86 protein-coding genes are annotated in these 99,235 nt (G+C 69.7%); 50 read left to right on the top strand and 36 right to left on the bottom strand.

The annotated features are described in order from the left end of the window. Window positions 1-103: 103 nt before the first annotated feature. The gene (locus tag ACZ6YV_RS40515) at window positions 104-871 is read right to left on the bottom strand and encodes a hypothetical protein (RefSeq protein WP_465514698.1); all 768 of its coding nucleotides are present in this window, start codon (window positions 869-871) and stop codon (window positions 104-106) included. Then, window positions 868-1,392 carry a hypothetical protein gene (locus tag ACZ6YV_RS40520; RefSeq protein WP_465514699.1) on the bottom strand — a complete coding sequence of 175 codons (525 nt, stop codon included), beginning with the start codon at window positions 1,390-1,392 and terminating at the stop codon, window positions 868-870. The genes ACZ6YV_RS40515 and ACZ6YV_RS40520 overlap by 4 nt, the downstream gene beginning before the upstream one ends. Window positions 1,393-1,608: 216 nt before the next feature. Here ACZ6YV_RS40520 and ACZ6YV_RS40525 point away from each other — a divergent pair, with 216 nt between their 5' ends. The 5 genes from ACZ6YV_RS40525 (at window position 1,609) to ACZ6YV_RS40545 (ending at window position 6,440) form a co-directional block, all read left to right on the top strand. After that, complete coding sequence (locus tag ACZ6YV_RS40525; RefSeq protein ID WP_465514700.1) at window positions 1,609-3,018, top strand: APC family permease; 1,410 nt, start codon at window positions 1,609-1,611, stop codon at window positions 3,016-3,018. Beyond that, window positions 3,015-3,914 (top strand): ROK family protein, encoded by a 900-nt coding sequence (locus ACZ6YV_RS40530; protein WP_465514701.1) that lies wholly within the window; start codon window positions 3,015-3,017, stop codon window positions 3,912-3,914. The genes ACZ6YV_RS40525 and ACZ6YV_RS40530 overlap by 4 nt, the downstream gene beginning before the upstream one ends. A 101-nt stretch (window positions 3,915-4,015) precedes the next feature. Next, complete coding sequence (locus tag ACZ6YV_RS40535) at window positions 4,016-4,588, top strand: NADPH-dependent FMN reductase (protein WP_465514702.1); 573 nt, start codon at window positions 4,016-4,018, stop codon at window positions 4,586-4,588. 23 nt (window positions 4,589-4,611) lie between these two features. Next, a complete protein-coding gene (locus ACZ6YV_RS40540) occupies window positions 4,612-5,592 on the top strand; it encodes an ATP-binding cassette domain-containing protein (RefSeq protein ID WP_465514703.1) in 981 nt (326 codons plus the stop codon). Then, on the top strand, window positions 5,589-6,440 hold the full coding sequence (locus ACZ6YV_RS40545; protein ID WP_378245585.1) for an ABC transporter permease: 852 nt from the start codon (window positions 5,589-5,591) through the stop codon (window positions 6,438-6,440). The genes ACZ6YV_RS40540 and ACZ6YV_RS40545 overlap by 4 nt, the downstream gene beginning before the upstream one ends. 18 nt (window positions 6,441-6,458) lie before the next feature. Here ACZ6YV_RS40545 and ACZ6YV_RS40550 read toward each other — a convergent pair whose 3' ends face one another. Next, a complete protein-coding gene (locus ACZ6YV_RS40550) occupies window positions 6,459-9,584 on the bottom strand; it encodes an ATP-binding protein (protein ID WP_465514704.1) in 3,126 nt (1,041 codons plus the stop codon). 256 nt (window positions 9,585-9,840) lie between these two features. Between ACZ6YV_RS40550 and ACZ6YV_RS40555 the strand changes: the two genes are divergently transcribed. After that, window positions 9,841-11,115 (top strand): cytochrome P450, encoded by a 1,275-nt coding sequence (locus tag ACZ6YV_RS40555; RefSeq protein WP_465514705.1) that lies wholly within the window; start codon window positions 9,841-9,843, stop codon window positions 11,113-11,115. A gap of 4 nt (window positions 11,116-11,119) precedes the next feature. Here the strand turns inward: ACZ6YV_RS40555 and ACZ6YV_RS40560 are convergent, their stop codons facing one another. Then, window positions 11,120-11,746 (bottom strand): alpha-ketoglutarate-dependent dioxygenase AlkB, encoded by a 627-nt coding sequence (locus ACZ6YV_RS40560; protein ID WP_465514706.1) that lies wholly within the window; start codon window positions 11,744-11,746, stop codon window positions 11,120-11,122. A 99-nt stretch (window positions 11,747-11,845) separates the two neighbouring features. Here ACZ6YV_RS40560 and ACZ6YV_RS40565 point away from each other — a divergent pair, with 99 nt between their 5' ends. After that, window positions 11,846-12,625, top strand: a complete 780-nt coding sequence (locus ACZ6YV_RS40565) for an alpha/beta fold hydrolase (protein ID WP_465514707.1) — start codon at window positions 11,846-11,848, stop codon at window positions 12,623-12,625. Here ACZ6YV_RS40565 and ACZ6YV_RS40570 read toward each other — a convergent pair. After that, window positions 12,597-13,172, bottom strand: coding sequence for an ASCH domain-containing protein (locus ACZ6YV_RS40570; RefSeq protein WP_465514708.1), 576 nt, complete (start codon window positions 13,170-13,172; stop codon window positions 12,597-12,599). The genes ACZ6YV_RS40565 and ACZ6YV_RS40570 overlap by 29 nt on opposite strands. Window positions 13,173-13,307: 135 nt before the next feature. Between ACZ6YV_RS40570 and ACZ6YV_RS40575 the strand changes: the two genes are divergently transcribed. Beyond that, a complete protein-coding gene (locus ACZ6YV_RS40575; RefSeq protein WP_465514709.1) occupies window positions 13,308-13,913 on the top strand; it encodes a hypothetical protein in 606 nt (201 codons plus the stop codon). A 296-nt stretch (window positions 13,914-14,209) separates the two neighbouring features. Here ACZ6YV_RS40575 and ACZ6YV_RS40580 read toward each other — a convergent pair whose 3' ends face one another. Then, on the bottom strand, window positions 14,210-15,145 hold the full coding sequence (locus tag ACZ6YV_RS40580) for a pseudouridine synthase (RefSeq protein ID WP_465514710.1): 936 nt from the start codon (window positions 15,143-15,145) through the stop codon (window positions 14,210-14,212). A gap of 240 nt (window positions 15,146-15,385) precedes the next feature. Between ACZ6YV_RS40580 and ACZ6YV_RS40585 the strand changes: the two genes are divergently transcribed. Then, window positions 15,386-16,327 (top strand): hypothetical protein, encoded by a 942-nt coding sequence (locus ACZ6YV_RS40585; RefSeq protein WP_465514711.1) that lies wholly within the window; start codon window positions 15,386-15,388, stop codon window positions 16,325-16,327. A gap of 46 nt (window positions 16,328-16,373) precedes the next feature. On the opposite strand, the gene ACZ6YV_RS40590 is transcribed toward ACZ6YV_RS40585, so the two are convergent. Then, a complete protein-coding gene (locus ACZ6YV_RS40590) occupies window positions 16,374-16,772 on the bottom strand; it encodes a DUF5313 domain-containing protein (RefSeq protein ID WP_465514712.1) in 399 nt (132 codons plus the stop codon). 122 nt (window positions 16,773-16,894) lie between these two features. Here ACZ6YV_RS40590 and ACZ6YV_RS40595 point away from each other — a divergent pair, with 122 nt between their 5' ends. Then, window positions 16,895-17,338 (top strand): MarR family winged helix-turn-helix transcriptional regulator, encoded by a 444-nt coding sequence (locus ACZ6YV_RS40595; protein ID WP_465514776.1) that lies wholly within the window; start codon window positions 16,895-16,897, stop codon window positions 17,336-17,338. Between the two features lie 100 nt (window positions 17,339-17,438). Further along, window positions 17,439-17,870 carry a DUF6292 family protein gene (locus ACZ6YV_RS40600; protein WP_465514713.1) on the top strand — a complete coding sequence of 144 codons (432 nt, stop codon included), beginning with the start codon at window positions 17,439-17,441 and terminating at the stop codon, window positions 17,868-17,870. A 3-nt stretch (window positions 17,871-17,873) separates the two neighbouring features. On the opposite strand, the gene ACZ6YV_RS40605 is transcribed toward ACZ6YV_RS40600, so the two are convergent. Further along, window positions 17,874-18,620: a thioesterase II family protein gene (locus tag ACZ6YV_RS40605; RefSeq protein WP_465514714.1), complete on the bottom strand. Its 747-nt coding sequence runs from the start codon at window positions 18,618-18,620 to the stop codon at window positions 17,874-17,876. A 159-nt stretch (window positions 18,621-18,779) separates the two neighbouring features. Here ACZ6YV_RS40605 and ACZ6YV_RS40610 point away from each other — a divergent pair, with 159 nt between their 5' ends. Continuing rightward, window positions 18,780-19,670, top strand: coding sequence for a TIGR03854 family LLM class F420-dependent oxidoreductase (locus ACZ6YV_RS40610; RefSeq protein WP_465514715.1), 891 nt, complete (start codon window positions 18,780-18,782; stop codon window positions 19,668-19,670). Window positions 19,671-19,699: 29 nt separating this feature from the next. Here the strand turns inward: ACZ6YV_RS40610 and ACZ6YV_RS40615 are convergent, their stop codons facing one another. Further along, on the bottom strand, window positions 19,700-21,220 hold the full coding sequence (locus ACZ6YV_RS40615) for an MDR family MFS transporter (protein WP_465514716.1): 1,521 nt from the start codon (window positions 21,218-21,220) through the stop codon (window positions 19,700-19,702). Window positions 21,221-21,331: 111 nt separating this feature from the next. Between ACZ6YV_RS40615 and ACZ6YV_RS40620 the strand changes: the two genes are divergently transcribed. The 3 genes from ACZ6YV_RS40620 to ligD are packed head-to-tail and all read left to right on the top strand — an operon-like array spanning window position 21,332 to window position 24,600. Then, window positions 21,332-22,483, top strand: a complete 1,152-nt coding sequence (locus ACZ6YV_RS40620; protein WP_465514717.1) for a DUF1015 family protein — start codon at window positions 21,332-21,334, stop codon at window positions 22,481-22,483. A gap of 39 nt (window positions 22,484-22,522) precedes the next feature. Beyond that, window positions 22,523-23,602 (top strand): ATP-dependent DNA ligase, encoded by a 1,080-nt coding sequence (locus ACZ6YV_RS40625; RefSeq protein WP_465514718.1) that lies wholly within the window; start codon window positions 22,523-22,525, stop codon window positions 23,600-23,602. Continuing rightward, entirely contained in the window at window positions 23,599-24,600 is a 1,002-nt protein-coding gene (gene ligD / locus ACZ6YV_RS40630) for a non-homologous end-joining DNA ligase (RefSeq protein WP_465514719.1), read from the top strand. The genes ACZ6YV_RS40625 and ligD overlap by 4 nt, the downstream gene beginning before the upstream one ends. Before the next feature lie 86 nt (window positions 24,601-24,686). Here ligD and ACZ6YV_RS40635 read toward each other — a convergent pair whose 3' ends face one another. Next, on the bottom strand, window positions 24,687-24,953 hold the full coding sequence (locus ACZ6YV_RS40635; RefSeq protein WP_378242577.1) for a hypothetical protein: 267 nt from the start codon (window positions 24,951-24,953) through the stop codon (window positions 24,687-24,689). A gap of 109 nt (window positions 24,954-25,062) precedes the next feature. Further along, window positions 25,063-26,079, bottom strand: coding sequence for a CobW family GTP-binding protein (locus ACZ6YV_RS40640; RefSeq protein ID WP_465514720.1), 1,017 nt, complete (start codon window positions 26,077-26,079; stop codon window positions 25,063-25,065). A 375-nt stretch (window positions 26,080-26,454) separates the two neighbouring features. Here ACZ6YV_RS40640 and ACZ6YV_RS40645 point away from each other — a divergent pair, with 375 nt between their 5' ends. The 4 genes from ACZ6YV_RS40645 to ACZ6YV_RS40660 all read left to right on the top strand — a co-directional run bounded on the left by ACZ6YV_RS40645 (window position 26,455) and on the right by ACZ6YV_RS40660 (window position 29,034). Beyond that, window positions 26,455-27,663, top strand: a complete 1,209-nt coding sequence (locus ACZ6YV_RS40645; protein WP_465514721.1) for a nitric oxide synthase oxygenase — start codon at window positions 26,455-26,457, stop codon at window positions 27,661-27,663. Between the two features lie 88 nt (window positions 27,664-27,751). Then, a complete protein-coding gene (locus tag ACZ6YV_RS40650) occupies window positions 27,752-28,258 on the top strand; it encodes a flavodoxin domain-containing protein (RefSeq protein ID WP_465514722.1) in 507 nt (168 codons plus the stop codon). Window positions 28,259-28,296: 38 nt separating this feature from the next. After that, window positions 28,297-28,566 carry a DUF1905 domain-containing protein gene (locus ACZ6YV_RS40655; protein WP_465514723.1) on the top strand — a complete coding sequence of 90 codons (270 nt, stop codon included), beginning with the start codon at window positions 28,297-28,299 and terminating at the stop codon, window positions 28,564-28,566. Beyond that, the gene (locus ACZ6YV_RS40660; protein ID WP_465514724.1) at window positions 28,567-29,034 is read left to right on the top strand and encodes a hypothetical protein; all 468 of its coding nucleotides are present in this window, start codon (window positions 28,567-28,569) and stop codon (window positions 29,032-29,034) included. It abuts the gene before it with no gap. Between the two features lie 91 nt (window positions 29,035-29,125). Here ACZ6YV_RS40660 and ACZ6YV_RS40665 read toward each other — a convergent pair whose 3' ends face one another. Further along, window positions 29,126-30,646 carry a sialidase family protein gene (locus tag ACZ6YV_RS40665; RefSeq protein WP_465514725.1) on the bottom strand — a complete coding sequence of 507 codons (1,521 nt, stop codon included), beginning with the start codon at window positions 30,644-30,646 and terminating at the stop codon, window positions 29,126-29,128. A 188-nt stretch (window positions 30,647-30,834) separates the two neighbouring features. Here ACZ6YV_RS40665 and ACZ6YV_RS40670 point away from each other — a divergent pair, with 188 nt between their 5' ends. After that, window positions 30,835-31,452, top strand: a complete 618-nt coding sequence (locus ACZ6YV_RS40670) for a hypothetical protein (protein ID WP_465514726.1) — start codon at window positions 30,835-30,837, stop codon at window positions 31,450-31,452. 12 nt (window positions 31,453-31,464) lie between these two features. Next, window positions 31,465-32,025, top strand: coding sequence for a hypothetical protein (locus tag ACZ6YV_RS40675; RefSeq protein WP_465514727.1), 561 nt, complete (start codon window positions 31,465-31,467; stop codon window positions 32,023-32,025). Here the strand turns inward: ACZ6YV_RS40675 and ACZ6YV_RS40680 are convergent. Both ACZ6YV_RS40680 and ACZ6YV_RS40685 read right to left on the bottom strand, forming a co-directional pair. Continuing rightward, window positions 31,997-32,695 (bottom strand): Crp/Fnr family transcriptional regulator, encoded by a 699-nt coding sequence (locus ACZ6YV_RS40680; RefSeq protein WP_465514728.1) that lies wholly within the window; start codon window positions 32,693-32,695, stop codon window positions 31,997-31,999. The two genes, ACZ6YV_RS40675 and ACZ6YV_RS40680, sit on opposite strands and share 29 nt — an antisense overlap. A gap of 50 nt (window positions 32,696-32,745) precedes the next feature. Next, a complete protein-coding gene (locus ACZ6YV_RS40685; protein WP_465514729.1) occupies window positions 32,746-34,170 on the bottom strand; it encodes an aminotransferase-like domain-containing protein in 1,425 nt (474 codons plus the stop codon). On the opposite strand from ACZ6YV_RS40685, the gene ACZ6YV_RS40690 reads away from it, so the two are divergent. Both ACZ6YV_RS40690 and ACZ6YV_RS40695 read left to right on the top strand, forming a co-directional pair. Beyond that, entirely contained in the window at window positions 34,169-35,065 is an 897-nt protein-coding gene (locus ACZ6YV_RS40690) for a DMT family transporter (RefSeq protein WP_465514730.1), read from the top strand. The two genes, ACZ6YV_RS40685 and ACZ6YV_RS40690, sit on opposite strands and share 2 nt — an antisense overlap. 84 nt (window positions 35,066-35,149) lie before the next feature. After that, on the top strand, window positions 35,150-36,325 hold the full coding sequence (locus ACZ6YV_RS40695) for an MFS transporter (RefSeq protein ID WP_465514731.1): 1,176 nt from the start codon (window positions 35,150-35,152) through the stop codon (window positions 36,323-36,325). Here ACZ6YV_RS40695 and ACZ6YV_RS40700 read toward each other — a convergent pair. Continuing rightward, on the bottom strand, window positions 36,303-37,292 hold the full coding sequence (locus tag ACZ6YV_RS40700; RefSeq protein ID WP_465514732.1) for a YeiH family protein: 990 nt from the start codon (window positions 37,290-37,292) through the stop codon (window positions 36,303-36,305). The genes ACZ6YV_RS40695 and ACZ6YV_RS40700 overlap by 23 nt on opposite strands. A 71-nt stretch (window positions 37,293-37,363) precedes the next feature. On the opposite strand from ACZ6YV_RS40700, the gene ACZ6YV_RS40705 reads away from it, so the two are divergent. From ACZ6YV_RS40705 to ACZ6YV_RS40740, 8 genes are all read left to right on the top strand, one after another. Next, a complete protein-coding gene (locus ACZ6YV_RS40705) occupies window positions 37,364-38,269 on the top strand; it encodes a LysR family transcriptional regulator (protein ID WP_465514733.1) in 906 nt (301 codons plus the stop codon). A 430-nt stretch (window positions 38,270-38,699) separates the two neighbouring features. Then, a complete protein-coding gene (locus tag ACZ6YV_RS40710) occupies window positions 38,700-45,188 on the top strand; it encodes an SDR family oxidoreductase (protein WP_465514734.1) in 6,489 nt (2,162 codons plus the stop codon). A gap of 3 nt (window positions 45,189-45,191) precedes the next feature. Next, window positions 45,192-49,466 (top strand): beta-ketoacyl synthase N-terminal-like domain-containing protein, encoded by a 4,275-nt coding sequence (locus ACZ6YV_RS40715; RefSeq protein WP_465514735.1) that lies wholly within the window; start codon window positions 45,192-45,194, stop codon window positions 49,464-49,466. Beyond that, the gene (locus ACZ6YV_RS40720) at window positions 49,456-49,755 is read left to right on the top strand and encodes an acyl carrier protein (protein WP_465514736.1); all 300 of its coding nucleotides are present in this window, start codon (window positions 49,456-49,458) and stop codon (window positions 49,753-49,755) included. The genes ACZ6YV_RS40715 and ACZ6YV_RS40720 overlap by 11 nt, the downstream gene beginning before the upstream one ends. 2 nt (window positions 49,756-49,757) lie before the next feature. Continuing rightward, on the top strand, window positions 49,758-50,549 hold the full coding sequence (locus ACZ6YV_RS40725; RefSeq protein ID WP_465514737.1) for an alpha/beta fold hydrolase: 792 nt from the start codon (window positions 49,758-49,760) through the stop codon (window positions 50,547-50,549). Next, a complete protein-coding gene (locus ACZ6YV_RS40730) occupies window positions 50,550-51,692 on the top strand; it encodes a glycosyltransferase (RefSeq protein ID WP_465514738.1) in 1,143 nt (380 codons plus the stop codon). 116 nt (window positions 51,693-51,808) lie between these two features. Next, complete coding sequence (gene ctaD / locus ACZ6YV_RS40735) at window positions 51,809-53,467, top strand: aa3-type cytochrome oxidase subunit I (protein ID WP_465514777.1); 1,659 nt, start codon at window positions 51,809-51,811, stop codon at window positions 53,465-53,467. Between the two features lie 10 nt (window positions 53,468-53,477). Continuing rightward, on the top strand, window positions 53,478-54,011 hold the full coding sequence (locus tag ACZ6YV_RS40740; protein ID WP_465514739.1) for a bifunctional nuclease family protein: 534 nt from the start codon (window positions 53,478-53,480) through the stop codon (window positions 54,009-54,011). A gap of 81 nt (window positions 54,012-54,092) precedes the next feature. Here ACZ6YV_RS40740 and ACZ6YV_RS40745 read toward each other — a convergent pair whose 3' ends face one another. The 6 genes from ACZ6YV_RS40745 to ACZ6YV_RS40770 form a co-directional block, all read right to left on the bottom strand. Next, window positions 54,093-59,582, bottom strand: a complete 5,490-nt coding sequence (locus ACZ6YV_RS40745) for an ATP-binding protein (RefSeq protein WP_465514740.1) — start codon at window positions 59,580-59,582, stop codon at window positions 54,093-54,095. Window positions 59,583-60,657: 1,075 nt separating this feature from the next. Then, the gene (locus ACZ6YV_RS40750) at window positions 60,658-61,872 is read right to left on the bottom strand and encodes an HNH endonuclease signature motif containing protein (RefSeq protein WP_465514741.1); all 1,215 of its coding nucleotides are present in this window, start codon (window positions 61,870-61,872) and stop codon (window positions 60,658-60,660) included. Window positions 61,873-61,919: 47 nt separating this feature from the next. Next, window positions 61,920-62,516 (bottom strand): hypothetical protein, encoded by a 597-nt coding sequence (locus ACZ6YV_RS40755; RefSeq protein WP_465514742.1) that lies wholly within the window; start codon window positions 62,514-62,516, stop codon window positions 61,920-61,922. Between the two features lie 51 nt (window positions 62,517-62,567). Continuing rightward, window positions 62,568-63,155: a glycosyltransferase family 39 protein gene (locus ACZ6YV_RS40760; RefSeq protein WP_465514743.1), complete on the bottom strand. Its 588-nt coding sequence runs from the start codon at window positions 63,153-63,155 to the stop codon at window positions 62,568-62,570. Window positions 63,156-63,344: 189 nt separating this feature from the next. Continuing rightward, entirely contained in the window at window positions 63,345-64,574 is a 1,230-nt protein-coding gene (locus tag ACZ6YV_RS40765; RefSeq protein WP_465514778.1) for a GGDEF domain-containing protein, read from the bottom strand. A gap of 418 nt (window positions 64,575-64,992) precedes the next feature. After that, window positions 64,993-66,243 carry an MFS transporter gene (locus ACZ6YV_RS40770; RefSeq protein ID WP_465514744.1) on the bottom strand — a complete coding sequence of 417 codons (1,251 nt, stop codon included), beginning with the start codon at window positions 66,241-66,243 and terminating at the stop codon, window positions 64,993-64,995. A 126-nt stretch (window positions 66,244-66,369) separates the two neighbouring features. Between ACZ6YV_RS40770 and ACZ6YV_RS40775 the strand changes: the two genes are divergently transcribed. Next, the gene (locus ACZ6YV_RS40775) at window positions 66,370-66,660 is read left to right on the top strand and encodes a hypothetical protein (RefSeq protein WP_465514745.1); all 291 of its coding nucleotides are present in this window, start codon (window positions 66,370-66,372) and stop codon (window positions 66,658-66,660) included. 1 nt (window position 66,661) lies between these two features. Here the strand turns inward: ACZ6YV_RS40775 and ACZ6YV_RS40780 are convergent, their stop codons facing one another. After that, complete coding sequence (locus tag ACZ6YV_RS40780) at window positions 66,662-67,495, bottom strand: discoidin domain-containing protein (RefSeq protein WP_465514746.1); 834 nt, start codon at window positions 67,493-67,495, stop codon at window positions 66,662-66,664. 41 nt (window positions 67,496-67,536) lie between these two features. After that, window positions 67,537-68,475, bottom strand: a complete 939-nt coding sequence (locus tag ACZ6YV_RS40785) for a GlxA family transcriptional regulator (RefSeq protein ID WP_465514747.1) — start codon at window positions 68,473-68,475, stop codon at window positions 67,537-67,539. A gap of 93 nt (window positions 68,476-68,568) precedes the next feature. Between ACZ6YV_RS40785 and ACZ6YV_RS40790 the strand changes: the two genes are divergently transcribed. Genes ACZ6YV_RS40790 through rnhA form a run of 3 tightly spaced genes read left to right on the top strand, consistent with a single transcriptional unit; the run spans window position 68,569 to window position 70,684 of the window. Continuing rightward, entirely contained in the window at window positions 68,569-68,973 is a 405-nt protein-coding gene (locus ACZ6YV_RS40790; protein WP_465514748.1) for a DUF6010 family protein, read from the top strand. Between the two features lie 16 nt (window positions 68,974-68,989). Further along, a complete protein-coding gene (dinB, locus tag ACZ6YV_RS40795) occupies window positions 68,990-70,180 on the top strand; it encodes a DNA polymerase IV (RefSeq protein WP_465514749.1) in 1,191 nt (396 codons plus the stop codon). Between the two features lie 21 nt (window positions 70,181-70,201). Next, window positions 70,202-70,684: a ribonuclease HI gene (rnhA, locus tag ACZ6YV_RS40800; RefSeq protein ID WP_465514750.1), complete on the top strand. Its 483-nt coding sequence runs from the start codon at window positions 70,202-70,204 to the stop codon at window positions 70,682-70,684. Window positions 70,685-70,694: 10 nt separating this feature from the next. Here rnhA and ACZ6YV_RS40805 read toward each other — a convergent pair whose 3' ends face one another. The 4 genes from ACZ6YV_RS40805 to ACZ6YV_RS40820 all read right to left on the bottom strand — a co-directional run bounded on the left by ACZ6YV_RS40805 (window position 70,695) and on the right by ACZ6YV_RS40820 (window position 74,158). Beyond that, window positions 70,695-71,366, bottom strand: coding sequence for a VldE C-terminal domain-containing protein (locus tag ACZ6YV_RS40805; RefSeq protein WP_465514751.1), 672 nt, complete (start codon window positions 71,364-71,366; stop codon window positions 70,695-70,697). A 196-nt stretch (window positions 71,367-71,562) separates the two neighbouring features. Beyond that, on the bottom strand, window positions 71,563-72,060 hold the full coding sequence (locus tag ACZ6YV_RS40810; protein ID WP_465514752.1) for a hypothetical protein: 498 nt from the start codon (window positions 72,058-72,060) through the stop codon (window positions 71,563-71,565). Further along, window positions 72,060-73,469: an ATP-binding protein gene (locus tag ACZ6YV_RS40815; RefSeq protein WP_465514753.1), complete on the bottom strand. Its 1,410-nt coding sequence runs from the start codon at window positions 73,467-73,469 to the stop codon at window positions 72,060-72,062. Before ACZ6YV_RS40815 ends, ACZ6YV_RS40810 begins: the two co-directional genes overlap by 1 nt. Then, window positions 73,466-74,158, bottom strand: coding sequence for a response regulator (locus ACZ6YV_RS40820; protein WP_465514754.1), 693 nt, complete (start codon window positions 74,156-74,158; stop codon window positions 73,466-73,468). Before ACZ6YV_RS40820 ends, ACZ6YV_RS40815 begins: the two co-directional genes overlap by 4 nt. A 110-nt stretch (window positions 74,159-74,268) precedes the next feature. Here ACZ6YV_RS40820 and ACZ6YV_RS40825 point away from each other — a divergent pair, with 110 nt between their 5' ends. Beyond that, window positions 74,269-75,216, top strand: a complete 948-nt coding sequence (locus ACZ6YV_RS40825) for a phosphatase PAP2 family protein (RefSeq protein ID WP_465514755.1) — start codon at window positions 74,269-74,271, stop codon at window positions 75,214-75,216. 554 nt (window positions 75,217-75,770) lie between these two features. Here the strand turns inward: ACZ6YV_RS40825 and ACZ6YV_RS40830 are convergent. Then, the gene (locus ACZ6YV_RS40830; protein WP_465514756.1) at window positions 75,771-77,282 is read right to left on the bottom strand and encodes a GGDEF domain-containing protein; all 1,512 of its coding nucleotides are present in this window, start codon (window positions 77,280-77,282) and stop codon (window positions 75,771-75,773) included. A 141-nt stretch (window positions 77,283-77,423) separates the two neighbouring features. Here ACZ6YV_RS40830 and ACZ6YV_RS40835 point away from each other — a divergent pair, with 141 nt between their 5' ends. Then, complete coding sequence (locus tag ACZ6YV_RS40835) at window positions 77,424-78,644, top strand: cytochrome P450 family protein (RefSeq protein ID WP_465514757.1); 1,221 nt, start codon at window positions 77,424-77,426, stop codon at window positions 78,642-78,644. Between the two features lie 61 nt (window positions 78,645-78,705). Here the strand turns inward: ACZ6YV_RS40835 and ACZ6YV_RS40840 are convergent, their stop codons facing one another. Beyond that, entirely contained in the window at window positions 78,706-80,988 is a 2,283-nt protein-coding gene (locus tag ACZ6YV_RS40840) for an ATP-binding protein (RefSeq protein ID WP_465514758.1), read from the bottom strand. A 457-nt stretch (window positions 80,989-81,445) separates the two neighbouring features. Between ACZ6YV_RS40840 and ACZ6YV_RS40845 the strand changes: the two genes are divergently transcribed. Next, the gene (locus ACZ6YV_RS40845) at window positions 81,446-82,381 is read left to right on the top strand and encodes a DMT family transporter (RefSeq protein ID WP_465514759.1); all 936 of its coding nucleotides are present in this window, start codon (window positions 81,446-81,448) and stop codon (window positions 82,379-82,381) included. Here ACZ6YV_RS40845 and ACZ6YV_RS40850 read toward each other — a convergent pair. After that, window positions 82,306-82,785 (bottom strand): GNAT family N-acetyltransferase, encoded by a 480-nt coding sequence (locus ACZ6YV_RS40850; RefSeq protein ID WP_465514760.1) that lies wholly within the window; start codon window positions 82,783-82,785, stop codon window positions 82,306-82,308. The two genes, ACZ6YV_RS40845 and ACZ6YV_RS40850, sit on opposite strands and share 76 nt — an antisense overlap. A 163-nt stretch (window positions 82,786-82,948) precedes the next feature. On the opposite strand from ACZ6YV_RS40850, the gene ACZ6YV_RS40855 reads away from it, so the two are divergent. Then, a complete protein-coding gene (locus ACZ6YV_RS40855) occupies window positions 82,949-83,149 on the top strand; it encodes a hypothetical protein (RefSeq protein WP_465514761.1) in 201 nt (66 codons plus the stop codon). Between the two features lie 59 nt (window positions 83,150-83,208). On the opposite strand, the gene ACZ6YV_RS40860 is transcribed toward ACZ6YV_RS40855, so the two are convergent. Then, window positions 83,209-83,568 (bottom strand): VOC family protein, encoded by a 360-nt coding sequence (locus ACZ6YV_RS40860; RefSeq protein WP_465514762.1) that lies wholly within the window; start codon window positions 83,566-83,568, stop codon window positions 83,209-83,211. A gap of 89 nt (window positions 83,569-83,657) precedes the next feature. Between ACZ6YV_RS40860 and ACZ6YV_RS40865 the strand changes: the two genes are divergently transcribed. The 4 genes from ACZ6YV_RS40865 (at window position 83,658) to fgd (ending at window position 87,258) form a co-directional block, all read left to right on the top strand. Beyond that, window positions 83,658-84,851: a zinc-dependent alcohol dehydrogenase gene (locus ACZ6YV_RS40865; RefSeq protein WP_465514763.1), complete on the top strand. Its 1,194-nt coding sequence runs from the start codon at window positions 83,658-83,660 to the stop codon at window positions 84,849-84,851. 20 nt (window positions 84,852-84,871) lie between these two features. Next, window positions 84,872-85,399 (top strand): hypothetical protein, encoded by a 528-nt coding sequence (locus tag ACZ6YV_RS40870; protein WP_465514764.1) that lies wholly within the window; start codon window positions 84,872-84,874, stop codon window positions 85,397-85,399. A 43-nt stretch (window positions 85,400-85,442) separates the two neighbouring features. Continuing rightward, window positions 85,443-85,919, top strand: coding sequence for a DIP1984 family protein (locus ACZ6YV_RS40875; RefSeq protein WP_465514765.1), 477 nt, complete (start codon window positions 85,443-85,445; stop codon window positions 85,917-85,919). A 334-nt stretch (window positions 85,920-86,253) separates the two neighbouring features. Then, a complete protein-coding gene (gene fgd / locus ACZ6YV_RS40880) occupies window positions 86,254-87,258 on the top strand; it encodes a glucose-6-phosphate dehydrogenase (coenzyme-F420) (RefSeq protein ID WP_465514766.1) in 1,005 nt (334 codons plus the stop codon). A 40-nt stretch (window positions 87,259-87,298) separates the two neighbouring features. Here the strand turns inward: fgd and ACZ6YV_RS40885 are convergent, their stop codons facing one another. After that, window positions 87,299-87,712, bottom strand: coding sequence for an SsgA family sporulation/cell division regulator (locus tag ACZ6YV_RS40885; protein ID WP_378242492.1), 414 nt, complete (start codon window positions 87,710-87,712; stop codon window positions 87,299-87,301). Between the two features lie 543 nt (window positions 87,713-88,255). On the opposite strand from ACZ6YV_RS40885, the gene ACZ6YV_RS40890 reads away from it, so the two are divergent. From ACZ6YV_RS40890 to kstD, 5 genes are all read left to right on the top strand, one after another. Beyond that, window positions 88,256-89,179 carry a hypothetical protein gene (locus tag ACZ6YV_RS40890; protein ID WP_465514779.1) on the top strand — a complete coding sequence of 308 codons (924 nt, stop codon included), beginning with the start codon at window positions 88,256-88,258 and terminating at the stop codon, window positions 89,177-89,179. Window positions 89,180-89,239: 60 nt separating this feature from the next. Further along, the gene (locus ACZ6YV_RS40895; RefSeq protein WP_465514767.1) at window positions 89,240-89,755 is read left to right on the top strand and encodes a winged helix-turn-helix transcriptional regulator; all 516 of its coding nucleotides are present in this window, start codon (window positions 89,240-89,242) and stop codon (window positions 89,753-89,755) included. A gap of 48 nt (window positions 89,756-89,803) precedes the next feature. Beyond that, the gene (locus ACZ6YV_RS40900; RefSeq protein ID WP_465514768.1) at window positions 89,804-90,322 is read left to right on the top strand and encodes an SRPBCC family protein; all 519 of its coding nucleotides are present in this window, start codon (window positions 89,804-89,806) and stop codon (window positions 90,320-90,322) included. Next, window positions 90,322-91,359: an LLM class flavin-dependent oxidoreductase gene (locus ACZ6YV_RS40905; RefSeq protein WP_465514769.1), complete on the top strand. Its 1,038-nt coding sequence runs from the start codon at window positions 90,322-90,324 to the stop codon at window positions 91,357-91,359. The genes ACZ6YV_RS40900 and ACZ6YV_RS40905 overlap by 1 nt, the downstream gene beginning before the upstream one ends. A 143-nt stretch (window positions 91,360-91,502) precedes the next feature. Beyond that, window positions 91,503-93,260, top strand: a complete 1,758-nt coding sequence (gene kstD / locus ACZ6YV_RS40910) for a 3-oxosteroid 1-dehydrogenase (protein ID WP_465514770.1) — start codon at window positions 91,503-91,505, stop codon at window positions 93,258-93,260. On the opposite strand, the gene ACZ6YV_RS40915 is transcribed toward kstD, so the two are convergent. Continuing rightward, window positions 93,248-94,225 (bottom strand): carboxymuconolactone decarboxylase family protein, encoded by a 978-nt coding sequence (locus ACZ6YV_RS40915; RefSeq protein ID WP_465514771.1) that lies wholly within the window; start codon window positions 94,223-94,225, stop codon window positions 93,248-93,250. The genes kstD and ACZ6YV_RS40915 overlap by 13 nt on opposite strands. Before the next feature lie 23 nt (window positions 94,226-94,248). Continuing rightward, window positions 94,249-94,740 carry an anthrone oxygenase family protein gene (locus ACZ6YV_RS40920; RefSeq protein WP_465514772.1) on the bottom strand — a complete coding sequence of 164 codons (492 nt, stop codon included), beginning with the start codon at window positions 94,738-94,740 and terminating at the stop codon, window positions 94,249-94,251. A 37-nt stretch (window positions 94,741-94,777) separates the two neighbouring features. Here ACZ6YV_RS40920 and ACZ6YV_RS40925 point away from each other — a divergent pair, with 37 nt between their 5' ends. Further along, window positions 94,778-95,377, top strand: coding sequence for a TetR/AcrR family transcriptional regulator (locus ACZ6YV_RS40925; RefSeq protein WP_465514773.1), 600 nt, complete (start codon window positions 94,778-94,780; stop codon window positions 95,375-95,377). A gap of 90 nt (window positions 95,378-95,467) precedes the next feature. After that, complete coding sequence (locus ACZ6YV_RS40930; protein WP_465514774.1) at window positions 95,468-96,019, top strand: TetR/AcrR family transcriptional regulator; 552 nt, start codon at window positions 95,468-95,470, stop codon at window positions 96,017-96,019. 529 nt (window positions 96,020-96,548) lie between these two features. Here ACZ6YV_RS40930 and ACZ6YV_RS40935 read toward each other — a convergent pair. Beyond that, window positions 96,549-98,111: an amidase gene (locus ACZ6YV_RS40935; protein ID WP_465514780.1), complete on the bottom strand. Its 1,563-nt coding sequence runs from the start codon at window positions 98,109-98,111 to the stop codon at window positions 96,549-96,551. A gap of 341 nt (window positions 98,112-98,452) precedes the next feature. After that, window positions 98,453-99,118, bottom strand: coding sequence for an IclR family transcriptional regulator (locus tag ACZ6YV_RS40940; protein ID WP_465514775.1), 666 nt, complete (start codon window positions 99,116-99,118; stop codon window positions 98,453-98,455). Window positions 99,119-99,235: the final 117 nt, after the last annotated feature.

Consider the following 99,235-nt stretch of genomic DNA (forward strand, 5'->3'; position numbering starts at 1 on the left):
GCAAAAACGGCCACAACACCCTGACCGCACTCCGCGCCGCCATCACCGGAAACCCCTGGCTACCAACCAACCTAGCCACCAGCTGACTAGTAACGCAGCAGCTTCAGTCCGGTGTACCGCGGTACTTGTAGGCGGCTTCGGGATCGACGCACTTCACCTCCAGGACACCGTTCGCGGTGAGGTTGAGGCTTTCCGCGCTGTACAGCGTCGCGGCCGGTCTCGTCGGGATCACCCCGGCGGCTTCGAAGCCGCGGGTCGTGCCGACGGCTCCCGAGTAGTCGCCGACGGCCCAGAAGAGGCCGATGCTCACCAGGACGTAGCCGGTCACGAGTTCCGTCAGGCTCGCGCGGGTGCTCCCCGTTCTGCGTGAGGTCCAGTGGCGCCAGGAGAACAGCGTCATCAGGACGCCGATCGCGAAGCCGAGCCCGGAAAGGCCGGGGTAGTCGCGAAAGGGTTCCGGGTCGAGCGCGATCGCGGTCGTCGAGACCAGCAGCGCGAGGCCGAGGCCGCCGGCGACGGGGGAGCAGATCCGCAGCAGCCGGGTCCACGGGACCTCGCCGAGGCGGATCTTCAGGAACCGGGTCAGCACCAGGAAGAGCAGGATCGCGCCCGCCGCGCCGGTCAGGGGCAGGAGCACCCCGTCGACGCCCCGTCCGAAGATCTCGTCCGGCGTCTGGCCGAGCAGGGTGTAGTGAACGCGGAAGTAGCCGAAGTACGTCTGCGTCTCGACGAGCCCGAAGTAGTAGAGCAACGCGGTGAGCAGGGTCGTGTTGGCCAGTGCGGCGCCGACCAGCCGGAGTGCGTGCGACGGGCCCGCCGCGGGCTCGGCCACCGGCGGCGCGGGCGCGCGGAGGCCCCGCCGCGTGCTCATCCGCTCGTGGTTTCGCTCGGCTTCCCGCTTTCCGGCTTCGAAGGCGACGGGCTTTCCTCCGTGGTCTCGGTTTCGCACAGCCGGGCCCGGATCGTGATCGTCTTGCCGGGATAGACCGGATTCGGGCCGATACTGCGGATGCAGTGGCCCTTGCCCGCGGTCACGATCGAAACGCCGCACCGGCGGGGGCTCTTGCAGAGGTCTTCGAGGTTCTTCCCGATCGCTTTCTCGGCGGTGTCGGGATCCGTGCCGAGCAGGTCGCTGTTGTACTTGATGGGACTGCCGGGGACGACAGGCGGACGAGGCTCTTCGGTGTGGCCGCCGCGAGCGGTCCCCGGCCCCGGCGTGAGCCCATCGGGCGAGGACTCCTCGGGGGACACCGTCGGGGCGATCTCCGTCGTCACCCCGGTGTCCGTGGTCGGATCGGCCGGATCCGTGTCGCGGGGAGTGGACGCTCCGTCGCAAGCCGCCGCGAAGCCGAGAGCGGCGATCGCCATCGCCGCGCTGAACAGCCGTTTCATGGACCTCACCGTCCTCGAGAAGACGTCCTTCTTGGTAAGGACGCGGAACGACGACCCCCTGATACGTCCCGGCCTGGTCCGTTCGGGCGTATTCCGGGTGATTCCGCCCTTTCGGGCAATTCCGGGGTGACCGGAGTGCGACAACTTTGCGGACCGGCCTTCCGACACGCCGCAAAATATGTTAAGAAACTTTACTAACTAATAGGGAGGCGCGTTTTGAGTTCATCCCCGCGGCCGGGGCTCGAGCGGAAGATCGGGCCGCTCCAGGCGACCGCCATCAACATGACCCAGATGTGCGGGATCGGCCCGTTCGTCACCATCCCCGCGATGGTGGCGACCCTCGGCGGCCCGCAGGCGATGTTCGGCTGGCTCATCGGCGCGCTCATCGCGCTGGCCGACGGCCTGATCTGGGCCGAGCTCGGCGCCGCCCTCCCGGGCGCCGGCGGCACCTACGTGTACCTGCGCGAAGCGTTCGGCTTCCGGACCGGCAGGCTCATGCCGTTCCTGTTCGCCTGGAGCGCGGTGCTGTTCATCCCGCTGATCATGTCCACCGGCATCATCGGCCTCGTCCAGTACCTCGGGTACCTGATCCCCGGGGTCGCCGACGGCGGCGGGACGACCGGGCTCGGCAAGGTCATCGGCCTCGGCGTCATCGCGCTGATCGTGCTGGCGCTGTTCCGCAAGATCGGCGAGATCGGGAAGCTGACCACCGTCCTGTTCGCGATCATGCTGTTCGCCGTGCTTTCGGTGATCGTCGCGGCCTTCACACACTTCGACGGCGCGCAGGCGTTCGCCTTCACCCCGGGCGCGTTCTCGTTCGACGGCGGAGCGTTCTGGGCCGGGCTCGGCGCGGGCCTGATCATCGCCATCTACGACTACCTCGGCTACAACACCAGCGCCTACCTCGGCGGCGAGGTGCGTGACCCGGGCCGGACGCTGCCGCGGTCGATCATCCTCTCGATCCTCGGCATCATGAGCCTGTACTTCCTGCTGCAGCTCGGCGTGCTCGGCTCGATCCCGCTGGAGGAGCTGAAGACCGCCACGTCGGTCGCCTCCACCGTGCTGGAACAGGCGTGGGGCACGGGCACGGCCAAGGTCATCACCGTGTTCATCGTGATCGCCGCGATCGGCTCGGTGTTCGCCGGCCTGCTCGGCGGCTCGCGGGTCCCGTTCGAGGCCGCGCGCGACAAGGTGTTCCTGCCGGTGTTCGCCAAACTGCACCCGAAACTGAACCTGCCGACGGCCGGCGTGCTGACGATGGGTCTCATCGCCGCGATCGGCTCGCTGTTCACGCTGACCGCGGTGATCAACGCGGCGGTGACGGTGCTCGTGCTCGTCCAATCGCTCGCCCAGGTCGCGGCGATCGTGGTGCTGCGGCGACGGCGTCCGGAACTGGACCGGCCGTACCGCCAATGGCTCTACCCGATCCCGACGATCATCGCGCTGCTCGGCTGGGTCTACATCTACTTCTCCGCCACCTGGCTCTCGATCGGGCTTTCGGTGGGATGGATCGCGATCGGCGTGGCGGCGTTCCTCGCCTACGCGAAGACGGAGCGCGTGTGGCCGTTCGGGCCCAAGGGAATTCAGGAATCGTTCGCGGGGGCGGAAGAGGGGAACGGGAAGTGACGGGGGAAGCGTTGATCCTGGGGATCGACTTCGGCGGGACGAAGGTCGCGATCGGGCTGGCGGACAGAGCCGGGAGCCTGCTGGTCACCCGGCGGCTCGACACCGACGCGCAAGCGGGCGCCGAACAGGTGGTGAGCCGTGCGCTCGCCGCCGCGCGGAAACTGCTCGCCGACGAAGGCGCCGCCGACAACCTTGTCGCGATCGGCGTCGTCAGCCCGGGCATCGTGCTGGAGGACCGCATCCTGCTGGCCCCCAACGTGCCGGGCTGGGAGGAACTGCGGCTGCGGGAACTCGTCGCCGACGAGTTCGGCGGCGTCGGAATCGAGGTGGGCACCGACGCCAAGGCGGCGGCGCTCGCGGAATGGCGATGGGGGGCGCTGGCGGACACCGATCCGGCGGTGTTCCTCTCGCTGGGGACCGGGATCGCCGCGGCGGTCCTGGTCGGCGGCCGGCTGCTGGCCGGCGCGAATGGCGCTGCGGGAGAGATCGGGTACAACCTCCTCTCACCGCAGGACACCGACGGGTTCGCCAGCGGAGCGGCGCCGCTGGAGGAAGCCGTCGGTGGGCGTGGGCTGGGCGGCCGGGCGAGTGTGCTGCTCGGCCGCCCGGTAACCGCGGGCGAGCTGTTCGGCCTCGCCAGGGAGAACGCGCAGGCCAAGGAACTGGTCGGCGCGGCACTCGACGAACTGTCGATGCACGTCGCGAACCTCGCCATCGCACTCGATCCGCAGCGCATCGCCGTCGGCGGGGGACTAGTGCGCTCGGCCGACATCCTGCTGCCCGCGCTGCGGGAACGGCTGGCCAGGGCCGTGCCGTTCCCTCCGGAACTGGTGTCGGCGAAGTTCGACCAGGACGCGTCCCTGCTGGGCGCGATCGCGATCGCGCTGGACGCGTAGCGAGATCACCGACCGAAGCCGCCGGGCGTTCGCTAGATCCGATCTAGCGAACATCCGGCGGCTTTCTCGCGCCTGGGGGGTGAGGCGAGAGGAGGTCGGTCATGAACACCAGTCCGCTACTGGTCGCGGTGATCATCGGCAGCACTCGCGAAGGGCGGGTGGGGGACGCCGTCGGCAAGTGGTTCACCGGCCGCGCGGAAGGCCGGGACGACCTCGTCGTCGAAGTCCTCGACCTGATCGACTTCACCCTGCCCGCCTGGCTGCCGGAACAGCCGACGCCCGACATGCGGCGGTTCGCGAGGCTGGTCGACGAGGCGGAGGCGTTCGTCGTCGTCACTCCCGAGTACAACCGCAGTTTCCCGGCGTCGCTCAAGCAGGCGATCGACTGCGCCTACGACGAGTGGCGCGCGAAGCCGGTCGGCTTCGTCTCCTACGGCTACCGGTCACAGGGCCTCTACGCCGTCGAGCAACTGCGCTCGATCTTCACCGAGCTGCACACGGTGACCATGCGGGACACCGTCGCCTTCAACCTCCTCGACGGCACCTTCGCCCGTGATGGCACCCCTATCGACATCGACGGCCAAGGACAGGCCGTCACCACCCTGCTCGACGAACTCGTTTGGTGGGGCCTCGCCCTGCGCGAAGCGCGTGCCACGCGCCCCTACGTCTGCTGAAAGTTTCTGAAAGGACAAGGAAAATGAGTGAACTGGCCATCGAAGCCTCGGGGCTGGTCAAGGTGTTCGGGGAGAACCGGGCGGTCGACGGGATCGACCTGAAGGTCCCGGCCGGCGCCGTGTACGGCGTCCTCGGGCCGAACGGCGCGGGCAAGACCACCGCGGTGAAGATGCTCGCGACCCTGCTCCGCCCGAACGAGGGCGAAGCGCGCATCTTCGGCAAGGACGTCGTCCGCGAGGCCGACGCAGTCCGGGCCATGGTGAGCCTGACCGGGCAGTACGCCTCGGTCGACGAAGAACTGACCGGGACCGAGAACCTGGTGCTGATCGGCAGGCTGACCGGGCACCGCAAACCGGCCGCCCGCGCGCGGGCGGAGGAGCTGCTGGGGGCGTTCGGCCTGTCCGAGGCCGCGGGGCGGCAGGTGAAGAACTACTCCGGTGGGATGCGGCGGCGGATCGACATCGCCGCGAGCATCCTCAACACCCCGGACGTGCTCTTCCTCGACGAGCCGACGACGGGGCTCGATCCCCGCAGCCGCAACCAGGTCTGGGACATCGTGCGCGCGATCGTGCAGCACGGCACCACCGTCCTGCTGACCACGCAGTACCTCGACGAGGCCGATCAGCTGGCGTCGCGGATCGCCGTCATCGACCACGGCAAGGTGATCGCCGAAGGCACCAAGGGCCAGCTGAAGGCGTCGGTCGGCGCGGGCGCGGTCCACGTCCGGTTGCGCGAGGCGGACCAGCGGCCGGAGGCCGAAGCGCTGCTCGTCCGCAACCTGGAGGCACAGGTGGTGCTCGAACCGGACCCGCTCTCGCTGACCGCCCGGCTTTCGGGCAAGAGCACCGACCAGGGCGCCGCCGAGCACGCCGCGCGCGCCCTGACCGAACTCGCCCGCGCGGGCATCGTCGTCGACACCTTCTCCCTGGGCCAGCCGAGCCTCGACGAGGTCTTCCTGGCCCTCACCGACCGCACCGCCACGCCTGAGGAGAGTGCAGCTTGAGTACCACGGCAGTCAAAGAAACAGAACCCGTTCTCGCGGCACCGAAGCCCGAGGACCTCGCCGCCGTCCTGATCTCGAAGAACCGTCCTCAGCGGCCCAGCGCGCTGTCGGCTTCGATCACCTTCGGGTGGCGCGCGATGCTGAAGATCAAGCACGTGCCCGAGCAGCTGTTCGACGTCACGGCGTTCCCGATCATGATGACGCTGATGTTCACCTACCTGTTCGGCGGCGCGCTGTCCGGCTCGCCGACGGAGTACCTGCAGTTCGTGCTGCCGGGCATCATGGCGAGCAGCATCCTGATGATCACCATGTACACCGGGGTGGCGGTCAACACCGACATCGAGAAGGGCGTCTTCGACAGGTTCCGCACGCTGCCGATCTGGCGGCCGGCGGCGATGGTCGGCTACCTGCTCGGCGACATGCTGCGCTACCTCATCGCGGCACTGGTGATCCTCGGCGTCGGGCTGATCATGGGCTTCCGGCCCGGCGGCGGGGTCGGCGGCGTGGCCGCCGCGATCCTCCTGCTGCTGGCGTTCTCGTTCGCGTTCTCGTGGATCTGGACGATGTTCGGCCTGCTGCTGCGCAGCGAGAAGTCGGTGATGGGCGTCAGCATGATGGTGCTGTTCCCGTTGACCTTCCTCAGCAACATCTACGTCAACCCGGAGACGATGCCGGGCTGGCTGCAGGCCTTCGTCGACGTCAACCCGGTGACCCACGTGGTCGGGGCGGTCCGCTCGATGATGGACGGCAACTGGGACGGCGGCGAGATCACCTGGGTGCTGATCGCCGGCGCGGTCCTCCTCGCGGTCTTCGGCACGCTGACGATGCGGCTCTACAACCGCAAATGATCCCGGGTCCCCTGGCGGTTACAGCCGCCAGGGGACCTTGCCTTCCGGCGCGTAGCGGCACGAAGCCCCGGTGGTGACCGACGCGCGCAGGTGCGCGGCCAGCGCCGGGTGCTGTTCGTCGAGTTTGCGCAGGGTGTCCCGGATCCGGGCGGTCACCGTCTTGCGGGCGCGCTCGGCTTCGTCGCCGAGCCGCCGGGTGCGGCCGCCGAGCCCGGCGGCGGACCGCAGTTCCGCCAGCAGCGCGTCCCGCTCCCGATCCAGCGAGGCGGCGCGCGCGTCCTGGCCGAGCCCGGTGGCGGTGTCGATCAGTTCGTCGAGCTCGCCCAGCCGCGCGCGATACCGGGCCTTCGCTTCGTCGTCGAGGACGTCGTCCCCGCCGAGACTCTTCGCGGCGACGACCAGCTCACCGCCCTCGGGGTCGAGCAGCCGCACGGACGGTACCTCCGAACCCGGCCTGCCGAGCAGGAAATGCAGGTCCCGCAAGCCTTTCGAATCCGACAGGTGTGCGGTGACGCCGTCGAAAAGCAGCGTCCAGACGCCTTCGTCGCGGCGGAACCCAGCGGTCGGTGACGACGGCGCCCGCGCCTCCTTCCGTGCCCCCTCCACCCTGGCGAGCACCTGACGCAGGCCGAGCGCGGTGGCTTCTCTGTCCACTTCGGACAGCAGGGCTTTCGCGGCGAACGCGTCGCCTTCGAGGTTCCGGCCGAGCAAAGCCTTGGCCAGCCAGGACTTGGCTTCCACCGCCCAAGCCGCGGCCCGCAGCAGCTCGGCCGAACGCGCGGCGCGGCGCAACCTGCCCACGGCGTCGTTCCAGCGTTTCTGCGCGAAGTCGAGCCTGCCGAGCCAGAGATCGACCGGGCCGCCGGTTTCACACCCGTACAGCGAAACCAGCCATTCTCCGCTGTAGGAGGCCAGGAGCTGGCGAGCGGCCTCGCAGCGTTCCGGATCGCCGGAGACCGCCGCCGTCTGCGCCTGGCAGCGCAGCCACATCGCCTCCAGGTCGCGTGGATACGGCTTCGTCTCGGCCGCGAGATCGGTGAGCCGCACGGCTTCCCCCGCGTCCTCGGCTTGCGCGGCGGTGATCGCTTCCAGCATGCGCTGGTAGGGATAGCCTTCGCGAGCCATCTCCCGATGCAGCCGGGCGAGGTCGACGAACCGGCCTTCCAGACACCAGCGGGTCCAGCGTTGCAACTGCCTGACATCGCAGAAGAACGGGTGGGCGTCGGCCGCCTGGCCTTCGATCGCCTGCTGGAGATATGCCTCGGCTTCGTCGAATCGCGCCTGGATGGTGGCGATGATGCACTGGTCGATCATGGACGCCAGGTGGGAGCTCGGCACCCGGCCGGTGTCCGCCATGGCGACGAAGTCCCGGTACTGATCGAGATAACGCGGATCGCCTTGTTCCAGCAGCGCCACCCATTTGAACGACGACGCGAAATGTTCGAGTTCCGCGTTCCCCGTGCGGCGCCCGACCGCGATCAGCTCGTCGGTGAGCCGTTCCCGTTCGGCGGCGGTGCCCGGCCCCCAGATCGCGTCGTGCCGGGCCCACAGCCCGAACAACAGCGCGGAGTCGTCCTGATCGTCGCGGGCGGTCATCATGATGCGCGCCGTCAGGTCCTGCGTCATCTCTTCGACGGAGAGGGACTCGCCGGATTCTCCGTCGCAGAGCCGTCTATGCGCCTCGGCGAGCAGGGCGGTGGTCTCTTCGACGCGGAGACCCTTGTGGTCGGACCGGATCAGGGTCAGCGCGAGCCGCGCGAGCAGATCGCCTTCGTCGATTTCACGGATGAGCGCCGATGCCGCGTCGAGGACTTCGCGGCCCTCTTCGGTTTCGTGGTGACGGGTGAGATGCGCGCCCAGTTCGAGCGCGATGACCGCCCGGCGGCGGGGATCCTCGATGATCTCCATCGCCCGCCGGTAGTGCCCGGCCGTCTCCTCGGTGGCCATCCGGCCGGTGGCGTCCATCGCCGCGGCCAGCAACAGGTCCACGGCCTCGTCCGGATCGACTTCCGGTCCGGCCAGCAGCGCGTGGCGGGCCTTGTCGGCGGGGAAGAGCCGGTCCGGCGACTTCGGTGTCTCCCGCACCGCCGCGACCACCGCGGCGTGCTGTTTCCGACGTTCCGCTTCGGACAGGCTCGCGTACAGGGTCTCGCGGACGAGGTCGTGGGCGAAGGCGAACCGGCCCTGGCCGTGCACCACGGCCAGCCGTGCCGCGACGGCCTGGTCGAGCAGCCTGTCCACCTGGGGTACCGGCGCTGACGCCACGCCCGCGAGCAGTCTGCGGTGGAACTCCCGGCCGAGTACGGACGCGGTGGTCAGCAGATCGAGAACCGGTTGGGGGAGCAGGGAAAGCCGCCGCTGCAACGCGTCGGCCACGCCGGGTGCGATGGTCTCGGCGGAGCCGCCGCTGTGCCAGAGCCGCGCCGTCTGCTCGACGAAGAACGGATTGCCGCCGGTGCGGCGGTGGACCTCGGCGACCAGTGCGCCGTCCGGCTCCGCGCCCGCTGTCCTGGCCATGAGCGCGCCGACCTCGTCCGGTTCGAGCCCGGTGAGAGTGACCGAAGTGGCCTTCGCGAGCAGAGGCAGTACGAGCGAGCGAAGCGGGTGATCGGTCGTCTCGACCTCGACGTCGCGGTACGTGCCGATCAGCAGCAGCCGTTCGAACCAGGTGTGCTGCGCGGCGAACTCGAGCAACCGCAGCGACGCGGCGTCGGCCCAGTGCAGATCGTCGAGCACCACCACGATCGGCTGATCCTGGGAGGCGGCCACCAGCGCGCTCGTCACCGCGTCGTACAGCCGGAACCCGTCCGCCGCGCCGTCGCCGCGGGTCTCGCCGAGCAGGACGTCCAGTTCGCTGTCGGCCATCGCGGCCCAGCGGCCCTGCCCGACCGCGCGCCGCAGCCCGCGCACCACCTGCGTCCACGGCCAGTAGCCCGGCGCGCTCGCCGAGTCCCAGCAGGACCCGTTGAGCACCAGGCCGCCGAGGCGCTTCGCCTCTTCGGCGGCGCCTGTGACGAGCGTGGTCTTCCCGATCCCGGCCTCGCCGGTGACCAGCACCAGCCCGCCGTGGCTTTCGGCGGCACGGGCGATCTCCGCGCGGAGTACCCCGGCGGGATGGTCGCGTCCGATGAGCACGGCTGACATGTCCGAATCCTCCCAGTAGGGTCCGACACTTTCACGACGCCCGCCCGTTGTCAGGCGTTACCGGCGGTCCGTGGTGACCGCCCGTGACCGACGTCTCCCAGCCACTGGGAACCTTCCGCGGCCCGAATCCGACTTTCTGGGCGTGACGAATCGAGTGGGACGGCGGGTGAACAGCCGTCGAAGTTCGTGCCCCGTCGGGCGAACAAGGCCTGTTGTGCCAGGTCAGCTACGCGAGGGCTGGAGTAGGGTGCGGGGTATGGGGAGCATTCGCTCGCGCGTGCTGGCGTGGATCGGCCGCCGCTACCTCGCGCGTCAGCAGAAAAACGGCTTCGACCTGTCCAAGATGTCGATCATCCCGGACAACGTGCTGTTGCCGCTCAAACGCGACGACCTCGACCCGGTGCCCGAGCTGGGCCGGATCCGCGAGAAGGAGCCGATCAGCAAGCTGGAGCTGCCGTTCGGGATGAACGGCTGGCTGGTCACCGGCTACGACGAGGCCAAGGCCGTGCTCGGCAAGGTGACCGAGTTCAGCAGCGACTTCACGAACCTGGTCGGGAACGCGGGCGTGACCGAGGACCAGAACCCCGGCGGGCTCGGGTTCGCCGATCCGCCGGTGCACACCAGGCTGCGGCGCCTGCTCACGCCGGAGTTCACCATGCGACGGCTGTCACGGCTGGCGCCTCGGATCGACGAGATCGTCGCCGATCAGCTCGACGCGATGGCGAAGACGGACGGTCCTGTCGACCTGTGGGAGGCCTTCGCCCTGCCGATCCCGTCGCTGACGATCTGCGAGCTGCTGGGTGTCCCGTACGAGGACCGTGACGACTTCCAGCGGCTGAGCACCGCCCGCTTCGATCTCTTCGGTGGTGCCGGGGCGTCACTCGGCGCGATGACGGAGTCACTGTCCTATCTGGACGACATCGTCAAGAAGCAGCGCGAGAACCCGGGCGACGGCCTGCTCGGCATGCTCATCAAGGAGCACGGCGACGAGATCGACGACCGCGAACTGGCCGGCCTCGCCGACGGCGTGCTCACCGGCGGGCTGGAGACCACGGCGAGCATGCTCGCGCTCGGCGCGCTCGTGCTGCTGAAGGACCGTTCGCTGTTCGAGACCGTCCGCGGTGGCGACGACGCCGTCCACAAGTTCGTCGAAGAACTGCTGCGGTACCTGACGGTCGTGCAGATGGCCTTCCCTCGCTTCGCCAAGGAGGACATGGAGATCGCCGGCGTCCGGATCGCGAAGGGCGACATCGTCCTGTGCTCGCTCAACGTCGCGAACCGTGACGGCGTCCTGGGCGAGGACATGGAGGAGTTCGACGCGACCCGCGAGCCGACGTCGCACCTCGCCTTCGGCTGGGGCATCCACCGGTGCATCGGCGCCGAACTGGCCAGGATGGAACTGCGCACCGCGTATCCCGCGCTGGTGCGCCGGTTCCCGGAGATGCGGCTGGCGATCGAACCGGACGAGGTGGGCTTCCGGAAGGTCTCGATCGTCTACGGCGTCGACGCGCTTCCCGTGCTGCTGGACTGAAATCTCAGGCGACTCCTCTCGGGCGGAACTGGACGCTGATCCTCGGCCCGACGGGTTTGGCGGTCTTGGGGACGGCGTGTTCCCAGGTGCGCTGGCAGCTGCCGCCCATGACGATCAGGTCGCCGTGGCCGAGGGCGTGCCGGAGGGTTTCGCCCCCGCCACGCGGGCGCAGTGCCAGCTGCCGGGCGGCGCCGACCGAGACGATCGCGACCATGGTGTCCTCGGTGCGGGAGCGGCCTGTGTCGTCGCCGTGCCAGGCGACGCTGTCGCGCCCGTCCCGGTAGAAGCACAGGCCGGAGGTCACGAACGGCTCGCCTAGCTCGTCCGAGTAATGCGCGGAGAGCCTCTCCCGAGCGTCGGTGAGGATCGGGTGGGGGAGCGGCATTCCTTCGCGGTAGTAGCTCAGCAGCCGGGGGACGGCGACGACGCGGTCGTACATCTGCCGTCGTTCGGCCTGCCAGGGCACGTCTTCGGCGAGCCGGGTGAACAGCTCGTCCGCGCCGGCGAGCCAGCCCGGCAGCACGTCGATCCAGGCACCCCGGGACAGCTCGGTGCGCCGGAGCCCGCCGAGCGAGCCGAGCTCGAGAGCGGCGCACTCGTCGAACAGCGAGGCTTGAAGCGTGGGTGTCATGGCAACCGAACCTACCCCGTTTTCGATCATTTGTCGAACGGGTGTTCGACTGGGATAAATGACCTGCGGCCGACGGCGGCGCCGGGCACGATGGTCCCCATGATCGACACAGCCAAGTCCGCGGACGGAACGCCGATCGCGTTCGAACGACGTGGCGAGGGGCCGGTGGTGGTGATCGTCGCCGGCGCCGGCAACGACAGGCACGGCGACGAACCGCTGGTCGCGGAGTTCGTGGCCGAGTACTCCGTGGTGACCTACGACCGCCGGGGCCGGGGCGACAGCAGGGACACCGCGCCGTACGCGGTCGAGCGCGAGATCGAAGACCTCGCCGCCGTCGCCGCCGCGATCGGCGAGCCGGTGATCGTGCACGGCATCTCCTCCGGTGGCGCGCTGGCCCTCCTCGCCGCCGCGGCGGGAGTGCCGATGGTGCGACTTTCGGTCTTCGAATCGCCGTATCGCGGCGAAACGGAAGACGTCCCCGAGGGGTACGCCGAAGAGATGCGCGACCTGGTCGCGGCCGATCGGTGGGACGACGCCGTCGCGCTGTTCACGATGTCCGCCGTCGGCACGCCGGCGGAGGCCGTCGCCGAGGCCAAGGCGACGCCGATGTGGGCCGAACTCCGGTCCTATGCGCCTACGCTCGTCTATGACGCCTTCGTGATGGGCGATTCGAAAGTGCCCGCCGAGCTGGCGTCGATCGCGACGCCCGTCCTCGTGGTGAACAGCAACGGCAGCACGGAGTGGCTGAAGGCCGCCGCCCTCGCCACCGCGAAAGCGATCCCGGGAGCGAGGCAGGTCGAGCTGGACGGCGAATTCCACAGTGTCCCGCCGGAGCGGCTCGTGCCGGAACTCAGCGCGTTCTACCGGGATCCTCGGTGAGGCTCAGGTAGGCCGCGCCGCGCGGGGAGATCCGGTAGCCGACTTCGAGGCTGAGTGTCAGGCCGAGATCCTTGAGCTTGCGGATGTCGACCTTCAACGGCTCCTTCTCGCGGCCGAGGAGATCGGCGAGTTCCTGAGCCCGGCGGCCGGGATTGCCGGCGATGAGCCGCAAGGTCTCGTGGGTCCACGAGCGCTGTCTGTCCATCTTGGACAGTCGCTTGCGGATCGCTTCGGCGTCCTTTGCGGACAGCTCGGCCGCCGCGCTGAGCGCCTGCCGGGGATCGGGGCCGAGATAACGCAGGCGGACGCGGTACACCGGAGCGTCCGAAGGGCCGCGCAAGGTCCCGCGGACCGCGTTCGCCGAGTCCGCACCGGAGCGGCGGGCGTCGGCTTCGGTGATGGTGGCGGGGTCGACGATCTCGACCGAGTCGACCTCGATCACCCCGGCTGCCAGGCGCATGACGTCACCCGCGTGGACGTTCTGCTTCGACCAGCGCCGGAAGGTCAGGTCGATCGTCCCGGCGGCCAGCCCTTCGAGGACCGTCATGGAGAGGATCACCGTCGTTACCCAATCAGCGGGACGCCGGAGCGTCAACATCTTGTCCGATGACGGTTCGTGCTCGTACAGTCGCAGCCTGGTCCTGGTCTGGACCACCGCCGCCCTGAGTGTGCAGGAGGCAGGATGCGGAGACGACTTCGGACCGCTGGGGTGGTCGCGGCGGCCGTCCTCGGCCTGATGGCGTCGGCGATGCCGGCGAGCGCCCAGGTCGGAACGGGACCGTGGACGGCGGAGAATCCCTCGTTCAACGTCCAGGAACGCGGGTGCGGCGCCGTCGACGGGCTCAACTTCGAACTGACCTGTTCCACCGGAAGCGGGGATCAGCGGGCGGAACGGCGCTACGTGACCTACACCGGCGGGACCCGGCAGTTCGAGGGCTCGTTCCGGATCACCAGCATGGCGGGCACCCGGATCAGCCTGAAACAGACCTTCCGCGACGCGCCGACCGCCGGGCCGTACTTCATGCTCGCGGTCGAACGCGGCGGGCGGCTCTACGCGGTCCACGGCGGGGAGACGCTGGGGAGCGGGGCGACCGTCGGGACGTCGGTGCGGGTCAACACCGTGCACCAGGTCGGGAGCACGCACAAGGTGTACATCAACGGTTCGCTGAAGCAGACCGTGAGCAGCAGCAGTGGCAGCTACTACGACAAGTTCGGCGCCTACCGGACGGCCAGTGGCGCCGGCCCGGTCAAGGTGACGTGGAGCGGGATCAAGTTCTGGCGGAAGTGAGCCTGCCGGTGTCCGGCGTCCGGTGTCCGGTGGGTGGCCGGTGCCGGTGGTGGGGGGGGGGGGGGGGGGGTGGGGCCCCCCCCCCCCCGGAAACGCCCCCCCCCCCCCCCCCCCCCCCCCCCCCCGCAGCCGGCCGGGGGGGAGGGGGGCCGGGCCGGGGGGGGGGGGGGGGGGGGGGGGGGGGGGGGGGGGGGGGGGGGGGGGGTGGTGTGGGGTTTTGGTTTAACAACCCCCCCCCCCCCCCCCCCCACCACCCCGACCGACGCTCACCGGCCCCTCCATCACGGGACGGGGCGTCACGGACCTCGGCGCCACGCGTCGAGGTCCGTCCACGCTTCGAGGGTCCGCCCGCTTTCGAACCGGCGGCGTTCGCCGGTGACCGGATCGGTGAACTCGAGGACCTTCGCCAGCAGTTGCAAGGGTTCGGTGAAGTCGTCGAGCGGGGTTTCGGTCAGGTCCGGGTAGAAGTCGTCGCCGAGAATCGGCAACCCGAGGCCGCTCATGTGCAGCCTGAGCTGATGGGTGCGGCCTGTCGCGGGGAGCAGGCGGTAGCGGCCGAGCCCGTCGCGATGTTCGATCAGCTCGACGCGGGTTTCGGCGTTGGGCGGCCCGTCGACCTCCTGCGCGGCGATGACCCCACGTTCCTTGACGATGCGGCTGCTGATCTCGCGCGGCATCGTGACGCTCGGATCATGGCGCGCGATCGCCTCGTATTCCTTGTGTACCAAACGATCCCGGAACATCGTCTGGTACTTGCCGCGGACTTCGGGGGTGATCACGAACAGGATGAGCCCCGCGGTGACCCGGTCGAGCCGGTGCGCGGGGATGAGCGCCGGAAGATCGAGCTCGCGGCGGAGGCGGACCAGCGCGGTCTGCAGGATGTGCCGCCCGCGCGGGATCGTCGCGAGGAAATGCGGTTTGTCGGCGATCAGGAAATGCTCGTCGCGATGCACGACGGAGACCTCGAACGGGACTTCGACCTCGTCGGGCAGATCGCGATGGAACCAGATGAACGAGTCCGGCACGAACGGCGAATCGACGCCCAGCGGCCCGTCCTGCCCGACGATGCGCTCCTCGCGGAGCATCTCCTCGATCCGCTCGGGCGCGACCCGGGGAAGCCGCTCGACGAGATGCTCCCGCAACGTCGTCCACGGCCCCTCGGCGGGCATTTTGAGCCTCGCGGGATCGAGCCCGTGACGGGGCGGGAGCGGCGGGCGGAGCTTGCGTCTCATCACCGCGCACTCTAGCCGCGGGGGCTCATCCGGCCTGGTCGCGGGCGGCTGCCCGCGCTCGCCGCGATGTCGCGAAAGCCACTTTCGGGACATCAGACGTCGCGAACGATGCTCCTATTGATGTCAAGGGGCTTTCGCGACTCCTGCGGAGTTGTCCACAGTGGTGCTGGTGTGGCGAGTTGTCCACAGGCCGGGGGGAAGGTACTGGCGACCGAGGGCGGGCGGGCCGACGATCATGGGGTGAAATCCGGAGCTTGGGCTCGTGATCCCGAGGGGCTCTATCAGCACAGTCGTGGTGGCGTGATCACCGTCGCCCGATTGACGGAACTCGGTGTTCCGTCGAGGACATGCTATCGCCGGTGCCGTCCGGGAAAGCAGTGGCGACGACTGCTGCCGGGAGTCTTGCTGCTGAATTCCGGCGAGCCGACGCGACGGCAGCTGGTCGACGCCGCCCTTCTGTACGCCGGGCCGGACGCGGTGGTGACGGGAGCGACCGCGTGCCGTCGGCAGGGGTTGAGGATGCTCCCCGGCCATACTTCTCGCGTCCATCTTCTCGTTCCCCTTGAGCACAAGGTCGGCAGTTCCGGGCACGCGATCATCGAACGTACGACCCGGCTGCCGCAGGCGGTCGTGCTTGATGGGGTGCCACTGGCACCGTTGGTCCGGTCCGTTCTCGACGAGAGTCGTCGGCTCGGCTCACGACAGGAGGTTTCGGCTCTGCTTGCCGAGGCGGTGCAACGGGGTGTGAGCCTTCCGGAACTGTTCGACGAACTCGATGCCGGAAGCAGCCGTGGTACCGCGATCCCGCGCGAAGCATTGCATCGGATCGCCGACGGAGCCCGGTCGGTCGCGGAGGTCGACGCGATGAAGGTGTGGCGAATGAGCGGTCTGCCGGAGCCCCGGTGGAATCACGAACTGCGGGACGAAGACGGCGAGTACATCGCGACTCCCGACGGCCACTTCGTGGCGGTAGGCCTGGCCTGGGAGATCGATTCGTATGACTTTCACTTCGGCAAGCAGCAGTACGCCGCGACAGTGGCGAGAAACGCCAGGTATGCGGCCGCCGGCATCGCGGTCCTCCAGACCTTGCCCAGTCGATTGCGCACGGAGCCGAAGCGAGTGGTCGCCGAACTCGTGGCCGCTTATCGCGCCGCCGAGGCCCGTACGCGTCGGGCCGCCTGACCAAAGATGGAGCCCGAATCGGTGGCGGCACCGCGAAGGGGCGGGGTCAGGCGCCCGCTTGGTCCCGATACCGCGCGAGGTACCGCTCGGTGATCTCCGCCTCCGCGACCGCGATGGCCTCGGCGCGGGTCCGGCGGCCGGTGCCCGGCGGGAAGCCGTTCTTGGCGAGCCGGTGTTCGATGCTCTCCTCCATGTAGGCCATCGAGTAGAAGTACGCCACGAGCGCCGCCATCAGCACGATCGCCAGCCGCAGGGGGAGCGGGCCGGGCAGGAGCAGCCACACCGCGCAGAGCGGGGCGATCATCACCGTGCTGCGGGCGACGTGCCGCCAGCGCCAGCTTCCGGTGGTCGCGTCGTGGAGGATCCAGTCGTGGTAGCGCTCGGGCAGCCTGCCGCCGAGTGAGTACCACAGCCAGCGGAACACATCCGGGCGCTTGCGGGGCATCGGACGACTCCCTTCCTTCTTCCTTCGATGTCCGTAACAGTACACTAATGATTAGCACGCTAATCATTAGTGTCGCGCACGCCACGGCTAGGATTCGCGGCATGAACTCGGAGGGGCCGGAGATGAAGTCGATCGATCTGGGCGCGGATCCGCTCGCGCTGGAGCGTCAGGTGTGTTTCGCGCTGTCGGTCGCTTCGCGCAGCGTCATCGCCATCTATCGCCCGTTGCTGGAGCCGCATGGACTCACCCATCCGCAGTACCTGGTCATGCTGGCGCTGTGGGAGCGGGGACCGCAGGCGGTGAAGGACCTGAGCGTCGCTCTGCGCGCCGAACCCGCGACGCTGTCACCGCTGCTCAAGAGGCTGGAGACGATCGGTTACGTCACTCGCAGGCGCAGTTCCGAGGACGAGCGGCTGCTGACGGTCGAGCTGACGGAATCCGGTCGCGCCTTGCGCGCGGAGGCGGAAAAGATCCCGTACCGCGTCGTGGAGAAGCTCGGAATGGAGGTCTCCGAGCTGGAGGCGCTGCACAAAGCCTTGACGCGGGTCATCGAAGCCACGGCTTGAGCGAACCGAAACCGTGGCGTGACGAAATGGGGGTGTGAAGCCGCGCCAGGGTGGGTAATTCCCGTCACGCCAACTCAATGTGACAGGAAGCTGAGGGACCGTGACCACCTCGACCCCCGCGCCCACGGAAGCAGGTCTGGATCTCATGACCAGGCTGAACGCCTATCTGGAGGACGTGGCAGCGGCACTGGGTATACGGATGGATTCGTGCACGGCAGACCTCACCGGCCCGGTCACCGCCCGGATGAGGCTGAACTGGCGCCTTCCCGGCTTCCCCGAGCGTGACGTCGACCTGATGTGGCACGAAGAGCACGGCTGGTCCGCCGCGGTCGCGACGCACGCGGGCGACGATCACCACGTCGTCGTCGCCTACCTCGGTGGCCGGACGGTGGCCTCGCAGCCGCGGCTCGTGGCCCGGTTCGCCGATAGCCTGCGCACCGGCGAGCACCAGGACTGCTGGCCCGGCGCGCCGACGTTGCGCACCGCCGGCGGAGCCTCCGCGCTGGCCAAGGAGCTTTCGGCCTGGGCCTGATTTTCAGGGGCTGACGGTCAGTTTGCCGATGATGCGCGCGGTGACGGCCTCCAGATTGTCGTCGAGGAAGAAGTGCCCGCCCTCGAACACGTCCATCTCGAAGGTGCCGGTGGTGTGCTCGCGCCAGTTTTCGACGTCCGGCACCTCCAGGACCGGGTCCGCGTCCCCGGCGAGCGCGACGACAGGGCAGGTCACGCCGGGACCGGGCCGGTAGCGGTAGGTCTCGACGGCCTTGTAGTCACCGCGCAGCGCGGGCAACGCCAGCGCGCGGATGTCCGGGTCGTCGAAGATCGACGCGTCGGTGCCGCCGAGCCTGCTGACTTCGGCGAGGAAGGTGTCGTCGTCGGCGAGGTGGTGCGCTTTCTCCTTGAACACGCCCGGGCCACGGCGGGCCGAGACGAACAGGGCCGCCGGAACGAGGCCGCGCGCTTCGAGCCGCCGGGCGACCTCGAAAGCGACGATGGCGCCCATGCTGTGGCCGAAGAGGGCGAAGGGCTTCGGGAACGCGGCGACGACGTCCACCAGGTGCTCGGAGAGGGCGTGCAGATCGTCGATCACCGGCTCGTCCATGCGGTCCTGGCGGCCTGGGTACTGGGCGGTGTGCACCTCGACGGTGGGCGAGAGGGCCCCCGAAAGCGGCCTGTACGCGCTCGCCGAGCCACCGGCGTGCGGGAAGGCGATGAGCCGCATCCCGGCCGCCGGCGCCGGGTGGAAACACCGCGTCCAGCCGCGGAGAGCCTGCCCTGCCATGGAAAATCCCCCAATCCATGCGGGAACGACCCCCGCGACACTCGAATGTACGGGGAATTCGCGGGGCGAGTCCATGGCTGTGCGGGGTTGTTCACGCCGGGGCGGGATGGGAACACTGGACACCGGCCCACATCCAGGGCCTGGCGGAAGGGAGCGAGTGTGGCGGAGGACCTGAAGATCCGGCTCGGCGCGGGGCTGGGGACCGGGACGGCGCCCGAGGAGTTCGGCCCCGCGGTCGATCTGCTGGAGCAGGCGGGCGTCGATTCGCTTTGGCTGCCCGAGGCGGTGTACTCGCCCAGGATCGACCCGGTCGTCGGGCTGACGCACGCGCTCGCCCGCACCTCGAAACTCAAGGTCGGCACCGGCGTGATGGTGCTGCCCGGCCGTGACCCGGTGCTCGTCGCCAAACAGCTCGCCTCACTCGCCGCGCTCGCGCCGAAAAGGGTTCTCCCGGTCTTCGGCCTGAAGCCCGCCCGGGAGGCGGAACTGCCGCTTTTCCCGGTGCCGCAAGGCCGTCGCGCCGCGGTGTTCGACGAGTCGTTGCTGCTGATCAAGGCGTTGCTTGAACAGGAAGAGGTGACCTTCGAGGGCGAGTTCTTCCGCGTCGAGGGCGTCGGCTTGGGCATGCGCCCGGTCAAACGGCTCGACCTCTGGCTCGGCGGTAAGGCGCCCGGCGCGCTGCGGCGCATCGGCAGGCTCGCGGACGGCTGGCTGGCCAGTTTCCTCACGCCCGAGGAAGCGCGCGCCGGCCGCGAGGCGATCCAGAAGGCCGCCGCCGAGGCGGATCGTGAGGTCGAGGCCGACCACTTCGGGATCAGTCTCGTCGTCGCCGAGGACGGGATCCCGGACGCGCTCGCGGCTTCGGTCGCGGCAAGGTCCGACGCGGACCCCTCCCGGCTGATCGCGGGCAGCTGGCGGGCCGCCCGCGATCTGGTCGCCGAGTACATCGACGCCGGGTTGAGCAAGTTCGTGCTGTACCCGGCCGGACCGGAGCCGATCGAGCGGTTCGTCGAGAACTTCGTCGAGCACGCGATCCCGCTGCAGAACTAGAGCACGCGATCCCGCTGCAGAACTAAGCCCTAGTCGAACTTCAGCTCTTCGGTCCGCCGCGGCATCAGCAGCAGCGCGCCGACGCTGAGCACGGCCACCACCAGCATCGCCAGGAAGACGTGGTGCGTGGCGCTCGCGAGGGCGCCACGCACGAACGTCGTCGTCGGGGTTTCCGGGCCGTTGCCACCCAAGACGACGCTGGTCGCGTCGACGCCGGACGGCAGGCCGGAGACCCCGGCGGGCGGGTTGGCGAAACGGTTCGCCAGGGTGGCGTTCGCGATCGCGCCGAACATCGCCACGCCGACGGCGCTGCCCAGCGAACGGCTGAACATGTTGGTCGCGGTGACCACGCCGCGGCGCTCCCAGCCGATGGTGGACTGCACGGCGATCAGCGTCGGGCTCGACGTCAGGCCCAAGCCCAGGCCGAGGACGAACGCGGCCGCGGCCGCCAGCCAGATCGACGACCCCGCCGCCAGGAACACGGTCAGCCCCGCGCCCGCGATGACGGCCCCGCTGCCGATCAGCGCGGTGTCCCGGAACCCGATCCGCATGTAGATCCGGCCAGCCAGCGACGCCGAGATCGGCCAGCCGACGGTCAGTGCGGCGAGGGCGAATCCGGCGACGAGCGCGCCGGTGCCGAGCACACCTTGGGAGAAGGTCGGCAGATACGAGGTGAGGCCCATCAGCAGCATGCCGACGACGACGGCGACCAGGTTCCCGCCGATCAACGTCCGTTTGGTGAAGATCCACAGCGGCAGCACCGGCTCTTCGGCCCGGCGTTCCACGAACACGAAAGCCACCAGCAGCGCCACCGCGCCGGCGAAGATCGCCAGGCTCGGCGCGGACGCCCAGCCCCAGGCGACCCCGCCCTCCAGCAGGCCGAGGATCAGCAGCGAACAGCCGAGGGTGAGCAGCGTGGCGCCGAGATAGTCGATGCGGTGCGAGCGGCGTTCGACGCGCTCGCGGAAGTTCCGGAACAGCATCCACGCCGCCAGCGCCCCGAGCGGCAGGTTGATGAAGAAGATCCAGCGCCAGTCGAGGTACTCGGCGAAGACGCCGCCCAACGTCGGCCCGACCACCGACGAGATGGCCCAGACACTGGCGAGATAGCCCTGCACCCTGGCGCGTTCCTCGACGGTGTACATGTCGCCGACCATGGTCAGCGCGATCGGCTGGATGGCGCCCGCGCCGATGCCCTGCACCGCGCGGGCGGCGATCAGCACCGGCATGCTCCAGGCCGCGCCGCACAGCACCGAACCCAGCAGGAACGCGGCGATCCCGAAGAACATCACCGGCCGCCTGCCGAGCACGTCGGCGAACTTGCCGTACAGCGGGACGGTGACAGCCTGGGTCAGCAGATAGATCGAGAACAGCCACGGGAACTGCGAGAACCCGCCCAGATCGGCGACCACCGAGGGCACCGCCGTCGCGATGATGGTCGAGTCGAGGGCGATCAGGCCGGAACACAGCATCACGGCGATCAGGACGGGGCCGCGTTCGGAGCGGAAACCGACCCCTTCCTTCGCGGTGACCGGGGCCGGGGTGGTCATCTGTGGCGGTCTCCTCGCACTCATGAAGGGCGTCAACTGCTTCGCATGGGTAAGCATTCCATGGAGACGCCCGGTCATGGGACCGATTTTTTCCGTGAGGTATCCCGCAAAATGGATCGGATGAGCACCTGGATCCGCCCGATCGACCGTGGCTGGGTTGTCCGCGACACCGTCCCGGGGCCCGACGTCGACGAGTTCGCCGACCCGGACCGGGTCGCCGCCGCGCTCGCCGGGGCGCGCGGTGACAGCCTGCTGGCGGTGCAGCATCCGGCCAGGACCCCGGCCGCGCTGGCGGGGGGCCTCTCGATCGAGGCGGCGTTGCCGCAGGCCCGGGCGACCTTCGAGCGGATCCGGGAGCGGCACTATCGCCCGGTCACCGCCGTCGTCGCGCCGTATCGCATCGACGGGCCGGACGGGGTCGCGCTGGGCGTGCTGTGCCTGGTCGATCCCGCGGCGGTCCGGGACGACGGCGTGACCAGGGTCCGGCACACCGAGGACGTCTATCCGGACGTCGTCGCGGAGCGGGCCGCGATGCTCGCCGGACTCGGCGTCGCCACGAGCGCGGCCATGCTGGTCCCCGCGACCGGCGGCCGTGAGCTGACCGCACTCATCGAACGGATCTGCCGGGGACAGGTACCCACCCTGTCCACAGTGGACGGCGTGGGCCGCAAGCACGAACTGTGGCTGGCCGGTCCTGGCGACGACCAGGCCGAGCTGCTGGCGACCCTGGACGGGCTGGATCTCCTGGTCGCGGACGGCAATCACCGGGTCGCGGCCGCCGCGGAGTCGGGGCGGGGCGCGTTGCTGGCGCTGGTCACCGGCGGGCCGGGACTGCGGATCGGGCCCATCCACCGGGTGCTCGCCGGCACCGGTCTCGACGCGGAGACGCTGGTCCGGCGATGGACGGAGGCGGGGTTCGACGTGCATCCCGGGCCGCCGACGCCGCCGGTCGAAGCGGGCGAGGTGACCGTGGTGGCGGGGGCGTCGGCCTTCCGGGTGGTGCTCGGCAGAGCGGGCGGCGATCACGCCGTGGTCGAGCAGGTGCTGCTCCGTGAGGCGCTCGGCGTCGATCCGGAAGGGCCGCAGGTGCGGCCGTTGCTGCCGGGAGTCCCGGTGCCCGAAGACGCGGACGCGGTGGTGCTGCTGGCCCCGGTCCCGTACGCGGAGGTGCTCGCCGTGCACGCGGCCGGGCTGCGGATGCCGAGGAAGGCCACTTATTTCACGCCGAAACCGCGCAGTGGACTGCTGCTGGCGGAGCTCTGACGTCGCGCTTTTGTCGGTGGTCCGGCTTAGGATCACCTCGTGGAATTGCCCGTGATGCCACCCGTGAAGCCCATGCTGGCCAAGGCCGTGCACGAACTGCCGCGCGCGCCGGGGCTGCTGTACGAGCCGAAGTGGGACGGCTTCCGCTGCGTGGTCTTCCGCGACGGTGACGAGGTCGTGCTGGGCTCGCGCAACGACAGGCCGTTGACGAGGTACTTCCCCGAACTGGTCGAGCTGCTCAAGGAAGCGCTGCCCGAGCGGTGCGTCGTCGACGGCGAGATCGTGCTGGTCACCGAGGGCGGGCTCGATTTCGAGGCGCTCCAGTTGCGTCTGCACCCGGCGGCGTCCCGGGTGAACAAACTGGCGGCGGAGACGCCGACCAGTTTCGTGGTGTTCGACCTGCTGGCCCTGGACGACCGGGATCTGACGCCGGAGCCGTTCGGGGAACGGCGGAAGCTGCTCGAAAGCGTCGTCGACGCGAAGTTCGCCCGGGTGCACCTCACCCCGTTGTCCGAGGATCCCGACGTCGCCCAGGACTGGTTCACCCGGTTCGAGGGCGCGGGTTTCGACGGCGTGATGGCCAAACCCGCCGACGCACCGTACGAACAGGACAAGCGGGTGATGTGGAAGGTCAAGCATCAGCGGACCGCGGACTGCGTCGTCGCCGGGTTCCGGTGGCACAAGGACGGTGTCGGCGTCGGGTCGATGCTGCTCGGGCTCTATAACGACGAAGGCGTCCTGCACCACGTGGGCGTGGCCAGCAGTTTCACCGCCGCGAGGCGACGCGAGCTGGTGGACGAGCTCGCGCCGCTGCGGGAGAACGCGCTGGAGAACCACCCCTGGCGTGAGTGGGCCGAGGCCCATGAGGAGGCGGGCGGCCGCATGCCGGGCGCGGGCAGCCGATGGGCGCCGCAGAAGGACCTGAGCTGGGAGCCGGTCCGCATCGAATGGGTCGCCGAAGTCCGCTACGAGCACGTCGAGGGCACGCGGTTCCGCCACGGCGGCAGGCTGGTGCGCTTCCGTCCCGACCGCGAACCGGCCTCGTGCACGTACGCGCAACTCGAAGAGGTCCCGCCCGCCGAGCTGGCCACGTTGTTCACCGAGCTGGGGGAAGCATGAAGTCGGAACCGGTCACGCTGGACCTCGACGGCGTCGAGTTCGCGGTGTCCAATCCGGGCAAGGTCTACTTCCCGGAGAACGGCGAGACCAAACTGGACCTGGTCGAGTACTACCGCGCGGTTTCGAAGCCGCTGCTGGCACAACTCGGCGGCAGGCCCCTGTTGCTGGAACGCTATCCCGACGGTGCGGGCGGGAAGTCGTGGTTCCAGAAGCGGGTCCCGAAGAACGCGCCCGACTGGCTGACCACGACGGTGGTGTCCACTCCGAACGGCACCACTTCGGACGCGCTCGTGGCGAAGGACCTCGCGCACGTCATCTGGGCGGTGAACCAGGGCTGCCTCGGGTTCCACGTCTGGCCGAACCGGGCCGACGCGCCGGACATCAGTGACCAGCTGCGCGTCGACCTCGACCCGTCGCCGGGGATCGGGTTCCCCGAACTGCGGCACGGTGCCGTCCTGACGAAAGCGCTGCTGGACGAACTCGGCATCACCGCGCAGATCAAGACCTCGGGCTCGCGTGGTCTGCATCTTTACGTTCCGCTGGAACCGAAGTGGGACGGCTACGAGGTCCGCGCGGCCGCCGTCGCGCTCGCCCGCGAACTCGAGCGCCGTCACCCGGAGGAGATGACGGCGCAGTGGTGGAAGGAAGAACGCGGCTCCCGGGTGTTCGTCGACTTCAACCAGAACGCGCCGCACAAGACGGTGTTCGGCGCGTGGTGCGTGCGGCCGCGGGTCGGCGGGCAGGTGTCGACGCCGATCGGCTGGGACGAACTGGAGACCATCGAGCCGGACAAGCTGACGCTGTCCACTGTGCCCGCTCGCCTCGCCGAACGCGGAGACCCTTGGGAGGGAACGAAACCGCAGTCGATCGAGCCGCTGCTGGAAATGTCCCGGAAGGACATGGAGAACGGGCTCATGGACGCGCCTTGGCCGCCGGTCTACCCGAAGATGCCGAACGAGCCGCCCCGGGTGGCGCCGAGCCGAGCCAAGAAGGATTAAGGGCGTACGCCCGCCGCAAGGGCGCATTAGTCCTCTGAATGCGGTAGTTGCGCGTGCAAGGACCGCATCCAGAGGACGAAACGCTGTCAGAGCGGCAGGTCGAAGGCGAGTTGCGTGTTCACGGCGGGTTCGGCCTTGCGGGTGGAACGGTGGCCCGGCAGGGTCGCGGCGCAGCGCGGGCACGGGGCGACGTCGGTACCGGTGAGATCGACCGGCGTCCACAGCCGGGATTCCTTGTCCCCACAGGCGGAACGCCGGTAGCGCAGGTCTTCGGAGCGGGTCATCAGGTGCGCGGCGGGGGAGTCCTCCGGCAGCGCGCCGACGAGGTACCAGCGTCCGGCGGTGTTCGTCATGGAACTGTCCTCCCGATACAGGTGGTCCAGCTCGAGATTCCTTTCGCCGACCAGTGTCAAGGAGGCGCGCGGCGATATCGGGTATTTCGGGGCCTTTCGGCGTGTCAGATCAGTCCTGGATGAACCGCAGGACGCGCAGCATTCCCCGCTCGTCGACGACTTCGGGATCGTCCGCGACGCATTCTTCGAGGCGCGCGGTGACGGCCTCGGTGTCGATCCCCGAGCCGATCAGCACCAGCTCGCTCCGGCGCGACTGCCCGGACGGCCACGCCGACCGCTCCAGCTGGATGAACGAGCCCACCGTGTGCAGGCCGAACCGGGACCGCGGGCCGTTCGGGCCGAAGTCGAGGAAGCCCTTGATCCGGTAGAGCCCGGCGGGGCGCTGTTCGAGGAAGTCCATCAGCCGCCGCGGGTCCAGCGGCCGCTCGGTGGTGAAGGCGACGCTGTCGTACGCGGTGTGGAAGTGGTGCTCGTGGTCGTGCTTCTTCTCGCGGAGGTCGTCGAACGACAGCTGACCCGCCCGTTCACGCGGCTGGGCGTCGAAGAACAGCGCGGGGTCGATCCGGCCGTGGGACGTCGCGATCACCGGCGTGCCGGGCGCGATCTCGTCGATCGTGCCGCGCAGCTTGGCCAGGGCGTCTTCGTCGGCCCGGTCGGTCTTGTTGAGCACGACCAGGTCGGCGAACCCGAGGTGCTCGTCCAGTTCCGGGTGCCGCTTCCTGGTCGCCTCGAACTCGGCCGCGTCGACGAGTTCGACGAGGCCGCCGTAGGCGATGGCGGGGTTCTCGCTGGCGATCATCAGGCGGATGAGGTCACGCGGTTCGGCGAGTCCGCTGGCTTCGATCACGATGACGTCGATGCCGGCCTCGGCCTCGGAAAGCTTGGCGAGCATGGCGTCGAGGCCGCTCGCGTCGACGGCGCAGCAGAGACAGCCGTTGCCGAACGACATCATGGTGTCGACCTGGCCGGAGACGGCCATCGCGTCGACCGCGATGCTCCCGAAGTCGTTGACCACGACACCGATCCGCGCGCCCTGGCGGTTGGCCAGCAGGTGGTTGAGCAGCGTGGTCTTGCCGGAGCCGAGGAAGCCCGCGACCAGGATGACCGGAATCCGCCTGTCGACCACGATTTTCCTTTCCGCCGGGATCCTCGCACTCTAGCGATGGCCGAGGTGGGTCAATACACCGGTCCGGGGAAAGAGGAGAAGAGGGGACGGCGAAATACGCTCGAAAGAGTGATGAACAACGATCATAAAAGTGATCTTGGGTAAGCGTGATCATTTCGGTCGACGTAATTCGGTGAATATCCCGCGAAGTCCTACTCAATTCCAAATATTGTCGTCGGCAAGCTCTCTGCCTGCTGAAATGTCATCGTGGGTGAGGCTTCTGCCGTTTGGTGGATCGTACTCGTCTTTCTGTGGGGTATCGTCTTTCGTCTGGTCCGGACCCGGCCATCTCGCCGATCAGGCATGATCCTCCGGGCATTCCCGAGTGCAGGAGGAATGGTGATCGTTCCCGCCGCTGGTGCCGGCGTCGAATTCGGAGAGTGGGAGGCCGAGGTATCGGCGGCCTCCATGCGGGTGACCGACATCCCTCGCTTGCCTCCGGAGGTGAAGTCACGGGGACGGAGTGTGGACGTGGCCGAGGCGGAGGACTTCCTCCGGCTCTTCCACGCCGAGACGGACGGCGGGGCCGTGCGGCTGCGTGAGCGGCTCGAAGGGGTCCGCGCCGAGATCGACGAGACCGGGACCTACCGGCATACCGCGGCCGAGGTCGAGTTCGGCGCCAGGGTGGCCTGGCGGAACTCCGCGAGGTGCATCGGCAGGCTGTACTGGCAGGGGTTGAAGGTGCGGGACCGTCGTGATGTCGAAGGCGCCGACGCCATCGCCGACGAGTGCTTCACCCATTTGCGGGACGCGACCCGGGACGGCCGGATCCGCTCGACCATCACCGTGTTCGCGCCGGACGGCCCGGCGAAACCCGGGCCGAAGATCCACAACGACCAGCTCATCCGGTACGCCGGATATCGGCTCAGCGACGGCTCGGTCCTGGGCGATCCGCGCCACGCCGACTTCACCGAGACCGTCCGGGAGCACGGCTGGCGCCCGCCCGAACGCAAGGGCTCCTTCGATGTCCTCCCGCTGCTCATCGAAGCCGAACCGGGGGACCGGCAGCTGTTCCGGCTGCCGTCGGACGCCGTGCTGGAGGTCCCGTTGTCGCATCCCGACCACCGGTGGTTCGCCGGCCTCGGGCTGCGCTGGCACGCGGTGCCGGCGATCAGCAACATGCGGCTGGTCATCGGCGGGATCACCTACCCCGCGGCGCCGTTCAACGGCTGGTACCTCGCCACCGAGGTCGGCGCGCGCAACCTGGCCGACACCGACCGCTACGACCTGCTGCCGGTGATCGCGGATCTGATGGGCCTGTCGACGAAATCGGAGCGCACCCTGTGGCGTGACCGCACGCTGGTCGAACTGACCCTGGCGGTCCAGCACTCCTTCGACGCGGCGGGCGTGACCGTCGCCGACCACCACACCGAATCGCGGCGGTTCCTCACGCACATCGCCAAGGAAGAGCGCGCGGGCCGCCGTTGCCAGGCGGAGTGGAGCTGGATCGTCCCACCGCTGTCCGGTGGGCAGACAGCGGTGTTCCATCGCTACTACGACGAACCCGATCCGGCCGCGAGACCGGCGTTCCTGCCTCCCGGGTAGGGCACAGACGGGTGAAGAGGTGAGCCGGATGCGGCGTGTCGATAGGCTGGACGGTGGCATGGGTTGCGGCCGTGCGGACAATGGAGGCATGACCGCAGTACTCGTCGCTCACGCCGGCCGATCCGGCGGGACAAGGGAGATCGCCGAGGTGATCGTCGCCGAGCTGCGGGAAGGCGGGCTGACGGCGGATCTGCTGGACGCCGCCGAGGTCGAGGACGTCGAACCCTACGGCGCGGTGATCGTCGGGAGCGCGCTGCATCACCGGCGCTGGCGTCCGGAGGCGGTGCGCCTGCTCACCGAACACGAAGAGGCGCTCCGGAACCGCCCGGTCTGGCTGTTCCACAGCGGGCCTTGCGGGCCGTTCGCCGCGGGTAAACGGGTCAGCCTGCCCGCGGGAGTCGCGTTGCTGGCCGCGAGGATCGACGCCGAGCGCACGGCCACTTTCGGCGGCAGGCTCACGCCGTCCACCGCGCGCGGCCTGCTCTGGAAGATCATGGCCATGGGTCCCTGGGCCGGCGACTTCCGCGACTGGCCGTCGATCCGGGCCTGGGCGCGCGACGTCGGCCGCCGCGTCCGCATCCGCGTCGTCCTCTGAAGCCCGGTTTCGTCGGTGCCCTGTCGTAGGGTGCTGCCATGGACAAACAGTTCACCGCGACACTGCTCAAGAGCCCGGAGAAGGGCGGCTGGACGTACGTGGTCATGCCCGGCTCCGCCGAATTCTTCGGCACCAAGGGGCTGGTGAAGGTGCGCGGCACGATCGACGGGCACGCGTTCCGGAGTTCGTTCATGGCGCTGGGCGACGGCACGCACAAGCTCCCGGTGAAGGCCGAAGTGCGCAAGGCGATCGGCAAGGAGCAGGGCGACACCGTGGACGTCGTCCTGCTCGAACGGCTGGAGGGCTGAGTGGCCGCCGAATGGAAGCCGTCCCCGGTCATCAAGATCTACGAGGCGCTCGGCGCGGTGGCCGACGGGCGGGTCGAGATCGACGGTGACACGGCGCGCGTCGCGTCGTCGGACAAGGCCAAGACCTACGACGTCCGCCACGATCCGGCCGCGGGGTCGATCACGGCCAACGACAACGGGTCCTACTGGCAGGGGTACCTCGGGTACCCGGGCATCGCGTACCTGATGGAGCGCGGCGTGCTCACCTACGACAAGGGCCTCGCCGGGGAGCTGGCCGGTGTGCCGTGGAAGGAACTGGCCACCGAGTACCGCAACGACTGGGCGAAGGTCGAGAAGCACGTCCGCGATGGCCTGTCCGGCCGCGGCGTGGATCTGGACCGGTTCGACGCCGGGCTCGCGGAGATCTCGGGTCAGCTGGAGAAACTGGGGCTCACCAAGCTTTCACCGCGGTCGCGGCCGCCGAAGTGACCAGGCCTCAGTAAGCAGGGCCTCAGTAAGCAGGGCCTCGTGAGTGGTAAGTGTCGTTAGAACGACACTTACCACTCACGAGACCCAAGGCTCAGCCGCAGTGCCCGGACGGGCTGTCGTACTTCACCCCGCCCGCGGAACCGCCCCACTTCACGCACTTGTCGGCCGCGGCCGCCTTCACCGGACCGGCGAACCAGGCGAACGACCCGGAGTCGGAGAGCCGGGAAGAGCCCGCGACCTCGAGGTAGGCCGAAGTCGCGGTCGCGGTGCCCGCGGACGTGCTCTTCATCGTGCTGACGCAGTTCTGTCCGTTGGAAGCGTTGTAGGACAGGTAAACCGTGCCCGCCGTCCCGAGCGGGGCCGAGTCGATCACGCCGTATCCGCCGCCGCAGGCCGGGGCTCCGAGCGTCGTCTCGGTGACGGTCGAGAAGCGGATGGTCTCGTTGGCGTTCCCGGCAGGGCCCGCTTCGTACAGCACGCCGACCGAGCCCGAGGAGAGCTGGACCATGTCGGAGTACGCGGAATCACCGCTCCACACCAGCGTTCCGGCGGAGTTGCCCTGCCAGTTCGCGCCCTCGTCGAACGACGACCGGACGACGAGTTCCTTGCGACGGTCGCAGACCGACGGCGCGGCGAACAGGATCCGGTTGTACTTGCCCGCCTTGTCGGTCGCGGTCATCCGCGCGGTCGAGGCCTGCACCACCGGGGTGATCAGGTCCTCCTCGAAGGTGAACTTGGTGGAGAAGCTCGCCCCGCCGTCGGAACTGAGGGCGTAGGCGCGGTTCTTCGCGCCGCCGCTGAGGCATTTGTCGCCGTTGTTGGCCTGGTTGCGCGCCGCCGCGTAGACCCGGCCGTCGAGCAGTTCGGTGACGCTGATCTCCTGCGGGTTCAGCGAAGCCGACTTCGCCAGGGTTTCGGTGGCGCCGCGCTTCCAGGTGACACCCTGGTCGTCGCTGTAGACGAGCGCGCCGCTGTTCTTGTCGTCGTCGGTGTAGCTCATGCCGGCGACGATCCGGCCGGCGTGCGCGCCGCGCGTCAGCACGATGCCGTGTGACGGGCCGGTCGCGAGCCAGCCCGGCGCGGTGTCGAACCCGAGTTGCGTGGTGAGCACCTTGGGCGCGGTCCAGGTCTTGCCGTGGTCGTCGCTGATCGAGACGCGCGGAATCCGGTTGCAGTCGGGGTTCTTGACGCATTCCAGCACCGAGAGCAGCACGATCCGCCCGGTGGAGGGGATCACGATCGGCGTCGGATTTCCTTTGGTGTCCCCGAAACCTTCGATGACGATCTTCGGGGCGCTCCAGGTCTTGCCGTTGTCAGCCGAGCGTTTCACGACGAGGTCGATGTCGCCGCTGTCGTTGCAGAAGCTCGCGCCGCCGTTGCGTCCTTCGGCGAACGCGAGCAGTTCGCCGTTGTTGGCCTTGACGACGGCGGGGATTCTGAAGCAGTCGTAACCTTCTGTTTTCTCTTTGTACACCAACGTGTTCCCGACGGCGGCCGCCGAGATCTGGTCGCCGGTGGCCGGGGTGGCGAGGGAAGTGGCCGGGGATGCGCCGACCGCCGCGCTGGCGACGAGGGCCGCGAACAGGCCCTGTGCGACGCGGGAGAGCTTCACGGGAGTGCTCCGTCCTGGATTCGATTCCGGGTGACGGGGCATCAGAGTCCTTCCGGCTCGTACAGCCGTCGTACAAGGCCCGTACAACCCGGTTTCGCGTTCTGTGTCAGGTGACGCAGAACGAGACACCGTTCCCTGTCAAAGTTCCTTCAGCCGGCCACGGCGCGAGTTCGGGAGGGGGAGGGCCGATGAAGGTGTTCGATCCGGAGGGGCGTGAGTGGGCGATCGATCACCGGTTCGCGCCGTGGCGCCGGTGGGTGCAGCCGTTAGCTCTGTTCAGGGGCGGTTACCGGCACTACAGGCTCGCCCCGGACTGGTGGCTCCACTTCGATGACGGCCTCGGTGTCCGCGACGACGAAACCGAGGGCAGTGAGGCCGGACCTCTTGCCAAAGCGGCGATGGGTCTGGTCGGGACGCTGTTCGCGGTGGAGGCGCTCGTGATGTTGCCGGTGTACTTGCTGGGTGGGCTCCTGATGCTGCCGTTCCTGCTGCTGGAACTGCTGGGCCAAGGCATCGCGGGCTCCGTCGCCCTGGCCGTCCGGCGGTTCCGGCGGGCACCGGTGAGGGTCGACGTCCTCGGCTGGCACAGGAAACAGAACAGCCTGGCCTCACTGACGATCCTCAAAGTGCATGAAGACCAGGCGGGCCCCTTGGTCACCGAACTGCGCGGCCTGTTCCGTGACCGGGTCATGTTCGACCCCGGTGACCCGGACGTGCACGAGGCGCTCACCCGGTTCGGCGCGCGGGTGGAACGGCACCGGACCCTGCTTCGTCGGAGGTCTGTGTCAAGATCCGCGCACCGATGAGGGGGTAACGCGATGCGGGTGGCCGATACCGACGGCGGCGAGTGGCTGATCGTGCGCCGGTTCGCGCCGTGGCTGCGCCGGGTCCGCCCGTTCGCGATCGTCACCGAAAGCGAGCGCTACCGGGAAGTGTCGTTCACCCGGCACCGCGGCCGGTCCGCCGAGAAAGAACGGCCGAGCTTCGAAGACCTGCTGGTGATGGCGTTCGTGGTCGCTTACACGGCCGGGTTCGCGCTGCTCCTGTCGCCGTTCCTCCTGGCGGAACTGGTGGCCTGGACGGTGACGGGAGCCGTCCTCTGGCTGGCCAGGCTGACCGGGCTGGTCCGCGCCAGGGTCGACCTCATCGCGCCGCCGCCCGCCGAGCGCAGCCTCGCGCCGGTGCGGGTCCTGCTGGTGCCGAGGACGGCCGCGGCCAGGCTCACCGGCGAACTCACGACGCTGATCGAGACCACGCCGGACTTCGACCCGGAGAACGAGCCGCGCGTGCGGAAACTGTTCTCCGCCACCGGTGCGCGCGTAGAGCGGCACTTCGGCCTGCCGTGGCGGCTCAGTGGTCGTCGGGTGCGAGCTGTCTGAGGTCTTTCAGGCTCCGGACGACCAGCCGCTGGCGCCCGGTGCTGAGCAGCCCGTCGGCACGCAGGGTCCGCAGGGTCCGCGCGACGGCTTCCCGTGACGCGGAGGCGAGTCCCGCCAGGTCGCGCTGGCTGATCCGCAGGGCGATCAGGGTACCGTCGGGGACGGGCACGCCGTACCGCTCGGCGAGGTCGACCAGGATCGCGGCGATGCGTTCGGCGGCGGTGCTGTCCCCGAATTCGGTGCGGCGCGAGTTGGCGTAGCGCAGCCGCGAGGTGATGATCCGGAGCAGGACCACGGAGATGCCGGGATACCCGTGGAGCACGGTGTTGAACGCCCGCGCGGACAGCCACAGCCCGGTGACCGGTTCGACGGCGACCGCCGTGGCCGAGCGCAGGCTGCCGTCCATCGACGCCATCTCGCCGATGATGTCGCCCGGATCGCGGACGGCCAGGACGGCGTCGTAACCACCGGTGGACACCGACGTGATCTTGACCCGGCCGGTCATCAGGATCAGCACCCAGTCCGACCGGTCGCCCTCGCGGATGATCACCGTCCCGGCCGGGTACCGGCGCAGCTCGGCCGCGGCGCGCAGCGCCTTGCGCTGGCCGTCGTCGAGCAGCTCCCAGAGCCTGCCGGGTGATTCTTGCGGCTCCGCCGCCGGTTGTGTCATTCCTTTTCGTCGCCTCCGTGCGCGATGGTACGAGCAAACCGCGCCGGGCGTTATCCGGGGATCTCTTGGTATGCCTGAGAAAGGCGTCGGATACCGTCCCGCAGCTGCGTGCCCGTCGCGGCGCTGACGTAGCTCAGGCGCAGATAGGGCCCCGGTGCCTCGGCCGCGAAGTAGAGCCTGCCGGGGGTGACCGCTACTCCGGCGCGGAAAGCAGCGCTGGTCAGCGCCACTTCGTCGGCGAAACCGGGGAGCGGCTGCCACAGGTGATAGCCGCCGGTCGGGACCGGGACGGCGCTCCAGGAGGGCAGGAACTGCCGCAGTGCCGAGACGGCGACGTCGCGGCGCTCACGCAACGCGGCGGCGAGGGTCCGCAGGTGCCGTGCCCAGGCGGGAGAACTCACCAGTTCGAGCGCGGTTTCCTGCAGGGGCCGCGGGACGAAGAAGCTCTCGACGGCGTGGAGCCCGCGCAGCCGTTCCAGAGCCGGGCCGCGGGCGGCCAGCGCGCTGATCCGCAGGCTCGGCGACGCCGGTTTCGTGAGCGACCGGATGTGCACCACGACGCCGTCGGGGTCGTCCGCCACGAGCGGAGGCGGGGGAGGTGGGCTGCCGGGGTGCGCCATCAGCCGCGCGAAGTCGTCTTCGATGATGAAGGCGCCCGCGTCACGGGCGATCCGCAGGACCTCGGCCCGGCGTTCGGCGCACAGCACCGCGCCGGTCGGGTTCTGGAACGCGGGCTGGCAGACGAACAGCCGGGCGCCGGTGTCGCGGAAGGCGTCCGCGAGCAGTTCGGGCCGGACGCCGTCGCGGTCGATCGGCACCGGGACCGGCCGCAGCCCCGAGGCCCGTGCGATGGCCAGCATCCCCGGGTACGTCGGGGATTCCACCAGCACCGGCGCGCCGGGGGCGCCGAGCGCGCGCAACGCCGTGGTCAGCGCGCTCTGCCCACCCGAGGTGATCAGCACGTTCTCGACGTTCACCGGGCTGCCGATGTCGCGGGCGAACCAGGCCCGCAGCTCGGGCAGGCCGCAGATCGGCGGCCTCGTCCACGCGCCGGGACGGCGTCCGGCGCGGGCCGACGCCGCCGCGAGTTCGCGTTCCGGCTGCAGGCTCGGATGCGTGTAGCCGCCGTTGAGGTCGATGACGCCCGACGGCGGGTCGCTCAGCGCGGCGAGCACTCCGGTCGCGTCGATCGCGCGGGCGCCCGACTGCGAGCTCAGCGCCACCTCCTGCCATGACACGTCGCCGGTCACCACCACCTCGCGGGGTGGCGGGGCACGGAAGACGCCGGCACCGGGGCGGGTGATCACCAGGCCTTCGGCGGCGAGCGCGGCGATGGCGCGCGACACCGTCACGGGGCTCACCTTCAGCTGCCGGACGAGCTCTCGGCTGGACGGGAGCTTTCCTTCGATTGGATAGCGCTTGAGCTCGGACCTCAGCTGTGTGACCAGGCTGGCGACGCTGCTACCATCGGACATGAGACTGGATGATAGCGCTATCGCGGATCGGGCAGTAGCGGTCCGCTCCGGGACGCTGCTGGCGGCGCTGGGTGTTTTCGCCTTCTCGTTCACCTTCCCCGCCACCGCGTGGGCGCTCAAGGGCTTCGACGCGTGGACGGCCACCGGTCTGCGAAGTGTCCTGGCCGCGCTGGTCGCCGGCGTCTGTCTTCGCGTCTTCCGCGTCCCCCTGCCGAGGCGTGACCAGTGGCGCGGCCTGGCCGTGGTCGGCCTCGGCTGTGTCCTCGCGTTCCCGACCCTGACCACGCTCGCGCTGAAGACGTCGTCGACGGCGCATTCCGCGGTGGTGATCGGGCTGCTGCCGATGGCCACCGCCGTCGTCTCGTCGAGGCTGACCGGGCACCGGCCGTCCCGCCGGTTCTGGCTCGCCGCCGCGGTCGGCGCGAGCGCGGTGGTCGTGTTCACCGTCGGCCAGAGCGGCGGCGGACTGTCCACAGCGGACCTGTTCCTGTTCGCCGCGCTCGTGCTGTGCGCGTTCGGGTACGCCGAGGGCGGCAGGCTCGCCAGGGAAATGGCGGGCTGGCAGGTGATCGCCTGGGCGCTGGTCCTCGCGCTCCCGGCCACCGCCGCGTTCGCCGTCTTCGGGCTGCTGACCGAGCCGCTGCACGTCACCGGCGAGGGGATCGCCGGCCTGCTCTACGTCGCGCTCATCTCGCAGTTCGGCGGCTTCTTCGCCTGGTACAAGGGAATGGCCGAGATCGGTGTCACGCGGGCGAGCCAGTTGCAGCTGGCCCAGCCGCTGCTGACCCTGGTCTGGGCGGTGCTGCTGCTCGGCGAGCACCTCCCGACGGCCGCGCCGGTGACGGCACTGATCGTCGTCGCCTGCATCGTCGTGACCCAACGCTCCCGCAGCTAGATCAACGCAGCTGGATCAACGCAGCTGGATCAACGTCGCGAATCCGCCAGACCGCGGTGTCCGCGCGGTGATGGGCTGGGGCACATGACCGCCTCGACCCTCGACACCTCCGCGCGAACCCCGCTGAAGGGATGGCTCGCCGTCCTCGCGGTGACGATGGGGATCTTCTCCCTCGTCACCACGGAGATCCTGCCGATCGGCCTCCTGACCCCGATCGGCGAGGATTTCCGGATCACGCCGGGGACGGCGGGCCTGACCATGACCCTGCCCGGTTTCCTCGCCGCGCTCGCCGCCCCGGCCGTCACCGTCGCCGCCGGGCGGCTCGACCGACGGCCTCTGCTGTGCGCGCTGATGCTGGTGCTCGCGCTGGCCGACGTCCTCGCGGCGACCGCGCAGGCCTACTGGGCGGTGCTGGTCTCGCGAGTGCTGGTCGGGCTGGTGATCGGCGCGTTCTGGGCGATCGGTTCCGGGCTCGCCGCACGGCTCGTCGGACCCGGACACGCGGGCCGAGCGACCGCGGTGATCTTCTCCGCCGTACCGCTCGGCTCCGTGCTGGGCGTGCCCGCCGGGACGTTCGTCGGCGAACTGTTCGGCTGGCGGGCGGCCTTCGCCGCGATGGCGGTCTTCACGATCGGCGTTCTCGCCGCGCTGGCGTGGGCGCTACCCCCGCTGCCTTCAAGGGACGCGACCCGGCTCGGCGTCCTGCGCGAGATGACCCGCGAGCGGGCGACCCGGCTCGGCCTGCTCGTCACGGTGCTGGTCGTGCTCGCCCACTTCGGGACTTACACCTACGTCACGCCGCTCCTGCGCCAGGTGACGCAGGTGAGCCCGGAGCTGATCACCGTCTTCCTGCTCGTCTACGGCACCGCCGGGATCGCCGGCAACTTCGCCGCCGGAGCGGCGATCGCCCGCGATCTCCGCCTGACCTTCCTCGCCGCCGCCGGGTTGATCGGCCTCGCGACGTGCGCGTTGCCGTTCGTCGGCGACACGAAAGCGGGCGCGCTCGCGCTGCTGGTGATCTGGGGTTTCGCCTACGGGGCCGTCCCGGTCTGTTCGGGAACGTGGTTCGCGCGGGCGGCTCCGCAGGCGCCCGAAGCGGCGTCGGTGCTGTTCACCTCGTCGTTCCAGGTGACCCTCTCGGCGGGCGCGCTGCTCGGCGGGATCGTCGTCGACTCGGTTTCCGTCCCGGCCGCGATGGTCGCCGGCGGGGTGCTCGCGCTCGTCGCGGTCGGCGTGCTCAGCCGAGCGCGGTCAGCGTGACCAGCGCGGTGGTGCCGACCAGCAGAGTGGAGAGCAGGCCGAGCAGCAGGGCGCGGCCCCCGGTCCGGACGAGATTCCCGATCCGGACCGCGCAGCCCAGCCCGAACAGCGCCCCGGCCAGCAGCAGCGTGCAGGCGATCTTGGCGACGTCGAGCGCGAGACCCGGCACGATCCCGGTGCTGCGCAGGGCGGCCATCGCCAGGAAACCGAGGACGAACAGCGGGACCAGCGGCGGCCGCTTCCCGTCGGCGGGACGGTGGCGTTCGGCCACGCCGACCGCGGCGACCATCGGGGCCAGCAGGACCACCCGGCTGAGCTTGATCACGATGGCGACCGCGATGGCGGCACTGCCCGCGGGGGTGGCAGCGGCGACGACCTGCGCGACTTCGTGCACGCTGAGCCCGGCCCATTCGCCGATCCGGACCGCGTCGAGGTGCAGCCAGCCGCCGATCAGCGGGACGGCCGCGATGGCGAGCCCGCCGTAGAAGGTGACCAGCGCGACAGCGGTCGCGACGTCGGAATCCTCGCGTTTGACGACGCCTTCCATGGCGGCGATGGCGGACGCGCCGCAGATCGAGAACCCGGTCGCGACCAGCATCGCCAGGCCGCGCGGCACGCCGAGGAGCCTGCCGAGGCCGATCGTGCCGAGGAACGTGATGCCGACCGTGAGCACGACGGCGAGCAGCGTCCCCGGCCCCAGTGCCAGGACCGACGGGAGCGAAAGCTGCAGGCCCAGGAGCACGACACCGGCGCGAAGCAGCTTCTTGGTGACTCCGGAGATCGCCTTCCGGGTCTCGTCCGACAGCGACGGCAGCGAGCCGGTGAGGATGCCGAGCACGACGGCGATGGTGAGCGCGCTGACGACCGGGAACGCCGTGCCGACCAGGTACGCGGCGGCCACCCCGGCGGCGGTGATGGCCAAAGCGGTCAGGTAGGGCTTCGTCGACCTCGCGTGCGTGGTGCTCATGGTTCGAGCCTCGCCCGGACGGGGTGACCTCGGTAGCCGGGAATACGAGGGGTAGGTCATACACTTGGGCTATGACCGCACCCGACCTGGACTCTCTCCGCCTGCTGGTACTCGTCGAAGAGCTCGGCAGTATCGGGCAGGCCGCGGCAAGCCTCGGGATCGCGCAGCCGTCGGCGAGCAAACGACTGTCCACAGTCGAGCGACGGCTCGGGCTCGTGCTGGTCGACCGCACGCGGCGCGGCTCCGCGCTCACTCCCGACGGCCGGGTCATCGCGGGCTGGGCGCACCGCGTGCTGTCCGAACTCGACGGTCTGCTCGACGGCGCCGAGGCGCTGCGCACCCAACACGAGGCGCAGCTGCGGGTCGCCGCGAGCATGACACTGGCCGAGTACCTGGTGCCGGGCTGGATCGGCGAGCTCAAACGCGGCGACCCCGGGCTGTACCTCGGACTGGAGGTCACCAACTCCGATCAGGCCGCCGAGCTGGCGCGGGAGGGCAAGGTCGACCTCGGGTTCGTCGAGTCACCCGGCTCGTTGCCCGGCCTTGCGTCCAAGCGGGTGGCCACCGATCGGCTGGTCCTCGTCGTACCCGGAAGCCATCCGTGGGCGCGCAAGCGCCGTCCCGTGACCGCGGCCGAACTGGCGATCACGCCGCTCGTGGTCCGCGAGCCGGGGTCCGGGACCAGGGAGACCGTGGACGCCGCGCTGCGCAAGGCCGGTGTCGGACCGGCGAAACCGTTGCTGGAACTGGGTTCCTCCTCCGCGGTCTGCAACGCCGTGATCGCGGGTGCGGGTCCGGCGGTGATCAGCGAACTCGCCATCGTCCGGGACGTCGCCGAAAGCAGGCTCGTCCCGGTCGCCGTCGAGGGCGTCGACTTCGGCCGGGAACTGCGCGCGGTGTGGCCCGCCGGGCGGCGGCTCGCCGGTCCGGCCGCGGCGTTGCTGGCCATCGCGGTCCGGAATGCGAAATCGCGGTGAGTCCCTTCATGTTCTTCTGTGAACGGTCCGTTAATCGCGCGTGATACCGAAAGTCCCGGCGGCGTGGATACCGACGATAGGGCGAATCGCGGTCAATTCCCCGAAATGGGGGTGGACCACTATTTCCGGTGGTACTGGCGAAAACGGAATGGCGAACTCCGGGTAACAGGCCGGATGGCGTATCGGCCGTTGGGACACCTGGTCGTTGACGGCACTTCCCTGGTACTGCGGGAAAACGTGGCGTGTCCGATGTCGCCCGTGTATCCGGAACGCTAATTTTCCGCGACGGCCTCCGCGTTTCGCAGGTCGGCGTTCCGCCATCCGGTTCCTGTGATCGGAAACCCTACTGTCGAGTATTGACGTGAAGCCCCGCCTGCGTTTAAGTACGCCCGGTAACCAAATCACTCTTCCGTGTGCTCGGAGGCTTCCCGTGGGTAAGTCGATTCGTGGCGCCGTCTCCTCCCTGTCGGCCGGTACGGCGGATCTGCTCATCGCGGTGCATCCCTTCGGTGTGCCTTCCGCGCGGTTCGCCGCGGTGGCGACGCGGGCAGGCGCGCTCGGCGTCCTGGACCTGACCAGCGGAAACCGGGCCGCTCGCGAAGAACTCGACCTTGCCGGGCACTTGATCGAAACCGGTTTCGCCGTCCGCGTCGCGGGACCGGTCGAGCTTCCTCCGGCGGCGCACACGGTTCTGCTCGCCGCGGGCAGCCCAGTGTCCACTGTGGACTTCAAGGGCCGTCGAGTCCTCGCGGAGGTCGCCAGCCGGGACGAAGCCGCGGAAGCCGTCGCCGCCGGTGCGGACGGCTTGATCGCGCGTGGCCACGAGTCGGGCGGCAGGGCAGGCGACCTCGGCACCTTCGTCTTCCTGCAGCAGTTGCTGGCCGATCCGGCGATCGGAATCCCGGTCTGGGCGTACGGCGGGATCGGTGCGCGTACGGCGGCCGCCGCCGTGGCCGGAGGCGCCGCCGGTGTCGTGCTCGACACGGCGTTCGCGCTGCTCCCCGAAGCGGAACTCCCCTCGGACGTCACACTGGCACTGGAAGGCCTCGACGGGTCCGAGACCATTGTGGACGGCGGCGTGCGGGCACTCCGGCGCCGTCGAGCGGTGGAGGTGGGCCAGGACGCGTTCCTGCCCCGGCGTTTCCGTGACACCTGGGGAACGCTCCCGGCCGCGATCCAGGGCGTCCGCGCGTCGATCGCCGAAGGTCTCGCCGCGTCCGGCGGTGCGTTGCCGCTCGCGCAGGGGCCGATGACCAGGGTCAGCGATCAGCCCGCGTTCGCCAGGGCCGTCGCCGCCGGGGGAGCGTTGCCGTTCCTGGCACTCGCGTTGTCCGGGCCCGCGCAGACCCGCGAGATGCTCGAAAAGACCAAGGAGGCGCTGGCCGACGCGCCGTGGGGTGTCGGTGTGCTCGGGTTCGCGGCCGAGGACGTCCGGGCCGCGCAACTCGAGGTGATCCGCGAGATCCGGCCGAGCCACGCGATCATCGCCGGTGGCCGCCCGGCCCAGGCGAAGGCGCTGGAGGACGTCGGCATCTCGACGTTCCTGCACGTCCCGTCTCCGGGATTGCTCCGCCAGTTCCTCGAAGCGGGAGCACGCAAATTTGTCTTCGAGGGCTCCGAATGCGGTGGTCACGTCGGCCCGAGGGCGAGTTTTCCGTTGTGGGAGGCGCAGATCGACGTGCTCATGGACTATGCGGCCGATGTCGAGGTGTTCTTCGCCGGAGGCGTGCACGACGAGCGGTCGGCCGCGATGGTCACCGCGGCCGCGGCGCCGTTGACCCGGCTCGGCGCGAACGTCGGCCTGCTGATGGGCACGGCGTACCTGTTCACCGAAGAGGCCGTTCGCGCGGGCGCCGTCCTGCCGTTGTTCCAGCGTCAGGTCGTCGAGGCCACCCGCACCGACCTCCTGGAGACCGCGCCCGGACACGCGACGCGGTGCGTGCGGTCGGCGTTCACGACCGAATACGCGGAGCTCAAGCGCGCGTTGAAAGACCAGGAAGTACCGGACCGCGAGGCCTGGGAGCGGCTGGAGAAGCTCAACGTCGGGCGGCTTCGCCTGGCCAGCAAGGGAATCGAGCGGGTCGGGGACGCGCTCAGCCCGGTCCCTGAGGACCGGCAGCTCGCCGAGGGCATGTTCATGGCGGGCGACGTCGCCGTCCTGCGGTCCGAGGTCACGACGATCGCCCGGCTGCACGAGGCCGTGGGCCCGGGAGCACGGGCGTTCCTCGAAGCCCGCGCCGCCGAGCTGCTGGAGCCGCGTCCGGAGGAGCCCGCCCCGGAACCGCTCGACATCGCCATCGTGGGGATGGCCGGGGTCTTCCCGCAGGCCGGGGATCTCCCGTCGTTCTGGTCGAACATCCTGTCCGGAGTGGATGCGGTCACCGAGGTCCCGACACACCGCTGGGATCCGGCGCTCTACTACGCGCCCGATGGCGACGGCGAGAAGACGCCCTCGCGCTGGGGCGGCTTCCTGCCGGAGATCCCGTTCGACCCGCTCGACCACGGCATCCCGCCCGCGTCGCTCGCCAGTATCGAACCCGTCCAGCTGCTGGCGCTGGAGGTGTCGCGGCGGGCGCTCGCCGACGCCGGATACGCCGAACGCGCCTTCGACCGGTCCCGCACGTCGGTGGTCTTCGGCGCCGAAGCCGGGAGCGACCTGTCCAGCGCGATGACCCTGCGGACCGTGCTCCCGTCCTACCTCGGCGAACTCCCGCCCGACCTCGACCGTCAGCTGCCGCGCCTGACCGAGGACTCGTTCCCCGGCGTGCTCGCCAACGTCATCGCCGGCCGGATCGCGAACCGGCTCGACCTCGGCGGCGCGAACTACACGGTCGACGCGGCGTGCGCGTCTTCGCTGACCGCCGTCGACGTCGCCTGCAAGGAACTCGTCACCGGCACCAGCGACCTCGTCCTGTGCGGCGGCGCCGACCTGCACAACGGCATCAACGACTACCTGCTGTTCTCCTCGGTGCACGCGCTCTCCCCGTCCGGCCGCTCGGCGACCTTCGACCGCGACGCGGACGGGATCGCGCTGGGCGAGGGTGTCGCCTGCGTCGTCCTCAAACGGCTGGCCGACGCCGAACGCGACGGCGACCGGGTCTACGCCGTCATCAAGGGCGTCGGCAGCGCGAGCGACGGCCGGGCGCTCGGGCTCACCGCGCCCCGGCCGGAGGGCCAGCACAATGCGCTGACCAGGGCTTACCGCAACGCCGGGATCTCGCCGTCCCGCGTCGGGCTCGTCGAAGCGCACGGCACCGGCACCGTCGTCGGCGACCGCACCGAACTCGCCACGCTCACCCGGGTGTTCACCGAAGGGGGCGCCGAACCCGGCCGGTGCGCGCTCGGTTCGGTGAAATCCCAGATCGGGCACACGAAATGCGCCGCCGGGCTGGCCGGGCTGATCAAGGCGAGCCTCGCGCTGCACACGGCCGTCAAACCGCCGACGCTGCACCTGAAGAAGCCGAACCCCGCGTGGGACCCGGCGAGCAGTCCGTTCGCGTTCCACACCGAAGCCCGGCCGTGGGCCGAGGACGAGCGCGTCGCCGGGGTGAGCGCGTTCGGCTTCGGCGGCACCAACTTCCACGTCGTCCTCACCTCTCACCAGGGTGCCGTCCTGCCCGTGAAGACCCTCGACGAGTGGCCCGCCGAGCTTTTCCTGTTCGCGGGCAAAGACGACAAGGACGCCGAGGATCTGTTGTCCGCCACAGGGCAGGGCTGGCGGCTGCGGGACCTGGCCCTGGCCGCGTCCCGCCGGGTGGAGACCCGGGGCGGCCGGACAAGGTTCGCCATCCTGGCGTCCACTGTGGACGAACTCGCCGTCTTGCTCCGCCGGGCCATCGCGGGTGAGCGCGACGAGAAGGCGGGCATTTTCGGCACCGACGACGAGCCGGTCGGCGAGATCGCTTTCCTCTTCCCCGGGCAGGGCAGCCAGCGCCCCGGGATGTTCGCGGACCTGTTCGTCGCGTTCCCCGAGCTGCGGCGTTACCTCGCCGGCGCCGGGAGCACCGTCGACGTCCTGTTCCCGTCCGCCGCGTTCGACGAGGCCGGGCGCGAGGACCGGCTCGCCCGGCTGACCGACACCCGCGCCGCGCAACCCGCGCTCGGGATCGTGGGGCTCGCCGCGCACCATCTGCTGGCCAACGCCGGGGTCCGGCCCTCGATGGTGGCGGGCCACAGCTACGGCGAACTGGTCGCACTGGCCGCGGCCGGAGCGCTGAGCTCGGCTTCGCTGCTCGACTGCAGCAGGGCGCGGGCGGAGGCGATTCTCGGCGCGACCGGCGGTGGCGACCCGGGAACGATGGCGGCCGTCGCCGCGAGCGCCGCCGACGTCACCGCCGCGCTCGTCGCCGAAGACCTCGCCGAGGCCGTCGTCATCGCCAACCAAAACTCGCCGAAGCAGACGGTGATCTCGGGGCCGACCGACGCCGTCGCCACCGCGGTGGACCGGCTGCGAGGCCGCGGGCTCGGTGTGAAGACCCTTCCGGTCGCCTGCGCGTTCCACAGCCCGCTGGTCGCCTCGGCGGAGACAGAGTTCGCCCGCGTGCTCGGCGCCGTCCCAATCACCGGACCGGAGATCCCGGTGTGGGCCAACCGGACCGCCGCGCCTTATCCGGCGGACCCGGACGGGATCCGTGCCGGACTGGCCGCGCAGATCGGCGCCCCGGTGCGGTTCGCCGACCAGATCGAAGCCATGTACGAGGCGGGCGCCCGGACGTTCGTCGAAGCGGGCCCGGGATCCGTCCTCGCCCGGCTCGTCGGAGCCGTGCTCGATGGCCGTCCACATCGGACGGTCACCTTCGAGAGCGGGCACCGCACCGGGATCCCCGGCTTCCTGGCCGCGTTGGCCAGGCTGGCCGTCGCGGGCGTGGACGTCCGCACCGGCAGGCTGTTCACCGGCCGCGCGTGCACCGACGCGCTGTCCGGGCGGCCGCCGAAGAAAGCGGGCTGGACCGTCGATGGTCAGCTCGTCCGCACCGCCGACGGCCGGATCCCCGCCGCCGCCCTGCATCCAGCCCAAAGAATCCCCACGGAGGCGATCGTGACATCCCGGCCCGGCCCCGACGGCGGCGAGGCGCTCATCTCGGAGTTCCTCCGCACCAGTCGCGAGATGATCGCCGCGCAACGGGACGTCCTGCTCGGCTACCTGGGAGCGGACCCCGGCGTCCGCCCGCCCGCGCCCGTCGCGCTCCCTGCCCTCCCCACACCCGTACCCGAGCCGGTTCGCGTCGAGGCCACCACTGAACGTTCGGTGTTCGACGTCGTCGTCGAAGTGATCGGGGAGCGGACCGGCTACCCGGCAGACATGATCGAGCCGGATCTGGATCTGGAAGCGGATCTGAGCGTCGATTCGATCAAACGCGCCGAGATCGCCGGCGAGCTGGCGACCCGGCTGGGCATCACCGGCGGCGATCCCGAGGTGCTGTCCAAGGCCAGGACCGCCGCCGCGCTGGCGGACCTGATCACCGGCGGCGGAACCGAAGCCGCGCCTCCCGCCGAGGAGACCGCCGCCGTCGTGGTGGCGCCGAAGCGCTACCTGATGCGGGAATTCGACCTCGCCGACGCCGTCCCCGCAGACGAGGAACTCGCCGGGCTCCGCTTCGCCGTCGTCGGTGAGGGCCAGGTCGCCGAAATGCTCGCCGCCCGGCTCGCCGGATACGGCGCCGAAACCGAGCTGGTCCAAGGCGTACCGAGGCACGGCGCGGACGGCGTGTTCCACCTGTCGCCGTCCTTCCCCGACGATTTCCCGCTGTACCAGGCCGTCCTGGCGGGCGGACCGCGCTGGCTCATCGCGAACGGACCCGCCGACGGCGCCCGCGGCTTCTTCCGGACGGTGGCCAGGGAGTACCCGGACACGGTCGCCCGCGTGGTCGAGCAGCACCCCGAATCCACTGTGGACGAACAGGTGGAGACCCTGCTCGCGGAATTGTCCGCCGGGGACTGGGAGCCGGTCGTCATCCGCCGTGACGGCGCGCGGCGCGGCCTGCGGATGACCGAAGAAAGCCTCGGCCTGCTCGGCAGCACGGGGGCCGGCCCGGCGGGCGACGGGACCGCCGAAGCCGAAGCGCTCGGCCTGGACCGGGATTCGGTCGTCCTCCTGGTCGGCGGGGCGAAGGGCATCACCGCCCGGCTGGCCACGACGCTGGCCTCGGTGTCGCGCTGCCGCATCGAGCTGTTCGGCCGCACCGCCGTGCCCGTCGACGGCGAGGAACCGGATATCGCCACCGCGACGACGACGGCGGAGCTGCGCGCGGCCCTCATCGAGAGCGGGCTGAGCAAACCGGCCGAGATCGAGCGGACCGTCCGGCTCATCGAGGCCGAACGCGAGGTCCGCGGGACGCTGCGGCGGATCACCGGTCTCGGCAGCCCGGCGCGCTACCACTCGGTGGACATGCTCGACGCGGAGGCCGTGCACCGCGCGGTCAAGGAGATCCACGCCGAACACGGCAGGCTCGACGGCATCGTGTACGCGGCGGGCGTCATCGAGGACAGGCTGATCGCGGAGAAGGACCCGGCGTCGTTCGACCGTGTCTTCGCCACCAAGGTCGAAGGGGCGAGCACCCTGCTCGCGGCGGCGGGCGAGCTGCCGGAAGCACCCAAGTTCGCCGTCCTGTTCGGCAGCGTCGCCGCGACACTGGGCAACCGGGGACAGTCCGACTACGCGGCCGCGAACGACGCGCTGGAAGTGCTCGGCCACCGTTGGTCCACTGTGTACGGACGGCGTGGGCTCACTGTCCACTGGGGACCGTGGGCGCCCACGGGTGTCAACAACGGCATGGTCACCCCGGAACTGATGCGGGACTACGCCCGGCGCGGGATCGGACTGATCGACCCCGAAGAAGGCACGTTGAGCCTGCTGCGCGAGCTGGCGTGGGGCGACGAGGGCCTCACGGCCGTCACCTATACCGCGTCGGGGTGGTGACCGGTGGCCCAGACACCTCCGATCGCGATCGTCGGGATGTCGGTGCTGTTCCCCGGCGCCCCCGATCTCGAGACCTACTGGCGCAACATCGTCGACGGCGTCGACGCGATCACCGAGGTCCCGGCGGACCGCTGGGACCCAGGCTTCTACCAGCCCGACGCGGAACCGCGGGCGGACCGGATCTACTGCCGTCGCGGCGGTTTCGTCGGTGAACTGGCCGAAGTGGACGTCACCGGCTTCGGCGTGATGCCGTCTTCGGTCCCGGGCACGGAACCCGACCAGCTGATCGCGCTGCGGGTGGCCGCGCAGGCCATCGCCGACGCCGGCGGTGAGCACCGGCTGCCCGCCGACCGGCAGCGGACCGGCGTCATCCTCGGCCGTGGCGGCTACCTCACGCCCGGTCTGGTGCGGCTCGACCAGCGGGTCCGGACGGCCACCCAGGTCGTCCGCACCCTCGGCGAGCTGATGCCGGAACTCGGTGGCGAGCGGCTGGAGGAACTCCGGCAGGCCTTCACCGACCGGCTCGGCCCCGAAGCCCCCGACGCCGCGATCGGGCTCGTGCCCAACCTCGCCGCCTCCCGGCTGGCGAACCGGCTCGACCTGCGCGGCCCCGCGTACACGGTGGACGCCGCCTGCGCCTCTTCGCTCGTCGCCGTCGACCACGCCGTGCGCGAACTCGCGACCGGGCGGTGCGACGTGGTGCTGGCCGGTGGCGTGCACCATTGCCATGACGTCACCTTCTGGAGTGTGTTCTCCCAGCTCGGCGCGTTGTCGCGGAGTCAGCGGATCCGGCCGTTCCACCGGGACGCGGACGGGGTGCTGATCGGCGAGGGCACCGGGGTCGTCGTGCTGAAACGGCTCCCGGACGCCGAACGCGACGGCGACCGGGTCTACGCCGTGGTCACCGGGACCGGTGTGGCCAGCGACGGCCGGACCGCCGGACTGTCCACTCCGGACACCGCCGGGCAGGTTCGCGCGGTGCGGCAGGCCTGGGCGGCCGCGGGGATCGACCCCGCCGCGATCGGGCTGCTCGAAGCGCACGGGACCGCGACCCCGGCGGGCGACGCCGCCGAACTGGCGACGATCGCGGAGGTCTTCGGGCCCGCGGACGAGCCGACGGCGGTGCTCGGCTCGGTCAAGTCGATGATCGGGCACACCATGCCCGCGGCGGGCGTCGCCGGACTGGTCAAGGCCGCTTTGGCCGTGTACCACGGGGTTCTCCCGCCGACCCTGCACTGCGACGAACCGCATCCGGCGCTGGCCGCGACCCGCTTCGAGACGCTCGGCACGGCGAAGGTCTGGGAGAGCGACGACCGGCGGCCGGTGCGACGCGCCGGGGTCAACGCCTTCGGTTTCGGTGGGATCAACGCCCACGTCGTCCTGGAACAGGCCGCGACGCGGGCGGCCGTCGAGGTCTCCGAACCCGAACGTGTCCTGCGGCTCTCCGCGCCGACCGTCGCCGAGATGGGCTGCCTGCTCGACAGGGACGACCTCCTGAGTTCCGGCGACACCGGACGCGGCCGGATCAGGCTCGGCCTCGTCGACCCGACGCCCAAACGGCTCAACCTGGCCAGGAAGGTGGTCGCGAAGGGCAGACCCTGGCGCGGCCGCAACGACCTCTGGTTCGTTCCGGAACCGCTGCTCGGCGCGGGCGGCGGCAAGCTCGCGTTCGTCTTCCCCGGGCTGGAGAACGAATTCGAGGCCCACGCCGACGACATCGCCCGGCGCTTCGGCCTTCGCTGGGACTCACCCGACGTCACCGTCGGCGATGTCGGCAGGCACGGCAAGGGCGTGTTCCAGCTAGGCAGGCTTCTCGACACGGCGTTACGCGCGCTTCGCGTGACTCCGGACGCGCTCGCCGGGCACAGCCTGGGGGAGTGGACCGCCATGGCCGTCGCCGGGATCCACGCCGACGACGAGGTCGACGCGTTCCTGGCGGACTTCGATCCCGACGCGCTCAAGGTGCCGGGGCTGGCTTTCGCGGTGGTCGGCGCGGACGCCTCCGTGGTCACGAAAGTCCTCGAAGGACAGTCCGAAGTGGTCCTGTCCCATGAAAACGCGCCCAACCAGTCGATGATCTGCGGCCCGGCGGAGGCCGTCGAGGACTTCGTTCTCGCGTTCCGGGCCGACGGCGTGATCTCCCAGGTGCTGCCGTTCCGCTCCGGATTCCACACGCCGATGCTCGCGCCGTATCTCGGCCCGATCCGCGAGGCCGCCGAGCGCTACACGCTGCATCCGGCGAAACTCCCGGTCTGGTCGGCCACGACGGGAAGGCAGTACCCGTCGCAGGCCGCGGAGGTCCGTGAGCTGTTCGTCCGGCATCTGCTGGAACCGGTGCGGTTCCGGAGTCTCGTCGAGAACATGTACGCGGCCGGGTTCCGCGCTTTCGTGCAGGCGGGCGCCGGTCAGCTCGGCTCGCTGATCGGGAACACGCTGCACGACCGCGAACACCTCGTCGTCGCCGCACATTCCGCGCATCGGCAGGGCCTCCCGCAGCTGCTGCGGGTCGCGACCGCGCTCTGGGCGGACGGCGCCGATCCGGCGTTCGAGCTCCTGCCGGGCCAAGGCGGCGGGAAGCGCGGCCGGACGATCCGTCTCGACCTCGGCGGCGCGCTGGTTTCGCTCGACGAGAGCGTCCGGCGCGGCTTCCGTCCCGGCGCGGCCAAGACGTCCACTTTGGACAAGATCGGGGAGCGGAACCCGCTGGCGGCCGAACTCTCCGGGCTGCTGGCCGAAACCGCCGGCCTGGCGGCCGCACTGTTCGAGGCCAGACCGGCGCCCCGTCTTCGGCCGTTGCACACCGAACTCCGGGTCTCCGTCGAGACGATGCCGTATCTGCTCGACCACTGCTTCTTCAAGCAACCACCCGGTGCCGACCCCGCCGACGCGTGGCCTGTGGTGCCCGCCACGACGGTGATCGGGCACCTGATGGACTTCGCCGAACAGGCGGCGCTGGGCAGGCGCGCGGTCGCGCTGGAGGACGTCCGGCTGAACCAGTGGATCGCCGCGACCCCCGCGCTGGACGTGCCGGTGACCGTGGTGCCCCAAGGCCCTGCCCAGGTCACGGTGTCCCTGGGCGAGTACTCGCGGGCCGTCATCGAGCTGGGCGCCGGATTCCCCGCCGATCCGCCCCGGCCGTGGACGTTCCCCACCGAAGACGAACGGAAGCCGGACCTGCGCGCCGAGCAGCTCTACTCCGAGCGCTGGATGTTCCACGGGCCGAAGTTCCAGGGCGTCGAGCGCCTGGTCGCGGTGGGGGAGCGGCACGTGCGCGGGGTCCTGCGGACACCGGAGGCGCCGGGCGCGCTGCTGGACAACGCCGGTCAGCTGCTCGGCTACTGGATCATGTCCCGGCTGACCGGCCGCACCACGGTGTTCCCGGTGGGGATGCGGCGGATCCGTTTCTACGGCGAACATCCCGTGCCGGGGGAGCGGCTCGACTGTGCCGTCCGCATCGTCTCGGTCACCGACGCGGAACTCGAAGCGGACATCCAGCTGATCCGTGGCGGCCGGGTCTGGGCCGAGGTCGAGGGCTGGCGTGATCGCCGGTTCGACAGCAACCCGGCGATCCGCGCGATGGACCGGCGGCCCGAGCGCGCGACGCTGTCCGAAGAGCGGCCCGGCTGCTGGGCCCTGGTCCGTGAGCATTGGCCGGATCTGGCGACGCGTGACCTGATCATGCGGAACGTGCTGGCGGGCAAGGAAAGACAGTCGTACGCCGACCAGCCGCCGCGACGGAAACGGGCTTGGCTGCTCGGCCGGATCGCGGCCAAGGACGCCGTCCGCCGGATGCTCTGGAGGAAGGGCGAAGGCGACATCTTCCCCGCCGAACTCCGGATCGGGAACGACTCGTCGGGCGCGCCGACCGTCTCGGGCGCCTACGGACGGCAGCTGCCCCGGCTCACCGTCTCGATCGCCCATCGGGACGCGCTCGGCGTCGCCATCGCCCGCCGCGGGCCGTGCGGAATCGACGTCGAAGCCGTCGAAGACCGCCCTCAGAGCACGGTCACCGCCGCCCTCGGAGAGGTGGAACGAGCACTGCTCGGTGAACCGGAAGCCCTGTGGTTCACCAGATTCTGGGCCGCGAAGGAAGCCGTCGCGAAACGGCTCCGCACCGGCCTGCGCGGTGACCCGCGTGCTTTCACCGTCGTCGGCGCGGACGGCGGGCGGCTCACCGTCGAGGCGGACGGTGCCCGGTATCCGGTGTGGCACACCACGATCACCACCCCGGCGAAGGACTACGTCGTGGCCTGGACGGAGAACGAAGATGACCACTGAAACCGCGTCAGCCGCGACAGTCCTGGCCGACCTCGCCGTGATGCTGCGTGAACTGCTCGAAGAATACGGGCTGGACGACGCCGAGATCGGCCGGGACACGAAGTTCCACGACGACCTCGAACTGGAGAGCATCGACCTCGTGACGCTGTCCGGGCGGCTGCGCGACCACTACGGCGACAAGGTCAACTTCGCCGAGTTCGTCGCGGAACGCGAACTGGACGAGATCATCGCGCTGACCGTCGGCGAACTGGTCGACCACGTCGTCGACTCGCTGACCGGGGAGGCCTGAGCATGGCGAAGGTCAAGGTCGGAGACCTCGACGTCCACGTCCAGCGTCTCGGGCCCGAGGCCGGTGACGCGCCGGTCGTGGTGTTCGTCCACGGCCTCCTCACCGACAGCCTGGCGAGCTACTACTTCACCCTGGGAACGGCCTTCGCGGCGCAGGGGATCGATGTCGTCATGTACGACCTTCGCGGGCACGGGCGCACCACGCGGCCCGCCACCGGCTACCGACTGGAGGAGTTCGTCGCCGACCTCGACGGCCTGCTCACCACGCTGGAGATCGACCGGCCGGCGCACGTGGTCGGGAACTCGTTCGGTGGTTCGGTCGCCTTCGGTCTCGCCGCCTCGCGCCCCGAGCGCGTCGCCAGCGTCATCGCGATCGAAGCGGAACCGCCGGTGCGGGCCTGGATCGGGCATATGGCCGAAGGGCTCGCCGACGCGAAGAACCGGCTCGCGCACGACGAGGTGATCGGCTGGATCGCCGAGAACCACGGCGCGCACACCGCCCGGCTGTCGAAAGCGGCGTACAAGATCCTGGCGGCCACGACGCTGGCCGAGGACATCCCGCTGAGCCGGACCATCGGCGACGACCTCGCGGCGGTGCGCTGCCCGGTGTTCGCGCTGTTCGGCGACCAGTCCGGGCTCTCGGCGCAGGTCCCGGACCTGGAGGCGAACCTCGCTCGCTGTCGCACGGTCGTCCTGCCGGAGCAGGGACATTCGGTGCTCGTCGAGCGCACCGCGGAGACCACGGAGCTGATCCTGGGCTGGGTTCGCGAACACTCGTGCGAAACGGCGGTTTAGATGGGCAGATTCCTCTTCGTCACGCCGCCGCTGACCGGGCACGTGAACCCCGCGGTGGGGGTCGCGGCGGCCCTGACCACGCGCGGGCACCAGGTCGCCTGGGCGGGGCAGCCGGAGGTCATCCGCCGCCTCGCCGGCGACGGCGCCGAGGTGTTCCCGTGCGCCGTCCCGCACGGCCTGCCCGAACGCGACGCGAGCCTCAAAGGACCGGCGGCGTTCCGGTTCCTGTGGGAGGAGTTCCTGATCCCGCTGGCCGAGGCGATGGCGCCCGGGATCCGCGCCGCGATCGCCCGGTTCCGTCCGCAGGTGGTGGTCGCCGACCAGCAGGCGATCGCGGGCGGTCTCGTGGCCGACGGGCTCGGCCTGCCGTGGGTCACCTCCGCGACGACGTCCGCGGAACTCGTCGACCCCCTGGCCGGGATGCCGAAGGTGGCGGCCTGGGTCGACGACCTCCTCGACGGTCTGCGCACGCGGCTCGACGGCGGCCCCGCCGACCCCAGGATGTCCCCGCACGGCGTGCTCGCGTTCACCACCCGGGAACTGCTCGGCCCGGCCACGCTGCCGAAACGGGTCCGGCTGGTCGGACCGTCCATCGGCGGGCGCGCGCCCACCGGCGACTTCCCGTGGGACCGGCTCGACCCGGCGGCGCCGACCGTGTTCGTCACCCTCGGGACCGCGAACGCCGACGCCGCCCGGGACTTCCTCGGCGCGGCCGCCCGGGGGCTTTCCCGGGTCGAGGGGATCCGGACCGTCATCGCCGATCCCGGCGGTGCCGTGGGACCGGTGGGGGACACGGTGCTCGTGGTGCCGAGGGTGCCCCAGATGGCGTTGCTGGCGCGGGTGGACGCCGTCGTCTGCCACGGCGGGCACAACACCGTCTGCGAGAGTCTGTGGCACGGCGTGCCGCTCGTGGTCGCGCCGATCCGAGACGATCAGCCGATCGTGGCCGGGCAGGTCGTCGACGCGGGCGCCGGTGTCCGGCTGCGGTTCGGCCGCGTGAAACCCGAACGGCTCGCGGCCGCCGTGACCAAGGTGCTGGACGATCCGGCGTATCGTTCCGCCGCCGAGAAGGTGGGCGCGTCGTTCCGGGAAGCGGGCGGGGCCGCGATGGCGGCCGACCACCTGGAGGCTCTACTCTCCTAGCCCTTGAAAAGCCCACGTGTAGGGACTCTCCTGGAGGGGTACCAGCTTCGTAAAGGTGTGTCCTCGTGCTGGGAGTCGCCGTGACCACAGTGAAGACATCGCCCGGGCCGGAGGCCATCCGCTTCGGCGGGCGGCCCCGGGCCCCCAAAGGCTCCGTGTTCCTCAGTGTCGTCCGCACCACCGACCACAAGACGATCGGCCTGCTCTACCTCTTTACCTCGTTCGCGTTCTTCCTCGCCGGCGGGTTCATGGCGCTGCTGATGCGCGCCGAACTCGGCAGGCCGGGACTGCAGTTCCTTTCGCAGGAGCAGTACAACCAGCTGTTCACGATGCACGGCACGATCATGCTGCTGCTCTACGCGACACCGAATCTGTTCGCCTTCGCCAACTACATCCTCCCGCTGCAGATCGGGTCGCCCGACGTCGCGTTCCCCCGGCTGAACGCGTTTTCCTACTGGCTCTACCTTTTCGGCGGCACGATGACGCTCACCTCGTTCGTCACCCCGGGCGGCGCACCCGACTTCGGCTGGACGGCCTACACGCCGCTCTCGGCCGCCGCGCACGCGCCGGGCGTCGGCGCCGATCTGTGGATCATGGGCCTGATCGTGTCCGGTCTGGGCACGATCCTCGGCGCGGTCAACATGATCACGACGATCCTCTGCCTGCGCGGGCCGGGGATGACCATGTGGCGGCTGCCGCTGTTCACCTGGAACATCCTCTTCACCACGATCCTGATCCTGATCGCGTTCCCGATCCTCACCGCCGCGCTGTTCGCGCTGGAAGCCGACAGACGGCTGGGCGCGCACGTCTTCGACCCGGCCAACGGCGGGGCGATCCTGTGGCAGCACCTGTTCTGGTTCTTCGGCCATCCCGAGGTCTACATCGTCGCGTTGCCGTACTTCGGCATCGTGACCGAGATCGTCCCGGTGTTCAGCCGGAAACCGTTGTTCGGCTACAAGACCATGGTGTTCGCGACGATCTCGATCACCGCGCTGTCGATCGCGGTGTGGGCGCACCACATGTTCGCGACCGGCGCGGTCCTGCTGCCGTTCTTCTCGATCATGACGTTCCTCATCGCGGTGCCGACCGGGATCAAGTTCTTCAACTGGATCGGCACGATGTGGAAGGGACAGCTGACCTTCGAGTCACCGATGCTGTGGTCGGTCGGGTTCATGGTGACGTTCCTGCTCGGCGGGCTGACCGGGATCATTCTCGCCTCCCCGCCACTGGACTTCCACGTGCACGACAGCTATTTCGTGGTCGCGCACTTCCACTACGTGCTGTTCGGCACCATCGTGTTCGCCACCTTCGCCGGGATCTACTTCTGGTTCCCCAAGATGACCGGCCGGATGCTCGACGAGCGGCTCGCGAAATGGCATTTCTGGACCACGTTCATCGGCTTCCACACGACCTTCCTCGTCCAGCACTGGCTCGGCAACGAAGGCATGCCGCGCCGCTACGCCGACTACCTCACGTCGGACGGATTCACCACGCTCAACACGATTTCCACGATCGGCGCGTTCCTGCTCGGCGCGTCGGTGCTGCCGTTCCTCTGGAACGTCGTCCGCAGCTTCCGGTTCGCCGACGTCGTCGAAGTCGACGACCCGTGGGGCCACGGGAACTCCTTGGAGTGGGCGACGACCTGTCCGCCTCCCCGGCACAACTTTCACGACCTGCCGAAGATCCGATCCGAACGCCCGGCGTTCGAACTCCACTACCCCCACATGGTTCCCCGGCTGCGCGCCGAGGGGCACCTGACCCGACCGACGGAATGAGGTATCCCGCATGATCCCGATGAACGTCGAGGGGATGGCAGTCCTGGCTCCGGAGGCGGCACCGGTGATGCTGCTGCGGGAACGGGAGGGCGAACGCCGCTGGCTGGCGATCACGATCGGCGGACCCGAGGCGAGCGCGGTGGCGCTCGCGCAGGAGAAGATCCGGCTGCCCCGGCCCGGCACGATCGAACTGATCGGCAAGGTGGTCGAGTCGTTCGGGCACCAGGTCATCGGAGTGGAGGTCACCGCGCTGCGGGACGGTATCTTCTTCGCCGACCTGGTGCTCGATTCCGGCATCCGCGTCTCGGCCAGGCCGAGCGACGCGGTCGCGATCGGCTTGCGCGCCGGGGTCGCGATCGAGGTGGCGGACTCGGTACTGGAGGTCGCTTCGGTGCGGGTCGAGATCGTGGGGTCCGGGCCCGACGCGGAACTGCCGACGGTGCCGCCGGACCCGGTCGCGCAGGAGCGGGAGGTCGAGGAGTTCCGGGCGGCGCTGGACAGGATCGTGCCGGAGGACTTCGGGGACCCGCCGCCTGCTGATTAGCCTTCCCCGGATGTCATGAAAGGGTCGTTCAGGACATTTTTCGTCCTGAACGACCCTTTCATGACATTTCGGCGGGCGGGGTTACTGCTTCGAAAGGCCCCGCTCGATCGCCTCGATGATGCGCGGCCGCATCTCGGCGGCGCTGATGATCGCGTCCACCGAACCGACCTTCACCGCGCGCTCGATGCTGTGCACACCGTCGAACTCGGACGCGACCGCGCCCAGCTTCTCCGCCCGCACCGAAGACCGGACTTCGGCCAGTTCCGCGGCCAGCGCGGCGCGTTCGGCGCCGGTCGCCCCGCTGAGCTTCTCCGACAGCGACCGCACCCGCTGATCCGCCGCGGTCCGCGCGTTGACCTCACCGGCGAACACGACCGCCGCGGCGGGCGCGCCGCCGAGCACGGAGGCGAACGAGCCTTCCAGCGCCAGCACGGTCATGTTCGGGTTCAGCGCCTTCGAGAAGACCACGAACGCGCCGCCGTGGTACCGCGAGATCACGGTGAACACGATCGGGCCCTCGAAGTTGACGATCGCCCGGCCGATCTCCGCGCCGTACTCCAGCTGCAGTTTCCGCATCGACTCCGGTGAACCGTCGAAGCCGGACAGGTTCGCCAGCACCACCAGCGGCCGGTTGCCGCTGGCCGCGTTGATCGCCCGCGCCGCCTTCTTCGACGACCGCGGGAACAGCGTGCCCGCGGTGTAGGTGTCCGGGCCGTCGGTGGGCGGGAAGCCGCGGCGCGGCACCGAACGCGACTCGATACCGAGCAGGCACACCGGCCGCCCGCCGAGGTGCACGTCCTGCACGGCCGCGGTCTCCGCGTCGGCCATGCCCGGCCAGCGCTCCAGCACCGGGTGGTCCTGGTCCGACAGCGCGCGCATCACGGTGCGGATGTCGAACGGCTTCTTGCGGTCCGGGTTGGCTTCCCGCGAGAAGATCTGGCCGACCGTGGTGAAGTCGCTGTCGACGGCCGCGTGCGGGAACGGCGAGACGTCCCGATCGATCGGGTCGTTCGTGACCGCCTTGCGCGGGCCGGTCTCCTCCGGCGCCACGTAGGTGTGGTCGTAGTGCGACATCAGCACGTCGCGGGCAGCGGCGAGGTTCGGCGCCCAGTACTGCGCCTGGCCGTTCGGGCCCATGACGCGGTCGTAGCCGCCGATGCCGAAGTTGTCCTCGGCCGAGACACCACCGGAGAAGTCGAGCGACTGCTTACCGGTCAGCACCATCGCGGAATCCGGTGTCATCACCAGGATTCCCTTGGTGTGCATGAGCATCGTCGCTTCGGCGTTCCAGTACGGCTGGGCGCCGACGTTGATCCCGGCGACGACGATGTTGATCTCGCCACCGTCCTGGGTGAAGTGCACGATCCGCTTGAGCGCGGCCGCGACCCAGTCCATGTTCTCGGTACCGGACTCCATCGAGATCCGGGCACCCGCCGAGAGCGCGTACCACTCCAGCGGGACCCGCAGCCGCTCCGCCAGATCCAGCGCCGCGATCACCCGCGAGCACTCCGGCTCCGACAACGCGCCGAGCGCCTTCGTCGGGTCGCCCAGCAGCACCACGCGTTTGATGCCCTCCGGGTAACGCTCGGTCGGTGTGGTGACCACACCGGCGACGATCGCCGCCTTGTTGCGCCCCTTCTTCCGGTCGACCGGGACGAGGGTGTTGCTGTCGTCCATGTCGTACTCGGCGAACGAACCGAGCATCTCGGTCAGCTCGTACGGGTACACCGTGTCGCGGCGGCGGGCGCGCAGCACGTTCTGGCGGTAGTCGTCGAGCGGGAGGATCGGCTCGGTGCTGGGCTCGGTCAGCGACATCTGCACGCCGCTGCTGACGTCGTAGCCGATCCGCACGGCGACCTCGGTGATGTCGCCGGTCACGCGGTCGCGCTGCCTGCCGAGGAACTGGACCTCTTCGAGGCCCGCGCCCGCCGTCGACGGCTGCACGCGCTGCGCGACCGTGTTCAGCTCCTCGCCGGTGAGCTCACTGGTCGGCCACACGTACAGCATGATCCGGTTGGTGTCGAAGCGCTTCTTCGCCGGGAGCGTCGCCTGCACTTCGCGGATCGCGTCGAGACAGCCCGCCAGTGTGCCTTCGACCGCGGGCAGGGCCAGCAGCTTGCCGTCGTTGTCCCGCAACGGGGTCAGGTCGCGGACCTGGGCCAGCGCGACCAGCCGCTGATCCGACGGGTTCATCGGCGAGACGCACTTGAACAGGTAGACGTCTTCGTCGCCGGACGGCAGCCGCGTGAGGTCGAAGTTCGCCAGCCGCTGCAGCTGCATCCGCTGGGCGATCAGCGGGTGGAGACCGCGGATCAGCCGCTCCTCGCTGAAGCCTGTCGAAGACGGGCGGAAGGTGAAGTGGTGGTGCGTCACCGCGCCGCCGTGCCCGGCGACCGTGGTGGTGATGCGCCGGATCCGGCTCGGCAGCGACTCGGCCGTGAGGACCTCGCGCAGCCCGGCCGCCATCGTGTCGTCGTCGGCCGACTCGTCGTCCCAGGTCAGGTAGAGGTCCGCCTCGACGTCGGTGTCGGCGGGCAGCTGGGCGGCGAGGTCGGCGACCGCCTTGATCGCGCCGGGCAGCCCGGCGCGGTCGACGGCGGTGGTCGCCATGTGGAACCGCTCGTTCTCGTCGGCGTAGTCACCGGTGACGAAGGTGCAGCCCCCGGCGGTGACCTGCTGGACACCGGTGAGCGCGCGGTTGCCGTAGTAGCGGCGGCTCAGCACTTCGAGCAGCGGGGTGTGATCGGTGCCGGGGCGCCCGATCCGCTGTCCGAGCAGGCGGACCAGCGGCTGCGCGCTGGCCAGCATGCTCGCGATCCGCTCGGCGCGGTCCGGCGAATCCGGGTGCAGGTCGAGGTGACGCAGGTGCTTGCGGACCTCGCTGTACACCTCGGCGCGGGTGCGGCGGAGCAGCGGCTGGGCGAACCAGCGGAACACCACGCTGCGGGCCAGGTCGCCGACCACCGGGAAACGGAGCTGCGTGGCGGCGATGAGCGCCTCCAGCGCCTTGCCCGCCGGCTCCCGCATCGACTCGAACGGCTGCGCCTCGGTGAGCCACTGCCGCAGCAGCGCGGTGACGATCGCGACGTCGGAAGCGGTCCGCTGCTGGGCGAGGAAGATGCGGAAGACCGCCTCCTCCAGCTCCGGTGTCCGCTCCAGGTCGTCGATGCCGTAGTGCGACAGGACCTTCTTGAGCTTGTTCTGGAACGACTCCGACAGCCCGGCGCGTTCGACGTCGAGGCTCTGCAGGTAGGTGTGGAAGAACTCGCGGGCGCTGTGCACCCGGGTGTCCGTCTTGGCCTCTTCGCGCGCCGGCTTGTTGCGCATCAGCTCGGACAGGTCGGCGAACACGGTCAGCAGTTCGACCTCGCCCTCCAGCGGGCGGTCGCCGTTGGCCTCCAGCTCGGAACGGGCGGCCAGGTACGCGCTGAGCGTGCGGCGCTCGTCGTGCGGGTCGACGTCGAAGCCCAGCAGGAGGCTGCGCAGATCCTGCTGCCCGCGCGTGATCCGCTGCGCGGTCGACGTGCCGTTCGGCTCCACGGGCAGCTCGATCTCGACGCTGCCGGTGTCCTCGGCGACCTCTTCGCCTTCGTCCGCCAGCGGCTCGAGCCGCAGCAGGGGAGCGCCGGTTTCGACCTGACTGCCGACCGAGACGACGCACTCACGCAGCTTCGCGCGGAACGGTGCGCGGAGCACCGTCTCCATCTTCATGCTTTCCAGCACCAGCACGGGAGCGCCGGCCTCGACCTCCGCGCCGACCTCGAGCGGTGTCGCGACGACGAGCGCGGGCGCGGGGGAGCGGACGACGCCGCCCTCGTCGCGGCTGATGCGGTGGGTGACGCCGTCGACCTCGACCAGGTGGATCGGCCCGTGCGTGCCGGTGACCAGGCGGAACCGGGTGCCGTTGACGGTGATCTGGCCGGTGTGCTCGTCGAACCGGTCGACCTCGACGTCTGCGGGGTGGATGTCGCCGCCGCCCGCGGAGACACCGACGCGGAACCGGCGGTGGCCGATCCTGGCCACGCTCACGCGGTACGCGGCGCCACGCAGTTTGAGGTCGAGCGGACGGCCGCTCTCGTGCTGGACCTGCGGGCGGCCACCGTGCGCGGTGGAGACAAGCCGTTGGCGCTCAACGGCTTCCTCGTCCTCGTAGGCCTCGATCGCGGCGGCCGCGAGCGCGATCGCCGAATGGCGGTGGGTGACCAGCTTGCCCTCGCCGCGGACGCGGTCGATCCAGCCGGTGTCGGCGCTGCCATCGATCACCTCGGGCTGGTCGAGCAGGTCGAGGACGAAGCTCTTGTTCGTCGCGCCGCCCTCGATGATGACCGTGGTCTGCGCCATCGCGCGGCGCAGCCGGCCGAGCGCCTCGTCACGGTCGCGGCCGTAGGCGATGATCTTCGCGATCATCGAGTCGAAGTCGGCCGGGATCGTGTCGCCTTCGCTGACCCCGGTGTCGACCCGGATGCCGGGGCCGGAGGGCAGGGTCAGGCGTGCGATGCGGCCGGGCGACGGGGCGAAGTCGCGGTCCGGGTCTTCGGCGTTGAGCCGCGCCTCGACGGCGTGCCCGAACTCGGCGGGCTGGGGGCCTTCGAGCTTGCCGCCGGAAGCGACGTGCAGCTGGGCCTTGACCAGGTCCATGCCGGTGGTCAGCTCGGTGATCGGGTGCTCGACCTGCAGGCGGGTGTTGACCTCGAGGAAGGCGAACAGCTTGTCGCCGGGGTGATAGAGGAACTCGACCGTTCCGGCGCCGCAGTAGTCGACCGCGAGCGCGAGCCGCTCGGCGGACCGCTTGAGCTCGTCGGCCTGCGCGGGGCTCAGCACCGGGGAGGCGGACTCCTCGATGATCTTCTGGTTGCGGCGCTGCACCGAACAGTCGCGGACGCCGAGCGCCCACGCGGTGCCCTGACCGTCGGCGATGACCTGGACCTCGACGTGCCGGGCGCCGGTGACCAGGCGCTCCAGGAACACGACGCCGCTGCCGAAGGCCCGCTCGGCCTCCAGACTGGTGCGCTCGTAAGCGTCTTTGAGCTCGTCGGCGGAGGTGATGACGCGGATACCGCGGCCGCCACCGCCGGCGGTCGCCTTGAGCATCAGCGGGTAGCCGATCTCCTCGGCCGCGCTGATGGCCGCGTCGAGGTCCGCGACGGCGCCGCGGCTCCACGGGGCCACGGGCACGCCGACCTCTTCGGCGATCAGCTTCGCGCCGATCTTGTCGCCGAGCTTGCGCATCGCGTCCGCGCTCGGCCCGATGAACGTGACGCCCAGCCGCTCACACAGCTCGGCGAAGGCCGGATCCTCGGCCACGAAGCCCCAACCAACCCAGGCCGCGTCGGCCCCGGTCTCGGTCAGCGCCCGCTCCAGCACGGCGAAGTCCAGATACGGACGCGCCGACGCGGGACCCAGGTTGTGGCTGAGGTCGGCTTCCCGCACGAACGTCGCCGACCGGTCCGCGTCCGTGTAGAGAGCGACGGTCTCGATCCGCTGTCCGGTCTCCGCCGACAGCTCGCGGACGGCATGGATGAGCCGCATCGCGGCTTCTCCGCGGTTGACGATGGCGACACGACTGAACACCGACTGAGCCTCCCAAGTACGCAGCACAACAGGTGACATCCCGCCGGATCACGCGCGGGACAGTCTCCTGTACCTGACTGACAGCCTGCCTCTTACCGGCCGGTACGAGAATGTCGTCGGTGACGCATGCCGAGGGCCGGGTCTTGTAGGAACCCGCCAAAAAGTGTCCTGGAACACCTAGTGGAGGGGCCTGATGACGTCATGAAGTGGACAATCGGGGGCCGGGCTTGCTAGACGGGTTCGTGAGGTGTCACCAGGTGTTCACGGCCGCTTCATCGGGGTCGCCGGGTGACTGCTTCGGCTGGGGAGCGCTTCGAGTGGCGGGGGTCGGGGGTGGAGTCGCTGTTGGAGGGGCTGTGGCCGTTTTTCGGCAACGGCGCTCGGTCGGGGGCGACGTTACGGGTCTTGTGTGGAGGCTTGCTCGGGTGGTGGTGGCGTGGTCGGTTTTCGGCAACGGCTGCCCGGGGTGCGTGACGAGGGAACGGTTGTTTGCGACGACAGGCGCGGTGCGGCGGCGGGGTTCGTCGGCGAGGAGCGCCAGCGGGCGGCGCGGTGCCCGGCAGGGGCTTCCGTGGAGATCTGCTCGGGCAGAGGCGGCGTGGCCGTTTTCCGGCAACGGAGGATGGGGCGGGTCGCGGTGTCTCGGTGCGAGTGAGGCGTGGGCGGGGGGAGTCGTGGCCGTTTTTCGGCAATGACTCAGATTTTCGGCAATGACTCAGAACAGTGGCGATTCGTCGGCAGAGTCACTGGCGGACGCCGCGCTGCCAAGCGCGAGATCTCCATGTGGAGGCCCGCTCAAGCAGAAGCTGCGTGGTCGGTTTTCGGCAAGGGCTTCACGCCAGAGCGGCGCTGCGCCATGGACGCGGCGATCGGAGTCGCGTTTGACAAACGCTCCCGTAGCCGATTTCCGGCGACAGCCCAGAGCAGTGGCGGTTCGTCGACACGACTACTAGGGGCCCTCGCTGCTGTGGCCGTTTTCGGCAACAGCTTCACGACGAAGAGGCGCAGCACCCCGGACGTAGCAATCGGGGCCGTATCTGACCAGCACTCCCCGTAGCCGATTTTCGGCAATGGGTCAGAACGGTGGCGGCACGTCGTCCGGAGACGCTGCCGGGCGGGGCTCGTGCAGGGGTGGCGGTTCGCTGTCGTAGCGCTGCCCGGTCGGGGTGGTGATGGTGAGGGTGCCGTCGGGGTCGAGGTGATAGATCCAGCCGGGTTCGTCTTTGAGGCGGTGGTCGCGGCGGCAGAGGTCGATCAGGTCAGCCGCGTCGGTATGGCCACCGAACTGCCACGGCACCGCATGATCGAGATCGCAGGCCTGGGCGACGCGGTGGCAGCCGGGTCTTCGGCATTCCCGGTCCCGCACCCGCACAAACTCACCCAGCCCAGCGGTGGGCCGGTACCGCTCCCGCCCCAAATCGAGCACCTGCCCGGACAACGGGTCGGTAATGATCCGCCGCAGCACCGTGTCCGCACCCGACGCGATCTGCCGCGCGAGCGACGCCGGGATATGGCCGTGTCCGGCCAGCTCCGCCGGCTCCTCGTTCACCCCGAGATAGGTGGCCAGGTCCATGTAGAGGAACACCTCCGACCGTTCCCCGGCGCCGCCCTGGCCGCTCAGCAGGAGGTCGAGGGCGATGTCGGCGCGCAGCTGGTCCAGGGTGCGGGTCTCACCCCCGGTCTTCAACGCCCGCGCTTCCCGGTCGATCCGGGTATAGGCGGCGGCCACTTTTTCGACCGGGCCGTCCTCGATCTCGATCGATGCCACCCCCGTCTCGCCCTGGCGCAGCGTCAGGCGGCGGCCTTCGCGGTGGTGTTCGGTGCGCCGGGCAGCTCCTTCCCGGTCCACCGTCAGCGCCGCGTGACTGGCCGCTTTCCGGATCTGCTCGGTGTTCCTGCCCTCCAACCGGTCCTCCAGTAACGTGTCCGCGGCGCGGGCGTCGTCGTCGGACAGCCACGCGGTCGCCGCGGCGACCTTCATCGCCCCCGCGCCACTCACCACACCCTGGTCCATCAACCCCAGTGTGCGGGGCAGGCGGGTGGTCAACGCCTCTGCGGTGGACACCAGGGCGCCGGCGTGGCCGTCCACAACGGACAACGCGAACGCCACCTCCTGCGCCACGCTGGACACGCCGTCGCGATGGCGGGACAGCTGCGCGATCGCACGGAACCGGACCGCCTCCAACCGCGCGATATCCGCCGACACCGCCTGTGTGACAGCCGCGCACTCCACATCGCTCAGAGCTGAACAATCCTTGTATGAAGCCAAAAAGGCTCTATCGGTATCCACGCAAAGAACCGTACAACCACCCACCGACAATTCCCGCCACAAAGAACTCAGTAGTAGTGCCGCAGCTCGCCCCACAGTGAAGACCAAGGCCGAGAAGTCCCCGTACACAAGGAAATCTTCACTCCCTGCTCCTCGTTCTCCACTCCGAGCCCGTTGTCGTGAGCGGTCACCTCACGACATCCGGTGAACCACGCCGGAAGATGCGGGCCCACCACCACGACAGGGCCGAGCGCGCTGTCCGGAGGCGGCCCCCAGTCCGCATAGGACATATGGCCCGAGTACACCGAAGGAAGCCCGTAGTGCTCCAAGGCCCCCGCTTGCCCGTAGTTCCGCGTGAAGATCACCGCGGTGCCGTGCGGGACCTGCTCCCAGACGTTGCGCACCGTCGACGCCAGCTCCGGCCAGCCCGCCTGTTCGCCTTGTTCCTTGTTGACCGCCAAAACCGGCGCCAGCGCGGAGACCGGCAGCAGCGGCAGCCCGACGATCAGGGAAACCGCCGCGCCGGTCACCGACCAGGACACCGACAGAACTCGGCGCCGGGTCCGGTCGAGCCACCGCAGGCAGGGGTCCGCGCCGGCGGCCGCGAGCAGCAACAAGAACGGCGCCGAGTAGTACGGTTTTCCGCTCAGCACCACCAAGATCACGCACAGCACCGGATAGGCCAGTGCGAAGACCGGGCCCAGCGCAGGTCCGGATCACGCCAGAGCCGGAGGCCGCCCGCGACCCAGACCGGCACGACCACGGGCGATAGATAGAGCAGCTGCATCGGCACGAACAGGATCCGGTTCTCCGCGCCGTCGTCCTCGCTGATCCCGGAAGCCACTGTCAGCAAAGGGAAATCGTGCGTCGCCTGCCAGATGAGCCCTGGCGCGGCCAGAATCAGCGCGAGCAGGATCCCGGCGGCGAGCCAACCGGTGCGGAACACCGATCGAGGCGACCATCAGCAGGACGAGCCACTTGCTCTCCAGTCCGATGCCGATGACGGCGCCGACCGCGAGCCACCAGCGTCCGTCGCCGGTGCGGAACAGGCGCAGGACCACCAGGCCCAGCGCGCTCCAGACCAGCATGTCGACCGTGGCCGTCGAGAGCATGTGCCCGTCGACCACGACGAACGCCGCCAGCGCGGTCATCGCGGCGGTGAGGACCTGCGCGCCGCGGCCGCCGCCGAACTCGCGGGCGACCAGGGCCAGCAGGACCACCGTCGCGGCGGAGCACAGCGTCGCGGCCACGCGCAGGCCGGGAGGAGTGGCACCGAAGAGGTCCGTGGAGACCCGCGCCAGCAAAGGCGTCAGCGGCGGCTGATCGACGTAGCCCCAGGCGAGCCGCTTGCCCGCGGCGAGGAAGTAGAGCTCGTCCCGATGAAATCCGTATCGCCCGACAACAAGGTCAGCACCAGGACCTGTATCGCGACCACCAGACCGACCGGACCCCGAGCGAATCGCTTCATCGCGCCTCCCCAGACGAGGCGAAGCCTACTGCGCGGGAGGAGCCAATTCGACCCTGTTGCGGCCACCCTGCTTCGCCCGGTAGAGCGCGGTGTCCGTGGCGACGAGGAGGTCGTCGACGCTGGTGATGTTGGCGGCCGGGTACAACGCCCCGCCGATCGACACCGTCAGGTCGGTCAGTACGGCGTCGCGATCGGGCAACACGACCGAGACCACCGCCACCTGGTGCCGGATCCGTTCGGCCACCTGGCGCAGGGTCTCCTCGCCGTGGATGTCCGGGATGACGATCGCGAACTCCTCGCCGCCCCAGCGTCCGCAGACGTCCTGCTCGCGGATCTCGGCGCGCAGCGCGTCGCCGACCGCGCGCAGGACGAGGTCGCCGTTGGGATGGCCGTAGGTGTCGTTGATGGTCTTGAAGTTGTCGAGGTCGAGGAACAGCACGCCGAGTTTGCGTCCGCCGCGTGTCCGGCCCAGGAGCTCCTCGGCCAGCTGACGCCAGCGGCGTTTCGTGACGAGCCCGGTGGTGGCGTCGGTGTGCGCGTCACGCCGGTACTGCGTCAGCAGCAGCCCGCGGTGCAGCGCGACCAGTGCGATGACGACGCCGACCAGCACCAGCGGGTTGGCCTGGACGAGGACGACGGCCGTCACGAGGCCGAGGCCGAGCGCGCCGGCTTCGAGGATCTGGTCGCCGAACCCGGAGAACAGCTCGCCGATCGTCTTCGGCGGCGACGAGAAGGCGATCGCGATCATCACCAGCACGGTGTTGATCGCCCAGCGCAGGGCCGCGGCCACGATGATGACGGCGAGGTCGCCCAGCCCGGCGAGCAGGCCCGAGTCGGGCGAACCCGGGTAGTGGCGCATGCCGAGGCTGAGGACGACGACGGCGGCCTGCGTGCCGCAGAGCACCGTCGCGGCGGAAAAGATCCACCGATGGGGGAGAACCGGCCGTTGGTGTGGCCAGATCCGCAGCCATGCGATGGTGTAGGTCACCACGACCATCGCGGCGGCGAGCACCGGCGGCAGCGCGATGACGGCGGCGACGCTCCAGACCGCCTTGGTGTCGACGTAGGCGACCGACGGGGCCCTGTCGTACTCCCGTTGGCGTTCGATCTGCCGGGTGCCCTCGATCGCGATGGCCGCGCACAGCGTCAAGACGCCGAACCGGGCCAGGTCGGTGCCGGTGACCGGGACCAGCCGGGCCGTCGCCGCGGTCGAGAGGACTGCGATGAGATTCACGACCAGGACGTAGGAACGCACAGGCCGCGGCAGGCTCCACAGGTGCCAGGCCCCGAGCCGCCGCCGCGCGTCGCCGAGTCGTCCGTTCACGCACCCTCTTCCGTCGGTGATCTACACCGTAATCGAACCGGGACTGCGACGACCGTCGTTGTCCGGACGATAAGAAGCGCGGCCGCGAATTCCCCCGGACAGCCCAACCGGAAAGAGGGAGGTGCACCGATGCAGGACAACAACTGGTGAATGTTTTGCCCGATACATCGCTGGTTCGAGGGAGGTGAACGACATGCGGGACAACAACTGGACCACTCGGCGTGACAACAACTGGACCTGAGTGATCCGGCCCACCGAGGCGCGGTTTGGCGAAGGGAGGTGAACGCAGTGCGTGACAACAACTGGACGACCCGTCGTGACAACAACTGGACGTGATGAGCCGATCGAGTCAGGAACCATGCTCGCCAACGGGTGTCGTCCCGCCGGCCGGACCCACGGGATCTTCGGGGCCGCGGCGGGACGACACCGCTCGTGACCAGCCCACCCCGGCGACGCAGGCGACCAGCACACCCGCACCCGCCGCGACGGTGATCACGGTGGTCGGCGCGACGACCTGGGCCAGCAGCCCGGCGGCCGCGATCCCGGCCGCCTGCGCCGCCCGCAAGGCGGCGATCGCGACCCCGATCACCTGGCCGCGATGGGCGGACGGCGCGGCGAGGCTGTACTGCGTCTGAGTGATCATGTCGTGCGCGGAGAAGACACCGGAGAGCGTCCACAGCACGACGATCGGGACCAGCCCGCCTGCCCAGGCGGTCGGGATCAGCACCAGGCTGCTCGCCACCGTCAGCACGCCCAGCGCCCGGACCTGCCGTTCGCGCGGGATCCGGCTCAACAGGATCCCGCCGAGTACGGACCCGACCGGGTTCGCGGCCAGCAGCCACGGCAGCGCGCCCGCACCGCCGAGTTCGGCGGCGACAGGGACGGCGAGGCCTTCGGGCACGACGTAGAAACCACAGCAGCAGGCGATGAGCAGCAGCCAGCGCAGTTTGCGGTCGCGGGCGACCAGCCGGCAGCCCGCGAGCAGGGAAGGGTGCCGGTGATGGCTCGGCGCCGAAGGTGGGTACCGCTCGAGTCCGAAGCGGAGCATGAGGGCCGACAGCGCGAACGTTCCCGCGTCGATCAGCAGCGCACCGGGGACGCCGAGGCCGGCGACGACGGCGGCGCCCGCGCCGAAACCCACCACGAGCCCGGCCTGATAGGTGGACGAGATGACCGCCTGGCCGACGACCAGGCGGTCCGGGTCGAGCAGATCCGGCAGCATCGCCTGGCGGGCCGCGTAGAACGGCCCGGCCATCAGCTGCACTAAGAACAACAGCGCGGCCGCGGCGGGCAGCGGGAGACCGGGCACCGCCATCAGCGCGATCAGGACCGCGCGGCCGACGTCGGTCACCACCATCACGGTGCGCCGTGAGAAGCGGTCCGCGATGCCACCGAGGGCACCGCCCAGCAGGTCGGGCACGAACGTCAGCGCGTACGCCGCCGAAGCCCACCCCGCCGACGACGTCCGGTCGAACACCAGCACCGTGAGCGCGACCCTGGCCAGCTGGTCGCCGGCGACCGAGAGCAGGTGGGCGAGCCAGATCCGGCGGAATTCGGCGACCGCGAAGACACTGCGGAACGACGCCGCCGGGGCTGACATGCGCTTCAGGCTGTCGTGAAGCGACCACTTCGCGCAACCCCGAAGATCTTCGAAAAATATCCGTTGTCGTGTCGAACCGCCGGGTACCCGTTCGACGTGTAAGTAAGAGAAGGAACGGAGAATCCGATGTCGCATTCACTGGGCCCGCTGGCGAACAATCTGGCCGCCTATGCCATCTACTCGACCGCGCAGACCGAGATGCGCCACGCCTACAAACTGATCGAGGCGGGCGACTACCTCGGCGCCGCCGCGGAGATCGATTCCGCCGCGCACGCCGCCGAAGTACTCGCCCGCGCCACCTCGGATCTTGACGCCGAGCGCTCGCAACGATGGCTCAGAGTCGTCGCCGCCCGAAGGCGCTTCGCCGAACAGGCCCGGGTGCGGGCGTCGGACACCGCCCTGTCGCTCGCCGCGTGAGTCAGCCCGCCGGATAGGCCGAGCCGATCCAGGCCTCGTCCACCCGCAGCCGGTCGGCGCCCTGGCTGTCGACCTTCTCGATCCGCACGTGCCGCGCCGTCGTCACCGGCAGGTCGATGAACCGCACGCCCCGGTGGTTCGGCAGCGAGCCGCTCTTCACCGGTGAACCCCAGTTCTGCCCGTCCGCGCTGACGTAGACCCGGTAGTTCTTGATCCGCGCCGAATTCGACGCCGGGTAGGTGGTCGAGTCCTCGCGCTGGTTGATCCCGATGTACTGGATCCGCTTCGGCGTACCGAGGTCGAACCGCAGCGACACCGGCTGCGCGGACGTCGCGTCCCAATAGGTCGAGTAGTCGCCGTCCGCCACGGCCTGCGCCGGATGCCCGCTCCCGGAGGCGCTGGCGCTCATCGAGTACGACGACGGCGGATAGATACCCTCGCGTCCGCCGGTCTCCACCGCGAACACGGTGTCGTACTCGTCCCACGACGAGATGCCCGACAGCGTGAGCTTGCCGCCGGACTGACTGTGCGCGACCACCGCGCCGGTGCGCAGGTCGGTCACCCGCTTGACCTTGTAGCCGTTGTCCCGCAAGGAAAGCGTAGATCCCGACGGCCGGGTGAGGACGTGGAGATAGTGCTTGTCCGGGTCTGTCTTGGACACCGTCGTGACGCCGTGCGCTCCGTCGTTCCAGAAGCCCGGCGCGATCCCGCCGTGGTCGTAGCCGCCGCCGTGGGTGCCTTCGACGGACGCCCAGCTTCTTGCCCAGCACGAGCCTGCCTCCTGACGACGTCCCCTACGGCGGGCGAAGACGTGCTCGGTGATGTTTACGGCCATGGTCGCCGGGAGGCCCGGCCGGCGGCAAGAGGCGTTCCCGTTCAACGGAAAGCGCGTCGATAGGTGCCCGGGCTGACGCCGGTCGTGCGCTTGAACCGTTCGCGGAACGAGGTGGAGGAACCGAAACCGACTTCGGAGCCGATCCGTTCGACGGCGTACTGGGTGGTCTCCAGCAGATGCTGCGCCTGCCGGATCCGCGTCCGGTGCAGCCATTGCAACGGGGTCGTCCCGGTCTGTTCGCGGAAGTGCCGGATGAGCGTGCGCGTGCTCGTCCCGGCGCGCGCGGCGATTTCGGCCAGGCTGAGGTCGCGTGCGAGGTTTTCCTGCATCCAGAGCAACGTGGGTTCCAGCGCCGCGCCGCGGGGAGCCGGGGGATGCCGCAACGCGATGAACTGCGCCTGGCCGCCCTCGCGTTCCAGCGCCATCACCGAAAGACGGGCGGCGTCGGCGGCGATCGCGGCGCCGTGGTCGCGGCGGATCAGGTGCAGGCACAGATCCATGCCCGCGGCGGCGCCGGCCGACGTCAGGATCTGCCCGTTGTCGACGTAGAGCACGTCCGGGTCGACGTCGATGTCCGGATAGGCGGCGGCCAGCGCCTCGGCGGCGACCCAGTGGGTGGTGGCGCGGAGGCCGTCGAGCAGGCCCGCGGCGGCGAGGACGAAGGTGCCGGAACAGATCGACGCGATCCGCGTACCCCTCGCGGCGGCCGAGGTGAGCGCGGCGCGGACGGCCTCCGGCAACGGCCCTGCCGGGTCGGCGGTACCCGGGACGACGATCGTGTCGGCCTCGCGCAGCGCTTCCAGGCCCCACGGCGCGCGCAGGGTGAAGTGCCCGGCGTCGACCTCGGGGTGCTCGGCGCAGACGACCACCCGGTAGCCCGCGCTCCCGTCGGCGAGCCGGGTCCTGGTGAAGACCTCGATCGGTGTCGAGAGGTCGAACGGGATCACCTTGTCCAGCGCGAGGACGGCGACGGTGTGCATGACCGCAACCTACCCGCCCCGATGGCGAGATCCCGTCGGAAGACGTCGTTCGCGCCACTGGGAGCGGCACCGTCGGAGTTCTAGCGTCGAGCCATGATGATCATCGCGCCGATCCTCGTCGGCCTTGTCTACGTCGTGCTGATGTCGCTGATCCACGAGCCGCACCGCCGCCGTTTCAACGCGGTCATGGTGGCGGGCGCCGGCGCCGCGTACCTGAGCGGCGGCGGCCTCGGGATCTGGGAGTTCGCGTTCACCGCCGTCATGACCTACGTGGCGTACCGCGGCCTGGAGTCCTGGACGTTCATCGGCGTCGCGTGGCTGCTGCACACCGGCTGGGACGTCGTGCACCATCTCAAGGGCGCCCCGATCATCCCGTTCGCGGAGCATTCCTCGTTCGGCTGCGCGATCTGCGACCCGGTGATCGCGATCTGGTGTTTCGCGGGCGGGCGATCGGTGACGGATCTCCTCCGCGCGCGTGTTGGTCGTTCGGCCGTTTGATGCGAACATATGTTCTATGACGATCGAGGGTCCCATCCTGCACGCCGACCTGGACTCGTTCTACGCGTCGGTCGAGCAGCGTGACGATCCGAGCCTGCGCGGGCGGCCGGTCATCGTCGGCGGAGGCGTCGTCCTGGCGGCCAGTTACGAGGCCAAGGCGTACGGCGTCCGCACGGCGATGGGCGGCGGCCAGGCGCGGCGGCTGTGCCCGGGCGCGATCGTGGTCCCGCCCCGGATGCACGCGTATTCGGAGGCCAGCAAAGCGGTCTTCGAGGTCTTCGACAACACGACGCCGCTGGTGGAGGGCATCTCGATCGACGAGGCCTTCCTCGACGTCGGCGGGCTGCTGAAGATCGCGGGCACGCCGAGCCGGATCGCCGCGAAACTGCGGAAGGACGTCCTGGAGCAGGTCGGCCTGCCGATCACCGTCGGCGTCGCCAGGACGAAGTTCCTCGCGAAAGTGGCCAGCGGTGTCGCGAAACCCGACGGCCTGCTCGTCGTGCCGCACGACAAGGAGCTGGAGTTCCTGCACCCGCTGCCGGTCGAGCGGCTGTGGGGCGTGGGCAAGGTGACGGCGCGGAAGCTGCGCGAGCGCGGCGTGACGACGGTCGGGCAGATGGAAGGGTTCGGGGAGAAGGAACTCGTCCGGATGCTCGGCCGCGGCGTCGGCGCCCACCTGCACGCCCTGTCCCACAACGACGACCCGCGGCGGGTGCAGACCGGTCGCCGTCGCCGCTCGATCGGGGCACAGCGCGCGCTCGGCGCCAGGCCGCGTTCGCCCGCCGAACTCGACGCGACGCTGCTGACCCTGGCCGATCGCCTGGCCAGGCGGCTGCGCGCGGCACAGCGGGTGTGCCGGACCGTCGTGCTGCGGATGCGGTTCGGCGATTTCACCAAGGCGACCCGCTCGCACACCCTGCTGGAGGCGACCGAACAGACCGGCGCGATCATCGCGGCGGCCCGCGACCTGCTCGCGGCGGCGAGACCGGTGATCGACGAACGCGGGCTCACGCTGATCGGCCTCGCGCTCACGAACCTGACCAAGGACGACTCGATCCAGCTGGCACTGCCGTTCGGCGCGAAACCCAGAGACGCGCTCGATTCGACGCTCGACACCGTCCGGGACCGCTTCGGCGCGAAGTCCATCACGCGGGCGGTGCACCTCGGGCAGGCCGAGGAGCCGTGGGTGCCGCTGCTGCCGGACTGAACCCGTCGCTAGGGTGTTCCGGTGGCGGAAGTCGAGATCTACACCGACGGTGCGTGCAGCGGCAATCCCGGCCCCGGCGGCTGGGGCGCGGTGCTGCGGTACGGCACGGTCGAGAAGGAGATCTACGGCGGGGATCCCGGGCCGACCACGAACAACCGGATGGAGCTGACAGCGCCCATCGAGGCACTGGAAAGCCTGAAGCGCCGGGTCACGGTGGACATCTACACCGACAGCACCTACGTCCGGAACGGCATCACCAGCTGGGTGCGGAACTGGAAGAACAACGGCTGGATGACCTCGGCGAAGACGCCGGTCAAGAACGCCGATCTGTGGCGCCGTCTCGACGATGCCGCGTCACAGCACGACGTCGAATGGCATTGGGTCAAGGGGCACGCCGGGCATCCGGAGAACGAGCGAGCGGACCGGCTCGCCGTCAAGGGTGTGGAAGAGGTCGTGGGGCGACCTGTCGTCCAGCCCGGCGAACGGTCCGCTCGGCGTCGTTAGAAAGACGTCGTCAGCAGCTGACGCTGACCTTCGCGCTCTTGTTGAAGGAAACGTGGACGTGGTCCATGTGGTTGGCGGTCGCGCCGCCGCGGTCCTCCATGGTGTCCCAGCCGCTGCCGTCGTTGTAGCGCTGGCGCCAGATGACGTAGCTGACGCCGAAGTCCTTCTGGTTGGCGAGGATGTACTCGGCGACGGCGTTACCGGTGGCGGTGTCCACCATGAAGTCCAGCGCGAGGCCGGAGGGGTGGTCGCTGGCGTTCGCCCGGCCGGCGACGCCGCCGACGGTCTTGATGCCGAACTTCGCCTTGACGTGGTTGCCGACCTGGGCCACGTGCGGTTTGGTGCCGGCGAGGCTGGTCGAGCACGACGCCGTCGCGGCGGGCACGGTCGTCTTCACCGTGGCGGGCGCCTTGGCCGACGTCGTCGGCTTCGGGGGAGCCGAGGAGGTCGAGGGGGGCGGTGTCGTCGTGCTGGAGGGCGGGGTGCTGCTGGTCGACGGCGGGGGAGTCACGCTGGAGACCGGGGGAGCCTGCAGCGCGAGCGCGGCACTGGCCGCTTCGACGTCAGGGGAACCTGCGGTGGTCAGCCACATCGACGCCGGGAGCGCCGTGGCGACCGCTGCCGCGATACCCGCGGGGAGCTTCCATTGCGGAGCCTTGCTCTTGCGATGTCTGCCGGCCATTTCTCTGATCACTCACCACTTCGGGGACGGGAACTCGCGTCGGGGGCCGCGAGCTCCGGGCAACATTACGAAAAGGACACGGCAATGTCACGCCCGAGTGTGTTCGCCCACAGTTACCTTGATCGTTGAACCAAAAGAGGCTCACGCCCGTACAGATACGAGAAGTGCTTTTATGTGAGCACTGTGAGTGACGAATTCAGTCGGCTTTGCAGGAGTGGAAGTACACTTCCTCGTTCGGCGAGATCACGTTCACTCCCGGGGAGCGCGGGCCCCGTCCGGCGGCCGTCGTGGCCGCGATCACGGTGCAGACCAGCTGATTGATGGCCTGGTTGGACAGTTTGCGCACCGAGAACGGCAGCGCGAGGCTCGACGGGTCGCCCGGGTACACCGCGACCCGGCCCACCTCCGGCGGGACGAACGTGGTGAGTCCTTGCGCGGCTTCCCGCTCTGTCGGCCCCTTCAGCAGGAGCGTGATCGCGCCTTCGGGGGAGATGACGCCTTCGCTGGGCCGGGTCACCGGGATCACCCGGCCGTCGGAGACGAAGTACAGCGTCAGCCCGCTGAGAACATACGTGCCCTCGGCGTTGCGGATCGACGGTCCCGGCCCGGCCGCGACGACACCCGTCGGCTGCACACCGCAGGCCGTCACCAGTGTCGCGGCCGTGAGCGCGAGCAGGACCCGGGTCTTCCTCATCACGTCCCTCCTTCGGTGCGGTGCGGCAGGCGCAGGACGAACCGGGTGCCGTGGCCGGTGTTGGCGGCCGTGATGCCCCCGCCGTGCAGACGCGCGTTCTCCAGCGCGATCGCCAGGCCGAGGCCGCTGCCCTCGGACCGGGCGCGGGCGGAGTCGGCCTTGGTGAAGCGGTCGAACACGTGCGGCAGGACCTCGGGATCGATCCCCGGCCCGTGGTCGTCGACTTCCAGGGTGACGCCGTCGCTGTCCGCGCGCAGCCGGACTTCGACTGGGGGCGTGCCGTGCCGGAACGCGTTGCCGACGAGGTTGGCCACGATCAGGTCGAGCCGCCGCCGGTCGACGCGGGCGAGAACGCCCTCCGGCAGGTCGGTCACCAGGTCTTCGCCGTCGCGCCAGCCGCGGGCGTCGAGGCTGTCCCGGATCGCCGTCGCGAGATCCCATTCGTCGAGCACGAGTTCGGCGCGGCCCGCGTCGAACCGGGAGATCTCGACCAGGTCCTGGACGAGCCGGGTCAGCCTGCGGGTCTCGCCCGAGACCAGCCGTGCCGCGACGGCGGTGTCCGGCGGCAGCGCCTCCGCGTCCTCGTCCAGGACGTCGGTGACCGCGTTCATCGCCGCGAGCGGCGTGCGGAGTTCGTGCGAGACGTCGGCCACGAACCGGCGGGCGTCGGCCTCCATGGCTCTCAGCTCGCCGACCGTGCGTTCCAGCTCGGCGGCGGTGTTGTTGAAGGTCGTGACCAGTTCGGCCAGCTCGTCGGATCCCTTGGCGGGCAGCCGGATGTCGAGCCTGCCCTCACCGAGCTGGGCGGCGGCGGTGTTGAGCGCCCGCACCGGCCGCAGGACCTGCCTGGCGGCCAGCAACGCGAGCGCGGCGGCGAGCGGCAGGGCCAGCGCGGCCATCTGCCAGGCGTACTTCGCGAGCTCTTCGATGGCTTGTTGCTGCTGGCCGAGCGAGGTGAGCGAATACACCTGGAGCCCGCTGCGCCCCATCAACCCGTTCGGCTGCCTGGTCAGCACCGGCATGCCGACCAGGAGTTCGGGGATGGCCTCGCGGTCGAGGCGCTGGAACTGGATCCGGTCGTCGTTGGCGACGGTCTCCCGTAGTTCGGAGGAGAACGTGGTCAGGTTCGGTCCGTTGACCGACCGCATGTCCTGATAGACCGCGACGGCGGTCAACCGCAGGCTGCCGGCGAAGTCGTTGAGCTGTTCCTGGGTCGGCGGCGTGGAGAGTGGACGGCTGTAGGCGGCGACCCGGTCCTTGAGCTGGTTCATCGCCGCGTCCTGGACCGCTTCGAGGATGGCGTTGCGGGCCGAGACGTAGCTGGCCCCCGCCGCGGCCGCAGCCCCGATGATCGTCATCGCCGCGAAGGCGAGGATGAGTCGCGGCCGCAGCCCGGAGAGCAGCCTCATGAACGGCCGAACCGGTACCCGAAGCCGCGGACGGTCTGGACGTGGTCGGGTTTCGCCGGCACGTCCTCGATCTTCGCGCGCAGCCGCTGGACACAGGCGTCGACCAGCCGGGAGTCGCCGAGGTAGTCGTGGTCCCAGACGGCGGAGAGGATCTGCTGGCGGCTGTAGACCTGACCTGGCGTGCGCGACAGCTCCAGGAGCAGCTTCAGCTCTGTCGGCGTGAGCGAGATCGGCTCGCCGTTCTTCGTGACCACCAGCCCGGCGCGGTCGATGACCAGGCGGCCGTGCCGTTCCCAGGCCGGGTCGCCCTCGCTCGTGGGCTTCTCGCTCACCGCGCGCCGCAGGACCGCCCGGATCCGGGCGTCGAGCACGCGGGGCTCGATCGGCTTGGTCACGTAGTCGTCGGCGCCCGCCTCCAGCCCGGCCACGATGTCGAAATCGTCGCTGCGGGCGGTGAGCATGATGATGGGCACCTCGCCCGCCGAGCGGATCCGGCGGCAGGTCTCGAAGCCGTCGATCCCGGGCAGCATGAGGTCCAGCACGACGATGTCGGGCTGGTACACCCGCAGTTTCTCCAGCCCGAGCTCACCGCTCTCGGCGGTGTGGACGGTGTGCGCCTGCCGGCGCAGCGCGAGTTCCAGCCCCTCCCGGACGGACGCGTCGTCTTCGATCAAAAGGACACTTGCCACGTCGCCATTATTCGGATGTCACCGCTTGTGTGCGACTCGGCTCGATCTTGTAGCAGAACCATGACATTGTCCGGACCTCCTGGAGAAACGGCGTGGGAACAGTGAGACCCATGGCCGTACTCACCCACGAAGCGAAACCGACCCCCGCCCACCGTCCGCTGCCCGGACGGCATGCCGAGACCGGGCGCACCCTGTCCAGGGCCGTGTTCCAGCTCGCCACCGGACTGGGACTGGCCGCCGCGTTCGTCGTGACCTTCGTGCTCTTCGTGCACACGTCGGCCGGTCAGCTCGCGGAGAACGGCGTCGTCCGCAGCGCGCAGTCCGGCCAGTGGTCCACAATGGACTGGGCGGGCCCGCTACGGGACCAGGACATGGTGCTCGTGATCGGGGCCGCCGCGATCGTGCTGGTCGGTCTGGCGTTCCTCCGCCGGAAACCCGGCCTCCTCATCCCCGCGCTGGGTGTCCTCGTGCTCCCGCTCATCGCCGCGCAGTTGCTCAAACTGTATGTCCTCGAACGCCCCGAACTGCCCGACGCCGGTTACGGACCGGGACACAACAGCTTCCCGAGCGGGCACGTCAGCGCCGCCATGGCGATCCTGATGGCCTTCGCTTTCGTGCTGCCCCAACGGTTCCGCCCGGTGATCATCGGGTCGGGCGGCGTCGCCGTCGCCTGGGTCGCGTCGTCGACCATCGCGCTGGGCTGGCACCGGCTGAGCGACACGGCGGGCGCCTGCCTGCTGGCGGCGTCGTTCGCCTGCCTCCTCGCCGCCTGGCTGACCACCCGGCGCCGTGACCTGCGCCGCACGCCCGTTCTCCTGGTGGTCTTGGCCGCGGTGCTGCCCACCGGGATCGTGCTGATCGGGTTCGCGGTGCTGAGCACGGCGACCGACGGCGCCGCCCAGTTCGTCGCCGCGCTGGTGCTGGCCGCCCTGTCCGCCGTGGGGGTCGTGCTGGTCGCGCTGTGGCCGTTGCGCGGATCCGCGTTCGAGCGGCGGGCCGCCGTGGAGACCCGGGTGGTCGACGACCTCCTCGAAACTCGCCTCGTGACCCGCCGCTGACGCGGGTCGTCCGGAGGTGCCCCGAATGTCACGTATGGAACGTTCTCCGTTCCATACGTGACATCGGTGCTTCGGGGGTCCCGTCCCGCGCGGCGGGCTGAAGGGGCCCTTCGCCGCGTCTGGTCCACCCCGCAAACGGACACGCCCCGGTTTCTCGGGCGACAGCCTCGCGATCCAACGCCCCCAATGCGGCATTGGAGACGTTCAGTGTCCCCAATGCCGCATTGGGGGCATGGGCTCGAGCCTGACCAGGGCTGAAGGGGCCCTTCGCCGCGTCAGATGCGGGCAAGGAGGCCTTCGGTCCCTTGGGGCGTGAGTGGTAAGTCGCGCCAGAACCGTCCTAGCCACTCACGAGGACCACAGCCGAGCCGGGGACCGCAGGCCCTCGGGGTGGCGCCAGGCCGCTCGCGCACCTACCCACGGCACTCGATGTGGGTAGCCTCGCCACGGTGAAGGAATTGGGACGTTGAGTGTCCCGATTCCTTCACCGTCGATCCGGGCGCCTACTGGGATCGACACCCTCTCGTGAGTGGTGAGGACGATCAGAACGGCACTTACCAGTCCCGGCGCGAGTCCCCGGCCCGGCTGAGCGGCGACGTGGGAGCCCTCGGCGAAGGCGGGACGGCGGAAGGCGCCAGCACGACCCGGTTCCGCCCGGTCCGCTTAGCTTGGTACATGGCCGTGTCCGCCGCGCGGAAGAGCTCGCCGTAGTCCGTCGAGTTCTCGGGCGAGAGCCCGACGCCGATCGACACGGTGCAGCCGTGGATCGGCCCGACGGCGCGGGGTTCGTTGGTGGCGTGTCCGCTGGCGAGCTCCGTCAGGCCGGTGATCGCGGTCTTCGCGACGGCCTCCCGGATCCGCTCGGCGATCCGCATCGCCTCCTCGCGGGTGGTGTCCGGCAGCAGCACCGAGAACTCCTCGCCGCCCCACCGCCCGACGACGTCCGTGGAGCGGGTGTTGTGCCGCAGCACAGCGCTGACACAGCCGAGCACGATGTCACCGCCGGAATGCCCGTACTTGTCGTTCCACTGCTTGAAGTGGTCGAGATCCAGCATCAGGAACGCCGTCGGCCGGCGGTCGGTCTGGTCTTCGAGCAGCCGCAAGGCGGCCGGGGCGTGGAACGAGTCCTCGGTCAGCAGCCCGGTCTTCCGGTCGCGCTGGCTGCGCGCGATCGTGTCCGCCAGCGTCTGCGAGAGCCGCGTCGAGCGCAGCGCGACCCCGATCATCACCAGCGGCACCAGCGCGATGTTGACCGCGCCGAGGATCGTGGTGCACGCGGCGAGTTGCAGCGCGTAGACGAAGTCCGCGTTGTCGGCCCAGCTGCCGATCAGTTTCTGCCGCCGCCAGCCGCCCCACGCCAGGCCGCGCGCGATGCTGATCAGGAGCGTCTGCGACGCGAAGTACCAGAGCGCGGCGCCCACCAGCGCGACGGCGGCGACCGCGATGTCACCCGCTCGCTGGGGGAGCATGCCCGATTCGAGCCAGGTGTGCAGTGACGTCAGTTCGGTGATCGTGTGCACGCCGAGGATGGACGCGGCGTGCGCGGCGGTGGTGAAGAGGAACGTCGTCATCGCCTTGTGCGCGATGGAGTAGCGCTGCACGCGCACCATCAGCAGCAGCGTCAGCGACAACGTGGGCGGCAGGAGCACGGCCGCGCTGCCGAGCCAGACGGCGGTCTGGTCGATGTGCTCGCCCCGCCGGTCGTCGGCCCGACGCTGTTCCTCGGGATGCTGGGTCTGGACGAGGTACCAGATCGCGCAGCCCGCGATCACGCCGAAGCGGACGAGGTCCGTGGTCGTCGGGGAGGCCTTGAAACCGCTGTACAGGGCCCAGACGGCCACCGCGATCTCGGTGCCGAGCATCCAGAAGACCGCCGCGGGCGGCAGCCGCCACAGTTCCCACCCCGCCGGATGCCGCAGGGTGTTCCAGGCGCGACCTCGCAGCCGCCAGACGCGGGCGGCGGCGAGGCCGACGGTATCGGCGAAACCGCGGAGCGAACCGGGCGGTCGCTCCGAGACCGCGTCACGGTCGTGCTTGCCGAACTCGCTGACGGGGGCCACCTCCATCCGTTACGCACCGCACCCGCTTCGATCTTGCTGGGTCACCGCAAGGGGCTGACAGGGGTACCGCGTTGACGATCGCGTGAGACAGGCCATTGCCTGCGTTCGCCGGACGCGATACCGCCACAAGCTGGCATGGTGGCTCGTATGCCTGATGCCGCATACGACGCCGCCGCGGTCCCTGTGATGTTCGGTCCGGAATTCGACAGAGATCCGTCGCCCGCTTACGAATGGCTTCGTGCGAATGCCCCGGCGTTCCGGCTTCCGCTGCCCGGCGACACCTGGACCTGGCTGCTGACCCGGCACGCGGACGTCGTTTCCGCGATGGCCGACCCCCGGCTGTCCAAATGCCCGTCCGTCGCGGCGGATCACTGGCGCAAGGCCAATCTCGGACTGCCCGCCGACCACCGGCCGACGCTCATCGGGCATATGAACAACGTCGAGGGCGAGGAACACGCGCGGCTGCGCAAGGCCTGCGCCGGCGCGTTCGGACCACGACGGCTGCAGCATATGCGCGACCGCACGCATCAGCTCGCGAACGAACTGCTGGAGCCGATCCTGGAGCGGGGCGAGGGCGACCTCGTCGAGGATTTCGCGTACCCGCTGGGAATCCGGTCGATCTGCGAGCTGATCGGCATCCCAGACACCCTCCTGGACGAGGTCCGCCCGCCCGCTCTGGTGGTCGCCGCCGGCGACGTCACCGACATGGCCTCGATGCTCAAGGCGACCGACGATCTGGACGCGCTGCTCGCCGACGTCGTCGCCCGCAAACGCGCCGAACCCGGAGCGGACCTGATCAGTGATCTGCTCACCCAGGAAGCCGCCGGGAAGCTGACAGACGAGGAGGTCGCCGCGACGGCGTTCCTCTCCTTGATCGCCGGGCACGAGACGACGATCAGCCTCATCGCGTCCACCGCGCTGACCCTCATCACGCATCCGGAGGAGGCGGCCCGCGCCCGTGCCGACGGCTCCTACCTGACGCTCGCCATCGAGGAGGTCCTGCGCCGCGACACCCCGCTGCAGAACACCAGCTGGCGGTTCGTCACCGAGCCGATGGAACTCGCCGGGCAGCGGATGGAGGCGGGCGACCCGATCCTGTTGTCGTTGCTGGCGGCCAATCGGGATCCGGAGGTCCACCCCGAACCGCTCGCTTTCCGCCCCGGCGAACGACCGGTGCGGCACTTGGCCTTCGGGGTCGGCCCGCATATCTGCATCGGCGCCGCGCTCGCGCGGATGCAGGCGTCCGCGGCGTTGGAGACGTTGTTCGACCGCGCGCCGTCGATGACGCTGACCGTGCCCGAGGACCGGCTCGTGTGGTGGCCGAGCGCGATCACCCGCGGCCTGCACAACCTGCCGGTCAAGCTCTAGGCCGGTGGCTGAAGGGAACCATGCCCGCATCGCATGCGGGGAAAGTCGCCTTCAGCTCGCTTTAGACCGCGCCTTCGATGCGGCCGCGCAGCACGTTCGCCTTCCGGTCGTCGAGATCCATGACGAGCTGGAGCGCGTCGCGCCAGATCGTCATGGCCTCTTCGGTGTGCCCCTGCGCGGCCAGCGCGCAGCCGCGTTCGTCGAGCGCGTCGGCCTGTCCCCAGACGTCGCCGCAGTTCCGGTAGGCGGTCAGCGCCCGCTCGCAGTACCCGAGCGCTTGCTCCGGATCGCCGAACCGGCGGCTGGTCCGGGCGAGCGGCACCAGCGCGAAGCCCATGCCGTGCTGGTCGGCGTCCTTCGCGTAGGCCTCGAAGGCGCGAAGGCCGTGTTCGAGGGCGAGGTCTCGTTCACCGAGGTCGCGGTAGGCGCGGCCGAGGTGGACCCGCGCGGTCGCTTCGCCGAGCTGGTACCCGATCCGCGCGTTCACCTCGACACCCTCCTCGATCAGCCGCGCGGCCCGGGGATAGTCCTCGCGTTCGTGCGCGATGTTCCCGAGCCCCACCAGCGCCCAGCCGAGGCTCGGGTTCTCGCCGATCTCCTTCGAGAGCTCGACGGCCTGGCTGAACAGTTCGTGCGCGCGGTCGAGGTCCCCGCGCCGCCGGTGTGCCTCGGCGAGATTGATCGCCGACCACGCCAGACCGGCGAGGTCGCCGCCCGCCTTCGCGGATTCGATCGCCACCTCGTGGCTGGAGATCCACGTCTGCCACGGCCTGCCGAGCAGGTGGTAGTCGAACAATTCCACCGGCAGCCGCCAGCCGATCTCGTACAGCCCGTGGTCCAGTGCCAGCCGGGCCACCCCGGTGATGCTCGGCATCTCCGACGCGCACCAGATGTAGGCCTCGTCGAACGTCGCGAACCGGAGCGGCTCGACGCCTTCGGGGGCGGGCCCCAGGTCGATGTGGTGGTCGCGGGCCGGTGTCAGTGTCCAGCTCGCCGCGTTGGCGGCGTAGAGATACCACTGGGTCAGCCGGAAAACCGCCGCCTGCCGCTCCTCCTGCCACTGCCCCGCGGTGGCCTCTTCGGCGGCATAGACGCGGAGCAGGTCGTGGAACCGGTAGTACTGGGCGCCGACCTGCTGGATGAGATGCGCCTGCACGAGTCTGTCGAGAAGCCGCCGCGCGTCGTGTTCGGGCAGTCCGGCGAGAGCCGCCGCCGCGCTCGCGCAGATCCGCGGCCCGGGGTGGAGGCCGAGGAGCCGGAACATGCGGGCGGTGTCGGCCTCGAGCGCGCGGTAGGACCAGCTGAAGGCGGCCCGGACCCCGACGGCGTCGTCGTCGACAGCGAGCAGTTCCAGCCGCCGCCCCTCGGCGACGAGTTCGCGGGCGAGGTCACCGATGCTCTGGTGGGGATGCGTGGCGACCCGTTCGGCGGCGATGTTCACCGCCAGCGGCAGCGCCGCGCACAACCGGACGAGCTTGCCGACACCTTCGGGGTCGCCCGCCGCGCGCTCGTCTCCGATGAGCTCGGCCATGAGCCGTGTCGCTTCGAGATCTTCCAACGGTTCCAGGGAAACCTGGACCGCGCCGCTGCCGACGACGAGTCCCGAGAGCCGTCGCCTGCTGGTGATCAGCACGGTGGTGTCCGGGGTGCCGGGCAGCACCGGTCGCACCTGGTGCGAGTCGAGGGCGTTGTCCAGCACGACGAGGGTGCGCTGGCCGCGCAGCAGTCCGCGCAGGAGCGCGAGCCGCATGTGCTCCTCGGCGGGTACGCGATCGGGGCGGACGCCGACGCACCGGAGGAGATCGTCGAGGATGTCGGCGGGTTGCGCGGGGGAGCCCGCCGCGTAACCGCGCAGATCCGACCAGAGGACGCCGTCGAACTCCTCCTGCCGCCGGTTCGCCCAATTCAGCACGAGCGCTGTCTTGCCGACACCGGGTGGCCCCGCCACGAAGACCACTTTGGCCGGTCCGCTGAACACCTTTTCGTCGAGCAGGGCGAAATGCTCTTCGCGGCCGACGAAATGGCTCGGTGGCGGGGGAAGGTGAACGTAAGGTTCCGCGCGGGCGGCTTCGGCGAGCACGATCAGCGTCCCGCCCGCCTCCAGCGCGCGATCGCAGGATTCGGCGAATTCCGCGCTCGGCGGGGTGAGGCCGCGTTCGACCCGGCTGATGAGGCTTTTGTCGACATAGGCGAGTTTCTGGAGTTCGCGCAGTGCCAGGCCTTTGGCCTGCCGCCGTTGCCGCAGCGCGCGCCCGAACGCCAGCGCGGCCGTCGAAACCGGCCTTGGTTCCGCGCGTGCTTTCCCGGTCTCCCCGGATCTGGCCGAACCGGAATTCTCGGTCACCAGAAAGCACCTTTCTCCCTGCTTCGCGGCAGATCGTGCCACAACTCCCGTGACGGCGGGCAGGGCCATCTGCCGATTCGTCGCTGGGCAGAACGGCTCCGCGCGCGACAACCTTCCCATTACATGGGTCACAACACGGCCACCGGGTGTGCGGAGGTGCGAAGACTGCCCTCAAACTGTGCGAGAACGCGCCCGTTCCCCACCGGAGCGCCAGTCGAAAGGGAGGTGGATCATGCGCGACCGCGAAATGTGAGCAGGCCCTGTTCCGCCTTGCGAGCAACCGGGCGAGTACTGATCTCCTCGCAAGCCGGTCGTGGTCGCCTTTCCGGGCGGCCACGACCGTGACCTTTCAGACCATGTAGTACCGCTTAACGTCGGTGTAGATCTTTTCACTTGTCCTGACGAGTCGCCCGAGGCAGCTTGGAGAGGTATCGAGCGGCTCGGCGAAAGGATCGACGTGGGCATCGGCGCGCCAGGAACCCTGGCCAGGATGGGCGTTCTCGCCCTGTTGTGGGGCTCGGGTTTCCTGTGGATCAAGCTGGCGCTGACCGGGCTGCCGCCCGTTCAGGTCACCGTCATCCGCTGCGCACTCGGCGCGGCCGTCCTGCTGGTGTTGAGCCGCTTCGCCGGGCAACGCCTGCCACGGGGCCGCCGGATCTGGGGCAGGCTCCTCGTCGCCGCCTTCTTCTGCAACGCCCTGCCGTTCGCGTTGTTCAGCATCGGTGAACTGACCGTCGATTCCGGTATCGCCGGGGTGATGAACGCGACGACCCCGCTGTGGTCGTTGCTGATCGGCATCGGGATCGGCACCGAACGCCGGATCACCGCGATCCGGGTGGGCGGGCTGGCCCTCGGTTTCGCCGGCATCCTGCTGATCTTCGCGCCCTGGCAGAAGAGCGGCCTGCTCGGCTGGGGGACGCTGGCCCTGCTCGGCGCCGGAGTCAGCTACGCCGTCGCTTTCGCTTACATGGGGCGGAAACTCGTCGGCGAGGGCGGGCCGATCGCGATCTCCGCCGCGCAGCTGCTGACAGCCACCGGGCTGAGCGCGCTCGCGCTGCCGTTCGACGCGGCACCGGCCGGGCCGCTGAACCTCACCGCGTTGATCGCCGTCGTCGTCCTCGGGATCTTCGGCACCGGCGTCACCTTCTACCTCAACTACCGGCTCATCGCCGACGAAGGCGCGACCTCCGCGGCGACCGTCGGCTATCTGCTGCCTGTCGTCTCGGTCGCGCTGGGCGCGCTCGTGCTCGGCGAGGAACTCGGCCCGCGCGTGCTCGCCGGGATGGCGGTGGTACTGCTCGGAGTCGCCCTGACGCGCTACGTGAGGTCTTCGGCGAGCAAGTCCATCAGCAGCCCGTCGTGCCAGCCTTCACCCTCGGTGTCGCGTTCGTAGCCGCGCATCACCCCGACCTCACGGAAACCGACGGCCTTGTAACAGCGGATCGCGGCGTCGTTGTCCGCGGCGGGGTCGATCACCAGCCGGTGGTGCCCGCGATCGCGCAGGAGATGGCGGGCCATCGTGCGGACCGTGTCCGTCCCCAGCCCGCGGCCGTGCGCCGCCGGGTCGAGGAAGAGGTCGACCGACGCGTGCCGGTACATCGGGTCCTCCTCCTCGCCGTACTGGACGAAGCCCCGGACGACGCTCTCTTCCAAGACGGTGAAGCAGGCCGTCGTGGGATCGTCGAACGGCCAGGTGGGGGAGTCGTCGACCGAGCCCCAGCGCGCTCTGACCCCGGCCGTGCCGCGGATCCGCCGCAGTTCCGGGACATGGGCTTCGGTGACCGGGGTCAGGATCACGATCTCCCCGTGCAACTCGGTGGTCAGTTCCCCGCTCCGTCCGCTCGTCCGAATGGTGCCAGTCTAGGGAGAAAACGGTGGGTGCGCCGCCGGAACCGCAAGAAGACAGGGGGCCTTCCCGGCCGGGATCGGGTATCAACGAAAGGGACGACGGAGGTGGGTCATGGGGAACCTGTTCGAGGAACCGCGTCCGGCCGGGGAACCGGCCGAAGGTGGGGCGACGGCCGTACGGGCGATGGTGCTGCGCAAGGCGACCGAAGCGGTGGTCGCGAACGCCCGCGACGCGACGGATTGCCGGATGCTGCTGGAAATGCTGGGGTTGCGTTCCGAGCCGTCGGCCCGGTCCGGCGACGAAGCCGCTTAGCACCTCGTGAGTGGTAAAGACGGTTCTAACCATCTTTACCACTCACGAGTCTTGAGTCGTCAGCGCCGCGGAAGCACACAGAATTCGTTGCCTTCGGGATCGGCCATGACCACCCAGGGGTCCGGCTCGGGGTCTTCGACGATCTTGGCACCGAGTGCCACGAGCCTGGCGACCTCTTCACGTTGCTCGAGTTCGGTGGGCGCGAGGTCGAGGTGCAGCCGGTTCTTGACGGACTTGTCTTCGGGAACCGGCTGGAAAAGCAGGCTCGGGACGTCCGGGCTCTTCAACTCGACATAGGTCACGCCGTGACTGTCGGTCCATCGTTCGGTTTCGGGGTAGCCGAGCGCTTCCTTCCAGAACGCGGCCAGTGCTTCGGCCTCGTGGCAGTCGACGGCGACGGCGAGCATCCGGGTTCGCATCGAACCACGGTGTCACGGAACGGCGAGGTTTGCCGGACGCGCGGACGGGCATCCGGCGGGGAGCAGTTGCCCTCGCCGAAAGGAGCACCATGAAGGCCGTCACCTGGCACGGGAAACGCGACGTCCGGGTGGACACCGTCCCGGATCCGAAGCTGATCGAACCCACCGACGCCGTCGTGCGCATCACCTCGACCGGTATTTGCGGTTCCGACCTACACCTCTACGAGGTTCTCGGTGCTTTCATCGACGAGGGTGACATCCTCGGGCACGAGCCGATGGGCGTCGTGGAGGAGGTCGGGGCCGGGGTGACGAACCTGAAACCCGGCGATCGCGTCGTCGTCCCCTTCAACATCTCCTGCGGTCACTGCTTCATGTGCGACCGCGGTCTGCAATCGCAGTGCGAGACCACGCAGGTCACCGATCGCGGCAAGGGCGCGGCGTTGCTCGGCTACACCAAGCTCTACGGACAGGTCCCGGGCGGCCAGGCCGAGTACCTGCGTGTCCCGCAGGCACAGTACGGCCCGATCAAGGTGCCGGACGGCCCGCCGGACGAGCGCTTCGTCTACCTGTCCGACGTCGTGCCCACGGCCTGGCAGGCCGTCGACTACGCGAACATCCCCGAAGGCGGCACGGTCGTGGTCTTCGGGCTCGGGCCGATCGGCCAGTTCTGCTGCCGGATCGCGAAACACCGGGGCGCGGGCAAGGTGATCGGCATCGACCTGGTCCCGGAACGGCTCGCGAAGGCGGCCGCGGCCGGTGTCGTCACCTACGACACACGCGAACACAAGTACCTCGGCGACATCATCCGCGAGGCCACCGGTGGCAGGGGAGCGGACTCGGTGATCGACGCCGTCGGGATGGAGGCACACGGTGCCCCGATCGGGCGCCTGGCGCAGAATCTCGTCGCCCTGCTGCCCGATCCGATCGGCGCGAAGATCACCGAGAAGGCCGCGATCGACCGGCTCAGCGTGCTGTACGCGGCCATCGACTGTGTCCGGCGCGGCGGCACGATCTCGTTGAGCGGCGTCTACGGCGGCATGGTCGATCCGCTGCCGATGATGGACCTCTTCGACAAGCAGATCACCTTGCGGATGGGACAGGCCAACGTCCGGCGCTGGATCGACGACATCATGCCGCTGATCACCGACAGCGCCGACCCGCTCGGCGTCGAAGGATTCGCCACGCACAAGCTGCCACTGGCGGAGGCGCCGCACGCCTACGAGATCTTCCAGAAGAAGCAGGACGGTGCGGTCAAGATCCTTCTGGAGCCGTCGGCCGCGTGAGTGACGGGCATACTCATCGCGTGGCTTTCTTCGACATCGAGGGTTATGAACCCGTGTGGCTCTCCGGGCTCAAGCAGATCCGGAGAGCGCACGGGGACCGCCTGGGCGCTCTGGTCGGCAAGCGGCTCCAGCGCGTCCACCTGACCTGGTTCGTCGAGTACAGCGAATGGCTCTCGGACGCGCCTGTCGTGGTCGACTTCGGTGACGAACGGCTGGAGATCACGCACTGGAAGTTCGACGAGGTTTCCCTGACCTGGAACACGATCGACCCGGACGGCAAGTCCGCATGGGACTGGGGCGATCCTGCGGAGCCCAGCCCGCTCCGGTGGCGGCAGGACATCTACCCCGAACTGTCCGCTTTGGAGGGTCAGGTGCTCCAGGACGTCGAACTGCTCGAGTGGGCGGGGCGGGACATGGCCGGTGGCATGGTCGCGATCGGCTTCGTCTTCCCGAACGGGCGGTTCACCGTCTTCAACGCGATGGACGAGAACGGCATCGAGTTCATCGAGCCGGACTCCGCCTACCGAAGGCATTCCCTGGCGGAGTGAAAACGGGATGCGTCGGTCGCCGATCTTGGCGATACTTCCCGGCATGTCCCGGATCAAACTGGCCGAAGCGCTCGCACTGCGCGCCGACGCGACCAAGAAGGTGGAGGCGCTGCGTTCCCGGATCGTCGACAACGCACGGCACCAGGAGGGCGAGGAGCCGGCGGAAGACGCTTCCGCTCTGCTCGTCGATGCCGAAACCGCGCTGGACGAACTGGAATCGCTGATCCAGCGGATCAACCGCACCAACGCCGCGACCCCGCTCGGGGAGGGCACGCTCACCGACGCGATCGCGCGCCGCGACGTCCTCCGGCTCCGGCACGGCGTCCTCACCGCGGCCGCCGACGCCGCGGCCGGGCGCAACCAAGGCGGTTATGGCCGCCAGCTTCGCTCGGAACTCCGGTACCTCTCCGCGCTTCCGGTCGCGGACCTGCGATCCCGCGCGGACCGGGTCGCGGGGGAGATCCGGGCGATCGACGTCGAGATCCAGCGCACCAACTGGGAGACCGACCTCCTGGACTGAACGTGGAAAGCAGGTAGCCCTCCGGGAAGCGGGCACAAGCCGAGAGCCGGCGGTATTCCGGCTCACCTCCTGGTACGTGGCGGGCAGCGTGGGGTTCGACTCCCCGATCACAACTCCGCCCAGCACGATGCACAGGTGACGGCGCAAACGGCACAGTTCATCACCAGGTGCCGGTCCCGGAGGGTGAGGGCGGGTACGGGGCCTTTCCACGGCATTCCCCTTGGCCGAGTGGTGTTCCTGACACCTTTCGCCCCGTCGAAGCATGGGCGGACCTGATCGACTCTGTGCCAAGGTGAAAAGCGGAACAACCCAAGAGCCCAGGTGGTGACCCCGGATGGCACTGAAGATCGGTTACAAGGCGTCGGCCGAGCAGTTCGGCCCGCGCGACCTCGTCGAGTACTCCGTGCTCGCCGAGCAGGTCGGGCTGGACAGCGTGATGGTCAGCGACCATTTCCAGCCCTGGCGGCATCAGGGCGGGCACGCGCCGTTCTCGTTCGCCTGGATGGCGGCGGTCGGCGAGCGCACCGAGCGGGTGGTTCTCGGCACCAGCGTGCTGACGGCGACCTTCCGCTACAACCCGGCCGTGGTGGCGCAGGCTTTCGGCACCCTCGGCAGCCTGTACCCGGGCCGCGTGCTGCTCGGCGTCGGCAGCGGCGAGGCCCTCAACGAGGTCGCGGTCGCCCGGATCGAGTGGCCCGCGTTCAAGGAGCGGTTCGCGCGGCTGCGCGAGGCGATCGAACTGATGCGCAAGCTGTGGTCCGAAGAGCGCGTCACGTTCGAAGGCGAGTACTACCAGACCACCGACGCCACCGTGTACGACCGTCCCGAGGGCGGCGTCCCGATCTACATCGCGGCAGGCGGCCCGGTGATGGCGAAGTACGTCGGCAAGCAGGGTGACGGCTTCATCTGCACCAGCGGCAAGGGGATGGACCTCTACACCGAGAAGCTGCTGCCCGCGGTCGCGGAAGGCGCGGAGCAGGTCGGCCGCAGCACCGGCGACATCGACAAGATGATCGAGATCAAGCTGTCCTACGACCCGGATCCGGCGCAGGCGCTGGAGAACACCCGGTTCTGGGCGCCGCTCTCGCTGACGCCGGAGCAGAAGGCCGGCATCGAGGACCCGGCCGAAATGGAGAAGGCCGCGGACGCGCTGCCGATCGAGCAGGTCGCGCGCCGCTGGATCGTCACCTCGGACCCGGCCGACGCCGTCGAGCAGATCAAGCCGTATGTCGAGGCCGGCTTCAACCACCTCGTGTTCCACGGCCCGGGCCACGACCAGGAGCGGTTCCTGCGCTCGTTCTCCGAGCAGGTCGTCCCGGGTCTGCGCGAACTCGGCTGATCCGGCGCGGGTGGTGGCACCGAGCCGGTGCCACCATCCGTCAGGACTCGGTGACGAGCTTGGTCATCTCCTGGTCGAAGTCGAACCACTCCGGCTCGGACCCGGCGGGCACGACGTCGTAGGTCCGGTCGAGGAAGTCGGCCAGTTCCTGCGCCGAGGCTTCGAGGACAGCGCAGCCGTCGGGCGCGCTGAGCGCGAAAATCACGATCGAGGTGTCGTCGGCCGGGCTGATGATCACGTCGCCTTCACCTGATGGGGTGAGAAGGCCGTCCGCGAGCAGGTCGCGGCCGAACATCCAGCGGACCGTTCCGCCGCCCGAGTGGTAGGCCACCACGACGGCGTAAGGGTCTTCGGGGTCGTATTCGAGATCGGCCTGGACCGGCAGAGGGTCCGCACCGAAAGTGCGCAGGCCGAAGACGATCGTCCCCCGGATGAGGTCGCTTTCCTTGTCCAACGCTTCAGCCCCTTACGTTCGGTTGCTGTTGATCTTCAACTATTGATAACGCAATGTGAAGCGGTTTCGTGACCCGAGCCGAGAACTTTCACACGTTCGGCTGAGAGCTGCGTCTCAGACGCTCACGCACGGTCCCCGTCGAGCACGTGCGGTGAGCACGCGGGAAATGTGATCATCCGTGCAAAAGAAAGAGATTCCGCACGTGCATATTCCGGTGAATTGAAATAGCCAACCGTTCGGCGGAGTGAATCGATATTTCGCGCGGTTAGCATCATCGTGCGTCGTTCAAGTATTTCCAGGAGACCGGCGTGGCTCCGTCCTGGACCTCGGCGAGCTTGATCGTTGTGGATCAGGAGGAAGCAGCAATGGGTGTGCGAATCACTGTCGCCATTCCACGAGAAGACCAAGAGCGGCGAGACGCGGTTTACGGACCGCGACGGCGGGCTGTCCCGGGACGTGTTCACGCCCCGTCCCGGTTCGGTGCCGGGCCCGAACCGGCCGTGCCGAGGGTCCAGGGGCGTCGCCGTGATTGACCGGCTCCCGATGCGCGTCGGGCAGGCCGACATCGATCGACTGGAGGGCGTCATCGCCGCGCTCCGGGCGCGCGACTATCGGGAAGGCGGCGGATCCTGCCGGGAACTGCTGCGCGTGCTGGAGCCATACGGTGTGGCACTGCGGCGGGGGATGATGTCCGAGACGCTGGCCCGGCGGCTGGCGGGCGTGGTCGCGGATCTGCACAATCTGAGGGGCTGGACGGAATTCGACTCCGGCCGCCCCGCGCGGGCGGAGCGGCACTTCCACCTCGCGCTCGAACTCGCGGCGGAGTCGGGCAACGACGACCTCGCCGCCAACATCCGCTACCGGCTCGGCCGGATGTATCTGCATCACCGCTCTCCGGTGGAGGCGCTTGAGCAGTTCGGTCACGGCCAGCTCGCGGCACGCCGCGCGGGAAGGCCGCTGTCACAAGCGATCCTTTCGGCGAACGAGGCCTGGGCGTACGCGCTGCTCGGCGACGTCCGCCAGTCGCTGGACAAGATTTCCCTTGCGCCGGAACAGTTCGCCAGCTCGTTGGGAGACTTCGTCCCGTCGTGGTCGGCGTTCTTCACCGCCAATGACATGGCCGCGATGATCGGCACGGTACGCACCGAGCTCGCCAGGATCGTCGACGTCCGCCACAGCCGGGAGGCCATCCCCGCGCTCACCGAGGCCATCGACGGCTACGGGCCGGACATGGAACGCAGCCGGTCGCTGACGATGATCTGGCTCGCCGTGGATCACGCGTTGGAAGGTGACTTGGACCGTGCGGCGGAGGTCGGCCTCTCCGCGATGGAGATCGCATACGGAATCCGTTCCGCGCGTACGCGGGATCGTTTGCGGCCGCTGTCGGAAAGCGTGCGGAAGCGGGTGAGCGACATTAATGCACGAGATCTTCTTGACCGGATCGCAACATTTCGCGCCGGCGCCTGAGCGCCACGGAATAGGTGGAGGAATGACCGGATCAATTCCGGCGGGCGTAGGCTCGCGGGCATGAAACGGACTTCGTTCGCGCAGTGGCCGTGCTCGATCGCGCGCACCATGGACCTGCTCGGCGACTGGTGGACGCCGCTGGTCCTGCGGGAGGCGTTCTACGGGATCCGCAGGTTCGACGAGTTCCAGCAGGAACTCGGCATCGCGCGGAACACCCTCGCCGACCGGCTGCGCCGCCTCGTCGGCGAAGGACTGCTGGAAAAGCGTGCCTACCAGGCCGACCCGGTCCGTTACGACTACGTGCTGACCGAGAAGGGCGCGGATTTCTACGGGGTGCTCGCCGCGATGTCGCGCTGGGGTGACCGCTGGCTCGCCGAAGAGGCCGGGCCGCCGATCACGCTCCACCACGACACGTGCGGCCACGACACGCACGCCGAGGTCGTCTGCGCGCACTGCGCCGGGCCGCTCACCGCCGAGAACACGCGGGCGCGACTCGGGGCGGGCTACCCGCCGAAGCTCGCGAACCGGCCCGACGTGGTGCGCCGTTTCGCCGCTCAGGAAGGTTTGACAACGTAAGTCCATCTACGCAACTATCGAGGTCACGAGCACGGGAGGCGGACCACGATGGAGTGGACGGGCGCCAAGTACGCCGACAAACCGACGGTCGAGGTCGAGGCGTGGGTCGACGCGAATCCGGAGCGGGTCTGGTCGATCGTCTCCGACGTCCGGCTGATGCCGCAGATGAGCCAGGAGCTCCAGGCGGCCGAATGGTGTGACGGCGCGGCAGGCGAGGCGGCGGTCGGCAGGCGGTTCGTCGGCCGCAGCAAGCACGACGCGCTCGGCGAATGGGAGACCACGTCGCACGTCGTCGAATGCGACGAGCCGCGTGTCTTCACCTGGGCCGTGCACGATCCCGAGACGCCGACAGCGCTGTGGCGCTTCACGCTGGAGCCCGAGAACGGCGGGACGAAGCTCCGGCAATGGATGCAGCTGGGGCCGGGTCGGTCGGGCCTCTCGCTGGCCATCGACCAGATGCCGGACAAAGAGGAGAAGATCGTCTTCGTCCGGTTGCGCGAGTTCGAGAAGGCGATGACAGGGACCCTCGCGGCGATCAAGGAACGGGCCGAGGTGGCCGGCGCGTGATGCGGACGGCGACCACGGTCGAGGCTTCCCGCGGCTGGCGGGAGACGCTGGACTTCGTCCTGGAGGCGGAGAAACTCGGTCTCGACGACTGCTGGGTCGCCGAGGCGTGGGGTTCGGACGCGCCGTCCGTGCTCGGCTATCTCGTCGCGCGGACCGAGCGGGTCCGGCTCGGCTCGGGGATCATCCAGCTCGGCACCCGGACCCCGGTGGCGATCGCGCAGGCCGCGCTGACGCTCTCGGAGCTCTCCGGCGGCCGGTTCGTCCTCGGGCTCGGCGCTTCGGGGCCGCAGGTGATCGAGGGTCTCCACGGCGTTTCGTTCGCCCGGCCGCTGACGCGGATGCGGGAAACGGTCGAGATCATCCGCCTGGCGTTCAGTGGGGAGAAGATCGCGTTCTCCGGCAAGGAGTTCGAGATCCCGCTGCCGGGCGAGAGCAGGCCGATGCGGCTGTCGACGACGCCGAATCCGGACATCCCGATCCATCTGGCCACGCTTTCGCCGAAACTGCTGGAGCTGACCGGCGAGCTCGCGGACGGCTGGCTGGGTACGAGTTTCGTCCCGGAGGGGGCGCAGGCCTACTTCTCGCATCTCGACGCCGGTCTCGCGAAGGCGGGCCGGTCGCGGGCGGACCTCGAAGTCTGCCAAGGCGCCGAGGTCGCCTTCGCCCGGGACGAGGACGAGCTGCGCGGGATGGTCGCGGGCCGCAAGGCCGAACTCGCGTTCAGCCTCGGCGGGATGGGTTCGGCGAAGACGAACTTCTACAACAACGCCTACAGCAGGCAAGGCTGGGCCGAGGTCGCCGCGGCGGTGCGGGAGCGCTGGCAGGCGGGCGACCGGGAAGGCGCCGCCGCGCTGGTGACCGACGAGATGGTGCTCGGCACGACGCTGATCGGCACCGAGCCGATGGTGGCCGAACGGCTGCGCGTCTGGAATGCCGCCGGGGTCGACACAGTCCGGCTGTACCCGGCGGGGGAGACCGTCGCCGACCGGCTCACCACCCTCGGCCGCGCGCTGGACCTGGTCCGCGCTCTGGGTTGAGAAGTTGGCCCGAATGCCCGCGCCGGTTGAGGTGACCGGCCGAACGCGGCCCTCCCAGCCTGCTCCAAGCGGGTAGAACTTGTTTCACTTTCGCGTCCGGCTGGAGAACATGACCTCGCTCGATCACCACGCGAGGAGGATCCATGAGACCCGACACCAGCCTGTCCCGGCGCCAGGTTCTGCGCGGCACCGCCGCCGGCGCCGGGATCGCACTCGCGTCGGGTCTGCCGTTCGCCGGGACGGCTTCGGCCGAGGCCGCGGTGATCGGCGAGTACGACGTCGTCGTGGTCGGTGCCGGTGCGGCGGGGATGACCGCCGCGCTGACGGCGGCCAAGCGCGGGCTCAGCTGCGTCGTGCTGGAGAAGGCGGCGAAGTTCGGTGGTTCGGCCGCCCGTTCGGGGGCGGGGATCTGGATTCCGTGCAACCCGGTGCTGGCCGCGGCCGGCGTCCGTGACACCCCGGAGCAGGCCGCACGGTACTTGGCCGCCGTGGTCGGCCCGTCGATCCCCGCCTCGCGACAGCAGGCCTTCCTCGCCAACGGCCCGTCGATGCTGTCGTTCGTGATGGCCAACAGCCCGCTGCGGTTCCGGTGGATGGAGGGCTACAGCGACTACTACCCGGAACTGCCCGGCGGGATGCCGGACGGCCGCTCGATCGAACCCGATCAGCTCGACGGGAACGTCCTCGGCGCCGAACTGGCCAACCTGAACCCGCCCTATCTCGCCACGCCCGCGGGGATGGTCGTCTTCAGCGCCGACTACAAATGGCTCGCGCTGGCCGCGGTGAATCCGAAGGGCGCCGCGGTGGCGGCAGCCTGCCTCGCCCGCGGCACGGCCGCCGCGCTCGCCGGACAGAAACCGCTCACCATGGGGCAGTCGCTGGCCGCCGGACTGCGGGCCGGGCTGCAGCGCGCCGGTGTCCCGGTCTGGCTGAACACGCCGTTGACCGATCTCGTCATCGAGAACGGGAAGGTCACCGGAGTGACCGTCGCGGCAGGCGTGGTGAAGGCGCGGCGCGGCGTCATCGTCGGCTCCGGCGGATTCGAGCACAACGCCGCCATGCGGGCGGAATACCAGCGGCAGCCGATCGGTACACAATGGACTGTCGGCGCCCGGTCGAACACCGGGGACGGGATCCTGGCAGGCAAACGCGCCGGGGCGGCGCTCGACCTGATGGACGACGCGTGGTGGGGGCCGGCGATCCCGCTGCCCGGCGAGCCGTACTTCTGCCTCGCCGAGCGGACCCTGCCCGGCGGGCTGATGGTGGACGCGGCGGGCAAACGGTTCGTCAACGAAGCGGCGCCGTACAGCGACGTCGTGCACACGATGTACGACCGGAACCCGACGTCGCCCACCATCCCGGCGTGGCTGGTCGTCGACCAGCACTACCGCAACCGGTACCTCTTCCGCGACGTCGCGCCGCTGCTGCCGCTTCCCGATGAGTGGTACTCGGCGGGGGCGGTCAAGAAGGCGTGGACCGTGGAAGCGCTCGGCGCCGCGATCGGCGTTCCGTCGCAGGCGTTGCGCGCCACGGTCAATCGGTTCAACGGCCAGTCACTGTCCGGTGTGGACAGTGACTTCCGCCGGGGTGCCAGCGTCTACGACCACTACTACACCGACCCGTACGTCCTGCCGAACTCGTGCCTCGCCCCGCTCTGGGAACCTCCGTTCTACGCGTTCAAGATCGTCCCGGGCGACCTCGGCACCAAGGGCGGGATGCGCACCGACGCGCGGGCGCGGGTCCTGCGGGCGGACGGCTCGGTCATCGCCGGGCTGTACGCCGCAGGGAATGCCAGCGCGGCGGTGATGGGCGGCAGTTACGCGGGCGCGGGGTCGACGATCGGCCCGGCGATGACCTTCGGGTACGTCGCGGCGAACGACCTCGCCGATCATCCCGGGTGAGTGACCGCTCCGAGGAGTTCGCTTTCGACGTGCCCGACCGCGGTGATGGCGCCGAAGGCCAGGAGGTGGAGAAGGCAGTGGTCGCTGTACCCGCCCGCTCGCCAGGCCTCCACGTCGTTCTCGGTGATCCGCCCCGGAGCGATTCCGGCCAGGACGGCGAGGGTGGCGCCTGCCCGGTCGGCCGGGTCCAAGGGAGCGAGCCAGGCGCGGTCACCGTCGAGGGCGGATCGCCGATGGCGCGCGATCGTTTCGCGCACGACGGACTGGGCCTGCTCGGAGAGGAGGCCGCTTCCGAGTTCGGCCGCGCGCCGCAGCGCGACATAGGCGGGGCCGACGGCGCTGGTGCCCGCCCAGCCGGGGATTCCGGCGGCCGGGACGTCGTCCAGCAGGGAAAGGCTGTCGCCGTCGGTTCGCTCTCGGTGGATCGCGCGGGCGATCGGCGCGCCGTCGAAGGCGGCGGGTGCGTCCTCGCTCATCGCGCCGGGAAGCAATTTCTCGTTCAGCAGCACCAGGACCATCCGGTTGATGAAGTGCAGCGCGAGCGCCGTTCCGAGATATTCCGGTGTTTCCTCGGTGGAGAAGGGGAGAGGGCCGCCTGATCGTGCCCAGCGGGCGAGCGCGGCGAGGCCCTCGCCCGCCGGTTCCTCACGGCGCTCCAGTGCGTCCGCGACGTCCTCCCCGCCGGCGAGGCGCAGGAATATCAGATGCCCGGCGGTGTCGTAGGCGCAGTCGTTGCTCTGTGAAACGGATACCGTGACGATTTCCTTGCGCCATCGGGGAACCGTGCCCGCCACCAGTGACTCGCGCAGTAGCGCCCAGCACGGGGCGAGCAGTTCCGGCGCGGGAGAGAGCATCCGGACCGCCGGGCCGATACTGCTGAACTCCGTGTCGACCTGCCGGTAGACGGCGGCCACCGGTCCGGTGGCGTCCTCGGGGGAAATCGGGGTGATGTGACGGAAGAGCATGGTGGGGGACCTTCCTTCGTGGGCTAGCGCGCCGGGGTGAAGGCGCGGTCGGGGAGCTGGAGTCGCGAAGCGGCGATGATCAGCGCGAAGGCGATGAGCGCGGCGAGGGTTCGGATGACGTTGTAGGTCTCCCAGTGATCGAGGATCGCCGCGTGGTCGGCGGGCGCGGTGGTGACCGCCCAGACTTTGATCCGGCCGTTGATCGGCACGTTGCCGAAGCGGGTGACCAGGAACGACGTCACGACCAAGGCCGTGGCCATCCCGGCCAGAAGTCGCGGCCGCCCTCGGTTCAGGAAGACGAGCGCGAGGGAGCTGACGGCCGCGAGCGCCATCGCGGTCTGCATGACGACGCCGTTCCTCTGCATCAGCGCCGTGTGGAAGGTCAACCGCACGTCGAGCGGGACGACGTCGAACGTGGCCGCGACCGCGATCGCGCCGTAGCCGAACGCCCCCGCGAGCAGACCCGTCGACAAGAGGGCGACGACGGTGACGAGACCCGACCTTATCTTTGACATGCTGTCAAACATAGCCGCCTGGGTTAAGCTTGACAACATGTCTGAGATAGCCGCGGGCCGCCGGAGGCGACGGCGGACCGATGCCGACCGCAGTGCTGCCTCGATTCTCGCCGCGGCCAAGGAAATCCTTGGCACGCAACCAACCGCAAGCGTCGAGGACATCGCGAAGGCGGCCGGGGTGAGCAGGCAGACCGTCTACGCGCATTTCAAGACCAGGGAGGCGCTCCTGGGCGCGGTGATCGACGCGGTGTCCGAGGAAGCCGCACACGAGATGGACTCCGCGCGGCTCGGCGAAGGTCCCGCCGCCGACGCTCTGCTGCGACTGCTCGACATCGGATGGCGGACCTTCCGGCGCTACCCGTTGCTGCCCGGCGGTACGGCCGAGGAAAACGACCCCGAAGCCGACCGGGACCGTCATACGGCGGTGTCCGATCATCTGGACCGGCTGCTCACCCGGGGCAAGACGTCGGGGGAATTCGATCAGGAGCTCGCGAATCCCTGGCTCATCAGTGCGATCGTGGCGCTCGGCCACGCCGCCGGACAGGCCGTGGACGCGAAGCAGTTGACGTTCGAAGCCGGTGTCGACGCGCTCGCCGAGAGTGTGCTGCGGCTTTGTGGCGTCGAACGGCGGGACTGACGGGCACGGAACGTGCCGATGCGCTCAAGGCCGGTCCCGGACCGGCTAAGGTGAGACGTTCGCGTGGCATCAAGGGCTGGGGGGTCCGCCATGATCACCAAACGTTCCTATCACCACGGGGACCTTCGACGTGCGCTCGTCATGGCCGCACGGGAGGGCCTCGTCGAGCGAGGTCCCGAGGGGGTGAGCCTGCGCGGCGCGGTCGCGAAAGTGGGCGCGTCCACCGCGGCGCCGTATCGGCATTTCCGCGACAAGAACGCGCTGCTGGTGGCTGTCGCGCTGGAGGGGCACGCCGAATTGCAGGATCGCCTGCGCGGCTGCGGTGCCGGGACGGTGACCGCGCTCGGGCAGTCCTACCTCGGCTTCGCGCTGGAGAATCCCGCGTTGTACCGGCTGATGGTGGGCGCCGGGATCGGTGACCGGGCCGCGTTTCCGGAGCTCGCCGAGGCGCACCGGGAGACCTGTGCGCTGCTGGCCGATCGGGTGGGGGAGCGGAACGATCCGGGCGGTTTCGCCGTCACGCTGTGGTGTCTGCTCCATGGGCTGGCCACGCTCGTGATCGACGGTCACGTCGAGCGCGACTCCGCCGTCGCGGAGGCCGAACGCAGTCTCGCGTTCTTGGGCGGCGGCGCGGGGACGTGAAGGGCTCCTTCCCTCGGCTGAGCCGTGGAAACTCGGCCTTCGTGGCTTCCTCAAGTACGTGAAGGACCCCTTCACTGCGCTAGGCGCAATGAAGGACCCCTTCATGTACTGCAGGGGGCCGGACAGTGGTGGGGCGCGTGCCTCGTGAGTGGCGATTCGGGCTAGAGCCAAGGGTGTCTCAGGTGCCACTGGATTCTGGGTGCGTATCGCCGGTTTGGTCCGTGAAGGCCTCTTTGAGGGACCCAGAGTCCCTCAAAGAGGCCTTCACGGACTTGCGTATCGCCACATGCGCCACACGTGTACCAGCAGTCACAGCGGTTGCGCGTGAAGGCCCCCTTCCCTCGGCTGAGCCGTGGAAACTCGGCCTTCGTGGCTTCCCCAAGTACGTGAAGGACCCCTTCACTGCGCCTAGCGCAATGAAGGACCCCTTCATGTACTGCAGGGGGCCAGGGTGCCGCGCCGTGGTGGGTCCAGCTGGTCGTGAGTGGCGATTCGGGTTCTAACACGAATCGCCACTCACGACATCGGTTCAGCCCAGCGACGGGATGAACGTCGGCAGCCGCCGGACCTTCGTGTCCTGCTCGAAGGCGTAGGCGATGGCCAACAGCGACGGTTCGCTGAACCGCCCGCCCATGATCGACAGCCCGAGCGGCAACGGTCCGGCGTACGCCATCGGGACGGTCATGTTGGCGTAGCCCGAAACCGCCGCCGGTCCGGACGAGTCGATGAGCAGCGCGCCGTCGCCGACACCGAGCTGCGTCTTCCACGCGGCGTTGTTGGTCGGCGCCACGATCGCGTCCAGTTTGTTCCCGCGCAGCGTCTCGTCGAGACCTCGCCGGGCGGCGCTCGTCGCCGCTTCCCGCATCGCGCGGTACGCCGGATCGGTGAGATCGCCGGCGGTGGCCTGCGACCGGTCCCACAGATTGTGGGTCCAGTACGGCATTTCGACCGCCGCGTGGTCCAGGTTGTACTGGATCAGCCCGGCCAGGTCGGCGGGGTGCCGGCCCCCGGTGGACGCGAGATAGGCGTTCAGGTCGTGCTTGAACTCGGTCCTGATCGCGGGGAACTCGTTGGCCGCGATGACGTCCAGGTAGGGGATCGTGATCTCCACCGTGGTCGCGCCGAGCTGCCGCAGCTTGCCCAGCGCCTGGTCGAACGCCGCCTTCGTCGTGTCGTCCGGGGTGTACACCTCGCGCCAGACGCCGATCCGCTTGCCGCGCAAGGCGTTGGGCCGCAAGAACTTCGTGTAGTCGTCGAGGGACTGCCGGGCGGCATCGACGGTGATCGGGTCACGGCGGTCGGCGCCGTTGAGGGCCGCGAGCAGGATCGCGGCGTCCACCACGTTGCGCGCCATCGGGCCCGCGGTGTCCTGCTGTTTCGACACCGGCACGATCCCGCTGCGGCTGACCAGACCGAGACTCGGCTTGACACCCACGATGCCGTTGGCGCCCGACGGGCAGCTGATCGAACCGTCCGTTTCGGTCCCGACGGCGACGGTCGCCAGATGCGCCGCGACCGCGACGCCCGGGCCGGACGACGATCCGCACGGGTTGCGGTCGAGCACGTAGGGGTTGGCGGTCTGGCCCGCGAGCGGGCTCCAGCCGTTCGACGAACTCGTGGACCGGTAACTCGACCACTCCGACAGGTTGGCCTTGCCGAGGATGACCGCCCCGGCCTCGCGCAGGTTTTCGACCACGCCGGCGTCACGGTACGGGCGGGAATTCAGCAGCGCTGTCGAACCCGCCGTGGTCGGCTGCCGGTCCGCGGTGTCGATATTGTCCTTGAGCAGCACCGGAATTCCGTCCATCGGTCCCTTCGACCGATGCCGGTGGCGCCGCGCGTCACTGTCCGCGGCGAGCCGCAGCGCGTCCGGGTTCGTGGTGAGCACCGCGTGCAGCGTCGGGTTCAGTTTGCGGATCCGCTGCAGGTAGAAGGTGGTCAGTTCGACCGAGGACAGCCTCCCGGCGCGCATCGCCCGTTGCAGATCGGGGATCGTCGCCCGCTCCAGATCGATCCCGGCCACGACGGGACGGCCGGACAGGGTCGAGGCCTGCGCCGGGACGGCCGTGGTGGCGGACGCGACGAACGCCATGGCGAGAAAAGCGGCCGCACCGTGTCTTTTCAGGGAATGTCTTTTCAAGGAATCCCTCCTGGGTCGAAAGAATTCCTGAACCGTACGTGTGGTGCTTCTGTCCGGAAACGCTGAACGGTGCGGATAAACGGTGATTGAATTGTCGTGTGGGCGGCCGCCCGGTAGGCGATCAGTCACGGAAATGGCCTGATGGCAAGGGGTGAGCGTGCTTTCGGTACGCGGAGCTTCCGGTCGCGGACACAGGGTGAGGCGTTTTCAGGCGTTTTCGTCGGAAATATTCCGTCGAATTCGGTCGGTGGTCTCGTTCTCGGGTTGATCGGGGTTTGTTCGGCGTTCGTCGATCATCCGGCCCGGTTCGGTCGCGAGTGCTCGGCGAGCGCGGCGCCGAAGGAACGCGCGGTGCTCGCCAAGCCGGCGACCGCCGAAACCGGGTCGCGCCGGGCGGGCAGGACGGCGGCGAGGGCCGCGCCGACCCGGCCGTCCGGGGTCCTGATGCCGACGGCGGCGCAGCCGAGGCCCGCCGTGATGGTCTCCGATTCGGTCGCGTACCCGGCCGTGCGGATCTCGAGGGCGTCGGTGTCCGGTTCGGCGAGCGCGGGGTGATGGGCGGCGAGCAACCGCCCGGCGGCGGTCCCGGGCGGCAGGGGGCTGCCCGGCCACACGGGGACATCATCGGCGGGCAGGACCGCCCCCGCCGCGACCAGCGCGCGACCCTCCCTCGGGACCACGAGCACCAGGCTCACGCGCATCCGCGCCGAAAGCACCGGCAGCCACTCCTTGGCCAGGTCCCGCAGTTCCGGCTGCCAGAACCGGCCGAGCCGGAACACCCGCGAGCCGATCCGGTAGCCGCGGCCCGCCCGCTCGACCGCGCCGAGGTCGGCCAGCTGGTCGAGGAGCCGGTGCACGGTGGTCTTCGGGAGCCCGGTGTCCCGCACGAGCTGGGTCAGCCCGGCCTGCCCGCCGTGTTCGTTGAGTGCTTCGAGCAACGCGAACGCGCCTTCGAGCACGCCGCGTCCGCCGATGGTTTCCTGTCCTGTCCGCCCGAACTTTGCGGAGCTTCACCGCGCTGAGCTGCGGTCCGAAAAGTAGGTCCGGACGATGATCGTTCGGGTTGTCCGGACCTA

It is taken from the genome of Amycolatopsis sp. NPDC102522, assembly GCF_055584485.1.

Coding starts and splice junctions, on each gene's coding strand:
- ACZ6YV_RS40515 (WP_465514698.1), bottom strand. CDS start 871: ATGAGCACGCGGCGGGGCCTCCGCGCGCCCGCGCCGCCGGTGGCCGAG.
- ACZ6YV_RS40520 (WP_465514699.1), bottom strand. CDS start 1,392: ATGAAACGGCTGTTCAGCGCGGCGATGGCGATCGCCGCTCTCGGCTTC.
- ACZ6YV_RS40535 (WP_465514702.1), top strand. CDS start 4,016: ATGAACACCAGTCCGCTACTGGTCGCGGTGATCATCGGCAGCACTCGC.
- ACZ6YV_RS40540 (WP_465514703.1), top strand. CDS start 4,612: ATGAGTGAACTGGCCATCGAAGCCTCGGGGCTGGTCAAGGTGTTCGGG.
- ACZ6YV_RS40550 (WP_465514704.1), bottom strand. CDS start 9,584: ATGTCAGCCGTGCTCATCGGACGCGACCATCCCGCCGGGGTACTCCGC.
- ACZ6YV_RS40555 (WP_465514705.1), top strand. CDS start 9,841: ATGGGGAGCATTCGCTCGCGCGTGCTGGCGTGGATCGGCCGCCGCTAC.
- ACZ6YV_RS40560 (WP_465514706.1), bottom strand. CDS start 11,746: ATGACACCCACGCTTCAAGCCTCGCTGTTCGACGAGTGCGCCGCTCTC.
- ACZ6YV_RS40565 (WP_465514707.1), top strand. CDS start 11,846: ATGATCGACACAGCCAAGTCCGCGGACGGAACGCCGATCGCGTTCGAA.
- ACZ6YV_RS40570 (WP_465514708.1), bottom strand. CDS start 13,172: ATGACGGTCCTCGAAGGGCTGGCCGCCGGGACGATCGACCTGACCTTC.
- ACZ6YV_RS40575 (WP_465514709.1), top strand. CDS start 13,308: ATGCGGAGACGACTTCGGACCGCTGGGGTGGTCGCGGCGGCCGTCCTC.
- ACZ6YV_RS40580 (WP_465514710.1), bottom strand. CDS start 15,145: ATGAGACGCAAGCTCCGCCCGCCGCTCCCGCCCCGTCACGGGCTCGAT.
- ACZ6YV_RS40590 (WP_465514712.1), bottom strand. CDS start 16,772: ATGCCCCGCAAGCGCCCGGATGTGTTCCGCTGGCTGTGGTACTCACTC.
- ACZ6YV_RS40595 (WP_465514776.1), top strand. CDS start 16,895: ATGAAGTCGATCGATCTGGGCGCGGATCCGCTCGCGCTGGAGCGTCAG.
- ACZ6YV_RS40605 (WP_465514714.1), bottom strand. CDS start 18,620: ATGGCAGGGCAGGCTCTCCGCGGCTGGACGCGGTGTTTCCACCCGGCG.
- ACZ6YV_RS40615 (WP_465514716.1), bottom strand. CDS start 21,220: ATGACCACCCCGGCCCCGGTCACCGCGAAGGAAGGGGTCGGTTTCCGC.
- ACZ6YV_RS40620 (WP_465514717.1), top strand. CDS start 21,332: ATGGATCGGATGAGCACCTGGATCCGCCCGATCGACCGTGGCTGGGTT.
- ligD (WP_465514719.1), top strand. CDS start 23,599: ATGAAGTCGGAACCGGTCACGCTGGACCTCGACGGCGTCGAGTTCGCG.
- ACZ6YV_RS40635 (WP_378242577.1), bottom strand. CDS start 24,953: ATGACGAACACCGCCGGACGCTGGTACCTCGTCGGCGCGCTGCCGGAG.
- ACZ6YV_RS40645 (WP_465514721.1), top strand. CDS start 26,455: ATGGTGATCGTTCCCGCCGCTGGTGCCGGCGTCGAATTCGGAGAGTGG.
- ACZ6YV_RS40650 (WP_465514722.1), top strand. CDS start 27,752: ATGACCGCAGTACTCGTCGCTCACGCCGGCCGATCCGGCGGGACAAGG.
- ACZ6YV_RS40655 (WP_465514723.1), top strand. CDS start 28,297: ATGGACAAACAGTTCACCGCGACACTGCTCAAGAGCCCGGAGAAGGGC.
- ACZ6YV_RS40670 (WP_465514726.1), top strand. CDS start 30,835: ATGAAGGTGTTCGATCCGGAGGGGCGTGAGTGGGCGATCGATCACCGG.
- ACZ6YV_RS40675 (WP_465514727.1), top strand. CDS start 31,465: ATGCGGGTGGCCGATACCGACGGCGGCGAGTGGCTGATCGTGCGCCGG.
- ACZ6YV_RS40680 (WP_465514728.1), bottom strand. CDS start 32,695: ATGACACAACCGGCGGCGGAGCCGCAAGAATCACCCGGCAGGCTCTGG.
- ACZ6YV_RS40690 (WP_465514730.1), top strand. CDS start 34,169: ATGAGACTGGATGATAGCGCTATCGCGGATCGGGCAGTAGCGGTCCGC.
- ACZ6YV_RS40685 (WP_465514729.1), bottom strand. CDS start 34,170: ATGTCCGATGGTAGCAGCGTCGCCAGCCTGGTCACACAGCTGAGGTCC.
- ACZ6YV_RS40695 (WP_465514731.1), top strand. CDS start 35,150: ATGACCGCCTCGACCCTCGACACCTCCGCGCGAACCCCGCTGAAGGGA.
- ACZ6YV_RS40700 (WP_465514732.1), bottom strand. CDS start 37,292: ATGAGCACCACGCACGCGAGGTCGACGAAGCCCTACCTGACCGCTTTG.
- ACZ6YV_RS40705 (WP_465514733.1), top strand. CDS start 37,364: ATGACCGCACCCGACCTGGACTCTCTCCGCCTGCTGGTACTCGTCGAA.
- ACZ6YV_RS40720 (WP_465514736.1), top strand. CDS start 49,456: ATGACCACTGAAACCGCGTCAGCCGCGACAGTCCTGGCCGACCTCGCC.
- ACZ6YV_RS40725 (WP_465514737.1), top strand. CDS start 49,758: ATGGCGAAGGTCAAGGTCGGAGACCTCGACGTCCACGTCCAGCGTCTC.
- ACZ6YV_RS40730 (WP_465514738.1), top strand. CDS start 50,550: ATGGGCAGATTCCTCTTCGTCACGCCGCCGCTGACCGGGCACGTGAAC.
- ACZ6YV_RS40740 (WP_465514739.1), top strand. CDS start 53,478: ATGATCCCGATGAACGTCGAGGGGATGGCAGTCCTGGCTCCGGAGGCG.
- ACZ6YV_RS40770 (WP_465514744.1), bottom strand. CDS start 66,243: ATGTCAGCCCCGGCGGCGTCGTTCCGCAGTGTCTTCGCGGTCGCCGAA.
- ACZ6YV_RS40775 (WP_465514745.1), top strand. CDS start 66,370: ATGTCGCATTCACTGGGCCCGCTGGCGAACAATCTGGCCGCCTATGCC.
- ACZ6YV_RS40780 (WP_465514746.1), bottom strand. CDS start 67,495: ATGGCCGTAAACATCACCGAGCACGTCTTCGCCCGCCGTAGGGGACGT.
- ACZ6YV_RS40785 (WP_465514747.1), bottom strand. CDS start 68,475: ATGCACACCGTCGCCGTCCTCGCGCTGGACAAGGTGATCCCGTTCGAC.
- ACZ6YV_RS40790 (WP_465514748.1), top strand. CDS start 68,569: ATGATGATCATCGCGCCGATCCTCGTCGGCCTTGTCTACGTCGTGCTG.
- dinB (WP_465514749.1), top strand. CDS start 68,990: ATGACGATCGAGGGTCCCATCCTGCACGCCGACCTGGACTCGTTCTAC.
- ACZ6YV_RS40805 (WP_465514751.1), bottom strand. CDS start 71,366: ATGGCCGGCAGACATCGCAAGAGCAAGGCTCCGCAATGGAAGCTCCCC.
- ACZ6YV_RS40810 (WP_465514752.1), bottom strand. CDS start 72,060: ATGAGGAAGACCCGGGTCCTGCTCGCGCTCACGGCCGCGACACTGGTG.
- ACZ6YV_RS40815 (WP_465514753.1), bottom strand. CDS start 73,469: ATGAGGCTGCTCTCCGGGCTGCGGCCGCGACTCATCCTCGCCTTCGCG.
- ACZ6YV_RS40825 (WP_465514755.1), top strand. CDS start 74,269: ATGGCCGTACTCACCCACGAAGCGAAACCGACCCCCGCCCACCGTCCG.
- ACZ6YV_RS40830 (WP_465514756.1), bottom strand. CDS start 77,282: ATGGAGGTGGCCCCCGTCAGCGAGTTCGGCAAGCACGACCGTGACGCG.
- ACZ6YV_RS40835 (WP_465514757.1), top strand. CDS start 77,424: ATGCCTGATGCCGCATACGACGCCGCCGCGGTCCCTGTGATGTTCGGT.
- ACZ6YV_RS40855 (WP_465514761.1), top strand. CDS start 82,949: ATGGGGAACCTGTTCGAGGAACCGCGTCCGGCCGGGGAACCGGCCGAA.
- ACZ6YV_RS40860 (WP_465514762.1), bottom strand. CDS start 83,568: ATGCGAACCCGGATGCTCGCCGTCGCCGTCGACTGCCACGAGGCCGAA.
- ACZ6YV_RS40865 (WP_465514763.1), top strand. CDS start 83,658: ATGAAGGCCGTCACCTGGCACGGGAAACGCGACGTCCGGGTGGACACC.
- ACZ6YV_RS40875 (WP_465514765.1), top strand. CDS start 85,443: ATGTCCCGGATCAAACTGGCCGAAGCGCTCGCACTGCGCGCCGACGCG.
- fgd (WP_465514766.1), top strand. CDS start 86,254: ATGGCACTGAAGATCGGTTACAAGGCGTCGGCCGAGCAGTTCGGCCCG.
- ACZ6YV_RS40890 (WP_465514779.1), top strand. CDS start 88,256: ATGCGCGTCGGGCAGGCCGACATCGATCGACTGGAGGGCGTCATCGCC.
- ACZ6YV_RS40895 (WP_465514767.1), top strand. CDS start 89,240: ATGAAACGGACTTCGTTCGCGCAGTGGCCGTGCTCGATCGCGCGCACC.
- ACZ6YV_RS40900 (WP_465514768.1), top strand. CDS start 89,804: ATGGAGTGGACGGGCGCCAAGTACGCCGACAAACCGACGGTCGAGGTC.
- ACZ6YV_RS40905 (WP_465514769.1), top strand. CDS start 90,322: ATGCGGACGGCGACCACGGTCGAGGCTTCCCGCGGCTGGCGGGAGACG.
- kstD (WP_465514770.1), top strand. CDS start 91,503: ATGAGACCCGACACCAGCCTGTCCCGGCGCCAGGTTCTGCGCGGCACC.
- ACZ6YV_RS40915 (WP_465514771.1), bottom strand. CDS start 94,225: ATGCTCTTCCGTCACATCACCCCGATTTCCCCCGAGGACGCCACCGGA.
- ACZ6YV_RS40920 (WP_465514772.1), bottom strand. CDS start 94,740: ATGTCAAAGATAAGGTCGGGTCTCGTCACCGTCGTCGCCCTCTTGTCG.
- ACZ6YV_RS40925 (WP_465514773.1), top strand. CDS start 94,778: ATGTCTGAGATAGCCGCGGGCCGCCGGAGGCGACGGCGGACCGATGCC.
- ACZ6YV_RS40930 (WP_465514774.1), top strand. CDS start 95,468: ATGATCACCAAACGTTCCTATCACCACGGGGACCTTCGACGTGCGCTC.
- ACZ6YV_RS40935 (WP_465514780.1), bottom strand. CDS start 98,111: ATGGCGTTCGTCGCGTCCGCCACCACGGCCGTCCCGGCGCAGGCCTCG.